Below are 115343 nucleotides of genomic sequence, written 5' to 3' on the forward strand. Positions count from 1 at the left end.
GGTTTTTCAAATCCGGGAATGGTGATGCCATTCCTATCAATCTTTATATCTTCCTCATTTATCCCCTGCTGTCCGAACAGATAAATGACATTGAGTTCCCCCTGCGAAGCCGCCTCGTCGTACGCGTTAGCCTGACGTCGCACCTGGCGGTTACGCTGCTGATATTCCGCAAACACCGTTTCCCCATAGCGTTTGCGCAACCATTGATGGGTAAGCTTTGGCGAGTAAACCACCCCCGTGGCATTATTACCGCCAAAGCCTTTTGAATTTATAAAGGCGATTTGTCCCTGGCCTTCCTCTAATTTGCAGTCCTGAAGAGGAATGGTTAAGCGTGCGTTGTTCACCTGCGGCGCGATGTGCGACACGCTTTTAATTCCCGGCAAAATACCGTAGCGGAAGACGCCGAGGCAGCCGATCAGTTGGTCGCCGCTGGCGGGCCCCAGGGAGTGACCGAGATAGGATTTCACCGCCGTCACCGGCCAGTCGCGAATCGAAAAGGCTTGCGCAACGCGGTCAAAAATATCCGCCTCGGAGACGCAATTCTTCGGCGTGCTTGAACCGTGCGCCTGAATAAACGAACCCTTCTGCACCGTCTCCATCCCGGCCATCGATACCGCAGAGGCTACGGCTTTCGCCATGGTGATGTAGTTCCCCGGCCCCGGTGACGCGATAGAACGCTTAAAGCCGTCAGCGTTGATGAAGACATTCCCCACCGAACCGTGGATCTCTGCGCCAAGCTGCAGCGCCAGCTCGTCGTCCATTAACACGACATACTGGCTGGATTCCGCGATTACAAAACCGCAGCTGTTGCCAAACGGGCGGCTGCTGTTGCGCCAGTCGGCGGTTTCCTTTTCATCAATATGCTTAAGCTTGCTCTCCGTTGCCAGAGCGCCCATGGCATCGAATCCTTCAATCACTTCTGAGGTGACCGGCGCTTCGGCGCTACCCACGACGGCTACGCGAATGCGCCCCGCTTTGATATCTTCAACCGCCGCATTCAGGTTATACAGAAACGTGGCGCATGCCCCCAGCGTGGCGCTGGTATGGCCGACGCTACCCAGCACATACGCATTGAGGAAATCGGCGCACATGCTGTTCAGGCCCAGCGGACACTGCTTGGCGCTAACGCGATGGCCTTTCAGGCGCGACTGCAGCATCCCGCCAAAGCCATAATCGTCGAGCTGTCCCATAATATTGCCCGAATAGACGCCGAGCTGATCCGGCGTGATATTTGCCTGCACCTCTCGCCACGGGATCCCCAGGGCGTTGATGGCGTCTGACGCCCCGACAATCGCCATTTGTAACGCCCGCGGATGGAACTGCGAATTGTAATGGTCGCCCGGGCGGAATCCCTGCGGCAACAGCCCGGCAGCCTGCACCTCCGTGCGCAGCAACGCCTCAATTTTACAGTCCATCTCTCCCTGAACGGTAATACGAACACGCTGATCCGCTAATTCTTCAACGTGCCATCCCGCCGGTAAGGGGTAAGGTAATTGTCTGGCAGATATATTAAAACTGAACCCTTCTTCGCCTGAAACCATATTCAATTTTGCATGGCTGGCGATAGCATCGACATCAAAATAGTCGCGCGTGATTTTTCTGATAAGGGTCCCCTCAAGCGCCTCGTCTTTTATCCTCGCGGCGGCCTGAGCAGGTGTAAATCTTTTACCGGAAATGTCGCAATACCCGCCCTCATCATATTTAAGCACGCCCATCAGGATGGCTAACGATAATAACGTCTCCTGCCTTTCCTCTTCCGATAATGACTCAATAATCATTCGACGAAATGCATGATGTGAAGAACTACGACCAGCTGGACCATAGCCGCCAAAAGCCGTTATTACGGGTAATTTCACCATAATTCATCCTGTAGTGGTCGTGGATTTATTTTGTTAAGTAAGTGCGATAATTTCAGATATTAGTTTACAAATTACCAACAAAAGCTAATATGAAAATCCAGCCAAAATGCTGACTTTTTTGGCCAGGACAACGATGAGCTACCAAAAATAATAGTCAAAACAGGTATTAATCAAAAATGACAAATACACAAATAGGATTTGTGTTATGCGAACGCATGCTAAGTTCCGGTCTCAGTCTTCCGATTGAAATGTGGAAAGCCGCAGCCAGTAGCTATTTAGCTGAGCAAAAAACAACATCCCATGCAGACACGCACAAACCGGAGAAGTCACCCTTCAGGCTCTGTCGCCCGGAGAATATTCTGAAGGTGAATACCATTGGCATAAACAGCGAGCCCATCCTGACGCACAGTGGCTTTAGCATTACCGCCGATACCACCCTTGCCGCAGACAGACACTATGACGTTATCTATCTTCCTGCCCTGTGGCGCAATCCTCGCGGAGTGGTCAGACAACAGCCTGAACTTCTGGAATGGCTGACCGAGCAGGCCGCGCGAGGAACCCGCATCGCCGCCGTCGGAACGGGCTGCTGCTTTCTCGCGGAGTCGGGACTGCTCGACGGGAAACCCGCCACCACCCACTGGCACTACTTCAAACAATTCGCGCGCGACTACCCCACCGTAAAATTACAAACAAAACATTTCCTCACTCAGGCCGATAATATTTTCTGCGCCGCAAGCGTTAAGGCCCTATCAGACCTGACGATCCATTTTATAGAAACGATATACGGGAAACGGGTAGCCACACATACCCAACGGACATTTTTCCATGAGATTCGTAGCCAGTTTGAGCGTCAATGCTACAGTGAAGAAAACAAACCCCATCCGGATGAAGACATTGTTCAAATTCAAATCTGGATAAAAGCCAACTGCGCTTCGGATATATCCATGCAAAGTCTTGCAGATATGGCTGGCATGAGTTTGCGCAACTTTAATCGCCGCTTTAAAAATGCCACCGACATGTCTCCTCTGCAGTATTTATTAACCGCCAGAATTGAATCCGCCATGACAATGCTGCAATCCACCAATCTGTGCATTCAGGAGATCGCGAATGCGGTTGGATATCAGGATATTGCGCACTTTAATCGCCAGTTTAAGCATAAAACAACGGTTTCACCGGGGGATTACCGTAAGACCGTCCGGGCAAAGATGTTTAGTGCATAAACGCCGGTCATCTCTGATAATGAAAAGATGACCACGAGGAGGCTCACCGTGCAAGGCGTACCGGAACAGTTTACTGATGAAAGAGACAGCGCGCGCTTTCGCCATCTGGCGCATCTGCCGGGCCTGGAGCTTTATCACGCGCATATTTCTGACTACGCCTTTGAGCCTCACACCCATGAAGCCTTCGGGATCGGCACGATTGAAACCGGTGCCGAACGCTTTCGCTATCGCGGTACCCAGCATCTCGCGGCGGAAAAATCCGTCGTCACCATGAACCCGGACGAGATCCATACCGGAGAATCCGCCACCGAAGGCGGCTGGCGCTACCGGATGGTCTATATCGAACCCGACCTGCTGGAAGAGGTGACCGGCCTCCGGCACTGGTGGTTTAGCGATGTCACGCGTCATGACCCGCTGCGCTCGCAGCAAATCGGCAGGCTCATTTACGGCCTGTGGCACACGGACGATCCGCTTGCGCAAAAAGGATTGCTGCTGGATTTGATTGAGACCTTCCGGCCGTTTGCCCATCACGCGCCGGTGGTTCTGGAAGGCGCGCACCGCTTCGAACGCGTGCGCGAGTATCTGCACGACAACTATATGCGCGCCCTGACGCTGGACGAGCTGGCCAGCGTCGTATCGCTCAGCCCGTACCATTTCCAGCGCCAGTTCAAAGCCCATTTTCACGTTACGCCGCATCAGATGCTGATGGCCATTCGCCTCTGGCGCGCTAAAGCGTTCCTCACCCACGGCATGCCTGCGGCAGAGGTCGCCGCCGCGACCGGGCTGACCGACCAGTCGCATTTAACCCGCGCGTTTACCCACCGCTACGGCATTACCCCCGTGCGCTACCAGAAGCAGGTCACCCGGCGCTAATGCGCAATCTCATACAATACGCGCGCATTTTCCCCTCCTACACTGCATACAGCGTAAATACCTGTGGATGGAAAAATGATTAGTGGTGTGTTGTATGCCCTGCTGGCCGGGATGATGTGGGGGCTGATTTTTGTCGGCCCATTAATCGTACCCGAGTATCCGGCAATACTGCAGTCGACCGGACGTTATCTGGCGCTCGGGCTGATTGCTCTGCCTCTGGCGTGGCTGGGATGCGCGCGCCTGCGTCAGCTCAGCCGTCAGGACTGGGGTACCGCGCTGGCGCTGACCATGATGGGCAATCTTATCTACTACGTTTGCCTCGCGAGTGCCATTCAGCGTACCGGTGCGCCGGTATCTACCATGATTATCGGCACGCTGCCGGTTGTTATCCCCGTCTTTGCGAACCTGCTCTACAGCCACCGCGATGGCAAACTGGCATGGTCAAAAATGACCCCGGCGCTGGTATGCACCGCCGTGGGGCTGGTATGCGTCAATATTGCCGAGCTGCGTCATGGGCAGGCGGAAGTTGACCTGTGGCGCTACGGCTCTGGCATTGTGCTGGCGTTCATTTCCGTGGCGTGCTGGGCATGGTATGCCTTGCGCAATGCGCGCTGGCTGCGGGAGAACCCGGACAAGCACCCGATGATGTGGGCGACGGCGCAGGCACTGGTCACGCTGCCCGTCTCGCTGGTGGGATATGCCGGGGCGTGCATCTGGTTAGGCCATCAACAGCCAGACTTCGCCCAGCCCTTCGGGCCAAGACCCTGGGTGTTTATCGGCCTGATGGTGGCGATTGCAGTGCTGTGCTCATGGGTGGGCGCGCTGTGCTGGAACATTGCCAGCCAGAAGCTGCCGACGGTGATTTTAGGGCCGCTGATTGTCTTCGAAACCCTGGCCGGACTGCTTTATACCTTCCTGATGCGCCAGAGCGTGCCGCCGTTATTCACGGCCTGCGGGATCGCGCTGCTGGTGGTGGGGGTGGTGATGGCGGTAAGAGCGAAGCCGGAAAAACCGAGGGTCGTTCCGGCGTCGGAGGTGTGATTTTTGCCGGGTGGCGGCTCCGCCTTACCCGGCCTACAAGAAGCCGTTTCGTAGGCCGGGTAAGCGCCAGCGCCACCCGGCATGATGTTAAAACGTTTCCCAGTTCCCTTCAGACGCCGCCGCTGCGGGCTGCGCTTTTGGCACATAGGTTTTCACCGGCGCCGCTTTGACCGCCTGGTTGCGGGTGATTTTGAACACCGCCACCGCTTCGTTCAGGCGTGCAGCCTGATCTTCCAGCGCCGCCGCCGCGGCCGCGGACTCCTCTACCAGCGAGGCGTTCTGCTGGGTCACGCGGTCCATCTCGGCTACCGCCTGACCCACCTGGTCGATACCGCGGCTCTGCTCGTCAGAGGCCGAGGCGATTTCGCCCATGATGTCGGTGACGCGGGTGACCGCATTAACGATCTCCGCCATCGTCTCCCCGGCTTCGTTAACCAGCTGGGAGCCCGCGTTCACGCGCTCGCCGGAGTCATCGATCAGCGCTTTGATCTCTTTCGCCGCCTGGGCGCTGCGCTGTGCGAGAGTACGGACTTCCCCTGCCACCACCGCAAAACCACGGCCCTGCTCGCCCGCGCGCGCCGCTTCCACCGCCGCGTTCAGCGCCAGAATGTTAGTCTGGAAGGCAATACCGTCGATCACGTTAGTAATTTGCGCGATTTTACTGGAGCTGGTGGCGATTTCGTCCATTGTACGCACCACGCCTTCCACCACGTTACCGCCCTTCTTCGCCGTTGAGGAGGCGTCCAGCGCCAGGCGGGACGCCTGACGCGCGTTATCGGCGTTCTGCTTCACGGTAGCCGTCAGCTGTTCCATGCTGGCTGCCGTTTCTTCCAGAGACGCGGCCTGCTGCTCGGTACGGGAAGAGAGATCGTTACTGCCCGCAGAAATTTCGCCTGCACCGGTGTAAATCGTATCTGCGCCTTCACGCACCACGCCCACCGTGTTCGCCAGCGAGGTTTGCATCTCCTGAACGTTGCGCGCCAGGATAGCCATCTCATTTTTACCGTCAGCCTGAATGGGCTGGGTTAAATCCCCTGCCGCAATGGCGCGAATATGGTTAATCACCTCTTCCAGAGGCAGCAGCAACACGCGGCGCATGGCTACCCAGCTGGAAATAATCACCACAATCACCAGCAGCATGACCGCAGAGAGGATCCACAGGATGTGTTTGTAATCACTTTCATTATCCTGAATGCCTTTATCGGTTAGCGCGGCCTGCGCTTCACGCCATTCACGATAAACCGTCTGCATCGCGTTTTGCTTTTGTTCTGCATTCTGCTTGAACATATCTTCCAGATTGCCCTGGCTCAGCAGAACGTTCATTTGGGTCAGCGTTGCAGAGTAAATGCGGTACTGCTCTTCGAGCCGGTTAGCCAGGTTCTCGTCCAGGCCTGGCGTATTCGGCAAGGCATAGTATTTATCGTAATGGACCTGCGCTTCAGTCAGCAGATTTTTCGCCGTCGTCACCAGCTCATTCAGCTGACCGCCGTTAATTTGCGAGGCCATGCTGCTTTGCAGGCGCAACATCCCGCGGTTCAGGGTGACGCGTGCCTGGTTCAGACTGATCCACGCATCGGTAAACTCCGCCACGTTCTGGCTGGAAAGCTGCGACACGGTGAAGTTGTCTTTATCGTTGTTCAGCGCGTTGATAAAGATACCGGCGGAAATCACTTGCATGATGCCGAGCACAAGCAGCACCGAAATCAGAAGGGTAATGACTTTTATACGTTTAAACATGCGTTGCCTTTGTTATATGCAGGTTTGTCTGACGTGGATATATCGGCAGTCGCGGCGGGTTGTTTACTGTTTCTACACCTTTAAAAAGTTTCTAAACCACTTTCCTAAGTCCATTCAGAGAGTTAAATGGGGGTATTTTTTGTGATCTGCATCTCATTCCCCCCTTCCCTCTAAAGGGTTATAGCGCCGCCTTAAAGATGCATTTAATATGCATCTTATATTATTGATGACGAGGTAACTGCTATGGCCTTTCGCGACCAACCCCTTGGCGAGCTGGCGCTCTCCATTCCTCGCGCTTCTGCGCTGTTCCGTAAATACGATATGGATTACTGCTGCGGCGGTAAGCAAACCCTGGCGCGTGCGGCCTCACGCAAAGAGCTGGACGTTGAGGTGATTGAAGCAGAGCTGGCGCTGCTGGCCGAGCAGCCCGTCGACAAGGACTGGCGAACCGCCCCGCTTGCTGAAATCATCGACCATATCATCGTGCGATACCATGACCGTCACCGTGAACAGCTGCCGGAACTGATCCTGCAGGCGACCAAAGTCGAGCGCGTCCATGCCGATAAACCTTCCGTACCGCGCGGTCTGGCAAAGTACCTGACCCTGCTGCACGAAGAGCTTTCCAGCCATATGATGAAAGAAGAGCAGATCCTCTTCCCGATGATTAAACAGGGAATGGGAAGCCAGGCGATGGGGCCTATCAGCGTGATGGAAAGCGAGCACGATGACGCGGGTGAACTGCTGGAAGTGATCAAACACACCACCCACAACGTCACGCCGCCGCCAGAAGCGTGCACAACGTGGAAAGCGATGTACAACGGCATTAACGAAATGATTGACGAGCTGATGGAACACATCAGTCTTGAGAACAACGTTCTGTTCCCGCGGGCATTAGCTGGGGAATAAAAAAGGCCGCTGCGGCCTGATGCCCTCACCCCGGCCCTCTCCCACAGGGAGAGGGTGCAAAAACTAAAAACGGCAACCGAAGTTGCCGTTTTGCTTTTACCTTACGCCTGCCATACGTTTCTTACCGATAAACACCCAGCCCAGCCCCAGCGCGATAAACCACAGCGGCGTAACGATGAGTGCCTGACGGGTATCATCTTCCAGCGTCAGCAGAACCAGCACGAAGACGAAGAACGCCATGCACACCCAGCACATCAGCTTGCCCAGCGGCATCTTGTAGATCGATTTTTCATGCAGGTGCGGACGCTGTTTGCGGTACACCAGGTATGAACAGAGGATGATGGTCCAGACGAACATAAACAGGATCGCAGAGACCGTGGTAATCATGGTGAACGCGCCAATCACGCTTGGGTTCACGTAGAGCATCACCACACCGCCCAGCAGGCACATGCAGGAGAAGGTCAACCCTTTTGCCGGTACCGCACGCTTAGACAGCTTGGCGAACGCGCTCGGTGCCACGCCCTCCTGCGCCAGACCAAACAGCATACGGCTGGTGGAGAATACGCCGCTGTTGGCTGACGAGGCAGCAGAGGTCAGCACCACGAAGTTAATCAGGCTCGCGGCAGCAGGCAGGCCTACCAGCACGAACAGCTCAACAAACGGGCTCTTGGTGGGCACCACGGAGCTCCACGGCGTCACGGACATAATGATGACCAGCGCGAAGACGTAGAACATGATGATACGAACCGGAATAGAGTTAATGGCGCGCGGGAGAGACTTCTCGGGATCTTTGGTCTCCGCCGCCGTGGTGCCCACCAGCTCAATGCCCACGAAAGCAAATACCGCGATCTGGAAGCCAGCAAAGAAGCCGCTGATGCCTTTCGGGAACCAGCCGCCGTCATTCCACAGATGGGTAAACGACGCCTGAACGCCGGTTGGTGACTGGAAGTGCGTCAGCACCATCACCAGACCCACAACAATCAGTCCCACGATAGCGACAATTTTGATCATCGCGAACCAGAACTCCATCTCACCGAACATTTTGACGGTGGCGAGGTTAAGGCTCAGCAGCAGAACAATAACCGCCAGCGAGGCAACCCAGTCCGACAGCCCCGGGAACCAGAACTGCGCGTAGGCGGTAATCGCCACGACGTCCGCCATACCGGTGACGACCCAGCAGAACCAGTAGGTCCAGCCGGTGAAATAGCCCGCCCACGGCCCGAGCAGGTCAGAAGCGAAGTCGCTAAAGGATTTGTATTCGAGGTTCGAGAGCAGCAGTTCACCCATTGCACGCATCACGAAGAACAGCATAAAACCGATAATCATATAGACAAATATGATTGACGGTCCGGCGAGACTGATGGTTTTGCCCGACCCCATAAACAGCCCGGTACCGATGGCACCCCCAATCGCAATGAGCTGAATATGACGGTTTGTGAGATTGCGCCGTAGCGACTGTTCGGACGACGCCTCTTCGTCGGCGACGACTTTGACCTGATCTACCATGTGATATTTTCCTGTTTATGCCTGTCTGTGTTGTTAAGGCTCTTCTGGCCTTTAAATACGTCAAAAGATGACGTTCCCTTGTAAGGGCTAATCGATATTAGGTAAGAATCGGCGGGATGAATACTATGATTTAGATATTATGTTAATAATATGTTGAAAGTGAGTGTCATATCACTCATACAGCGCGAAACAGCTCACAAAAATACACGCAACAGTTTCGTTTGCAAGATAAAATGTTGATAGCACCGTAACTATAGGTTTTTACACTATTTTCCTCTCCCCAACCGGGGAGAGGAAATAAGAAAATTCGATTACAGAATTTCCAGCAGCTCGACTTCAAAGACCAGGGTGCTGAATGGCGGGATGGACGCGCCAGCGCCGCGCTCGCCGTAGGCCAGGTTATGCGGGATAGTCAGTTCCCATTTGGAACCGACCGGCATCAGGGTCAGCGCTTCGATCCAGCCTGCGATAACGCCATTCACCGGGAATTCAGCCGGTTCGCCGCGCGCCACGGAGCTGTCGAAGACGGTACCGTCAATCAGCTTACCGGTGTAGTGTACGCGAACGTGGTCGGTACGTGCCGGGATTGCGCCGTCGCCCTGATTGATCACGCGGAACTGCAGACCAGACTCGGTGCTGTTCACGCCTTCACGCTCGCGGTTCTCTTCCAGATATTTCACACCTTCGGCGGCCATCTCTTCAAAGCGCGCACGACGCACGGCGTCAGCACGTTCGTGGATTTCACGCAGCGCACGGTGCACGACGTCAACCGGAACGGCAGGCTGTTTGCCTTCCAGCGCGTCAGCGATACCCGCCACCAGCGCTTCTGGTAACAGACCTTCCAGGCCGGATTCGCTCAGCTGCTGTCCTACCTGCAAGCCGATACCGTAACTTGCCTGCGCTTCGATAGTGTCAAAAGTCGGGGTGGTCATGGGTTTTCCTTCCATCACATTTAAAGTAGCGGGCAGCATATCAGCCATGCCCTTATGGGTAAAACTTTGTCTGAAGTTAAGGTGACAAACCGCGACGAAACAGAAACAATAGAGATAACCAGGATTAATCCCGAACTGATGTCACGGATGTCGGGTTTACTACGCCGTTCAGGCAGTTAGCAAACTATACTTCGGGACACAGGATAAAAAATACGCGGAGCAGGAGGAGTGCCATGCCCGGGCGATTTGAACTGAAACCTACCCTGGCGAAAATCTGGCAGGCGCCGGACAATTTTCGCATCATGGACCCGCTGCCTCCTCTGCATCGCAGAGGGATCATCATTGGCGCGCTGATGGTGATCGTGGGCTTCCTGCTTCCTTCCGGAGGCGATGATGTTGATACCGCACCCGTCACCCGCAATGCCCAACTGGACATTCAGTCGCAGACGCGGCCGCAGCCTGACGCACAGCCGATGCAGACGCAGCTCGTCACCCCGTCTAACGATCCGGGTCAGGTCGCGCCGGTTGAGCCAGAGCCTATTCAGGATGAACAGCCGCAGGATCAAGCCGCCGCCCCGTCTCAGCCTCAGGCGCAACAGCCCACCGGCATTGAGCAACAGTGGCGTTCCTATCGCGTTGAGCCGGGCAAAACCCTGGCGCAGCTGTTCCGGGATCACAACCTGCCGCCGACCGACGTCTATGCCATGGCGAAGGTGGAAGGCGCAGGCAAGCCGCTGAGCAACCTGCAAAATGGGCAGATGGTGCAGATCCGCCAGAACGCCAGCGGCGTGGTGACCGGCCTAACGATCGATACCGGAAATGGTCAGCAGGTGCTGTTTACCCGTCAGACCGACGGCAGTTTTATTCGCGCACGCTAGTTCTGTAGGCCGGGTAAGGCGTAGCCGCCACCCGGCACACTGTTCTCAGGCACTCCGCTTGTTTACCCACCAAATCCCCGAGCAGACCAGCACCAGCGCAACCGCATATTTGATATTCAGAATATTTTCTCCGAGGAAAATGGCGGATAATACTGTGCCTGCCACTGGCACAACGAAGTTAAACGGCGCAATTATACTGACTCGGTTGACTTTCAGCAGCATGCTCCACAGCGCAAAGGCTACGGATGAGAGCAGCGTCAGATATCCCAGCACGGCGATGGCCTTCATACTGTGCACTTCCAGCGTTCCGCCAGTCGCATATCCGCCCCCCACCAACACCAGCCCGCCGATAGCCAGCTGCCAGCCGGTCATCACCGTGGGGTCGACGGTCTGGGAGATGCGTTTTCCGTACAGCGTGGCGGCGGAGAGAATAAAAGCAGCCAGCACCACAAACCCGTCACCATTCCAGACAAACTGGAAATCGCTTAACCCACTGTGGAAGTTCACCAGCATTACCCCGGCAAACCCGAGAATACAGCCCAGCGTTTTGTTATAGCTGAGTTTGTCGTTGTGGTAGATAAAGTGCGCCAACAGAACGCTGAAGAAGGTTCCAGTGGCATTCATGATTGAACCATTTACCCCCGTCGTGTAGGCCAGGCCAATATAGAAGAAAGTGTACTGAATGGTCGTCTGGGTCAGCCCGAGGATGGTGAGCTGGCCAAACTGCTTGGGCGTAAGCCTGCCAATCGGTTTTCGCTGAGCCAATGCAAACAGCAGCAGCAACACACCGGCAAACAGGAAACGGTATCCGGCAAACACCACTTTCGATGGAATATCATCGGTTGCGATCTGGAAAAGCTCATAACCACTTTTAATGGCCGGGTAGGAGCTACCCCAGAGTAGACAGCAGAGCGTGGCGCAGGCATAGGCCACATTTCGACGAGCAAAGACAGGCGTGGGCAGAGCGGTATCCATGACAAATCTCATAAATAAAATTGCGTTTCAATTTATTGTCAGAGAATGCGACAGGAATAGCTACCATACAAGAAGAAATGATGAATTCTGGTCTCCCAGAAAAGCAAAACGCCGGCACAAGGCCGGCGTTTCAACGTGAGCAGAGTAAAAAATTACTCAGCTACAACGTTAACAACCAGTTTAGCGAACACTTCGCTGTGAACCTGGAAGTCAACTTCGTGCTCACCAGTGGTACGCAGAACGCCGTTCGGCAGACGAACTTCGCTCTTAGCCACTTTAACGCCTGCTGCAGAAACTGCATCAGCGATATCGCGGGTACCGATGGAACCGAACAGTTTACCTTCGTCGCCAGATTTAGACGCGATGGTAACGGTGCCCAGTGCGTTGATTGCTTCAGCGCGAGCGTTAGCAGCCGCCAGAACGTCAGCCAGTTTGGCTTCCAGTTCAGCGCGACGTGCTTCGAAAAACTCTACGTTTTTCTTGGTAGCTGGAACAGCTTTACCCTGTGGAACCAGGAAGTTACGTGCGTAACCCGCTTTAACGTTAACCTGATCACCCAGGCTGCCCAGGTTTGCTACTTTATCAAGCAGAATAACTTGCATTACCTTATCCTCTTAAAGTCGTATTAATGGACCGTGCCCGATTACTGATGACGATCAGTGTACGGCAGCAGGGACAGGTAGCGAGCGCGTTTGATAGCGCGAGCCAGCTGACGCTGGTATTTTGCACGAGTACCGGTGATACGGCTTGGGACAATCTTACCGCTTTCGGTGATGTAGTTTTTCAGCGTTGCGATATCTTTATAGTCGATCTCTTGAACGCCTTCCGCGGTGAAACGGCAGAACTTGCGACGACGGAAATAACGTGCCATATGGCTAGTCTCCAGAATCTATCAAATCAATCTGCTCGGCATGCAGAACCATTTTGCTCAGGCCGTTCTTTGCCTTGTGGCAAGAGATGAACCCCTGAACGATTACTGCGCTACCGACCGTTAAACTGTGAGTAATGGCCTGGTTTTCGTGTCCGCTAATAATTACGGGCATTTGGCACCACGCCTGCCGGTGAAACCCGGCTTCCTCTTGCACAGAACGATGCTCAAGCACGAACTGGCAATGCGGAATTCCTGATGGACTGACCTTTCGAAGGGGAGCCCTGCATACGATGCCGGACAACGCCAGACGGTTGGTCATCAGAAATTACTCTTCAGAATCCCCAGCATCAGAATCATCTGCGGTTTCGTTTGCGAAATCATCGCGACGCTCACGGCGCTCGTCTTTCGCTTTAACCATCGGAGATGCTTCGGTAACTGCGTTTTTGGTACGCATAACCATGCTGCGGATAACGGCATCGTTGAAGCGGAAGGTAGTTTCCAGCTCATCGATCACTTCCTGCGGCGCTTCAACGTTCATCAGAACGTAGTGTGCTTTGTGCAGTTTGTTGATCGGGTAAGCCAGCTGACGGCGGCCCCAGTCTTCCAGACGGTGGATCGTACCTTCTGCACCAGTGATGGCAGCAGTGTAACGCTCGATCATACCCGGAACCTGTTCGCTCTGGTCAGGATGGACCATAAAAACGATTTCGTAATGACGCATCGAATTGCTCCTTACGGATTATTCAGCCTCCTGTCTGGGTCAGCCGAGGCCCGGGGAGGCAAGGAACGTGTTAAAGGTCGGCTGAAAAATTGACGCGTCATAATACTTGCGCGCCCCTGGAAACTCAAGCTGATTGCACAAATAATTCGCACAAAGCGCGAAGCGGGTCTAAGTGGGTGATTTAAAATTGGTCACACCCGGAAGCGCTGTTTTTTTGAACAACTGCATCAGAAATGGTCACGCATCCCCGTCGGATGAGTGATTACACTTTAATCAGAGATCACCTGAATTAAAGAAGGAGCATCCCCCCTCTCGCAGCACGTAGTCGTGGAGCGCATATCATGAAAAAAATCGCATTAGCCATAATGGCGGCGCTTTTGCTCAGTGCAAACGCGATGGCAGCCATCAAGATAGACGGCCGACAGGCCAGAAACATGGATGATGTGCAAAGCTTGGGCGTCATTTACATCAATCATAATTTCGCCACGGAAAGTGAAGCAGATCAGGCACTAAATGAAGAAACCGATGCGCAGGGCGCAACCTATTACCACGTGATGTTAACCCGTGAGCCCGGCAGCAACGGCAATATGCACGCCAGTGCAGATATTTACCGATAACGCTTTAACGCTAGCACCAGGAAAGCCAACAACGAGAACATAGCCATAGTTGACGTTGCCCCCTGCCCGGGGGCTTTTTTTTGTGAATGGCTCCGGAATACCACCGGTTACAACTGTTTTCCGGTATTCCAGAGCGCTTATTCACTTCTGCCCGTAGTAGGCATTCGGGCCGTGCTTGCGCATGAAATGCTTGTTCATCAGGTAGTCATCAATGCCCTGAAGCTGTAGGTTGATGCCGCGGGCAATCCACGCCATACGCGCCACCTCCTCCATGACAACCGCATTATGGACGGCGTCGTGGGCATCTTTTCCCCAGGAGAACGGACCGTGCTGATACACCACAATACCCGGCGTATGCAGCGGTTCGCTTTCACCCAGCGTTTCGATGATGACCTTACCGGTGTTGAGCTCGTATTCTCCTTCCACTTCAGCCTGCGTTAATGCGCGCGTGCAGGGGATGTCGCCAAAGAAGTAGTCCGCGTGGGTCGTGCCCAGCGCCGGGATGGGCAGCCCCGCCTGTGCCCAGGCCGTCGCGTGCGTGGAGTGGGTATGCACCACGCCGCCAAGGGAGGGATAACGCCGGTACAGCGCCAGATGGGTTGCGGTATCTGAAGAGGGACGCCATTTTCCCTCCACGACGTTTCCGTCGAGATCCACCACCACCATATCCTCTGCTTTCATGGTGTCATACGCCACGCCGCTCGGCTTAATCACGATCAGCTCCTGCTCGCGATCGATAGCGCTCACGTTGCCCCAGGTGAACGTGACCAGACCATAGCGCGGCAGATCCATGTTGGCTTCAAAGACCTGCTGTTTAAGCTTAAGCATGTTCAGCCTCCAGCAACCCTGCCCGCGCCATACGTTCGCGCACCCAGTCCCGCGCCTTCGCCACTTCCGCAGCCGGGTCGTCCGACGTCTCGCTCCACATCTCAATCAGGTAAGGCCCGCAATAGCCTGTCTGCCTGAGCGTCTCGAAGCACCGTTCGAAATCCACCACCCCGGTGCCGAACGGTACGTTTTTAAACACGCCAGGACGGGTATCTTTGACGTGTACCGCCACGATATGCCCGACGCCCGCCTGCAGCTCCATCTGTACGTCGTTATCCCATGCCGACAGGTTGCCGATATCGGGATAAAGCTGGAACCACGGGTTATTCAGATAGTGTGCGTAGCCCAGAGCCTTGCTGATGGAGTTCATCAACGGGTAGTCCATGATCTCCATCGCCAGCGTGACCTGCGCGCGGCTTGCCATCTCGACGCTCTCTTTCAGGCCATCACGGAAACGACGACGCGTTTCATCGTTGGCTTCCTGATAGTAAACGTCATAACCCGCCAGTTGGATCACGCGAATACCGACATCCTGCGCAAAGCGAATGGCTTTACGCATGATCTCCAGCCCCTGCGCGCGTACGGCATCGTCTTCGCTGCCGAGCGGAAAACGACGGTGGGCGCTCAGGCACATGGACGGCACGCGTACGCCCGTTTCAGCAACGGCGCTCACCAGCGCCAGGCGCTGTTCGCGGCTCCAGTCGAGGCGAGAGAGACGCTCGTCCGTCTCATCCACGGACATTTCGACAAAATCGAAACCCAGCTGTTTTGCCAGCTGTAGCCGCTCCAACCAGCACTCCCCCGCAGGGAGTGCCTTTTCATAGATGCCAAGCGGGACCTGTTTTGACAACATACCCGCTCCTTAGCCCCAAAGCTGAGCGATTGAGCGTTTGAACTGACGCGCCGCTTCCACCGGAGACGCCGCATCACGAATACTACGACCGGCAATAAAGACGTGAATTGGAATGCCCTGGAACAGCGGCAGATCTTCCAGAGCCAGGCCGCCGGTGACGGTGACTTTGAAGCCCATATCCGCCAGACGTTTGATGGCGCTGATATCCGCGTCGCCCCACGCCACGCCTGCGGCCTGCGCATCGCGGCTACGGTGATAAACCACCTGCTGAATGCCCGCGTCGCGCCACTCCTGCGCCTGCTCCCAGGTCCAGAAACCGGTCAGCTCAATCTGCACGTCGCCGTTAAACTCTTTCGCTACGTCCAGCGCGCCTTTGGCGGTGTTGATATCCGCACAGCAGATCACGGTGACCCAGTCGGCGTTGGCTTCAAAGCACATGCGGGAAAGGATTTTGCCTGCATCGGCGATCTTGGCATCCGCCAGTACGATTTTATGTGGATAGAGCGCCTTCAGGTCGCGAACGGCGCGAACGCCTTCGCCCACGCACAGAATGGTACCCACTTCGATGATGTCCACTTCTTCCGCGATCAGGCGGGTGGTTTCGTAAGCGTGGGACAGAGTTTGGTTATCCAGCGCAACCTGCAACATAGGTAATGACATGTTCAATTCCTCTTAGACTGTCGCCGCATTGGCGTTATCAATTAAATCCAGCACTTCCTGCTCGGTACGGCAGGCGCGTAAACGGTCAAAATTGGCTTCATCATCAAACAGATTGACGATCTGCATGATGCCCACCTCCTGGTGGGTGTTGGCATCCACGGCGGCCATGGTGATCAGGATATCGACCGGGTCGTTATCTTCGTGGTTGAACACCAGCGGCGTTTTCAGCGTCACCAGCGCGAAGCCGGTTTTCTTCACGCCCTCTTCAGGGCGACCGTGCGGCATTGCCAGCCCTGGTGCGATCACAAAGTAAGGGCCGTGCTGCGCCACGCCATCAAGAATGGCCTGGTAGTAACGCGGCTCGACAACGTCAGCCTTAACCAGCAGATCCACGCTCAGCTTCACCGCTTCCTGCCAGGTGCTGGCCTCAGCCTGTAAAAGAATGGAGTTATTCTCTGCCAGCGAATCACGTAGTTTCATGTGGCGTCCTTACTTCACGTCTTGTGGGAAGTGCTCTTTGATCACTTCCAGCAGTTTTGGTCCGAAATCCGCAGGCGACAGCATGTTGCGCACGCCCACCACATATTTATTGCCCGACACGCTAATTTCGCCGGCGATGTGGGTAGAGGCGATGATGATGTCCGCGCCGTTCAGTTCACTTTTGTATTCACCCACCGCGCAGCTGTTCACCGTGTGGTCGATGTTTGACTGGGTTAAAAACTGGTCCACTTTCATCTTCATGATCATGGAGCTGCCTTGCCCATTGCCACACACAGCCAGGATACGTACGGTCATAATCGAAACTCCTTAATGAGCAGACACTTCTGCTGTTTGTTTTTCCGCATCTTCTTCAGCTCGCAGCGAACGGCCAGCGAAGAACATATAAGCCAGAGCAATCAGGATGATGACGGCCATAAAGACCAGCCCGACGGAGGCAAAGCCCTGCATCATCGGCGGGGCCAGAATTGACCAGTCCGCCATGCCCATCCAGGCACTCATACCGGTGAGCTTGACCGCCCACACGCAACCGAAGATTTCGACCATGCCCATGACCAGGCAGATCTTGAGCGCCGCCCGCCAGCCGCCGAAGTGGTTAGCGAAGACGCCGATGGTGGCGTTGGAGAAGAACATCGGGATAAAGCCAGGAATAATCAGGATTGAGGAGCCGCAGCCGACCAGGATGCCCACCGCAATCAGCTGGCCGATGGTGCCCCACATAAAGCCCCAGACCACCGCGTTTGGCGCGAAGCTGTAGATAGCGGCACAGTCAATTGCCAGCACCGCACCGGGGATCAGGCGCTGTGAGATACCGTTGAAGGCTTCCGACAGTTCGGCGACGAACATACGCACGCCCTGAGTAATGATGAAAATGGCCACCGCGAAGGAGAAGCCGGTCTGCAGGATATAGACCGTCCAGTGCGTTTTACCCGCCATCGCCTGAACAACGTCAATGCCGAAGGAGAGCAGAATGGCGCCGAAGAAGATGGTCATCACAATCGCGGTGGAGACGATGTTGTCGTGGAAGATATTCAGCCAGCCCGGCAGCTTAAGTTCTTCAACGCTCTCTTCTTTTTTGCCCAGGTACGGCGCAACTTTATAGGCAATCCAGGAAGCAAACTGCTGCTGGTGTCCGATGGAGAAGCCGCAACCGTCGGTCACTTCCTGGGTTGGCTTGTACATCATGTTGGAGGTGATACCCCAGTAGAGCGAAACCAGCACCGCGGTGCAGATAATCGTGGTCCACATTGGGTAACCGAAGATATAGAGAGAAACCGCGATCAGCCCCGCCTGCTGGAACATGATGTGCCCGGTAAGCATGATGGTGCGAATGCCGGTAATGCGGCGCAGCAGCACATAAATGATGTTGAGCGCCAGCGCGAGCAGAACCGCATAACCCACCCAGCTATAGGCATCCCCCATGCGTTCGATGGTCGCCATCATGGATGCGTAGGTGTCAGAGATGGCACCGTTGATGCCATATACCTCAGACATTTTGGCGACGACCGGCTTAAAGGTGCTGGTCAGAATGCCTGAACCCGCCTGCAACAGCATGAAACCGATAATGGTTTTGATGGTGCCTTTGATAATCACGCTGACGCTTTTGCGCAGCAGGATATAGCCCAGGCACGTCACGATACCCAGCAGCAGCGGGGCGTTGGTCATTACCTGATTAAAGAACACGGTAAAGACGTTGTAGAGGATCTCCATAACTCTCTCCAGAAATGAGAACACGAGGGGCAATCCCTGTGTGGTTGGTGCCATCACTCTATTAATCACAAATAATCATCACAAGATTGCATTTGATTATTTGTGACGTATCACGCAAATTATTTCCATGGTGTTAGTAATGATTTTCACTACCGTACATGAAAAATAAATTAATCTTTATAATTCATGCAATTAATTTTTTACACAGGATAGTCTAACAAGGAATAAGTGCAGAGTCCGTGAAGTCGAGCAGATAAAATTCCGCATTTTTGCCATTGCAAAGCGCATCAAATGGTGACAGCATTAATCACAACGAATCATTTAGTGATTACTTTTGATTAAACCAGGAGTCAAAACGATGAGTAAAGTGAACACCATCACCCGTGAGTCATGGATTCTGAGCACCTTCCCGGAGTGGGGCAGCTGGCTGAATGAAGAGATCGAGCAGGAACAGGTTGCTCCTGGCACGTTTGCAATGTGGTGGCTCGGCTGTACCGGTATCTGGCTGAAATCAGAGGGTGGCGCAAATATCTGCGTCGATTTCTGGTGCGGCACCGGCAAGCAGAGCCACGGCAACCCGCTGATGAAAAAAGGCCATCAGATGCAGCGCATGGCGGGCGTAGAAAAACTGCAGCCGAACCTGCGTACCACACCGTTTGTGCTTGATCCGTTTGCCATTCGCCAGATCGACGCCGTCCTTTCTACTCACGATCACAACGATCATATCGACGTGAACGTGGCGGCAGCGGTAATGCAAAACTGCGCGGACGACGTGCCGTTCATCGGGCCACAGACCTGCGTGGATCTCTGGATTGGTTGGGGCGTGCCGAAAGAGCGCTGCATCGTGATGAAGCCTGGCGACGTCGTGAAAATCAAAGATATTGAAATCCATGCGCTGGATGCCTTTGACCGTACCGCATTGATTACCCTGCCAGCCGACCAGAAAGCCGCTGGCGTGCTGCCGGACGGAATGGATGAGCGTGCGGTCAACTACCTGTTTAAAACCCCTGGCGGTTCCCTGTACCACAGCGGCGACTCTCACTACTCCAACTATTACGCGAAGCACGGTAACGAGCATCAGATTGACGTGGCGCTGGGCTCCTACGGCGAAAACCCGCGCGGCATTACCGACAAAATGACCAGCGCCGATATGCTGCGCATGGCGGAAGCGCTGAATACCAAAGTGGTTATTCCGTTCCACCACGATATCTGGTCAAACTTCCAGGCCGATCCGCAGGAAATCCGCGTGCTGTGGGAAATGAAAAAAGACCGCCTGAAGTATGGCTTCAAGCCGTTCATCTGGCAGGTCGGCGGCAAGTTCACCTGGCCACTGGACAAAGATAATCTGGAATATCACTACCCACGTGGTTTCGATGATTGCTTCACCATTGAGCCAGACCTGCCGTTCAAGTCCTTCCTCTGATAGCGCAGCCAAATCGCCAGACGTGATGTCTGGCGATGTCATATTTCTTTTAGTAATTTCACGCTATTTCAAATATCATCTTTTCAAATCAATTCTTATCGGAATAGCTCATGACGGAAGCGCAACGGCATCAAATTCTCCTGGAACTCCTGGCGCAAACAGGGTTTATCACCGTCGAGAAAGTGATCGAACGTTTAGGGATCTCCCCGGCAACGGCGCGGCGAGACATTAACAAGCTGGATGAAAGCGGCAAGCTGAAAAAGGTCCGCAACGGCGCGGAAGCCATCAGCCAGCAGCGCCCCCGCTGGACGCCGATGAATATTCATCAGGCGCAAAATCATGATGAAAAAGTACGGATCGCCAGAGCCGCGTCGCAGCTGGTGAATCCCGGCGAGAGCGTGGTCATCAACTGCGGCTCCACGGCGTTTCTGCTGGGTCGTGAAATGTGCGGCAAGCCGGTGCAAATCATCACCAACTACTTGCCGCTCGCCAACTATCTCATCGATCAGGAGCATGAGAGCGTGGTGATCATGGGCGGCCAGTACAACAAAAGCCAGTCCATCACCCTTAGTCCTCAGGACAGCGAAAACAGTCTCTATGCCGGGCACTGGATGTTTACCAGCGGCAAAGGCCTGACGGCGGATGGCCTGTATAAAACCGATATGCTGACCGCGATGGCGGAGCAAAACATGCTTAACGTTGTGGGCAAGCTCGTTGTGCTGGTCGACAGCAGCAAAGTGGGCGAGCGCGCGGGGATGTTATTCAGCCGTGCCGAACAGATCGACATGGTGATCACCGGCAAAGGCGCCAACCCTGAGATCCTCCAGAAGCTGGAAGATCAGGGGGTGAAAGTCCTGCGCGTCTAAAGATGCTGGCGGAAAAACGCCACCGTGGCGTCCAGCGCCGTCGGCGTGATGCGGTGGCGTACGCCCGGTTCCCACAGACAAGTCAGATTACCGTCCAGCCCTTCATTCATTAACGCCTGCTGAAGACGGAAGGTTCCCTCGGGCGGGACCACATCATCCGCGTCACCGTGCCACAGCAGCAGCGGGCGATCGGCCACGCGCGGCAAAGCCCGGGTCACTTCCCACTCTGCCAGCGTCGCGGTCATTTCCGTTAAATCCTGAGGGGGAAAAAGCGTCTTCGCCAGCGAAGTAAAGTAGCCCGAGCCCATCAGACAGGCGACAGACGTCACTTCAGGATGATGCGTCATAATCCCCAGCGCCGTCATACCGCCCATTGATGCCCCGGCGACAGCCAGACGATTGTCGGCCACCAGCCTTGCCTCATAAAGCGCATCGCGCAGCCCGGCAAACTCGGTCAGGCTCCCGTGCAGGATCTGCCAGAACTGCCCCAGCCGCGCCTGCTCATTGCCCATAAAGCGTGCGCCGTGGTCTGGTGCATCTGGCATCACCACGCGGAAACCCGCCTGCGCCAGCGCTACCGCAAAATAACTGTAAACCAGCTTCGATGAGGTAAACCCGTGATAAAAAACCACAACAGGCAGCGGTTTATCACGTTTACCCGCTGGCATCGCGTGTAAAATTTCATGGTCGCCGAGGTGGCGTATTTCAATTTCAATCATTGTCGACCCTGTGCGAATGTATGATTCATAATGTTGAGAACTGGGTTACGCTTTCACGTCATTTTCATTCGAAATATACGTCCCAGATAACACTTCGGGAACATTCCCCCAAAACTAAATTCACAGACAACTACACTATGGCTATCAGGAAACGAGATATGGTTATGCGCAGGTTTGCTGCTTTATTGCTGGTGTTTCTGCTGAGTGGCTGTAGCGCGCTGCAGGGAACGCCGCAACCCGCTCCACCGGTCGCCGATCATCCACAGGAGATTCGTCGTAATCAGACGGAAGGATTACAACGAATGGGCACCATCTCCGCGCTGGTTCGCGGCTCTCCGGATGACGCAGAATCGGCAATAAAAGCACAGGCCGTCGTCGCCAAAGCAGATTATTACGTCATCATTATGATCGACGAAACCATCATAACGGGACAGTGGTATTCACAGGCCATTTTGTACCGTAAATAATGGTTTTCCTTTGAACGAGATTTACACTGCTTTGCGTCCATAGACATTTTCCTGTCCACAATAAACTCCACGCCCGCATCAATGGAAGGGAGTTTATTCGCGAAGGATTGCCCGGCGGATACCGGATATATGTGAAATGGAGCTGACGATGAAACGAACTCTTGCTTTGACCTCACTGTTGCTCTCAGCAGGCCTGCTGAGCACCACCGCGCAGTCAGCAGAATTCGCCAGTGCTGATTGTGTGACTGGCCTGAATGAAATTGGCCAGATCTCCGTGAATAATATCTCGGGGAGCCCGCAAGACGTTGAACGTGTCGTGGCATTAAAGGCCGATGAGCAGGGTGCTTCATGGTATCGCATCATCCAGATGCAGGAAGATAACCATATCGATCGCTGGCGGGTACAGGCCATTCTCTACGTGTAATCTCCCTTCTGATAAAAGCCACTTATTTTTAGTGGCTTTTCGTTTTTGCAAATTTTTTATCTTATATAAAACCAATCAAGAACAATAAAATAACATTTTGTTACATTAATTCAGTAAACGTAATCCCCGCTCTGCCGTTGAAGAACCATACCTTTTCAATGATGAGCAATTTATGATCAACGTTTTTCGCCGCGCAGGCCTGGGTGCGAAGCTGTCACTGCTTACGGGCGTCAGTGTCGCCACGCTGTTTCTGCTTTTCACTTTTCTGCTCAGCCAAAAAGCCAGCCAGCAGCTTGAAGCCCTTGCGGTAGAAGATCTGCATAATCAGTCCACCGGCATGGTCGACATGGTGCAGATGTTTAATACCAGCCTGAGTGAAGAGGTTGAGAGCTATACCCGTCTGTTCACCACCTTTTTACCGCAGCCCCTGAACATTGATACTTCCCAACCCCAGACGATCAACGGGCTCAGCGTTCCGCTTCTGAAAGGCGGAGAAACCGGGCTGCATGAAAACAACACGCTTTCGGACGAGTTCCTGAACCGTACGGGAGCCATTTCGACGCTGTTTGTTCGCAGCGGTAACGACTTTGTTCGCGTAGCCACTTCCCTGCGCAAAGAGAACGGCGATCGCGCGATGGGTACCGTTCTGGATAACGCCAGCCCGGCCTTTGCCGCCGTCAGCAAAGGTGAAGTCTACCGCGGCCTGGCGCTGCTGTTTGGCAAACGCTACATCACCCAGTACCAGCCGGTTAAAAACGCCGAAGGACAGGTCATTGCGATCGTCTTTGTCGGGGTGGACATCACCCACTCCTGGAACGTCATGCGTGAGAAAATCCTCAACCGCCGGCTGGGCGAGAGCGGTCACTTCTTCGTGCTGGATCGCAGCAACGGAAAAACGCGCGGGCAATACCTGTTCCACGCCAGCGAAGAGGGAAAACTGCCGAAGTGGGACGGCGCGACGCAGCAGCAGCTTCTGAGTGATAAACCCGGCACGCTGGAGCGCGTAAGCGACGACGGCCGCACGCTGAAAATGGCCTATACCCCGCTGCCGGGCTGGAACTGGACTATCGTGGGTGAAGTGGATAAATCGGTGCTGCTCTCAAGCGTCACCGCCATGCGCGATCGTTTCCTGCTGGCCGGCGTGGTCTTATCCATCCTTTTTGCTGGCCTGTTCGTGGTCCTGATTCGCCGCGTGCTAACCCGGCCGCTGCGCAATGTGATCCACCTTGCCCGGCAATATGCCGCAGGGGATCTCCGTTCCAGCCTGCCCGTGACGCGCCAGGACGAAGTCGGCCAGCTGATCGATGCTATCAACGGCATCGGCGGCGGCCTGCAAAAAATTGTGCTGCAGGTCCGTGAGGCCGCAGGCGAGATCCATTCAGGCACCAACGCGCTGGCCGCCGACACTGGCGAGATTTCAGAGCAGATCAACAAGCAGGCCAGCAGCGTTGAAGAGACGTCTGCCAGCATGGAGCAGCTGGCCGCCACCGTGCAGCAAAATGCCGCCAATATGGAGCAAACGCAGCAGTTGGTGGGTGAAACCTCGCTCGCGGTTCATCAGGGCGGTGAGACGGTCACCCACGCGGTGTCAACCATGGACGACATTCGCGAAGCGTCAAAACGCATCGAAGACATCACCCGCGTGATCGAGTCCATTGCTTTCCAGACCAATATTCTGGCGCTGAATGCGGCAGTGGAAGCGGCTCGCGCGGGCGAGCACGGTAAAGGATTTGCGGTAGTCGCCCAGGAAGTTCGCGCGCTGGCGGGACGCAGCGCTAACGCGGTGAAGGAGATTGAACAGCTGATTGGCGATACGCTCAGAAAAGTGAGTGAGGGTCATGCGCTGTCTGAACAGACGCGCCTGGCGATGGATGACATCATCATTCATATCGATAACATCAGCCAGCTGGTCACCGAGATTAACCATGCCTCACGCGAGCAGTCCGCCGGGATCGGCCAGGTGAACCTCGCCATGACCCATATTGGCGAAGCGTCACATATCAATGCCGATCGCATCTCACGCAGCGAGCAAACGGCTCAAACGCTGCGCGAGAAGGGTTCACACCTGGCTCAACTGGTGAGTCTGTTCCAGCTAAAAGGCTAGCCGACTCTGCCCGTGGCGCGCAGCAGCAGATCACTTTGCACCTGCTCGCTCATCAGCGTACCGCCACGGGTGTCCAGCATCATGCGGCACCACGCCTGCGCCACCGGGGGCGATGCGTGCCGCAGCATCTGGCTCCCGGTGCCGAGCAGGAAAAGCTGCTGCGCGATCTCCCTCCCCTGCGCCTCCTGCGGCTTACGCAGTTTTTGCTGAAGCTGTCGCCAGCTGCGGTCGAAGTGTCTGTCCTGCCCTTTTACCTGCGCAAACTCGTCGGCAAGCAGATCGTGAATACCGGGCTGCTTCGCCAGCACGCGCAGAACGTCCAGGCACATAATATTTCCCGATCCTTCCCAGATGCTGTTGACCGGCATCTCGCGATACAGGCGGGGAAGTTCGCTCTCTTCGCAATATCCGATCCCACCCAGCACCTCCATCGCCTCAGCGACAAACGGGATGCCCGCTTTACAGACGCTAAATTTCGCCGCCGGGGTAAACAGCCGCGCCCAGGCGGCCTCTTGCGGATCGGCACGCTTGTCCCACGCCCGGGCCAGGCGGAACAGCAGCGCCGTGTGCCCCTCCAGCACCAGCGCCATCCGGCTTAGCACCTCACGCATTAGCGGCTGATCGATGAGGTTTTTGCCGAAGGTTTGCCGCTGATGGGCATGGTACAGCGCCACCGAGAGCGCCCGACGCATCAGTCCGTGGCTGCCCAGCGCGCAGTCAAAGCGCGTCAGGCCGCCCATTTTGAGGATCTGCCGTACCCCTTCGCCCTCTTCCCCCAGCAGCCAGCCGGAGGCATCAAGAAACTCCACCTCGCTGCTGGCGTTGGAGCGGTTCCCGAGCTTGTCCTTGAGGCGCTCCAGCCGGACGGCGTTGCGCTGTCCGTCAGGCAAAAAGCGCGGCACAAAAAAGCAGGATAGCCCGCCTTTCGCCTGGGCCAGCACCAGGTGCGCATCGCTTTGCGGGACGGAGAAAAACCATTTATGCCCCACCAGCCGGTAGCTGCCGTCGCTGCATTTTTCCGCTTTGGTGGTGTTGCTGAGCACGTCTGAGCCGCCCTGCTTTTCCGTCATTCCCATGCCGATCAGCAGGCCGCGCTTTTGCGCACCAGGGGCCAGATGCGGATCGTAGCGATCGCTGAGCAGCGGCGTCAGCCAGTCGTGAAATGCTTTGGGGAGTGCCTGCTGCAGCAGCGGCGTGGCGGCGAACGTCATGGTGACCGGGCACAGCGTACCCGCCTCCACCTGAGCATGCAGCACAAAGCGTGCGGCCCGAGCGACAAACGACCCTTTACGTGCCTCCTCTTCCCACGCCAGGTTATGCACGCGGTTGGCACAGAGTCCCTGCATCAGCAGGTGCCACGCCGGGTGAAAGCGCACGTCGTCCAGCCGCTCCCCGGCGGCGTCATAACGGAGTAGCTCCGGAGGATTAACGTTTGCCAGCCTGCCCAGCTCCAGCGACTCCGCCGTACCCAGCTGCTGACCAATGCTGGCGAGGAGTTCGATATCCCACTCGGCCCCTTCACGCGCGACCGCATCGCGCAGGGCGCAGTCCGAGAGGAAAAGGTTGCTGTTGGAAAGCGGTGCAGGTTGATTGAAAACGGTATGGGTCTGCCAGTGCATGCTGTCTCCCTCCTTCAGTGGCAATGACGATAAGTATGGACAGACCGCGCGCGCGCTGCATGGGAGGGGAGTCACACGTTCACGATCCCGCTGATATCATTCGTGAAATAGCTCACAGAACATAAGAATAAACTATTTCATCACTTCGCTTTTGTTGAATAATTTATTCTTACCCTTTTCAGTGAGGATCGTTATGCAACCGGATGCGCACAAGCGAGCATTAATTGCAGGCTCCATTGGTAACTTTATCGAGTGGTATGAGTTTGCGGTCTACGGTTTTCTGGCGACCGTGATTGCGAAAAACTTCTTCCAGCTTGAAGGAGAAGCGGGGCTTACCAGCCTGATCCTCACCTACGCCTCGTTTGCCATCGCCTTCTTCTTCCGCCCGCTGGGTGCGGTGGTGTTTGGCCGCATCGGCGACCGGATTGGCCGTAAGCCGACGCTAATCATTGTGTTGGTATTGATGACGCTCGCTACCGCCGCCATCGGCGTTGTGCCGGTCTATGCCAGCATCGGGATTGCCGCGCCGCTCATTATTACGCTGCTGCGCATCCTGCAGGGGCTGTTCGCGGGCGGCGAGTACGGCGGTGCGGTCTCGCTGATGACGGAGTTCGCCCCGCGCGGCAAGCGTGGGCTCTATGGCGCGTGGCAGTCCTTTACCGTGGCGCTGGGGCTGTTAGCGGGCGCAGGCATCGTGGCGCTGCTCTCCGCCCTCCTCACGCCTGAAGCCCTGCACGACTGGGGCTGGCGCATTCCTTTCTTCCTGGCGCTGCCCATGGGCGTCGTTGCGCTGTGGCTTCGCGTCAGCATGGAGGAGACGCCCAGCTTTGTGCAGCAGCAGGATAAACCGGCTGTCGCTCAGGCGGATACTGCCGCCACGCTCCGGGCCATCGTGATGGGGATTGGGCGCGTCATGGTCTGGTCTGCGGCGGGGTATACCTATCTGGTGATTATGCCAACCTATCTGCAGTCGGCGCTGCACACCGGGTTTAACCAGGCGCTGCTGATAGCGGTGATTTCGAATATTGGTTTTGCACTCACCATCATTCCGTCGGGGATCCTGAGCGACCGGATCGGGCGCCGCACGGTGATGATTATCGCCACCGCGCTGCTGCTGATCCTCGCCCTGCCGCTGCTGAAAATCCTTCAGGCTGAGTCGAGTACGCTGGTGGTTAAGGCTGGTGTGGTATTGATTGCAGGCGGTCTGGTGGGCATGCTGGCGGGGCCAGGCCCGGCAATGCTATCTGAGATGTTCCCGACGCGCGTGCGCTATACGGGGCTGGGGCTGGCCTACTCTTTGTCGAACGCGATTTTCTCGGGATGTGCAGGGTTAATCATTACCGGGCTGATTAAGCAGACGGGCAACCTGGATATTCCGGCGTATTACGTGATGGCGACGGCGGTAGTGAGTATTTTCGCGCTGATGACGCTGAGGAAGGATGACCATTTGCGGTCGTTAGAGGAGTGAGGTTAATGCCCGGTGGCGCTGCGCTTACCGGGCCTACGGTACCGTGCCTTTGTAGGCCGGGTAAGGCGAAGCCGCCACCCGGCACAACAGGCTACCCGCGCTGGCGCACCGCTTCAAACAGGCAGATGCCCGTCGCAACGGAAACGTTCAGGGACGACACGCTGCCTGCCATCGGGATGCTGATCAGCTCGTCGCAGTGCTCGCGGGTCAGACGACGCATGCCTTCGCCTTCCGCACCCATCACCAGCGCCAGACGGCCGGTCATTTTGCTCTGGTACAGAGTATGATCCGCTTCACCGGCTGTACCGACGATCCAGATGTTCTCTTCCTGCAGCAGACGCATGGTGCGCGCCAGGTTGGTCACGCGGATCAGCGGAACGTTTTCCGCCGCGCCGCAGGCCACTTTCTTCGCCGTCGCGTTCAGCTGCGCGGAGCGATCTTTCGGCACGATCACCGCGTGCACGCCCGCCGCATCGGCGCTGCGCAGGCACGCGCCGAGGTTGTGCGGATCGGTTACGCCATCGAGGATCAGGAAGAACGGGTTATCCAGCTCGGCAATCAGATCCGGCAGATCGTTTTCCTGATACTGACGACCCGGCTTCACGCGGGCAATGATCCCCTGGTGAACCGCGCCTTCGCTTTTCTCATCCAGGAACTGGCGGTTCGCCAGCTGGATCACCACGCCCTGTGCTTCCAGCGCGTGGATCAGCGGCATCAGACGCTTATCTTCACGCCCTTTCAGAATAAACACTTCCTGAAAACGCTCCGGTGCGCGCTCGAGAAGGGCCTGCACCGCGTGGATGCCGTAAATCATTTCACTCATTGATGGTTCTCGTAATAAGTATTTCCCCTCCCCCCGTTGGGGAGAGGGTCAGGGTGAGGGGAGAATTTACTCCGCCTGCTTTTTCTTGGCCGCGCGTTTCGCTTTGGTGGCGGCAGCTATTTTCTGCGTTTTCGCGGACGGTTTTTTCGCTGAACGGGCTTCTTTCTTCGCCGCCTTCGGCTTCTGTTTCTTCTCGCCGCGGAAGGCGCTGTCCGGCTCGAAGTTTACCTTCTTGCCCGCCTGACGACGTTTACCGCCGCCCGGTTTACCGTTACCGGTTTTTTTCGCCCTTTCACGCTCGGTTTTGCCGACGTTACGCGGCGCGCGCTCGCTGGAGATCAGGCTGAAGTCGATTTTACGGTCGTCCATATTCACAGCTTCGACCTTCACTTCGACACGGTCGCCCAGACGATAGGTCTGGCCGCCAGATTCGCCAATCAGCCGCTGACCGACCTGGTCAAAGCGATAGTAGTCGTTATCCAGGCTGGAGACGTGCACCAGACCGTCGATGAACAGCTCGTCCAGACGAACGAAGAAACCAAAGCCGGTCACGCTGGCAATCACGCCTTTAAAGACGTTACCCACCTGATCGAGCATAAAGTCACACTTCAGCCAGTCCGCCACGTCGCGGGTTGCCTCATCGGCACGACGTTCGGCCATGGAGCAGTGCTGACCCAGCTGCAGCATCTCTTCCATCGAATAGTGGTAGCCACCGGTTTCGGTGGTGTTCCCTTTATGGCCCTGCTCCTGCGCCAGCAGATACTTGATCGCACGGTGCAGAGAGAGGTCAGGATAACGACGGATCGGCGAGGTAAAGTGGGCGTAAGACTGCAGCGCCAGGCCGAAGTGTCCCCGGTTTTCCGGATCGTAAATCGCCTGCTTCATAGAGCGCAGCAGCATCGTCTGCAGCATTTCTGCGTCAGGACGGTCGCCAATGGACTCCAGCAGCTCGGCATAATCGCGCGGCTCTGGCTTGTTACCGCCAGGCAGCTCCAGACCCAGTTCAGCCAGCACGGAGCGGAACGCGGTGATGGCTTCCGTCGACGGTTTATCGTGAATACGGAACAGCGCAGGCTCTTTGGCTTTCTCGACGAATCGTGCCGCCGAGATGTTCGCCAGAATCATACACTCTTCAATCAGCTTGTGCGCGTCGTTACGCTGGGTCTGCTCGATACGCTCAATGCGGCGTTCTGCGTTGAAAATGAATTTCGCTTCTTCACTCTCAAACGAGATCCCGCCGCGCTCTTCGCGCGCCTGATCCAGCGTTTTGTAGAGGTTATGCAGCTCTTCGATGTGTTTGACCAGCGGCGCGTACTGTTCGCGCAGATCCTGGTCGCCCTGCAGCATATGCCAGACCTTGGTATAGGTCAGACGCGCGTGCGAGCTCATCACCGCTTCGTAGAACTTGTAGCCGGTTAAGCGCCCTTTGGTGGAGATAGTCATCTCGCAAACCATACAGAGGCGGTCAACCTGCGGGTTCAGGGAGCACAGGCCGTTAGACAGCACTTCCGGCAGCATCGGCACGACCTGCGACGGGAAGTAGACCGAGGTTCCGCGGCTGCGCGCTTCGTTATCCAGCGGGGTGTGCGGACGAACATAGTAGCTTACGTCTGCAATAGCGACCCACAGGCGCCAGCCGCCACCGCGTTTTTTCTCACAGTAGACGGCGTCATCGAAGTCGCGGGCATCTTCACCGTCGATAGTGACCAGCGGCAGGGAGCGCAGATCCACGCGGCCCACTTTGGACTCTTCCGGCACTTCTTCGCGCAGGCTTTCGATCTGATCTTCAACCGCTTTCGGCCAGACGTAGGGGATCTCATGGGTGCGCAGCGCCATATCAACGGCCATGGTAGTGCCCATGTTGTCGCCAAGCACTTCGACGATTTTACCTACCGCTTTGGTGCGACGGGTTGGGCGCTGGGTGAGTTCCACCACCACCACAAAGCCCATGCGGGCGCCCATCACCTCTTCAGGTGGGATGAGGATGTCGAAGCTCAGACGGCTGTCGTCCGGCACCACGAAGCCCACGCCCGCGTCGGTAAAGTAGCGGCCGACGATCTGGCTGGTTTTTGGCACCAGAACGCGTACCACGCGCGCTTCGCGGCGACCTTTACGGTCAGCGCCCAGCGGCTGCGCCAGGATCTGGTCGCCGTGGATGCACATTTTCATCTGTTCAGATGAGAGGTACAGATCGTCTTTACGGCCTTCCACGCGCAGGAAGCCGAAGCCATCGCGGTGACCAATAACGGTCCCTTTCAGCAGATCGAGGCGTTCTGGCAGCGCGTAGCACTGGCGGCGGGTAAAGACCAACTGCCCGTCACGCTCCATTGCGCGCAGGCGGCGGCGAAGGGCTTCAATTTGCTCTTCACCTTCAATGTTTAATTCAACGGCAAGTTCTTCACGATTGGCGGGTTTTTCGCGTTTTGTTAAGTGTTCAATGATGAACTCGCGGCTGGGAATAGGATTCGCGTATTTTTCGGCTTCGCGTTCCTGGAAAGGATCATGTGACATGTCGGTTCCTCCGTTGTCAGCTCCGGTGGAAATTTTCTTCATTCCACCAGCAATAATTTATAAAGCGGTTGATTCTCTTCAACCAAATCGGCCAGCGTGTAGTGATCCAGTTCCATGAGAAAACTTTGCACGGCCTTTGAAAGCGCCTTTTTCAGGCGGCAAGCGGGCGTGATGTGGCAGAACTCGCTGCTGCAGTTCACCAGAGACAGCGGCTCCAGTTCACGTACCACATCGCCCACACGAATACTCTGTGCCGGTTTACCGAGACGGATCCCACCATTCTTCCCGCGGACGGCAGCAACGTATCCGGCACGACTAAGTTGATTGATTATTTTGACCATATGATTACGGGATACGCCGTAGACCTCTGTGACTTCAGAGATACTGGTCATCTTCCCCTCGGGTAACGACGCCATGTAAATCAGCGCACGTAAGCCGTAATCGGTGAAACTTGTTAACTGCACATCAACCTCAGGAAAAAAGGGAAAACGCGGTCAAACCGCAGAGATATTCATTAATGATGATAAACCAGCCAGATAGTTAGCGGCTAATTTATTTGACAGACGGGGCGAAAAAGCGGAGATCCAGGAGCGTTCGCCGGATGGCGCTACGCTTATCCGGCCTACGGGTCACCCCGCAGGCCAGCATTCACGAAGATTATGCGTCGAACGGGTCGCGCAGGATCATCGTTTCAGTACGATCCGGGCCGGTAGAAATAATATCGATCGGCACTTCGGTCAGTTCTTCAATACGCTTGATGTAATCCAGCGCCGCCTGCGGCAGGCCGCTACGCTCTTTCACACCGAAAGTGGTCTCAGACCAGCCCGGCATGGTTTCGTAGATTGGCTCAATGCCTTCCCAGTCGTCAGCAGCCAGCGGAGTGGTGGTCACTTCGCGGCCATCTGGCATACGGTAGCCTACGCAGATTTTCACTTCTTTCAGGCCGTCCAGTACGTCCAGCTTGGTCAGGCAGAAGCCAGACAGGGAGTTGATCTGCACTGCACGACGCACTGCAACCGCATCCAGCCAGCCGGTACGACGACGACGACCGGTGGTCGCACCAAACTCGTTACCCTGCTTGCACAGGAACTCGCCGGTTTCATCAAACAGCTCGGTCGGGAATGGACCTGCACCCACGCGAGTGGAGTATGCTTTGATGATGCCCAGAACGTAATCCACATAACGTGGACCCAGGCCAGAGCCGGTCGCCACGCCACCTGCAGTGGTGTTAGAGGAGGTCACGTACGGATAGGTACCGTGGTCGATGTCCAGCAGCGTACCCTGCGCACCTTCGAACATGACGAAATCGCCACGCTTGCGCGCCTGGTCCAGCAGATCGGACACATCAACAACCATACCGGTCAGAATGTCAGCGATCGCCATGACGTCATCCAGCACTTTCTGGTAGTCAACAGCGTCAGCTTTGTAGAAGTTCACCAGCTGGAAGTTGTGATATTCCATCACTTCTTTCAGTTTTTCAGCGAAGGTGGCTTTGTCGAAGAGGTCGCCCACGCGCAGACCGCGACGCGCAACTTTATCTTCGTAAGCCGGGCCGATACCACGACCGGTGGTACCGATCGCTTTCGCACCGCGCGCTTTCTCACGCGCTACGTCCAGCGCCACGTGATAATCCAGAATCAGCGGGCAGGCCTCGGAGAGCAGCAGACGCTCACGAACAGGGATACCACGGTCTTCCAGACCTTTCATCTCTTTCATCAGCGCAGCAGGAGACAGCACAACGCCGTTACCGATGATGCTGGTGACGTTATCACGAAGAATGCCTGATGGAATAAGATGGAGGACGGTTTTTTCACCGTTGATTACGAGAGTATGGCCTGCGTTGTGACCGCCCTGGTAGCGTACAACATATTTAGCCCGTTCAGTCAGAAGATCAACAATCTTCCCTTTACCTTCGTCACCCCATTGGGTGCCCAGTACGACGACGTTGTTACCCATTTTTTTCAAAATCACCGTTTGCTTAAAAATGGATTCTACCATCGCTTTTTCAGATATACAGCACTTTTTGACCTCAAAATACGCCGATTGCGCCTACTTTTTGATCAGCCAATCGTTTTCCTCAACATGTAGTAGATCACGATGCCCGCAACCACAAGACCTCCGCCGAAACGACGCAAAATATTATCCGGCAGTTGGCTCATCGTGGCGATCATTCGACGCCAGGCGCGCGGATAAAGCATCGGTCCAAGACCTTCCAGCACCAGGACCAAAGCCAGTGCGAGCCAGATCGTTGAATTCATTTTTATTCCTTATAAAAGAAAACCACCGCTCCGTTGAGAGCGGTGGTTTGAATACTCAAACGTGCCTGAGTTTATCGCGTTGCGTTAGTCGGCGTCTTCATATAACGGAAGAAATCGCTGTCCGGGCTGAGCACCATCACATCCTGGTTGCTCTGGAAGCTATTCTCGTAAGCACGCAGGCTACGGATAAAGGCGTAGAAGTCAGGATCCTGGCTGAAGGCATCTGCGAACAGCTTCGCCGCTTCGGCATCGCCTTCACCGCGCAGGATACGGCCCTGGCGCTCAGATTCCGCCAGCGTCTTGGTGACTTCATAGTCCGCTGCTGCACGCAGCTTCTCAGCCTCTTCCTGGCCCTGTGAACGGTGACGACGGGCTACCGCTTCACGCTCGGCGCGCATACGGTTGTAAATCGCCTCGGACACTTCTACTGGCAGGTTGATCTGCTTGATACGCACGTCAACCACTTCGATACCCAGCGCAGCCATACTGTTCGGGTTGATCACCGGCACTTTGCCGTTGGTCTCCGCCTGAACGCGTTCCGCCGCTTTGGCAATCGCATCATCTGCTGCCGGCGTTGAAACTTCATCTTCCGTGCCCGCGGTACCGGAGTTCAGCGCATCGCGAACTTCCAGGGTCAGACGACCGCGGGAGTCGGTCACGATGTCTTTCACATCCAGACGACCAATCTCGGAACGCAGACGGTCAGAGAACTTACGTTTCAGCAGCACTTCTGCCTGAGAAACGTCACCGCCGCCCGTTGCCAGGAAGTAACGGCTGAAATCGCTGATGCGCCATTTGATATAGGAATCAACGATCAGGTCTTTCTTCTCTTTGGTCACGAAACGGTCGGCCTGGTTATCCATGGTCTGGATACGCGCATCAAGCGTTTTCACTGACTGAATGAACGGCACCTTGAAGTGCAGGCCCGGCTCATAAATCACCGGACGTTTGTCGCCATCACGCACGACGCTGCTGAACTGGAACTTAATCCCACGCTCGCCTTCTTTCACCACAAAGATCGAGGTATAAAGCGCGACCAGTACGATGACGATGATCGCAATAACTGACTTACGCATCCTTATTCCCCCTGACGCTGGTAGTCGTTACGCTGCGCGTTAGCACGGCGTTGGTCCATAATGTCACCATCGTTCGAAGAAGGCGTTGTGTTCGTGCTGGCGCTGCCTGATGAGGCTGGCGGCAGACGCAGCAGGTTGTTCGCGCCGCTGGTGTCGCCTTTCGCTGCTGGCGCAGAACTGCCTTTCAGCATCTGATCCAGCGGCAGAACCATCAGGTTTCCGCCTTTACTGTCGTTAACCAACACTTTACGGGTGTGGCTCAGCACTTTTTCCATGGTCTCGATATAGAGACGCTCACGGGTAATTTCAGGTGCCGCTTTGTATTCCGGCAGGATCTTCGCAAAGCGAGCCACTTCACCCTGAGCTTCCAGGATGGTCTGCGTCTTATACGCGCGCGCTTCTTCCAGAATACGCTGCGCCTGACCGTTAGCGCGTGGCTGAACTTCGTTGGTGTACGCTTCTGCTTCACGGATGTACTGCTGTTCGTTTTCACGGGCAGCAATCGCATCGTCAAATGCGGCTTTCACCTCTTCCGGCGGACGCGCAGCCTGGAAGTTGACGTCCAGCAGGGTGATACCCATGTTGTACGGACGAATGGTCTCCTCCAGCTCGCGCTGGGTATCGCTACGAATAACGGTACGACCTTCGGTCAGGATACGGTCCATGGTGTATTTACCGATCACACCGCGCAGGGCGCTGTCGGTCGCCTGACGCAGGCTGTCATCGGCGCTGGTCACGCTAAACAGATAACGCTCAGGATCGGTCACGCGGTACTGCACGTTCATCTCAACGCGCACCACGTTTTCGTCAGAGGTCAGCATCACGCCAGAGGCGGCCAGTTCACGGACGGATTCCACGTTTACCGCGGTCACGTCGTCAATGAAGGTCGGCTTCCAGTTCAGACCCGGCTCAACCAGATGGCTGAACTTACCGAAACGGGTGACCACGCCGCGTTCTGCTTCTTTAATGGTGTAGAACCCGCTGGCTGCCCAGATGATGACTACCGCAGCGGCCACGATGCCCACTACGCGGCCCCCCATTGGCGGGCGCGAACTCTGAGTGGAATTGCCACCCGAGCCAGAACCTTTTCCTCCGCCAAGGCCACCAAGCTTCTTGCTCAGTTTGCGGAAGATATCATCCAGATCCGGCGGCCCCTGCTCGCGACCACCTTTGTTGCCATTTCCCTCAGAGTTGCCGCCAGGTTTGCTGCTTCCCCACGGGTCGCGGTCTTGTCCGTTATTACCGGGCTGATTCCACGCCATGTATATGCTCCATATTTGTTATGCAAGGGCGAATTATTCAGGCATCCCCTTTCTGATCAGACGATATAGTCGACCAGCGCAGGTTCTTGTTTACAGAGGCGACGCCAGTCAACGATCGGCATACGCACCTGCATCCCCACGCTGCCGTCATCCTCCATCCACTCTTTTTCTATCGCCTGAAGCTGATAAAACCGGCTGCGCAGCCTGCCTTCCTGTGGCGGCAGTCGCAGCGTGTGCTGAGCTACCTCACCGGAAAGACGTTCTGTCAAAGCCTGGAAAAGCAGTGGCACACCAATACCGGTCTGGGCAGAAAGCCAGACCCGAATCGGTTTGTTTTCTTCATCTCTGTCGATACGCGGTTCGAAATCGTCCAGCATATCGATCTTGTTCATGACCAACAGCGTTGGGATCTCATGGGCGTCGATCTCTTCGAGCACCACGTTCACCGCGTCGATGTTCTCCTGCACGCGCACGTCTGCCGCATCAATCACGTGCAGCAGCAGAGTCGCCTGTCGCGTCTCCTGCAGGGTGGCTTTAAACGCCGCCACCAGGTCATGCGGCAGGTGGCGGATAAACCCTACGGTATCCGCCAGCACCGTTTCACCGACGTCTGCAACGTCAATACGGCGCAGCGTAGGGTCCAGGGTCGCAAACAGCTGGTCTGCGGCATAAACCTGGGCCTCGGTTATCTGGTTAAACAGGGTGGATTTACCGGCGTTGGTATAGCCCACCAGCGACACCGTCGGGATGTCGGCTTTCGTTCGCGCCCGACGTCCCTGCTCACGCTGTTTCTCTACACGTTCCAGACGTGAAAGGATCTGGGTAATTCGGCCACGCAGCAAACGACGGTCGGTTTCGAGCTGGGTTTCACCCGGGCCGCGCAAACCAATCCCGCCTTTTTGTCTTTCAAGGTGTGTCCAGCCACGCACCAGACGCGTTGCCAGATGGCGCAGCTGCGCCAGCTCAACCTGCAGTTTCCCTTCGTGGGTACGTGCACGCTGAGCAAAAATATCTAAAATCAAACCCGTGCGATCGATAACACGGCATTCGCAAAGGGCTTCCAGGTTGCGCTCCTGGGCTGGAGACAGCGCATGATCAAACAACACGACTGACGCGCCGGTTGCTTTTACGGCATCCGCAATTTCGACTGCTTTACCTTCACCAACAAAATACTTTGGGTGCGGCGCTTTACGGCTACCGGTAATCACCTGCATTGCTTCGACACCGGCGGAAGAGACCAGAGATTCAAACTCCTGGAGGTCTTCCATATCTTTGTCTTGCGAAAAATAGATGTGTACCAGCACCGCCTGCTCACCGGCATCATAACGGTCAAACAAGCGTAAACCTCTCTAAAAAGATCAGCGGGGAACGCAGGATCCCTGGCTCCCCGTGTGGATAACAGTGCGAAACCTTATTCGGTTTCGTCGCTGTCCTGCGCCGGCGTTGAAGAACCCTGCGCGCTGCTGCCATGATGGTAGTTACTACCAGTGCCGCCGCCAGCGTTATTGCTGTGATGAGATACCGGACGGGACGGAACAACAGTAGAAATAGCGTGCTTGTAGACCATCTGACTGACCGTGTTTTTCAACAGAATCACAAACTGATCGAAAGACTCAATCTGACCTTGCAGCTTAATACCATTCACCAAATAAATAGAAACTGGAACACGTTCCCGACGCAATGCGTTCAGGAACGGATCTTGTAAAGATTGCCCCTTAGCCATTCTATCTTTTCCTTATATGCTTGTTTTGTACTTAGAACCTTGCGATTCTGAAAAATTGCGCACGATACGTCTCAATTGTACACATTCAGTGAGCGATATCACCAACAACCTCAATCACTTCGTTTAACGCCTGTTGTGGTTTTTCACTGTCTAACCAGTGAACGCCGTCCCAACCGCGCAACCAGGTGATCTGGCGCTTCGCTAACTGTCTCGTGGCGCAAACACCTCTATAAACCATTTCATCGTATGAAATCTCACCTTCAAGATACGACCACATCTGGCGGTATCCCACACAACGAATGGAAGGCATGTCCGTATGCAAATCTCCACGGGCAAATAGCGCCCGCACTTCTGCTTCAAAATCTGAAGCTAACATCTGATGAAAACGCTGCTCAATTCGCTGATGGAGCAGTTCACGGCTCGCCGGGGCGATGGCGAACTGATGCACCTGATACGGCAGAGCGTCTCCTGACGTTTGCGTCAGTTCCGTTAAAGTTTTACCCGAAATGAAAAAAACTTCCAGTGCCCGGGAAAGCCTTTGCGGATCATTTGGATGGATCCGTGCTGCCGCAACCGGGTCAATCTCCGCCAGTTGCTGATGCAAAACGTCCCAACCCTGCTCTGCCGCCTGCTGCTCAATTTTCGCTCTTACTTCCGGATCCGCGGATGGCAGAGGTGACAACCCCTCCAGCAACGCCTTGAAATAGAGCATGGTTCCGCCAACCAACAGCGGTATACGTCCCGCTGCCGTTATCTCGGCCATCTCGGCTAAGGCATCCCGGCGGAAATCCGCTGCGGAGTACGCCTGAGTCGGGTCGAGAATATCCAGCAAACGGTGCGGTGCCGCACGCAACTCTTCTGCGTCAGGCTTCGCCGTGCCGATGTCCATCCCTCGGTAGATGAGGGCGGAGTCGACGCTAATCAACTCTACAGGCAAAACTTTACGCAACTCAATGGCTAGCGCCGTTTTGCCGGAGGCCGTTGGGCCCATTAAAAATATTGCCTTAGGCAGGCTCGCCTTACTTGCGTCAATCATGTTTCAGGGCGTTCATCGCCGTTTGTAAATCAACAGGTTGTAATAACCCACCCGGCGGCGTTTTCACCAGATGCGGACAGAGGCGTTCCACCTCCGCCAGCACGCTAATGGCCTGCGCCATACTCCACGGCGCGTGTTCGCTTGCCAGATGGCGGGCGATCCACTGCGCAGTGTTGGCGGCATCAAACGATGTTTGCTGCGCCAGGTAGCCTATCAGTTCAGGAATCAAGTTTTGTAAATTTTGTTGGCGTAAGGGTAAAGGCACTGCACGAATTGTCACATGTTGTGGTTCGAGCACAGTTTCAATCCCCATTTGCGTCAGCTGCGGCTCGGCACGCTGCAATACCCTTGTTTCTTCAGGGGATATTTTCAAGCGAACCGGAATTAACAACGGCTGCGCGCAGGCTGCATTTTCACCTGGCGTGAGCTGCACCTGCTTGAGCCAGCGTTCGGCGACCGGCAGTGCCAGAAGCATCAATTTGCCGTCACGCTCAAGCAGTGCCATATCCGGCGCAATAATCGTCAGCACCCGGCCAAAACTCTGGCTATGGCCGTCCAGAGAAGGCTGAGCGGCCGGAATGTGCTCTTTACGCTCCACGGCAGGCGTTTCCAGCAGCTTGCGGTACAACGCGCCCTGCTGCTTCTGATAGCCTGGCTGAGCATTCGGGTAGTTCGCGCCCGTTGGACGCGGTGCGCTCCCTGCCGGGGAGTAACGCGGGGCTTCCGGTTCACGCGCGACGGCAGGCTCCGCAAAATGGTTGCGGCCTGCCGCGACACGGTTTTCTGGCAGCGGACGCGGTGCAGGGGCGTCGTTCTCCAGCGGCAGCGTTGGCTCTGCCTGCTGCTGCAACACGGTGGCCACGCCCTGATAAATAAAGTCGTGGACCAGACGCGACTGGTGGAACCGCACCTCATGCTTGGCGGGATGGACGTTCACATCCACCTGATGGGGGTCGATTTCCAGATAAAGGACGAAAGCAGGCTGCTGATCGGCCCCGAGTTTGTCTTCGCAGGCCTGGCGAATCGCGTGATTGATGAGACGGTCGCGCATCATGCGGCCGTTTACGTAGCAATACTGGATCTCCGCAAACGCAGCGCTGCTCGCGTTGGGATCGGCAACCCAGCCGCGTAAAGCCAGATCGCCGTGCTGCCACTCAATGGCCAGCGCCTGTTCCAGAAACGGCGTACCGCAGATCGCCCCCAAACGGCGCTCTTTCTGTCCCCCTTCTGCCACCGCGCGATACTGGCGCATCACCTTGCCGTTGTGGCTGAGGTTGATGGTGACATCGAAGCGGGCCAGCGCGATACGGCGAATGATCTCGTCGATATGGCCGAACTCGGTCTTCTCGGTACGCATAAACTTGCGTCGGGCGGGGGTGTTGTAGAACAGATCCAGGACTTCCAGCGTCGTGCCGACAGGGTGCGCCGCGGGTTTCACCGTCACATCCATATCGCGCCCTTCGGCGTAAGCCTGCCAGGCTTCCTGCTGTTCAGCGGTACGGGAGGTCAGCGTTAAGCGCGAAACCGAGCTGATACTGGCCAGCGCTTCACCGCGAAAACCGAGGCTAATAATCGCTTCCAGGTCATCCAGAGAGGCAATTTTACTGGTGGCGTGACGGGCCAGCGCCAGCGCCAGCTCGTCTTTTTTGATGCCACAGCCGTTGTCACGAATGCGGATAAGCTTCGCGCCACCGCGTTCGATATCAATATCGATGCGGGTTGCGCCCGCATCGAGGCTGTTTTCCACCAGCTCCTTCACCACCGACGCAGGGCGTTCCACCACCTCACCGGCGGCGATTTGGTTCGCGAGCTGCGGCGGTAGAACCTGAATCGGCATGAATTCTCCTTAGTTGGTCGCGGTCATCTCACCCGGTAGCGCTGCACTGGCCGTCTGGGCAGCGCCGCTCTGCGGCGCGGACTGCAGCGGATGGGCATCAAAATATTTACGCAGACCGTTATAAATCGCTTCGGCAATTTGCTGCTGGTAGCTGTCGCTTCCCAACAGACGCTCTTCACCGTTGTTACTGATAAAGCCCGTCTCGACAAGGATGGACGGGATATCCGGCGAGCGCAGAACGCCGAGGCTGGCATGTTCCGGACGACGCTTATGCAGCACGCCAACGCTTTGCAGCTGGTTCAATACGTTAGTGGCGACATCATACCCGACGCGCTGAGAATGACCGAACTGTAAATCCAGCACCGCCTGGCTGAGGTACGGATCGGACTGGCTGTTCGCCAGCACGTCGCCCGCGCCGCCTAACAGTTCAGACTGCTTCTCATGCTCTTCCAGCCAGTTGGCCATTTCGCTGTTAGCGCGACGGTTCGACAGCACCCAAACCGAGGCGCCGGTGGCGCTACGATTCGGTGCGGCGTCCGCATGAATGGAGACCAGGAAGTTCGCGTTTTGCTTACGCGCCACATCCGAGCGTCCCATGACGGAGATAAAGTAGTCCCCGTCGCGGGTCAACACGCCTTTAAACATAGGGTCGTCATTGAGTAGCGAACGCAGCTTACGCGCGATAGCGATGGTCACGTTTTTTTCTCGCGTGCCGCCAGGGCCAATCGCCCCCGGATCTTCCCCGCCGTGGCCCGCATCAATGGCGATAATCACTTTGTCACCGCTGACCGTCGCGCGTCGCGCGCTGGCCGCCGGACGCGTCACCGTATTGCTGCTGGTTGCCGCAGTAATGCGGTCGTTCTGCGATTTAAACGGATTACGCGCAGGTTCAGAAGGACGCGGCGTATATACCGGTTCTTCCACGCGCTTCGCTACGACCGGCGGCGGTGGAGGCGGTGCGTCGGCATTGATGGTAAAGACCACCGTATAGTTCGCCCCGTTTTGCTGCTTCACCGCCTTCGTTTTACCCTTTTCGGTCAGATCGACCACCAGGCGTAACGACTGGCTATCCTGCGGCGTTCCCGAACGGATACTTTTCACCAGGTTGTTACCGCTGAACCGCAGCGGTAGCCCCTGGATCACGCCAGTCTGCTTGATATCCAGCGCCACGCTGTGGCTGTCTGGCTGTGAAAACGCATATTCAGGATCGCCCATAAAGCTGAACGTGATCCGGGCCTGGCTTTCGCCGTTTGATACCTGAATATCTGAGAGGTTTGCCGCCCCGGCCTGCGCGCACAGCAGCACGGTGGCAGCCAACAACCAACCTTTAACGCGATTTATCATCCCGTCATCCCTACGCTTAACCGGCCAGTCGCGCCAGTAAGGAACTGCCTGATGAGGAAACAGCACTGATGCGTGCCTCACGCCCTTGTGCCTGGTAATCTAAGTGAATTTCGACATCCGGGTCAGGCAGCACACCCGCACCTTGTTGCGGCCACTCCACCAGGCAAATGGCGTCGTTGGCAAAATAATCACGGATCCCCATAAATTCCAGCTCCTCAGGATCCGCAAGGCGGTATAAATCGAAGTGGTACACCATGAGATTTTCAAGGGTGTACGGTTCGACCAGCGTGTAGGTTGGGCTTTTCACATTCCCGTTATGCCCTAACGCCTGCAAAAAACCCCGGCTGAAGGTGGTTTTACCCGCACCTAAATCACCATACAGATAAATGACGGTTGCCCCCTGACAGGCCTGCGCCACGCGCTTGCCGAGTTCTAAAGTGGCTTGTTCATCAGGTAAAGGAATCGCTCGATTAGTCATTTTCTACGTCAATCACATCCGGGTTAACAACACGCCGCAGCGTGCAAAAAAGATCGGTGGCCAGCATACCGCGTGTACCGTAACGCGCGGCGAGTTTATCCGCCGCGACACCGTGGGCCACGCAGCCCGCACAGGCTGCATCATAAAGGGGAAGTTTCTGTCCAAGCAATGCGCCAATGATGCCGGAAAGCACATCGCCCATGCCGCCGCTTGCCATGCCCGCATTTCCGGCATCAATAATGCCCTGTGCCTCATCGCTGGCGACAACGGTTCCTGCCCCTTTCAAAACAGCAACACCTCCGTAACGTTTTACCAGACGCTGAGCAGAAAGTAAGCGATCGCTTTCAATTTCTGCCACGCTGCAGTTAAGCAGCCGCGCGGCTTCGCCGGGGTGTGGCGTCAGAATGCGATTGTGACGCTTATCCGGATTGATTGCCAGAAGGTTCAGCGCGTCGGCATCCCACAGCATCGGTTTACGAAAATTCTCGACCTTTTGCAGGGCCTGTTTACCCCATGCCTGCTGCCCAAGACCCGGGCCAATCACCACTACATCCGCCCATTCAAGGCTCTCTTCAAGCGCCTGGGGCGTAAGCTCGTGCACCATCAGCTCCGGTCGGGCTGTAACGATCGGCGCAATATTCTCGATGCGAGTGAGTACTCGCACTAATCCGGCACCGCTGCGCAGCGCCGCTTCGCCGGTCATGCGAATCGCACCTGCCGTACCGTGGTCGCCGCCAATAATCACCAGCCTGCCGTGATCGCCCTTATGGGACGTCGGACGGCGCGGCGGGAGCCACGCCGCAAGCTGAGACGCATCAAAACGCGCGATGCGCATTTCCTGCCCGGCCAGCCAGCTCTCCAGCCCCAGCGCATTGTGGTGCAGCACGCCAACGACGTCTCGCGCTTTACCGGTCAGTAACCCTGGCTTGAGGGCGATGAAGGTCACAGTATGGGCAGCCTGAATGACCGCTCCCGGCGTCGCGCCGGTTTGTGCAATCAGGCCAGAGGGAATATCCAGGGCGACTACCGGCGCGGAATGTCTGTTAGCGTGTTCAATAAGCGCGGCAATGTTCTCACGAGGCGCACTGCGTAGCCCGGTACCCAGCAGACCATCCACAATCAGATCCACCTCTTCCGGCCAGACGATATTAGGCGCATGAATCACACCGCCCGCGTTAAGCCACGCCTCCCGCGCCGCATCGGCCTCTTCCGGCAGAGGTTTATCGCTCTCCAGGGCCAGCAACGTCACGCGGATACCTGCCGCAACCGCCAAACGGGCGACGACGTAGCCGTCGCCGCCGTTATTGCCGTGACCGCACAGAATCAGCCAGTGGGCGGCCTGCGGGTAGGCGCTCTGGGCAACGTTAAACGCCGCCTCACCCGCGCGCAGCATCAGTTCATAAAGGGTAATCCCGAGGCTGTCTGCGGCCTCTTTTTCGGCGCGACGGAGGTCATCCGCATGCCAGATGGAATGTGGTATACTTGCGGGGTTTTTCTTCACCGTATGGTCCGTCATGTCACAGCCCCTCGATCTCAATGAATTAGCGCAAAAAATAAAACAGTGGGGTGCTGAGCTTGGCTTCCAGAAGGTGGGCATTACCGATACCGGCCTTTCCGCCAGCGAGCCGAAACTGCAGGCCTGGCTGGACAAACAATACCACGGCGAAATGGAATGGATGGCGCGTCATGGCATGATGCGCGCGCGTCCTCACGAGCTTTTGCCGGGCACATTACGCGTCATCAGCGTGCGCATGAACTACCTGCCCGCCAACGCGGCCTTTGCGCGCACGCTAAAAAATCCCTCTTTGGGTTACGTCAGCCGGTACGCCCTGGGACGTGATTATCATAAGCTTTTGCGTAACCGTTTAAAAAAACTCGGGGAAACTATTCAGCAGCACTGTGTTTCGCTGAATTTTAGACCCTTTGTCGATTCTGCGCCTATTCTTGAGCGCCCAATCGCCGAAAAAGCCGGGCTTGGCTGGACAGGTAAGCACTCACTTATCCTTAGCCGCGACGCCGGATCGTTCTTCTTCCTGGGTGAACTGCTGATTGATTTACCGCTGCCGGTAGACGGCCCGGTAGAGGAAGGCTGCGGGCGCTGCGTGGCCTGCATGACCATCTGTCCGACGGGTGCCATCGTAGAGCCTTACACCGTTGATGCGCGCCGCTGCATCTCCTACCTCACTATCGAACTGGAAGGGGCCATTCCCGAAGAATTTCGACCGCTTATCGGAAACCGGATCTACGGCTGTGACGATTGCCAGCTGATCTGCCCGTGGAACCGCTATTCGCAGCTCACGGACGAAGAGGATTTCAGCCCGCGTAAGGCGCTGCATGCGCCGCAGCTCATTGAACTGTTCGCCTGGACCGAAGCCTGGTTCCTGAAAGTGACGGAAGGTTCGGCCATTCGCCGCATCGGTCATCTGCGCTGGCTGCGTAATGTTGCCGTTGCGCTGGGTAATGCCCCGTGGGATGAAGCGAACGTGCGGGCGCTTGAAAGCCGTAGAGGTGAGCACCCACTTCTTGATGAACACATAGAATGGGCGATTGCGCAGCAAATTGAGAAGCGTAATGCCTGTGCGATCGAGGTGCAGCTACCGAAGAAACAGCGTCTGGTGAGAGTGATTGAAAAAGGGCTTACACGGGATGCCTGATCTATTCACAGCCTGTGAATAAAATTACAAACTCAAGCACCATCTGGGCTGGAGAAGAGGTCAAGTGATCTCGCTAACATTTTGAAATGAAAATTTATCCATTAAATACAGTGCGTTAAATGGATACTATTCACCCTGCTAAGTTTTAACCCTGTTCAGGGTAAGCGCGGTTTCTGTGGATAACTCTGTTCACAAGAGTATTTCAGAGACAACAGAAAACGTCCCCAACGAGTTTCTTCGCTGTGGATACTTTAGAGATTAAGAAGAATTTGGAGCGGGAAACGAGACTCGAACTCGCGACCCCGACCTTGGCAAGGTCGTGCTCTACCAACTGAGCTATTCCCGCTTGGGTGGTCCGTGCTTTAGAAGCACTTTCAAATTTTGGAGCGGGAAACGAGACTCGAACTCGCGACCCCGACCTTGGCAAGGTCGTGCTCTACCAACTGAGCTATTCCCGCTTGGGTGTTCTGGTGCTGGGCGTATCCGGAGATACTTTCAAATTTTGGAGCGGGAAACGAGACTCGAACTCGCGACCCCGACCTTGGCAAGGTCGTGCTCTACCAACTGAGCTATTCCCGCAAATCTGCACTGCTTTTGTTGCTGTCGTAACGTGTAATTCTCTGTCGTTACGGGAGGCGCATTATACGAGAAATCCTTTTAGCTGCAACCCCCCTTAAAGCGATTTTTTCGAAATTAAGTTCAAATGCTTATTAAATCGGCAAGCTGAACAATTTAACGACAAAAACCCGGCCACGCAAGGCGCCGGATCGCAAAATCACAGCTTAATAAAGTTTTCGCGGTAGTAGGAAAGCTCCGCCACGGACTCACGGATATCGTCCATCGCCTGGTGGGTCCCCTGCTTTTTAAAGCCGTCGAGGATTTCAGGCTTCCAGCGACGCGCCAGCTCTTTCAGGGTGCTGACATCCAGATAGCGGTAGTGGAAGTAAGACTCCAGCTCCGGCATGTACTTAAACAGGAAGCGGCGATCCTGGCCGATGCTATTCCCACAGATTGGCGATTTGCCTGCCGGAACCCACTGTTTCAGGAACTCAAGCGTTGCCAGCTCCGCCTCACGGTCGCCAAACGTGCTCGCCTTCACGCGCTCCACCAGGCCACTGCCGGTGTGGGTGCGCACGTTCCAGTCATCCATCAAAGCCAGCTGATCGTCGGACTGATGCACCGCAATCGTTGGCCCTTCAGCCAGGATATTCAGGTTAGCGTCCGTCACCAGAGTTGCAATTTCAATGATGCGATCGCGCTCGGGATCCAGCCCGGTCATTTCGAGATCGATCCAAATCAGGTTGTTTTCATCCGCGCTCATGTTATTTTCCACCCTTCTCGCATAACCGGCAGTAGCAGGTTAACTAGTATTAATTAGAGTGTATCATAGAGGTTTTGCCCCTTACGGGCGACCAGGAGCCAGCGCGATTGAGTAAAAATAAACTCTCCAAAGGGCAGCAGCGCCGCGTAAACGCCAACCACCAGCGCCGTCTTAAAACCACTTCGGAGAAGCCGGATTATGACGACAACCTGTTTGGTGAAGCGACAGAAGGCGTAGTCATTAGCCGTTTCGGTATGCATGCCGATGTCGAATCCGCCGACGGTGATATTCACCGTTGCAATATCCGTCGCACCATCCGTTCACTGGTTACCGGCGATCGCGTGGTCTGGCGTCCGGGTAAAGAGGCCGCTGAAGGGGTCACGGTTAAGGGCATCGTTGAAGCCGTGCATGAACGCACGTCGGTGCTCACCCGACCGGATTTTTACGATGGCGTAAAACCGATTGCCGCCAACATTAACCAGATCGTCATTGTTTCGGCGATTTTACCTGAGCTTTCGCTCAACATTATCGACCGATACCTTGTCGCCTGCGAAACGCTGCAGGTTGAACCGATCATCGTGTTGAATAAAATCGATCTGCTGGATGACGACGGTATGGCCTTCGTGAATGAGCAGATGGATATCTACCGTAAGATCGGTTATCGCGTACTGATGGTCTCCAGCCACACCAAAGATGGCCTTAAGCCGTTAGAAGAGGCGCTGACTGACCGTATCAGCATCTTTGCGGGCCAGTCCGGCGTGGGTAAATCGAGCCTGCTGAACAACCTGCTTGGCCTCCAGCAAGAGATCCTGACTAACGATGTGTCCAACGTCTCGGGTCTGGGCCAGCACACCACCACCGCCTCGCGTCTGTATCATTTCCCGCACGGCGGCGACGTGATTGACTCCCCAGGGGTGCGTGAGTTCGGTTTGTGGCACCTTGAGCCGGAACAAATCTTTAACGGATTTGTCGAATTCCATGATTATTTAGGCGCTTGTAAATACCGCGACTGTAAACACGATAACGACCCAGGCTGCGCTATCCGTGAAGCGGTTGAGAAAGGCGAGATCGCGGAAACCCGCTTCGAGAATTACCACCGTATTCTTGAGAGCATGGAAGACGTAAAAACGCGTAAAAACTTTTCTGATTCTGATAACTGACAACTAAGCTAAGCATCGCTAAAATCGTCCCCTTTTTTCAGGTTCCGGCGGCTTAACGCCGGATCAGGAACGACAAAACAATGGCCTGGAGGCTACCTTGTTAAACGCATTTAAACTTTCGCTTCAATACATTCTGCCAAAACTGTGGCTCACTCGCCTGGCGGGCTGGGGCGCAAGCAAACGCGCGGGCTGGCTGACCAAACTGGTCATCGACCTTTTCGTAAAATATTACAAGGTCGACATGAAAGAGGCGCAGAAGCCGGACACCGCCAGCTACCGCACCTTCAACGAGTTCTTCGTGCGCCCGCTGCGTGACGAAGTGCGCCCGCTGAACACCGATCCTAATGTCCTGGTGATGCCAGCAGACGGCGTGATCAGCCAGTTGGGTAACATCGAAGACGACAAAATCCTGCAGGCGAAGGGCCATAACTACAGTCTGGAAGCGCTGCTGGCAGGTAACTACCTGATGGCGGATCTGTTCCGCAACGGTACGTTTGCCACTACCTATCTGTCACCGCGCGACTATCACCGCGTGCATATGCCGTGTAACGGTATCCTGCGTGAAATGATTTACGTCCCGGGCGACCTGTTCTCCGTAAACCACCTGACCGCGCAGAACGTGCCGAACCTGTTTGCCCGTAACGAGCGCGTCATCTGTCTGTTCGATACTGAATTTGGCCCTATGGCACAGATTCTGGTGGGTGCAACCATCGTAGGCAGCATCGAAACCGTCTGGGCGGGCACCATCACCCCACCGCGCGAAGGCGTGATCAAACGCTGGACCTGGCCTGCCGGTGAAGCGGAAGGCTCTGTGGCCCTGCTGAAAGGTCAGGAGATGGGTCGCTTCAAGCTGGGCTCTACCGTGATCAACCTGTTTGCGCCGGGCAAAGTGAAGCTGGCTGAACAGCTCGAAAGCCTGTCGGTCACCAAACTGGGCCAGCCGCTGGCGGTCTCTACCGAAACCTTCGTGACGCCAGATGCAGAACCTGCTCCGCTGCCACAGGAAGAGATCAACGCCGAGCACGACGCCAGCCCGCTGGTTGACGACAAAAAAGACGAAGGTTAACAACAAAAGGATCGCTGACGTGCGCCCGATTATCGTTCTACTGATGGCCTGGTGCCTCAGCATGGGGGCGTACGCAGCGACAGCCCCCGACGCCAAACAGATAACCCAGGAACTGGAGCAGGCAAAAGCGGCCAAACCCGCTCAGCCAGAGACCGTCGAGTCGCTCCAGGCTGCCCTGAACGCGCTTGAGGAGCGGAAAGGCTCTCTTGAGCGCGCTCAGCAGTATCAGCAGGTTATCGACAACTTCCCCAAACTCTCGCAGACGCTGCGCACGCAGCTCAATAATCTGCGCGACGAACCGCGCGATGTTCCTGCGGGCTTAACCTCCGATGCGCTAAACCAGGAGATCCTCCAGGTCAGCAGCCAGCTTCTGGAAAAGAGCCGCCTGGCGCAGCAGGAACAGGAGCGCGCGCGCGAAATCGCCGACTCGCTCAGCCAGCTTCCGCAGCAGCAAACCGACGCCCGCCGCCAGCTAAACGAGGTGGAGCGCCGCGTGGGCACGCAGTCTGGCAATTCAGCACAAAGCCAGGCGCAAAATCTTGGGATTCAGGCTGAATCCGCCCGACTTAAAGCGCTGGTTGATGAGCTCGAGCTGGCGCAGCTTTCTGCCAACAACCGTCAGGAGCTGTCGCGCATGCGCGCCGAGCTGGCGCAAAAGCAGAGCGAGCAGCTTGATGCCTACCTTCAGGCCCTGCGTAATCAGCTGAACAGCCAGCGCCAGCGTGAAGCCGAACGGGCGCTGGAAAGTACAGAACTGCTCGCTGAAAACAGCGAAAACCTGCCTGCCGGTATCAACGAACAATTCAGGGTCAACCGCGAACTTTCTGCCGCGCTGAACCAGCAGGCGCAGCGCATGGATCTGGTTGCCTCCCAGCAGCGTCAGGCGACCAATCAAACCCTCCAGGTTCGCCAGGCGCTCAACACGCTGCGCGAACAGTCACAGTGGCTCGGGTCATCAAACCTGCTGGGCGAGGCGTTACGCGCCCAGGTCGCGCGCCTGCCGGAAATGCCGAAGCCGCAGCAGCTGGATACCGAGATGGCCCAGCTGCGCGTTCAGCGCCTGCACTTTGAAGATCTCCTCAACAAGCAGCCGCAAATCCGCCAGATCCGTCAGGCTGACGGACAGCCCCTGACCAGCGAGCAAAACCGTATTCTGGAAGCCCAGCTGCGTACCCAGCGTGAACTGCTGAACTCTCTGCTCCAGGGCGGGGATACGTTGATTCTGGAGCTGACCAAGCTAAAAGTATCCAATAGCCAGCTGGAAGATGCGCTGAAAGAGGTGAACGAGGCTACGCACCGTTATCTCTTCTGGACGTCCGACGTGCGTCCGATGACCTTCTCGTGGCCGATTGAGATTGTCCAGGACCTGCGCCGCCTGATTTCACTGGATACCTTCAGCCAGCTGGGACAGGCCAGCGTGATGATGTTCACCAGCAAAGAGACCATTTTCCCGCTGCTGGGAGCGTTGATTCTGGTGGGCTTCAGCATTTACTCGCGCAGACATTTCACCCGCTTCCTGGAGCGTTCCAGCGCTCGGGTGGGGAAAGTCACCCAGGATCACTTCTGGCTGACGCTGCGCACCGTATTCTGGTCGATTCTTGTCGCCTCTCCGCTGCCGGTGCTGTGGATGACGCTGGGGTATGGCCTGCGGGAAGCCTGGCCCTATCCGCTCGCGGTGGCGATTGGCGATGGCGTCACCGCCACGGTGCCGCTGCTGTGGGTGGTCATGATATGCGCCACCTTCGCGCGTCCCAATGGCCTGTTCATCACCCACTTTGGCTGGCCGCGTAATCGCGTGGCGCGCGCCATGCGCTATTACCTGATGAGCATCGGGCTGATTGTGCCGCTGATCATGGCGCTGATCATGTTCGATAATCTCAACGACCGGGAATTCTCAGGCTCGCTGGGCCGCCTCTGCTTTATGCTGATATGCGGGGCGCTGGCCATCGTCACGCTCAGCCTGAAACGCGCGGGCATTCCGCTCTATCTGGATAAATCCGGTAGCGGCGACAATATGTTCAACCGGCTTCTCTGGAACCTGCTGCTGAGCGCTCCTATGATTGCGATGCTGGCAGCGGCGGTAGGTTACCTGGCAACCGCGCAGGCGCTGCTGGCGCGACTGGAAACGTCAGTGGCGATCTGGTTCCTGCTGCTGGTGGTGTATCACGTGATCCGTCGCGGAATGCTGATCCAGCGTCGCCGTCTGGCCTTTGACCGTGCCAAGCATCGCCGGGCGGAGATCCTCGCCCAGCGTGCGCGGGGTGAGGAAGAGCCAAACCATGTCAACAGTACGGAAGGCACGATGGATGCCGACGAGGTCGAACTGGATCTGGATGCTATCAGTACCCAGTCTTTGCGCCTGGTGCGCTCCCTCCTGATGCTGGTTGCCCTTCTGTCGGTGATCTTCCTGTGGTCGGAAATTCATTCCGCGTTTGGCTTCCTGGAGAATATCTCTCTGTGGGACGTGACGTCCACGGTACAGGGTGTTGAAAGCCTGGAGCCGATCACCTTAGGCGCGGTGCTGATTGCCATTCTGGTGCTGATCATCACCACGCAGCTGGTGCGTAACTTCCCTGCACTGCTGGAGCTGGCGCTGCTGCAGCATCTGGATTTAACCCCTGGCACGGGATACGCCATCACGACCATTACGAAATACCTGATACTGCTGTTTGGCGGGATGGTTGGATTCTCAATGATTGGTATTGAGTGGTCTAAACTGCAGTGGCTGGTTGCCGCGCTAACGTTTGGCCTTGGCTTTGGCATGCAGGAGATTTTCGCTAACTTTGTATCCGGCCTGATCATCCTGTTTGAAAAGCCGATTCGTATCGGTGATACGGTGACGATCCGCGATTTGACCGGGAGCGTAACGAAGATCAACACCCGAGCCACTACGATCAGCGACTGGGATCGGAAAGAGATCATCGTGCCGAACAAGGCATTTATTACCGAGCAGTTTATCAACTGGTCCCTGTCAGACTCCGTCACGCGCGTGGTGCTAACAGTACCGGCGCCGTCGGATGCCAACAGTGAAGAAGTCACCCAGATCCTCTACACCGCTGCCGAACGCTGTACACTGGTGCTCGATAACCCCGTACCGGAAGTGTTCCTGGTTGATTTACAGCAGGGGATCCAGATTTTCGAGCTGCGTATCTACGCTGCCGAAATGGGGCACCGTATGCCGCTGCGCCATGAGATTCACCAGCTGATTCTGGCGGGCTTCCGCGAGCACGGTATTGATATGCCGTTCCCACCGTTCCAGATGCGTCTGGAAAGCATGGACGGACGCAAGATGGGTAAAACGCTCACGTCGGTGGCAAGATCGCGCCCGGCGGGAAGTCTGTAATCTCTCTCCCCTCCCTTTCGGGAGGGGCACTTTACCGCTACGCCACTTCTGCGACGTACGCCATCGCACGTCGACGATAATTCTCATAAATCCCCATCGCCAGCAGCGAGAAGAAGATAGGCCCACCAACCATCCACAGCGCGCTGTTCCAGTCGTTCGCCTCAATTACCGGCTGAATAATGGTGAAGATGTTGGCAAACGCCACCACCAGCACTACCACCGTGGTTGCCAGCAGCGTTGCCGCGCGGGTTTTAAAAATCACAAACGGACGTTCAAGATCCTGCTTCGCCTTAAAGAACGGGAACGCCAGGGTCAGGAACAGGTACGGCAGCGTCATCGACACGTTCGCCATCAGGGTCAGCTTGTTGTAAAACGCAGATGCCGTATCGCCGCCAAATGACACCAGCAGAATGAACACGCACACCAGCAGACACTGCATCCACATGGCGTTGGCAGGCATGCCTGCGCTATTCAGTTGGGTCATACGTGCGGGCCACAGCGCTTTTGGTGTACCCTGAATAATCGCTTTCAGCGGCGAGTAGATCAGCGTGAAGAACGCACCGGTATAGGCCAGGAACATCGACAGGCCGGTAATACGCGCGAACCAGACCCCCATTACCGATGCCGCCTCGGGACTCAGGTTCATCGCCTGTCCCAGCGTCATCCCCAGGCTTTTCATCAGCACATAGGTGATGTTGCCAAGGTTAGTGGTGTTGTTGCTCAGCACCTGTTGCCAGTTGGTGCTGACGCCCCAGAGGAAAATCGCCAGCGAATAGCCAATGGAAATGACGATGGCGGCAAAAATAATGCCTTTCGCAAAGTTCTTTTCCGGGTTCTCCGTCTTATCGACCAGCCCGCCTACGGCTTCAATACCGCCGTAAGCGAAGATGGCAAACACCACGAAGGAGAGCATGGCGAGCCCGGACTGGTAGCCCGGATTCGGCGAGGAGGCAAAGTTCACCTCCTGCGCGAAGTGACCACCGTTCAGGCACAGGATAGCGATGCTCGCCAGCAGCAGTACCAAATTCAACCCCATAACCGAGATCCCGCCCACGGCGGTAATCCGGGCAATTTTATTGATGCCTTTAGACGCCACCAGGGTGACCACCACCATCCAGCCTACCGCCAGAATGCCGACGACCTGCGTGGAGCTTAGCCCGGCTAAAGACCAGACCTGCGTTTTATCGGCACCGAAAAGAAACGTGGAGAACGGCACCCAGACTTTGGCCGCCGTACTGACCATCCAGACGACGTAGGATGAAAACCACATAAACGTGCCGATAAACGCATAGCGCGGCCCGACGCTGTTATTCATCCATGAGTAGATCCCGCCCTCTTCTTTCCGGTAAGCCGAGCCCATCTCCGCCATCATCAGCGCAAACGGGATAAAGAAGAACAGAGCAGAAACGATATAAAACGGCGTCGCGCTGTAGCCCATCAGATAGAACGCTGACGGGCTGTTGGCAAAGCCAAAGACTGAGGTAAATATCATCAGAATGAGCCCGGTGAGGGTCATCTTTTTGAGTGACTGGGACATAGAACCATCCGAAGAGGAATTAAACTGCGCGGATGGTAGCAGAAGACCAGACAGATATTGTGGCTATGCGGGGCAAATTAAGAAAAAGACCCGTGTATAGAGAATGTGGCAGTTTTTAATGTTGTCGTGCTGAAATGGAAAGGTTAATTGACAGGAATGGGAGGCCGGGTAAGCGCAGCGCCACCCGGCATTTTATCAGGCGCGATCGACCGTAAAGGCAATCACATCGCCTAGCTGCTCTGCGCCAAGCGCCAGCATCACCAGACGGTCAACGCCCAGCGCCACGCCGGAGCAATCCGGCAAACCTGCTTTTAATGCTTCAAGCAGATTAACATCAATAGGCTGCTGCGGCAGACCGCGCGCGGCGCGCTTGCGGTTATCCTGCTCGAAGCGCTGCTGCTGCTCGCGGGCATCAGTCAGTTCGTGGAAGCCGTTCGCCAGCTCGATGCCTTTGTAATAGACCTCAAAACGCTCTGCGACACGATGATCTTCGGTACTGATCTGCGCCAGTGAGGCCTGGCTTGCCGGGAAGTGATAGACAAACGTCGGGCGATCTTTGCCAATCTGCGGTTCAACGCCAAAAGTGAACAGCAGCTGGAGCAGCGTGTCGCGATCCTCTTCGGTATCCGCCACGTTGCTGAGATCCAGTTTTGCCGCCACTTCGCGCAGCTGGGCTTTGTCCGCCGACAGCGGATCAATTTCCAGATGGCGCTGGAAAGCCTGTTGATAGGAGAGCGTTTCGGCTTCCGAGCATTCCAGGACCTGCTGCAGCAGATCGTCCACCTCATTCATCAGGCGGTACATATCATAATGCGGGCGGTACCACTCCAGCATGGTGAATTCCGGGTTGTGATGACGACCCATCTCTTCATTACGGAAACTGCGGCATAGCTGATACACCGGGCCACATCCCGCCGCCAGCAGGCGTTTCATGTGGTATTCCGGGCTGGTCATCAGATACAAATTCATGCCCTGAGAGTGGCCGGGGCCAACAAAACGGGTTTCAAACGGGACCAGATGAATATCCGTTACCGTTGCCTGACTCATGCACGGCGTTTCCACCTCCAGGACTCCGCGGTCGGCAAAGAAACGGCGGATCTCCGCCATAATTGCAGCGCGTTTTAACAGATTAGGGATGGATGCGCTCGGCTGCCAGGTGGCCGTTTCGCTCATGAGTTGTTCTCCGATTTCAGACAAGGGCACGAAGTCTACTCGTTAGCTGGGGCAGAGACAAATTTTGCGCAGTAAAAAAGCGCATTTCATTTAGGTGGGCAATTACGTGACGTAATTCATCAATCTTCATGATAAATCGCCTGACAGAACAGCAAAAAAAATCGAACACGTCAAATTTCCCTGACATCTACACGGTTATACTGTTTTACCCATAAAGGAGCAGTGGAAACGCTTTCGCAATCGTCCTTTTGGACGGGTGAACTACCTTTAGTTTGTCGCGTTGCGAAATAACAAAAATCTGGAGGAATGTCGTGCAAACTTTTCAAGCCGATCTTGCCGTAATAGGCGCTGGCGGGGCTGGATTACGTGCTGCGATTGCTGCAGCACAAGCTAATCCCAACGCTAAAATCGCATTGATTTCAAAAGTCTATCCAATGCGTAGCCACACAGTGGCAGCAGAAGGAGGGTCCGCCGCCGTTGCGCAGGATCATGACAGCTTTGAATACCATTTCCACGACACGGTTGCAGGGGGCGACTGGCTTTGCGAACAGGATGTCGTTGACTACTTTGTGCATCATTGTCCAACGGAAATGACCCAGCTTGAACAGTGGGGATGTCCGTGGAGCCGTCGTCCGGACGGCAGCGTCAACGTTCGCCGCTTTGGCGGAATGAAGATTGAACGCACCTGGTTCGCCGCCGATAAAACCGGCTTCCACATGCTGCACACCCTGTTCCAGACCTCCCTTCAGTTCCCACAAATTCAGCGCTTCGATGAACATTTCGTCCTCGACATTCTGGTCGATGACGGTGAGGCTCGCGGTCTGGTAGCGATGAACATGATGGAAGGCACGCTTGTCCAGATCCGCGCGAAAGCCGTGGTGATGGCAACAGGCGGCGCGGGCCGCGTTTATCGCTACAACACCAACGGCGGCATCGTCACTGGCGACGGCATGGGCATGGCGCTCAGCCACGGCGTGCCGCTGCGCGATATGGAGTTCGTGCAGTATCACCCAACCGGCCTGCCGGGCTCCGGCATTCTGATGACGGAAGGCTGCCGCGGTGAAGGCGGTATTCTGGTCAATAAAAACGGCTACCGCTATCTGCAGGATTACGGCATGGGCCCGGAAACCCCGCTCGGCGAGCCGAAGAACAAATACATGGAACTCGGCCCGCGCGATAAAGTCTCTCAGGCCTTCTGGCACGAGTGGCGCAAAGGCAACACCATCTCCACGCCGCGCGGCGATGTGGTCTATCTCGACCTGCGTCACCTTGGCGAGAAGAAACTGCTGGAACGTCTGCCGTTCATCTGCGAGCTGGCGAAAGCTTACGTCGGCGTCGACCCGGTGAAAGAGCCGATTCCGGTGCGTCCAACCGCGCACTACACCATGGGCGGGATCGAAACCGACCAGCAGTGCGAAACCCGGATTAAAGGCCTGTTCGCCGTCGGCGAGTGTTCCTCTGTCGGCCTGCACGGCGCTAACCGTCTCGGGTCTAACTCGCTGGCAGAGCTGGTCGTCTTTGGCCGCATGGCGGGCGAGCGCGCGATGGAGCGAGCGGCTACCGCAGGCGAAGCTAACGGTGCCGCGCTGGATGCGCAGGTCGCAGACGTTGAAAAACGCCTGAAAGATCTGGTGAACCAGGAAGGCAACGAGAACTGGTCGAAGATCCGCGACGAGATGGGCCTGTCGATGGAAGAAGGCTGCGGTATCTACCGTACCCCTGAGCTGATGCAAAAAACCGTCGACAAGCTGGCGGAACTGCAGGAGCGCTTCAAGCGCGTGCGCATCACCGACACCTCCAGCGTATTCAACACCGACCTGCTCTACACCATCGAGCTGGGCCACGGTCTGAACGTCGCGGAATGTATGGCGCACTCTGCGCTGGCGCGTAAAGAGTCGCGTGGGGCCCACCAGCGTCTGGACGAAGGCTGTACCGAACGTGACGACGTCAATTTCCTGAAACACACTCTCGCCTGGCGCGATGCGGATGGCACCACACGTCTGGACTACAGCGACGTGAAAATCACCACGCTGCCGCCGGCTAAACGCGTGTACGGTGCAGAAGCAGAAGCCGCCGAGAAGAAGGAGAAGGCGAATGGCTGAGATGCAAAAAATGAAAGTTGAAGTGGTGCGCTACAATCCGGAAGTGGACGCCGCACCGCACAGCGCTTTCTATGAAGTCCCTTATGACGAGCAAACCTCCCTGCTGGATGCGCTCGGCTATATCAAAGATAACCTGGCGCCAGACCTGAGCTACCGCTGGTCCTGCCGCATGGCCATCTGTGGCTCCTGCGGCATGATGGTCAACAAGGTGCCAAAGCTGGCCTGTAAGACCTTCCTGCGCGAATACACCAAAGGCATTAAGGTCGAAGCGCTGGGCAACTTCCCGATTGAACGCGATCTGGTGGTCGATATGACCCACTTTATCGAAAGCCTGGAAGCCATTAAGCCGTACATCATTGGTAATCCGCGCACGCCGGATCAGGGGCCGAACACCCAGACGCCGGCGCAGATGGCGAAATACCATCAGTTCTCCGGCTGCATCAACTGCGGTCTTTGCTACGCCGCCTGTCCACAGTTTGGCCTGAACAAGGAGTTCATCGGCCCGGCCGCCATTACCCTGGCGCACCGCTATAACGAGGACAGCCGCGACCACGGCAAAAAAGAACGTATGGCGCAGCTTAACAGCCAGAACGGCGTCTGGAGCTGTACCTTTGTGGGTTACTGCTCCGAAGTTTGTCCGAAGCACGTCGACCCGGCCGCCGCAATTCAGCAGGGTAAAGTGGAAAGCTCGAAAGACTTTCTTATCGCTACCCTGAAACCACGCTAAGGAGTGCATGATGACGACTAAACGCAAAGCCTATGTGCGGCCTGTGCCGTCCACCTGGTGGAAAAACCTGCCGTTTTATCGCTTCTATATGCTGCGTGAAGGCACGGCGGTACCGGCGGTCTGGTTCAGCCTTGAGCTGATGTACGGCGTTTTTGCCCTCAAGCACGGTCCGGAAGCCTGGGCCAGCTTTGTCGGTTTCCTGCAAAACCCGATCATTGTGGTTCTGAACCTGATCGTGCTCGCGGCCGCGCTGCTTCATACCAAAACCTGGTTTGAACTGGCGCCAAAAGCGGCGAACATCATCGTAAAAGACGAGAAAATGGGGCCAGAGCCGGTGATTAAAGGGCTCTGGGCAGTGACGATTCTGGTCACTATGGTCATTCTGTTTGTCGCACTGTTCTGGTAAGGAGACACCTGTGATCAATCCAAATCCAAAACGTTCTGACGAGCCGGTATTCTGGGGCCTGTTCGGTGCTGGCGGCATGTGGAGTGCCATTATCGCGCCGGTTATCATCCTGCTGGTCGGCATTATGCTGCCGCTGGGGCTGTTCCCGGGCGATGCGCTGAGCTACGAGCGCGTACTGGCGTTCGCGAGCAGCTTTATCGGCCGCGTATTCATCTTCCTGATGATCGTCCTGCCGCTGTGGTGTGGTCTGCACCGTATTCACCATGCGATGCATGACCTGAAAATCCATGTCCCGAGCGGTAAATGGGTGTTCTACGGTCTGGCGACCATCCTGACCGTGGTGACGCTGATTGCCGTGGTCACCATCTGACGCTTCTGGCCCGCCATACGGCGGGCCTTTTATTTCTGCATCTTCTCCACCAGCCACTGGGCAAACTCGCGCATTGCGGGCGTTTCTGTCCGTGACTGTAGTCTTGTGAGCCAGTAGCTGCCGAGGTCAATCTGCGTTGCAAACGGCTGCACGATGCGCTCGCTGCTGAGTAAATGGGTAAACATATCGACAGGCGCAATGGCAATCCCTGCGCCTGCCTGCGCGGCTTCCAGCATGGTCACGGACGAATCAAACACCATCACCCGGTGCGTCGGCGAGGGAGGATGTTCACCCGCTGCCTGCATCCACGCAGCCCACTCGTCACGCCGGTAGGAGCGCAGCAGGGTAAACTTCAGGATATCTGCCGGGCTTTTTAGACAGGAGGCAATATCGGGTGTACAGAGCGCAGACAGCGGCGCAGGGCAAAGGAATTCTGCATCGGTTCCATGCCACGCGCCGCCACCGTAGCGAATAGTGTAATCAAGCCCTTCAGCCGCCGGGTCGACGCGATTGTTATGGGTGGAAAGATGAAGATCAATATGCGGATAGCGGCGGCGAAAGTCCGCAAGCTCAGAGAATAAAACCCCTGTGGCAAAGGTCCCTACCACACCTATTTTGAGCTTCTCCTGAGCGCGCTGGCTGGCAAAGCGATCCAGCATTCCGGCGATACGATCGAACGAGTCATTCAGCACCGGCAGTAAATTTTCGCCTTCGGTGGTCAACATCAGCCCACGCGACACGCGGACAAACAGCTGGCAATTAAGGTGCTGCTCCAGCGCCTTTACGTGCTGGCTAATCGCGGAATGGGTGACGTTCAGCTCGATAGCGGCATGCGTAAAACTGAGGTGCCTGGCGGCAGCTTCAAACGCCCGCAGGGAATTAAGAGGAAGATAGCTGCGCGTCATGGCCTCGTCCGTTAGAAAAAATAACAGCTAATGCTAAATTTAACCGTTTGTCAGCCATAGTCAAATCCAACAGACTACAGCGGTCTGACGGGCCCGGACACTCCCTTGAACTGCTATTACGGAAGATAAATGATGATGACAAAATCCCTTTGCTGCGCCCTGCTGCTCAGCACCTCCTGCTCGGTATTGGCTGCCCCGATGTCAGAAAAACAGCTGGCTGAGGTGGTTGAACGGACCGTTACGCCGCTGATGAAAGCGCAGGCCATTCCGGGCATGGCGGTGGCGGTGATTTATCAGGGTCAGCCGCACTACTTTACCTTCGGTAAAGCCGATGTTGCGGCAAACAAGCCTGTCACCCCACAAACCTTGTTCGAACTGGGTTCTATAAGTAAAACCTTCACCGGCGTACTGGGTGGCGATGCGATTGCTCGCGGTGAAATATCGCTCGGCGACCCGGTGACAAAGTACTGGCCTGAGCTGACGGGCAAGCCGTGGCAGGGGATCCGCATGCTGGATCTGGCAACTTATACCGCAGGCGGTCTGCCGTTACAGGTACCGGATGAGGTCACGGATAACGACTCTCTGCTGCGCTTTTATCAAAACTGGCAGCCGCAGTGGAAGCCGGGTACCACGCGTCTTTACGCCAATACCAGCATCGGCCTTTTTGGCGCGCTGGCGGTCAAACCTTCCGGCATGAGCTATGAGCAGGCCATAACGGCGCGGGTCTTTAAGCCGCTCAGGCTGGACCATACGTGGATTAACGTTCCGAAAGCGGAAGAGGCGCATTACGCCTGGGGATACCGTGACGGTAAAGCGGTACACGTTTCGCCAGGCATGCTCGACGCGGAAGCCTATGGCGTAAAAACCAACGTGAAGGATATGGCGAGCTGGGTGATGGTGAACATGAAGCCTGACTCCCTTCAGGATACTTCACTCAGGCAAGGCATTGCCCTGGCGCAGTCTCGCTACTGGCGCGTGGGGGCCATGTATCAGGGGTTGGGCTGGGAAATGTTTAACTGGCCGGTCGAAGCCAAAACCGTTGTTGAAGGTAGTGACAATAAGGTAGCGCTGGCGCCTCTGCCCGCAAGAGAAGTGAATCCTCCGGCGCCTCCGGTAAAAGCCTCATGGGTGCACAAAACCGGCTCAACCGGCGGGTTTGGCAGCTACGTGGCCTTTATTCCTGAAAAGCAGCTCGGCATTGTGATGCTGGCGAATAAAAGCTATCCGAACCCGGCACGCGTTGAGGCGGCATACCGTATCCTCGACGCGCTGCAGTAAAACATTGCCGGGTGGCGGCTTCGCCTTACCCGGCCTACAAAATCCACGGTGTGACGCCGCACAAAAACCACATTTTCCTTGCCGTCATCTACACTTAACAAAAAAACAGTAAGGAAACTCCTATGCGCATTCTGCCTGTTATCGCCGCGGTGACAGCCGCGTTTTTAGTGGTTGCCTGCAGTTCCCCTACCCCACCGCCTGGCGTTACCGTCGTCACGCCTTTTGATGCACAACGCTTCCTTGGAACATGGTATGAAATCGCGCGCCTCGACCATCGGTTTGAACAGGGCCTGGAGAAGGTCACGGCGAATTACAGTCCGATGGACGATGGCGGTATTCAGGTGATCAACCGGGGCTATAATCCCGACCGGGAGATGTGGCAACAGTCGATTGGGAAAGCGTACTTCACGGGCGACCCGCGACGGGCCGCGCTCAAAGTCTCTTTCTTTGGCCCGTTTTATGGCGGCTATAACGTGATCGCGCTCGACAGAGAGTACCGTCATGCGCTGGTCTGCGGGCCGGATCGCGACTATCTGTGGATACTTTCCCGCACGCCAACTATTTCGTCAGAAATGAAACAGCAGATGCTGGACGTCGCGACCCGGCAAGGGTTTGATGTGTCAAAACTTATCTGGGTAAAACAACCCCATTAATGGGTGCTGAGCTTGAGCCCAATGATCCCGGCCACAATCAAGGCGAGGCTGGCGATACGCGCCAGACTCGCTGACTCTCCCAGCAGCAGAATGCCGGTGATGGCGGCCCCTACCGCACCAATGCCCGTCCAGACGGCATAAGCCGTTCCCACAGGCAGCGAACGCATCGCCCAGGATAACAGGACAATACTCACGATCATCGCGGTGACGGTAATGACGCTGGGCGTCAGACGGGTAAATCCGTGGGTGTATTTGAGACCAATCGCCCATACCACTTCGAGCAGGCCAGCAATAAAAAGAATGATCCAGGACATTTCAGGCTCCTTAACTTAATTCAAGTTGGGGCCGTCCCCGGTGAAAGAAACGCTTACGGGTCGTCCCGTAAGGCAGAGATTACGCCCCATATTGTGGTTAGCGTGCTATTTTTTTTCAATCATTTTTTGCTGAACACGTTAAGGCAAGAAATAGCCGCAGTATGGCGCGTAGTTCCGGCATTTAGCACTCATCCGACTTCTCTATGATGATGTGCTTTCTGATGGCAGGAAGCCAAACCACTAGCCGACTGCGAATAAAATATGTTCAAAATTCTTTTGATTGACCGTTGTCACTTCACCCGCACGGGATTTGAAGCATGGCTCAATCATTCCGGTTTGTTCCCGGGACACTACGTTGTGACCGGGCTGAATAATCTGTTCCTTGCCAGAGAGCACATTCTGCAATGGAAACCCACGCTGGTTATCGCTGACCTGTACGGCTTCAGGCAGGATATCCATCATTTTCAGCAGCTCTCGTCCTTGCTCAACGCCAGTGAACGCTTACCGTTTATTTTGCTGCAATCGGGAGAGGACAACGGCATGACAGACTGGCTCGGACAGTTCCCGGTGTGGTCGTCATTGTTGAAAAACGCCAGTCTCGGAGAGGTGGCAACGGTTATCAACGACGCATTGATCTCGCGCTCATGCGCTGAAAGACCAACGGCAGCCGCCCCCTTGCTGACCCGGCAGGAAGAGAAAGTGCTGACATTGTGGATGGACGGCGCGAGCAATCAAAAGATTGCCGCTCACCTGAGTATCAACGGAAAAACGGTCTATACCTATAAGCGCAATATCCGCATGAAACTGCATATGGATACGCGTTTTTCTCCGTTTTTATCCCTGCAGGAAGTCGAGAATTGACGGTACGGTGAAAGTATCGTGCCGTACCGTCCATACATTTAGTTCTGGGCTTTCGTTGCTGCACCAGAAATAGCATTACCACCGTCGGAGATATCTTCCCCTACGCCGCGGGTGGTATTACATGCAGTCAACACTGTGGAAAGCACAAGGACAGAAAAGATCGCTGCAATTGTTTTCTTAACCATAATATCTTCCTTTTATAGCCAAAGTTGTTTTGTGTATAGCAACTTAAGGATAGACAAGATCCCGTCGTTTGACGGAAAAGGAAGCATTTTTAGGAAAATTAGACGGTGTTAGCTGGCAGCGTGAGAAATGATATGGCCGAGATCCTGGATATCTTCACCCACGCCGCGCGCGGTGTTACACCCGGAAAGCAATGCGCTGGAAAGCGCTAACAGAAGCAGAATTTTAACGGTACGTTTCATCATCCCTGCCTGCAAAAATCAGGCGCAGCGGGCGCTGCGCCTTCAATCATGACGTAAATTACTTCACGCGGGACACGTATTCGCCGGAGCGGGTATCCACTTTGATTACTTCGCCAGTCTGTACGAACAATGGCACTTTAACCACTGCGCCGGTAGACAGTTTGGCTGGTTTACCGCCGGTACCTGCGGTATCACCTTTCAGACCTGGATCGGTTTCAACGATTTCCAGTTCTACGAAGTTTGGTGGGGTCACAGCGATAGGCTGGCCGTTCCACAGGGTCACGATGCACTCAGCCTGATCCAGTAGCCATTTAGCGCTGTCACCTACCGCTTTCTCATCAGCGGACAGCTGTTCGAAAGTGGAGTTGTTCATGAAATGATAGAACTCACCGTCGTTGTACAGATAGGTCAGGTTCATATCAACAACATCAGCGCCTTCAGCGGAGTCAGTAGACTTGAAGGTTTTCTCAACACGGGTACCGGTCAGCAGACGGCGCAGCTTAACGCGTGCGAATGCCTGGCCTTTACCTGGTTTAACGAATTCGCTGGCTTCAACCGCGTACGGTTCGCCGTCCATCATGATTTTAAGACCAGCACGAAAATCGTTGCTATAGTACGTTGCCATAAGGCCCTCTAAATTTGTTAACTGGTAGCTAAGCCACAAAATGGCGCATATTGTAACCCTAAACACCCCGTCCAGAGAAGATTGGTTATCGCAACTTGCCGATGTAATCACCAGTCCTGATGAATTGCTGCGTCTTTTAGACCTCGATCAGCACCCAGAGTTGCTTGCAGGCCGCGAGGCAAAGCGCCTTTTCGCCCTGCGCGTTCCCCGTGCGTTTGTAGCGCGGATGGAGAAAGGCAACCCCAACGATCCGCTATTAAAACAAACGCTTACTTCGCAGGATGAGTTTGTCACCGCGCCGGGTTATAGCACCGATCCGCTGGAAGAGCAGAACAGCGTGGTGCCGGGTTTACTGCACAAGTATCTCAACCGCGCCCTGCTGCTGGTAAAAGGCGGCTGTGCGGTAAATTGTCGTTATTGCTTCCGTCGCCACTTCCCTTACGCCGAAAATCAGGGCAATAAACGCAACTGGCAGGTCGCGCTGGACTATATCGCCGCCCATCCGGAGCTGGATGAGATTATTTTTTCCGGCGGCGACCCGCTGATGGCGAAAGATCATGAGCTGGACTGGCTGCTGACCGAGCTTGAAGCCATCCCGCATATCAAGCGTCTGCGTATTCATAGCCGTTTACCGATTGTTATTCCAGCGCGGATCACGGACGGCCTGGTCTCACGCCTGGAGCAGTCTCGCTTGCAGGTGCTGCTGGTGAACCATATCAACCACGCGAACGAAATTGACGATGCGTTTCGCGCGGCGATGGCGCGGCTGCGTAAAGCGGACGTAACGCTGCTGAACCAGAGCGTACTGCTGCGCGGCGTGAATGACAGCGCACGCGTACTGGCCGACCTGAGCAATGCCCTGTTTGATGCGGGCGTGATGCCCTATTATCTGCACGTGCTGGATCGCGTTCAGGGCGCGGCGCATTTCATGGTGACGGATGAAGAAGCCCGGCAGATTATGCGCGAACTGTTAACGCTGGTTTCAGGCTATATGGTGCCGAAGCTGGCACGCGAGATTGGCGGAGAGCCGAGCAAGACGCCGCTGGATTTGCAGCTGCGGCAGAACTAAAAAGGCAGGTGGCGCTACGCTTACCTGCCCTACGGGGTCCGGGCGCAGCGCCATCAGCAAGTTAACTCAGTTCGGGCACTTGTAGACCTGGCCGTTCATCTGGCTGGCGGTCGGCACGAAGCTGGACAGCATACTCTGCGTTGGGCTGCTCACGCCGTAAATCACGTTACCGCCCATCGCCGCAGCCTGGTTACGCAGGGCATTCGCCGCACCGCGCATAGAACCACCTTCTTCGCCATGCTGACCTGACATCCAGTTACTTTGCTCACCGGTTGCCGTGCCTAACAGCTGGCATTCACTGCCAGGCTTATCTTCCACAAAGCGAACGCCCTGGCCCGCTGCCGACAGCTCATTGCTGGAGCTACAACCCGCCAGCAGCAATGCTGCCCCTACAATCCCTGCACAGACTTTTACGCGCATGTTATTCCTCGTTTTCAATAAGCTGGACAGTAGTTGTCCGTGTGTAAATCTTATACCTAAAAGATGACCAAAAGAAAAACCCCCGAGCATTTCTGCCCGGGGGTTTTTCACATTCTACGACGTAGAGCGCACGATTACATCATGCCGCCCATACCGCCCATGCCGCCCATGCCAGCAGCACCTAAGTCAGGTGCATCGCCTTTAGGCAGGTCGGTTACCATGCACTCGGTAGTGATCATCAGGCCAGCAACAGATGCCGCGTACTGCAGAGCAGAACGGGTCACTTTCGTTGGGTCCAGGATACCGAAGTCGATCATGTTGCCGTATTCTTCAGTTGCCGCGTTGTAACCGTAGTTACCTTCGCCCGCTTTCACGTTGTTGGTCACAACAGATGGCTCTTCACCGGCGTTGGACACGATCTGACGCAGAGGCGCTTCCATTGCGCGCAGCGCAACTTTGATACCCACGTTCTGATCTTCGTTCTGTGCGGTCAGGCCTGCCAGCTTAGCGGCAACACGCACCAGCGCAACACCACCACCAGCAACCACGCCTTCTTCTACCGCAGCACGGGTCGCGTGCAGGGCATCGTCAACGCGTGCTTTTTTCTCTTTCATTTCAACTTCGGTCGCCGCACCAACTTTGATTACCGCAACGCCGCCAGCCAGTTTCGCTACGCGCTCCTGCAGTTTTTCACGGTCGTAATCGGAAGTAGCTTCTTCGATCTGCTTACGGATCTGACCAACGCGGCCCTGAATAGCGGCTTCTTCACCCACGCCATCGATGATGGTGGTGGTGTCTTTGTTGATCACAACGCGTTTCGCCTGGCCCAGGTCTTCCAGGGTCGCTTTTTCCAGCTCCATACCGATCTCTTCAGAGATTACGGTACCGCCGGTCAGGGTAGCGATATCCTGCAGCATCGCTTTACGGCGATCGCCGAAGCCAGGTGCTTTAACCGCAGCCACTTTCACGATGCCGCGCATGGTGTTAACCACCAGGGTCGCCAGCGCTTCGCCTTCAACGTCTTCAGCGATGATAACCAGCGGCTTGCCTGCTTTCGCAACGGCTTCCAGCACTGGCAGCATTTCGCGGATGTTGGAGATTTTCTTGTCAGCCAGCAGGATGAACGGGCTTTCCAGCTCAACAGCGCCAGTCTCTGGCTTGTTGATGAAGTATGGGGACAGGTAACCGCGATCGAACTGCATACCTTCAACCACGTCCAGTTCGTCTTCCAGACCGGTACCGTCTTCAACGGTGATCACGCCTTCTTTACCGACTTTGTCCATCGCTTCAGCAATCAGTTTACCTACGGTTTCGTCGGAGTTAGCGGAGATGGTACCAACCTGAGCAATGGCTTTAGAGTCAGAGCACGGTACGGACAGCGCTTTCAGTTCTTCAACAGCGGAAGCGACAGCTTTATCGATACCACGTTTCAGATCCATTGGGTTCATGCCCGCAGCAACGGCTTTCAGACCTTCAGTGATGATCGCCTGCGCCAGTACGGTCGCGGTGGTGGTACCGTCGCCTGCAGCGTCGTTCGCTTTAGAGGCAACTTCTTTCACCATCTGCGCGCCCATGTTTTCGAACTTGTCTTCCAGCTCAATTTCACGTGCTACAGAAACACCATCTTTGGTGATGGTTGGCGCGCCGAAGGATTTATCCAGCACTACGTTACGGCCTTTCGGGCCCAGGGTCACTTTAACTGCATCTGCCAGTACGTTTACGCCGCGGAGCATTTTTACACGAGCGTCGTTACCGAATTTTACGTCTTTAGCTGCCATGTTCTTATTTCCTCAAATTCTCGTGCGTAAATTACGCTTCAACAATTGCCAGAATGTCGCTCTCGGACATGATCAACACTTCTTCATTGTCGATCTTCTCGGATTTCACGCCGTAGCCATCGTTGAAAATTACGATGTCACCAACTTTAACGTCCAGTGGCTGCACAGTTCCGTTTTCCAGGATGCGGCCCTTACCGACAGCGATGATTTCGCCACGCGTTGATTTGGCTGCTGCGAACCGGTCAGAACGATGCCGCCAGCAGACTTGGTTTCAACTTCTTTACGTTTGACGATCACACGATCATGTAACGGACGAATACTCATTGATAGCTCTCCTTTGAGAAAGTCATTATCAGTTATGGATGACGCCGGCCCGCATGCGGTTTTCCGACTAGTGCCCTGAGAGATGGGGATAGCTTTTTACCCCTTCAAGGGGGAGTCGAAAAAAAAATTTGCGAAAGTGTTACCATCGCCTCTCTTTTGGTACGGGCAGGGCGATGTCAATGAGTGGACTCAAGCAGGAGTTGGGGCTGGCGCAGGGCGTTGGACTGCTCTCAACCTCCTTGTTAGGTACGGGCGTGTTTGCCGTCCCCGCGCTGGCGGCGCTGGTGGCTGGAAATAATAGCCTGTGGGCGTGGCCAGCGCTGATTGTACTGGTTTTCCCGATAGCCATTGTGTTTGCCATCCTGGGGCGGCATTTCCCCAGCGCGGGCGGCGTAGCGCACTTTGTCGGCCTGGCCTTTGGCCCGCGGCTGCAGCGCGTCACCGGCTGGCTGTTTCTCTCCGTCATTCCGGTTGGCCTTCCTGCGGCGCTGCATATTGCGACCGGCTTTGGTCAGGCGCTGTTTGGCTGGCATAACGAGCAGTTATTGCTGGCCGAGCTGGGTACGCTGGCTATCGTCTGGTGGGTAGGCTCTCGCGGAGCGAGCTCCAGCGCCAACCTGCAGACGCTGGTTGCGGTGCTGATTGTCGCGCTCGTTGCCGCTATCTGGTGGGCAGGCGATATCACAATCAAGGACATTCCCTTCCCGGCGGTGACAGACGTCGACCATTCACAGCTTTTCGCCGCGCTCTCGGTCATGTTCTGGTGTTTTGTGGGTCTGGAAGCCTTTGCCCATCTGGCGTCGGAATTTAAGCAGCCTGAACGCGATTTCCCCCGCGCGCTGATGATAGGCCTGCTGCTGGCAGGCACGGTCTATTGGGCCTGCACCGTGCTGGTATTACACTTCAACGCGTTCGGTGCGGATCTCGCTGCTGCCGCATCTCTGCCGGGTATCGTGGTGGAACTGTTCGGCGTGAAGGCGCTGTGGATCGCCTGCGTCATTGGCTATCTGGCCTGTTTTGCCAGCCTGAATATTTATATCCAGAGCTTTGCCCGGCTGGTGTGGTCGCAGGCGCTCGACAAACCTGAGAATCGCCTCGCGCGCCTGTCTAAACGCCAGCTTCCGCTGAATGCCCTGAATGCCGTACTGGGCTGCTGCGTGTTGAGCACGCTGTGTATTTACGCGCTGAAGATCAATCTGGACGCGCTGATCGTCTACGCCAACGGTATTTTCATCATGATCTACCTGCTGTGCATGCTGGCGGGATGTCGCTTGCTGAAAGGTCGTTATAAAGCACTGGCGGTCGTCGGGGGCGTGCTTTGCCTGCTGTTGCTGGCGATGGTGGGATGGAAGAGTCTGTACGCGATTGTCATGCTGGCAGGGCTGTGGCTGTTTTTGCCGAAACGGCAGAATCGGGAGGCCCGGTAAGCGAAGCGCTACCGGGCAAAAAAATCACCGATCGTCCTTATGATCTAACCGGTCGCGCTGGTCGTCCTTACGCTGGTATTCCCCTTCAAACGTATCGCCCGGCCCGGTACTGAACCCGCCACCCGGCATGCGGTTGAAACGCAGATGCGGCAGCAGCTTCATGGTCAGGTGCTTCTGCACCGGCGGTAACAGCAGCAACAGGCCGAGGAAATCGGTAAAGAACCCCGGCAGGATGAGCAGCAGCCCCGCAATAATCAGCGATACGCTTTTGATCATCTCCGCTGCCGGGCTTTCGCCTGCGGCCATCTTCTCCTGCATTAACAGGAAATTTTTGAAACCCTGATTACGCACCAGCGACATGCCGATGACGGAGGTGAAAATCACCAGAATCAGCGTCAGCAGGACGCCCAGCACGTGGGCAACCTGGATGAAAATGGAAATCTCAATGTAAACATAGAGAAAGAAAGCAATAAACGGTATCCAGCGCACTGGCATCTCCTGTGTGGCAAGGGCCGTAGGGCCCCTGTCTGAATGTGTTCGCGACGCGCGTTTGTAAGAAATGGTGACGGTTAGCGAAAATTCAATCAGTTTGCACGGATATTTTTTTTGGAAATATTAAAGCGGTGACCCATTTCACAGATTAATAATTATCATGGAATCGGCTCGATAATAAGTGATCCAGCTTACGGCAATTCGCTATCATCAGCATATGATCTCGAGCATCTGGCTGATTGAGGGAATAATCGTCGGCCAGAAAATATTCAAAACCACATATATACTGTGTGTTTAGTACAATCCATCGGCAGCTTGAAAAGAAGGTTCACATGTTAAACAACATTCGTATCGAAGAAGACTTGTTGGGTACCAGGGAAGTTCCAGCGGATGCCTACTACGGTGTTCACACTCTGAGAGCGATTGAAAACTTCTACATCAGCAACAGCAAAATCAGCGACATCCCTGAGTTTGTCCGTGGCATGGTGATGGTGAAGAAAGCCGCAGCACTGGCCAACAAAGAGCTGCAAACCATTCCTAAAAGCGCGGCAAATGCGATTATCGCGGCCTGCGATGAAGTGCTGAACAACGGCAAATGCATGGACCAGTTCCCGGTTGACGTCTATCAGGGCGGCGCGGGCACCTCCGTCAACATGAACACTAACGAAGTACTGGCAAACATTGGCCTGGAGCTGATGGGTCACCAGAAAGGTGAATACCAGTACCTGAACCCGAACGACCACGTTAACAAATGCCAGTCCACCAACGACGCCTACCCTACCGGCTTCCGTATCGCGGTGTATGCCTCTGTAGTGAAACTGGTAGATGCGATCAACCAGCTGGGTGATGGCTTCCAGCGTAAAGCGGTTGAGTTCCAGGACATCCTGAAAATGGGTCGTACCCAGCTGCAGGACGCGGTGCCGATGACGCTCGGCCAGGAATTCCACGCGTTTAACGTGCTGCTTAACGAAGAGACTAAAAACCTGCTGCGCACCTCCGAGCTGCTGCTGGAAGTGAACCTGGGCGCAACCGCCATCGGTACGCGTCTGAACACCCCGGACGGCTATCAGCAGCTGGCGGTACAGAAGCTGGCTGAAGTCTCTAACCTGCCGGTTGTGCCTGCAGAAGACCTGATTGAAGCGACGTCCGACTGCGGCGCCTACGTCATGGTGCACAGCGCCCTGAAACGTCTGGCAGTGAAACTGTCCAAAATCTGTAACGACCTGCGCCTGCTCTCTTCCGGTCCGCGCGCTGGCCTGAACGAAATCAACCTGCCAGAACTGCAGGCCGGTTCGTCCATCATGCCAGCCAAGGTGAACCCGGTTGTGCCAGAAGTGGTGAACCAGGTTTGCTTCAAAGTCATCGGCAACGATACAACCGTGACCATGGCCTCTGAAGCGGGTCAGCTGCAGCTGAACGTGATGGAGCCAGTGATTGGCCAGGCGATGTTTGAATCTATCCACATCCTGACGAACGCCTGCTACAACCTGCTGGAAAAATGCATTAACGGCATCACAGCGAATAAAGAAGTCTGTGAGGGTTATGTCTATAACTCCATCGGGATCGTCACCTACCTCAACCCGTTCATCGGTCACCACAACGGTGACATCGTCGGTAAGATTTGCGCCGAAACCGGTAAGAGCGTACGTGAAGTGGTGCTGGAACGCGGGCTGTTGACCGAAGCCGAGCTGGACGATATCTTCTCGGCCCAGAACCTGATGCACCCGGCATATAAAGCGAAACGATATACCGATGAAAGCGAACAGTAACCGTTCAGGCTAGGCTTCTTAAGGCACGTCACTTGTGACGTGCCTTTTTTCTTTTTAGGCGTTACCTAAATACAACAATTCAATATCAACTTGTTAATAAGCAAGGCAGGTCTTTATGTTTGGAGCAGAACTCGTCATCGTCTTGTTGGCGATTTATTTGGGCGCACGACTCGGGGGTATCGGCATCGGTTTTGCCGGCGGTCTCGGGGTGCTTGTTCTTACCCTTATCTTTCAGATTAAACCCGGCGCAATCCCTTTTGACGTTATCGAAATCATCATGGCGGTTATTGCCGCTATCGCCGCCATGCAGGTGGCAGGCGGTATGGACTATCTGGTAAGCCTGGCGGAGCGTATGCTGCGCCGCCATCCAAAATACATCACCTTCCTTGCCCCGCTGGTGACCTGGTTTATGACCATTCTCGCCGGTACGGGCCACACCGCCTTTTCTACGCTGCCGGTGATTACCGAAGTGGCGAAAGAGCAAGGTATCCGCCCGTCTCGTCCGCTCTCTATTGCCGTCGTCGCGTCCCAGATTGCGATTACCGCCTCGCCGATTTCCGCTGCGGTGGTCTTCTTCGCCGGTATCCTTGAGCCGATGGGCGTGAGCTACCTGACGCTGCTGGCGATCTGTATCCCGGTGACGCTGATTGCGGTGATGATCACTGCCGTGCTGTGTAACTTCCTCGGCGCTGAGCTGAAAGACGATCCGGTGTATCAGGAACGTCTGGCAAAAGGTGAAGTGAGCCTGCGCGGCAGCCAGGTCTTCGAGCTGAAGCCGCACGCAAAACGCTCCGTGCTGCTGTTCCTGATCGGTATTGTCGCCGTCATGTTCTACGCGACCGCTATCAGCGATACCGTGGGGCTGATCCAGAACCCGGTCCTGCCGCGTAACGAAGCGATTGTGGTGTTTATGCTGACCATCGCGACGCTGATTAGCATCACCTGTAAAATTGATACCAGCGAAGTGCTGAACGCCAGCACCTTCAAATCGGGTATGAGCGCCTGCGTGTGCGTCCTCGGTGTAGCCTGGCTTGGTGATACCTTCGTGAAAGCGCACATCAGCGACATTCAGACCGTAGCCGGCGACCTGCTGCACAACTACCCGTGGCTGCTGGCGGTGGTGCTGTTCTTTGCCGCTACCCTGCTTTACTCTCAAGCGGCGACCACCAAAGCGCTGATGCCTGCGGCACTGATGCTGGGCGTTACCCCGCTGACGGCGATTGCCTCTTTCGCGGCGGTTTCTGCCCTGTTCGTTCTGCCAACCTACCCAACCCTGCTGGCGGCGGTGGAGATGGACGACACCGGCTCAACCCGTATCGGTAAGTATGTGTTTAACCACGCGTTCCTGATCCCGGGCGTGGTCGCCATTTCACTTTGCGTGATCCTCGGCTTTATCATTGGCGGCGTGGTGCTGTAAACGGTGAGTGGTTGTAAAAATAGTTAAAATCGGGCCGCTCTGCGGCCCGTTTCATTAATGACCAACCGCCTTGCGTGATATAGTGAAGCCTTTCGTGATGAGGAGGTCGACTTGTGAACACGCCTGATGCTGTTGTCGTACTGTGTACCGCCCCTGATGAAGCCTCTGCCCAGGATCTCGCCGCTAAAGTGCTGGCCGAAAAACTGGCTGCCTGCGTGACGCTCCTCCCCGGTGCCACCTCCCTTTATTACTGGGAAGGCAAGCTGGAGCAGGAGTACGAAGTCCAGATGTTGCTCAAAACTAATCTGGCGAATCAGCAGGCTCTCCTGGACTGCCTCAAATCTCATCATCCTTACCAAACCCCGGAACTGCTGGTCTTGCCAGTGGTTCATGGCGATAACGACTATCTCTCATGGCTCAACGCTTCCTTACGCTGATCCTGCTGCTGTGCAGCACGTCAGCTTTTGCCGGGTTGTTTGACGCGCCCGGCCGTTCGAACTTTATTCCTGCCGACCAGGCTTTCGTTTTCGACTTTCAGCAAAACCAGCACGATCTCAGTCTTACCTGGCAGGTGAAAGAGGGCTATTACCTCTATCGCAAGCAGGTGAGCATTACCCCTGCCCAGGCAAACGTGGGCACACTGCAGATGCCCGCTGGCGAGTGGCACGAGGACGAGTTCTACGGCAAGAGTGAGATCTATCGCCAGCGCCTAAGCGTCCCCGTTACGGTGAATCAGGCCGATAAAGGCGCAACGCTGACGGTGACGTATCAGGGCTGCGCCGACGCGGGATTCTGCTATCCGCCGGAAACGAAGGTCGTTCCGCTCAGCGAAGTGAAAGCCGCCGCCGCTATTCCCCCTCTCCCCTCAGGGGAGAGGGCCAGGGTGAGGGGTGAAGGAGAAGGCGAAGCCGCGTCAGACCTTCCGTTCTCAGCGCTTTGGGCCTTGCTGATCGGTATCGGCATTGCCTTTACGCCGTGCGTGCTGCCGATGTATCCGCTCATCTCTGGTATCGTGCTGGGCGGTAAGCAACGGCTTTCCACCGCACGCGCCCTGCTGTTGGCCTTTATTTATGTGCAGGGCATGGCGTTGACCTACACAGCCCTTGGCCTTGTGGTTGCCGCTGCCGGGTTACAGTTCCAGGCCGCGCTGCAGCATCCTTACGTCCTTATTGGCCTGTCGGTGGTCTTCATCCTGCTGGCACTGTCGATGTTCGGCCTGTTTACCCTGCAGTTACCCTCGGCTTTGCAGACTCGCTTAACGCTGATGAGTAACCGCCAGCAGGGTGGCTCGGCGGGTGGGGTATTCGCGATGGGAGCCATCGCCGGTTTGATTTGTTCCCCTTGCACCACCGCACCGCTGAGCGCCATCCTGCTCTATATCGCCCAGAGCGGCAATATGTGGCTCGGCGGCGGAACGTTGTACCTGTATGCCCTGGGCATGGGCCTGCCGCTGATTCTGGTCACGGTTTTCGGCAATCGACTGCTGCCGAAGAGCGGCCCGTGGATGGAGACGGTGAAAACCGCGTTTGGCTTTGTCATCCTCGCGCTGCCGGTGTTCCTCCTTGAGCGTATCATCGGCGATGTCTGGGGCTTGCGCCTGTGGGCGATGCTTGGCGTAGCATTCTTTGCCTGGGCGTTTATCGTCAGCCTGGGGGCGAAACAGCCATGGATGCGCCTGGTGCAAATCCTTCTGCTCGCTGCCGCGCTGGTGAGCGTACGCCCTCTGCAGGACTGGGCGTTCGGCACACCGGTGGGTCAGACGCAAGCGCATCTGAACTTCACCCAGATTAAAAACGTGGATGAACTCAACAGCGCCCTGGCAGAGGCAAAAGGCAAACCGGTGATGCTCGATCTCTATGCCGACTGGTGTGTCGCCTGCAAAGAGTTTGAAAAATATACCTTTAGCGATCCGCAGGTGCAAAGCACCCTGAAAGAGACCGTTTTGCTCCAGGCGAACGTGACCGCCAATAATGCGCAGGATAAGGCTCTGCTGAAGCAGCTTAACGTGCTCGGGCTGCCAACCATTCTGTTCTTCAATCAACAGGGCCAGGAGCAGCCAGAACAGCGTGTAACCGGGTTTATGGATGCGGCGGCATTTAGCGCGCATTTGCGCAATCGCCAACCGTAAACAACACTTTAAACGGGACAAACCGTTGGGAATAGCGGAGGAGATAACCGTGCAACGTGAAGACGTACTGGGACAAGCCCTGCAACTACTTGAGATTCAAGGGATCGCCAGCACCACGCTTGAGATGGTAGCCGACCGTATCGATTATCCCCTGGATGAACTTAAGCGCTTCTGGCCGGATAAAGAGGCGCTACTCTATGATGCCCTGCGCTATCTCAGCCAGCAGGTTGATATCTGGCGCAGGCAACTGATGCTGAATGAAGAACTGACCTCGGAGCAAAAGCTTCTGGCGCGCTATACCGCCCTGACGGAATGCGTCAGCAACAACCGGTACCCGGGTTGTCTATTCATCGCCGCCTGCACTTATTTTCCCGACCCAGGCCATCCTATCCACCAGTTGGCGGAGCAGCAAAAACGGGCGGCGCATGACTTCACCCACGAGCTGCTGACCACGCTGGAAGTCGATGACCCGGCGATGGTGGCGAAGCAGATGGAGCTGGTGCTGGAAGGTTGCCTTAGCCGCATGCTGGTGAACCGTAGCCAGGCCGATGTGGATACGGCACACCGTCTGGCGGAAGATATTTTGCGATTTGCTCAGTGTCGTATGGGCGGAGCACTGACCTAAGCCAGGATGCCCGCCCAGGCAGAGACGAGAAGACACAGCGCCATCAGGCGCTGAAACCGCACCATCGCCACGGTGGTGCGAAAAATTCGGTTCACCGCTTTACCCAACCACGCCCAGCACATCAAACAGACGATTGAGATCAGCAGAAACCATAGCGCCATTAGCGCAATATCCCGCAATGCATGGTCGCCAGCCGGGGCAAACAGACTGACGACGGCCAGCGCCATCATCCAGGTTTTCGGGTTCACGATCTGCAGCAGCGCCGCTGCCTGAGCGGTGAATCGGCTACGGTTCTCAGCGGAAAGACGAGCAGCCGGGGCGCGAAACAGCTGCCAGCTCATCCAGCTTAGCCACAGCACGCCTGCCCAGCTCATTATCTGACGTATCAGAGGATACTGACGCAGCACTTCTCCTGCGCCCGCGCCTGATACCAGCACGATCGCACTGGCCGCGATACACCCGCCCAGAATAGCAGGTACGGTATTTTTTACGCCAAAGTGCTGGCTGTTCGTCAGCACCAGGATATTGGTTGGCCCCGGCGTAATGGAGGCGACAAATGCGAACAACAGAAAGGGTATCAAACTCACAGGTGGCTCCTTTTTATTAGAGCCATGAATGTGCCGTTATTTTTTGGAAACGTCTGGAAGGTTTGTGCACAACCGGCGGTAGTGTGCAGGAGAGATACGGTAAGCCCGCTGAAACCAACGCCCCAAATGGCTTTGATCGGCAAAACCCACTGCGGCAGCCACATCAACGGGCTGGTCACCGCGCGCCAGCAGCTGTCGAGCCTTTGCCAGACGCAGCTGAATAAGCCATGCGTGGGGCGCCAGGTTGAACTCACGCTTGAAACAGCGCGTCAGGGTAAAGCGATCCGTGCCCGTCTCGCGCGCAAGGTCTGACAGCCCCACGTTCTCACCGATATGGGCATAGAGAAAGTCGCGCGCACGATGCGCCACGGCAGCGCTTTGTAACTGCGACGGCAGTTTCTTACGCCAGTGACAATGGGCGGTGATCCGGGAGAGCAGATTATCCATTGTGCTCTGCTGAACGATTTTCATCTCGTCATTATGCAGGGTAGAGAATGTCTCACCGATAGCGCACACCAGCTGCGGCTCCCGCGTCAGCGTTTGGGCAAAGTGGAGTGAATAACTCCCGGGAGTCGATTCGTAGAGCCCCTGTAGCGCATGGGTAAGCCAGCGCTCATCAAGATAGAAGGTCAGATAGGTAAAACCGCCCTCTACAGGCGCATCTCCGTCGTGAATTTCTCCAGGCTCGAGGAGAAATGCGTCGCCCGGCTGGCTACGATGACGCTCACGGCGGCAATGAAACTGCTGCGTGCCGGAGAGGGTTATCCCTACCAGATAGCTATCGTGCCAGTGCGGATCAAAGGCATGCCCTTCGAAATGCGCTTTAATCGTCTCAATACCCGTATCTGCATGCTGACGCAGTTCAAGCCAGTCATTCGTCATACTGCCCTCCTCTTACTCTCAGCATTGCCGTATCACACAGGTACTGTCTGGAAGATTTGTGCATTTTCGCGGCGAAAGCGGACAGATTGCCGCAAACTTAAGCAGTTGAACAGCTTTTCCCGAAATAATGTTGACGATCGGGCGTGATTGCGGTTTAATGCGCTCCGTTGCCCGGATAGCTCAGTCGGTAGAGCAGGGGATTGAAAATCCCCGTGTCCTTGGTTCGATTCCGAGTCCGGGCACCACTATTTAAAGAACCCAGCCTATGGCTGGGTTTTTGCTTTTCTGCGTTTATAAATCCCTTCTTTGTATTCTTGTTTCTTTTTATCGTGGGATCGTGCGGCCTGCGTTGCCGGATGGCGGCTTTGCCTTATCCGGCCTACTAAGCCCGCAGCGCTACTGGTTTTTTGTACGCACAAAGCAAAAAACCCCGCACCTTACGGTACGGGGTTCTTCTAATTGATGCCTGGCAGTTCCCTACTCTCACATGGGGAGACCCCACACTACCATCGGCGCTACGGCGTTTCACTTCTGAGTTCGGCATGGGGTCAGGTGGGACCACCGCGCTAAAGCCGCCAGGCAAATTCTGTTAAATCTGTATCAAAGCTGAAAATCTTCTGTCTCTTCGCCGAAACAGCTTCGGCGTTGTAAGGTTAAGCCTCACGGTTCATTAGTATCGGTTAGCTCAACGCATCGCTGCGCTTACACACCCGACCTATCAACGTCGTAGTCTTCAACGTTCCTTCAGGACCCTTAAAGGGTCAGGGAGAACTCATCTCGGGGCAAGTTTCGTGCTTAGATGCTTTCAGCACTTATCTTTTCCGCATTTAGCTACCGGGCAATGCCATTGGCATGACAACCCGAACACCAGTGATGCGTCCACTCCGGTCCTCTCGTACTAGGAGCAGCCCCCCTCAATTCTCCAGCGCCCACGGCAGATAGGGACCGAACTGTCTCACGACGTTCTAAACCCAGCTCGCGTACCACTTTAAATGGCGAACAGCCATACCCTTGGGACCTACTTCAGCCCCAGGATGTGATGAGCCGACATCGAGGTGCCAAACACCGCCGTCGATATGAACTCTTGGGCGGTATCAGCCTGTTATCCCCGGAGTACCTTTTATCCGTTGAGCGATGGCCCTTCCATTCAGAACCACCGGATCACTATGACCTGCTTTCGCACCTGCTCGAGCCGTCACTCTCGCAGTCAAGCTAGCTTATGCCATTGCACTAACCTCCTGATGTCCGACCAGGATTAGCTAACCTTCGTGCTCCTCCGTTACTCTTTGGGAGGAGACCGCCCCAGTCAAACTACCCACCAGACACTGTCCGCAACCCGGATTACGGGTCTACGTTAGAACACCAGCCATTAAAGGGTGGTATTTCAAGGTTGGCTCCACGCAGACTGGCGTCCACGCTTCAAAGCCTCCCACCTATCCTACACATCAAGGACCAGTGTTCAGTGTCAAGCTATAGTAAAGGTTCACGGGGTCTTTCCGTCTTGCCGCGGGTACACTGCATCTTCACAGCGAGTTCAATTTCACTGAGTCTCGGGTGGAGACAGCCTGGCCATCATTACGCCATTCGTGCAGGTCGGAACTTACCCGACAAGGAATTTCGCTACCTTAGGACCGTTATAGTTACGGCCGCCGTTTACCGGGGCTTCGATCAAGAGCTTCGCGTTGCCGCTAACCCCATCAATTAACCTTCCGGCACCGGGCAGGCGTCACACCGTATACGTCCACTTTCGTGTTTGCACAGTGCTGTGTTTTTAATAAACAGTTGCAGCCAGCTGGTATCTTCGACTGATTTCAGCTCCACCCGCAGGGGCTTCACCTACATATCAGCGTGCCTTCTCCCGAAGTTACGGCACCATTTTGCCTAGTTCCTTCACCCGAGTTCTCTCAAGCGCCTTGGTATTCTCTACCTGACCACCTGTGTCGGTTTGGGGTACGATTTGATGTTACCTGATGCTTAGAGGCTTTTCCTGGAAGCAGGGCATTTGTTACTTCAGCACCGTAGTGCCTCGTCATCACACCTCAGCGTTAGAAGAGTTCCGGATTTACCTAAAACTCCCGCCTACATGCTTAAACCGGGACAACCGTCGCCCGGCTAACATAGCCTTCTCCGTCCCCCCTTCGCAGTAACACCAAGTACAGGAATATTAACCTGTTTCCCATCGACTACGCCTTTCGGCCTCGCCTTAGGGGTCGACTCACCCTGCCCCGATTAACGTTGGACAGGAACCCTTGGTCTTCCGGCGTGCGGGCTTTTCACCCGCATTATCGTTACTTATGTCAGCATTCGCACTTCTGATACCTCCAGCATGCCTCACAGCACACCTTCAACGGCTTACAGAACGCTCCCCTACCCAACAACGCATAAGCGTCGCTGCCGCAGCTTCGGTGCATGGTTTAGCCCCGTTACATCTTCCGCGCAGGCCGACTCGACCAGTGAGCTATTACGCTTTCTTTAAATGATGGCTGCTTCTAAGCCAACATCCTGGCTGTCTGTGCCTTCCCACATCGTTTCCCACTTAACCATGACTTTGGGACCTTAGCTGGCGGTCTGGGTTGTTTCCCTCTTCACGACGGACGTTAGCACCCGCCGTGTGTCTCCCGTGATAACATTCTTCGGTATTCGTAGTTTGCATCGGGTTGGTAAGCCGGGATGGCCCCCTAGCCGAAACAGTGCTCTACCCCCGAAGATGAATTCACGAGGCGCTACCTAAATAGCTTTCGGGGAGAACCAGCTATCTCCCGGTTTGATTGGCCTTTCACCCCCAGCCACAAGTCATCCGCTAATTTTTCAACATTAGTCGGTTCGGTCCTCCAGTTAGTGTTACCCAACCTTCAACCTGCCCATGGCTAGATCACCGGGTTTCGGGTCTATACCCTGCAACTTAACGCCCAGTTAAGACTCGGTTTCCCTTCGGCTCCCCTATACGGTTAACCTTGCTACAGAATATAAGTCGCTGACCCATTATACAAAAGGTACGCAGTCACACCACGAAGGTGCTCCCACTGCTTGTACGTACACGGTTTCAGGTTCTTTTTCACTCCCCTCGCCGGGGTTCTTTTCGCCTTTCCCTCACGGTACTGGTTCACTATCGGTCAGTCAGGAGTATTTAGCCTTGGAGGATGGTCCCCCCATATTCAGACAGGATACCACGTGTCCCGCCCTACTCTTCGAGTTCACAACCTGTGTGCTTTCGTGTACGGGGCTATCACCCTGTATCGCCGGACTTTCCAGACCGTTCCACTAACACACAAGCTGATTCAGACTCTGGGCTGCTCCCCGTTCGCTCGCCGCTACTGGGGGAATCTCGGTTGATTTCTTTTCCTCGGGGTACTTAGATGTTTCAGTTCCCCCGGTTCGCCTCGTTAACCTATGTATTCAGTTAACGATAGTGTGTCGGAACACACTGGGTTTCCCCATTCGGACATCGCCGGGTCAAAGGTTCATATCACCTCGCCGGCGCTTTTCGCAGATTAGCACGTCCTTCATCGCCTCTGACTGCCAGGGCATCCACCGTGTACGCTTAGTCGCTTAACCTCACAACCCGAAGATGTTTCTTTCGATTCACCATCGACTTGCGAAAATTTGAGAGACTCGAACACACATAACATGTGTGTCGTTTCAATTTTCAGCTTGATCCAGATTTTTAAAGAGCAAATATCTCAAACGTCACCCGAAGATGAGTTTTGAGATACTGAGGCAGGTGACTTTCACTCACGAACCAGCAAGTGGCGTCCCCTAGGGGATTCGAACCCCTGTTACCGCCGTGAAAGGGCGGTGTCCTGGGCCTCTAGACGAAGGGGACACTGAAGTCTCAATCGCAAGACGCCTTGCTATTTACTTTTCATCAGACAATCTGTGTGAGCACTACAAAGGCAGGTTCTTTAAGGTAAGGAGGTGATCCAACCGCAGGTTCCCCTACGGTTACCTTGTTACGACTTCACCCCAGTCATGAATCACAAAGTGGTAAGCGCCCTCCCGAAGGTTAAGCTACCTACTTCTTTTGCAACCCACTCCCATGGTGTGACGGGCGGTGTGTACAAGGCCCGGGAACGTATTCACCGTAGCATTCTGATCTACGATTACTAGCGATTCCGACTTCATGGAGTCGAGTTGCAGACTCCAATCCGGACTACGACGCACTTTATGAGGTCCGCTTGCTCTCGCGAGGTCGCTTCTCTTTGTATGCGCCATTGTAGCACGTGTGTAGCCCTACTCGTAAGGGCCATGATGACTTGACGTCATCCCCACCTTCCTCCAGTTTATCACTGGCAGTCTCCTTTGAGTTCCCGGCCGGACCGCTGGCAACAAAGGATAAGGGTTGCGCTCGTTGCGGGACTTAACCCAACATTTCACAACACGAGCTGACGACAGCCATGCAGCACCTGTCTCAGAGTTCCCGAAGGCACCAATCCATCTCTGGAAAGTTCTCTGGATGTCAAGAGTAGGTAAGGTTCTTCGCGTTGCATCGAATTAAACCACATGCTCCACCGCTTGTGCGGGCCCCCGTCAATTCATTTGAGTTTTAACCTTGCGGCCGTACTCCCCAGGCGGTCGACTTAACGCGTTAGCTCCGGAAGCCACGCCTCAAGGGCACAACCTCCAAGTCGACATCGTTTACGGCGTGGACTACCAGGGTATCTAATCCTGTTTGCTCCCCACGCTTTCGCACCTGAGCGTCAGTCTTTGTCCAGGGGGCCGCCTTCGCCACCGGTATTCCTCCAGATCTCTACGCATTTCACCGCTACACCTGGAATTCTACCCCCCTCTACAAGACTCTAGCCTGCCAGTTTCGAATGCAGTTCCCAGGTTGAGCCCGGGGATTTCACATCCGACTTGACAGACCGCCTGCGTGCGCTTTACGCCCAGTAATTCCGATTAACGCTTGCACCCTCCGTATTACCGCGGCTGCTGGCACGGAGTTAGCCGGTGCTTCTTCTGCGGGTAACGTCAATTGCTGAGGTTATTAACCTCAACACCTTCCTCCCCGCTGAAAGTACTTTACAACCCGAAGGCCTTCTTCATACACGCGGCATGGCTGCATCAGGCTTGCGCCCATTGTGCAATATTCCCCACTGCTGCCTCCCGTAGGAGTCTGGACCGTGTCTCAGTTCCAGTGTGGCTGGTCATCCTCTCAGACCAGCTAGGGATCGTCGCCTAGGTGAGCCGTTACCCCACCTACTAGCTAATCCCATCTGGGCACATCTGATGGCAAGAGGCCCGAAGGTCCCCCTCTTTGGTCTTGCGACGTTATGCGGTATTAGCTACCGTTTCCAGTAGTTATCCCCCTCCATCAGGCAGTTTCCCAGACATTACTCACCCGTCCGCCGCTCGTCACCCAGGAGCAAGCTCCCTGTGCTACCGCTCGACTTGCATGTGTTAGGCCTGCCGCCAGCGTTCAATCTGAGCCATGATCAAACTCTTCAATTTAAGTTTGATGCTCGTGAATTAAACTTCGTAATGAATTACGTATGTTCACTCAGAGACTTGGTATTCATTTATTGTCCGAAGACATTAAGAATCCATGTCACTTTGAGTGCCCACACAGATTGTCTGATAAATTGTTAAAGAGCAGTGCAACGCGGCTTTCGCTCACCGTTGCGAGGTGGCGTATATTACGCTTTCCTCTTTCAGAGTCAACCCGTTATTTCAGGATTTTTTCTCTTCAACCGAACCGCTTGTTGTGTGAAGTGATTCACATCCGCCGTGTCGATGGAGGCGCATTATAGGGAGTTCTCAGCAGGCCGCAACCGCTAAATGACAGAAAAATGACTGACTGCTGCATTCCACAGCAAAACCCCGCCTTATACCCTTTTATGCACAAAGTTATCCACAATCATGAGCGGATCGCGATGCGATCCTACGAATTGAACGGGAAGATCAACTATACTAGCGGCAAATACTCTCCTCTGTGCAGGCCCATCCTCATGACCACACAACGCCTTGCCCGTGACTGGCGTCTCCCTACTGCAGGAGTGATGCTGCTGGCAATCCTCTTTGCCGGTTTTACCCTGCATGCGCACTGGAACGCTTTTATCCAGTGGTGTCTCGCCACACAAATTACGCTGCACCGTTATCTGGTGATGTATCTGCTGCAGCTTAATAACCACCAGTACAGCGGCGGATTATGGCTGTTAACGGGGGCTTTCCTTTATGGTGTCCTTCACGCCATCGGACCCGGGCACGGAAAATTCATTGTGACGACCTATCTGACCACCAATAAGGAAAGCGAGCTGGCCGCCCGGGTCGTCCCCTTCCTGGGTAGCCTGATGCAGGGCGTGAGCGCCATTCTGTTTGTCTTTATTCTGGCGGTGGGGTTTAACCTCGCCTCAGGGGATATCAGTACCAGCCGCTGGTACGTGGAGAAGATAAGCGCAGTGCTTATTGGCGCTTTTGGCGCGTTTGTTATTTATCAGGCGCTGAAGAGCCTGCGTCCACACAGGTTAACGATCTCAGCCATCAAGCCGCTTCATCAGCACGATGAACACTGTGGCTGCGGTCATCATGGCGTGGGGGCAAACCTGACACAAGGCGACTGGAAAACGCGCCTGGGCGTCATTCTGGCGATTGGCGCACGCCCGTGCAGCGGGGCGATCATGATCCTGATGTTTTCGAACGCGCTGGGCATTGTCACCTGGGGGGTGGCCGCAGTCATGACCATGTCTTTGGGAACCGCGCTCTCTATCGTGGGGCTTTCACTGGCAGTACGCTACGCCCGCGAGCGCACGGTGAGCTGGTTCGGAGAAAGCGCCTCATTAAGATGGCTCGTACCGGCAGTCAAAATAGCCGGAGGGATAGTCCTGATCCTGTTCGCAACGGTGCTGTTCCTGACGGTGATCCCCATCAGCGCCAATGGCGACTACATCGCTGCTGGATGCTAATAAAAGAAAACCCGCCGTTGGCGGGTTTCTTTATTACTCGTTGATGCGTGGATGCTGGTCCACCAGTCGGGAGCGTTTTTTCTGCAGCTCTTCAATTTCTGCGTCAATATCCTCAATCTTCTGCTCTACGTTGTCGTAGTGCTCACGCAGGATCTCTTTCGCTTCCTGGATATCAGACGCCGCAGGCGTTGCACCTTTCAGAGGACGGTTCGCCGTCTCCTTCATGGTAATACCGGTAATTAAACCAATCACCGCGATCACCATCAGGTAATAAGCCGGCATCATCAGGTTCTGCGTGCTCTCTACCAGCGAGGCGGCAAGCGTCGGGGTCAGACCGGCAATCAGCACCGAGATGTTAAAGGCCGCGGCCAGCGCACTGTAGCGAATATGCGTCGGGAACATCGCGGGCAACGTTGAGGCCATCACCCCGATAAAGCAGTTAAGGATCACCGCCAGCAGCAGCAGACCGGCAAAAATCAGCCCCAGCACATTACTGTTGATCAGAATAAATGCCGGAATGGCCAGAGCAAACAGCGCAACGCTTCCCAGAATAATGAACGGTCGACGGCCAAAACGGTCGCTCAACAGGCCCATAATCGGCTGCACAAACAGCATACCGACCATGATGGCGATAATAATCAGCACACCGTGATCTTCCGAGTAGTGCAGGTTATGCGACAGATAGCTCGGCATGTAGGTCAACAGCATGTAGTAGGTCACGTTGGTCGAAATCACCAGGCCAATACAGGTCAGCAGGCTGCGCCAGTGCTTAGTGGCAATCTCTTTGAACGACACCTTCGGACCATCCTGCAGCCCTTCGCGGTCACCCTGTTCCAGTTTTTCGACGTGCTGCTGGAACGCGGGCGTCTCCTCAAGCGCATGACGCAGGTAGAGACCAATAATCCCCAGCGGCAATGCCAGGAAGAACGGGATACGCCAGCCCCAGTCGAGGAAGTTATCTTCGCCCACCACGGTTGAAATCAGCACCACTACGCCCGCGCCCATAACAAACCCGGCAATCGAGCCAAAGTCCAGCCAGCTCCCCATAAAACCGCGCTTACGGTCCGGGGAATACTCGGCAACGAAGATCGAGGCACCGGTATATTCACCGCCCACGGAGAAGCCCTGCGCCATCTTACAAATCAGCAGGAGAATGGGTGCCCAAATGCCGATGGTGGCGTAAGACGGTATGAGGCCGATACAGAATGTACTGATCGACATAATGACGATGGTGATGGCCAGGATCTTCTGACGACCATATTTATCGCCGAGCATACCGAAGAATAGACCGCCCAGCGGGCGAATCAGGAAGGGAACGGAGAACGTACCCAGTGCGGCAATCATCTGCAGGCTGGGATCGGCCCCGGGGAAAAACACTTTACCTAACGCATAGGCCACAAAGCCGTAGACACCAAAATCGAACCATTCCATCGCATTACCGAGCGAGGCTGCGGTAATGGCTTTACGCAGCTTTGCGTCATCAATAATGGTGACGTCGCGAAGCGTGATGGGTTTAATCTTTTTCCTTCTTAGCATAGCTATCCTCGTTGACTCGGCCCTGTCTGTTTCACAGTCCAGTTAGCGTTCTGTGAACCATGGGATCCGCTCCATGCGAATCGCCTTATTCAAGCGTAGCAGGTTTACTTACATTGACGTTTTACGTCGATACAACCGAACCTGTTGACGCCTGCCTGGGCAGTTAATGACCTTTTTACCCTACCAGCGTTTATATTTGTGATCAACTTCACACATATTTTCGCGTCAGGTCAGCTCAGGCAAATTTTTGTCAAGGAGTGCCAATAAGCACTTCCTTAATCTGCCTAAAGATCATCCTCACGCGCGTCATTAATTCTTTCCTAACAGAAAAACAAACCACGTTAATTCACATCGGCTTTACATAAATTCCCACCAACAGGAACCGTCCTCAAGTTTTACATTGAATATGTGACACGGATAACTAAAACGATGTTTTATTTTCATTGAATCACTATTCCAATGATCGGATGATAAATCCGAATTCAGCGTTTAAGGTGTTTCTGAATCAGTTTAATCGGGAGCACACATTTAATTATGTTGCAGAGTTATCGAAAAAAGACCGCAAGCAATACGAGCAATCAATTGAATTTATTGACTAATTTTTAACAGCTATCACCCGTCCTGCGGGACCCGATGTGAGGTTTGTCCATGAAGATTAAAGCCACGATAGAACGCATACCTGGCGGTATGATGCTGGTTCCGCTGGTGCTGGGCGCGATCCTGAATACCCTTGCTCCCGATACCGGAGCTTATTTTGGCGGTTTCACAAAAGGCATGATAACAGGCACGGTTCCCATTCTTGCCGTCTGGTTTTTTTGTATCGGCGCATCTATTAATTTGCGGGCAACGGGTACTGTAATACGCAAATCCGGCACGCTGGTGATAACCAAAATAGCCGTAGCCTGGGCGGTAGCAATGATATGTGCAATGTTCATTCCGGAGGATGGAATTCAGACCGGGTTCTTCGCGGGATTATCGGTCCTGGCGATTGTCTCGGCGATGGATATGACCAACGGCGGATTGTACGCCAGCCTGATGAACCAGTACGGGACGAAAGAAGAGTCCGGCGCATTTGTGTTGATGTCTCTGGAGTCCGGCCCGCTGATGACGATGCTGATCCTGGGGTCTGCTGGCCTGGCCTCGTTTGAACCTCACCACTTTGTCGGCGCGATCCTGCCCTTCCTGATCGGTTTCGCCCTTGGCAATCTCGATCACGATCTGCGTGATTTCTTTAGCAAAGCCACGCCGGTGCTGATCCCGTTCTTCGGTTTCGCACTGGGGAACACCATCAACCTGAAGGTCATTCTCGATACCGGCCTGCTGGGTATTGTGCTGGGTGTCGCCGTGATCGTCATCACCGGTATTCCGCTGATTATTGCCGACCGCGTAATCGGAGGAGGAAACGGCACGGCCGGCGTCGCCGCCTCTTCAGCCGCGGGCGCAGCCGTCGCAAACCCGGTGATTATTGCCCAAATTAACCCGGCCTTCGAACCGGTGGCCGCTTCAGCGACGGCGCTGGTTGCCGCGAGCGTGATTGTCACCGCGATACTGGTCCCCATCATCACGGCGCTGTATGCGAAACGCTACGGGAATATGCCAGAGACCCAGCCTGAGCCTAAACCAATAGAAATGAATCATTAACACATCCCACCAAACCATACCCTCTTCCCTACGGGGTGTACGGTCCGGGGACATAGTGAACACTTGTTCGGGGACATGGTAGACACTTACAACTAAGGCATAAGAACCCGTTTATGGAGTCGCTTATGCCCTGGGATGCGAGAGATACCATGTCATTACGTACCGAGTTTGTTTTGTTCGCCTCGCAGGACGGGGCGAACATCCGTTCCCTCTGCCGTCACTACGGCATTTCACCTGCCACCGCCTACAAGTGGCTTCGCCGCTGGGCGGAGAAAGGTGCCGCCGGCCTTCAGGACCGGCCCCGTATACCGCACCATTCCCCGAACCGCTCATCTGACGACATCACCGCCCTGCTGCGCATGGCACATGACCGCCATGAACGCTGGGGAGCCCGCAAGATAAAGCGCTGGCTCGAGGACCGGGGGCACCGCATGCCCGCCTTCAGCACCGTCCATAACCTGATGGCCCGCCATGGCCTGCTGCCGGGCGCTTCACCGGGTATTTCCCCCACGGGACGGTTCGAACATGATGCGCCGAACCGCCTCTGGCAGATGGATTTTAAGGGCCACTTTCCCTTTGGCGGCGGCCGCTGCCATCCGCTCACCCTGCTGGACGACCACTCCCGTTTTTCCCTGTGCCTGGCGCACTGTACTGATGAACGCCGCGAGACCGTGCAGCAGCAGCTTGTCAGCGTGTTTGAGCGTTACGGCCTGCCGGACCGGATGACGATGGATAACGGCTCACCGTGGGGCGACACCACCGGCACCTGGACGGCGCTGGAGCTGTGGCTGATGCGCCACGGTATCCGGGTGGGGCACTCCCGGCCTTATCATCCGCAGACGCAGGGCAAGCTGGAGCGTTTTCACCGCAGCCTGAAGGCGGAAGTGCTGCAGGGAAAATGGTTCGCAGACAGCGGTGAGCTGCAGCGCGCCTTCGACCACTGGCGCACGGTGTACAACCTTGAACGCCCGCACGAGGCGCTGGATATGGCGGTACCGGGCTCGCGGTATCAGCCGTCAGCGCGGCAGTACAGCGGCAACACAACGCCCCCGGAATACGACGAGGGCGTGATGGTCAGGAAGGTGGATATCAGCGGAAAGCTGAGCGTGAAAGGGGTAAGTCTGAGCGCAGGCAAGGCGTTCAGGGGAGAACGGGTCGGGCTGAAGGAGATGCGGGAAGACGGCAGCTACGAGGTGTGGTGGTACAGCACGAAAGTGGGGGTGATCGACCTGAGGAAAAAGTCGATCACCATGGGTAAAGGATGTTAAAAAGTGTTCACCATGTCCCCGAACACCTGTCTACCATGTCCCCAGACCGTACACGGGGAGAGGGTTAGGGTGCGGAGTTTACCCAAAAATCTCTTCCACCATCGCGTCCACCAGCCGTTTTGCCGAACAGAGCCTTGGCATACCCAGCGCGACGGTCTGCCAGTTTTGCGTGACTGACCAGCTCACCGGATGTTGATCCGCCTGACACCAGTCCCCCAGCCACCCCAGCATGTCTTTATGATCGATTAAACCCGGAGAGGCAGGCGTTGTCAGCCACTGGTGATAGAAATGGCGGGTCGTGGGGGATGCATTAATGCCCTGCGCCAGATAGTTAGCCGCCATGCTGCGCAGGTTATCCTTAAGCATTGCCGCCACATCTTCATTCGCGAGGCGGCATGCATCACCAAATGCCCCCCAGCGAAGCTCTTCCAGCACGATAAAACAGCGCCCGGCCAGCGACCAGCCATCATAATGCCCGGCCCGCCAGCGGGTAAAAATCTGCTCACTGTGCTCGCCCGCCTGCACCGTGAGCCCTCGCTGGGTCAGCGCCTTTTCTTTATATGCTGCGCGTTGGGTAAAATGAGAGGCGAGTTCAGCGTACTGCTGCATCAGCCCGGGCGATTGCGGGGCGCGCGGGTTCGTCTGCTGGCGCAAAGCAATCAGCTTCTCTGCCATCAGCGTCAGCGCCAGATGACCCGGATCCAGCATGCCGGCCAGTTTTTCCGCCAGCCCCAGGCGCAGCGCTGCATTTTCATTGAGCATACCCGCCATCGCCCAGGGGCGTAGCCGGGTATGCGTCATGATTTCCTGAGTCAAACGCTCGCGAAACTGAAGCTGTTGTGGTCCCAGGTGAGGATGACGCGCCGCGTCTCCCCCCTGCACCAGATCGACCATAAATTTTGGATTAATACACTCCAGCGTTCGCCCGGGGCCGTCCAGTAGTGGTGTTGTCATGGTTGCTCTGCCGCGAATAGAGTTTGAATATCATCGCGTAACAGTCGGGTATCTTCCTGTATCCACGTCGCAGTAGTGATACTTTGCTTCAACAGCTGGCAGAGCGCTCGGGTAGAATGCTCATTCTGTTGACGCACTGCGAGGCTATCACGCAAGCTTTCCTGTAACCCGGTCAGGCACAACGAAAATTCTGCAAAGAACGTTGCCATTCCTGCCGTAACAGAGACATCGACCTGCGCGGACAAAGCTTTACGTATTTGTTCACAAAACTGTTCAATATGTTGCTTAAATTTGTCATGTAGCTGCGCAATGTCGATAACATAGCGCGTGCGCGTTTCCACATACTCATCCCAGCCCCAACCTGGATTATTGAGCCAGCGAGAGACCGTCTCTCGCATGCTGCCCCCACCCGATGGCGGGCCTGCCTGGCTGTCATCCTGCGCAATCGCATCATTAAACAGCGCCCGCGTATTGAAATTAAGCTGGCTTGCCTGAAACGCCGGAAAACTGATTCTCGCCCGAAAACCCGCATGGCTCAGATGCTCTTTAATACGCGTTTCGATGGGACGCATGGCCTCGTTCAGGGAGCGCGCCAGCGTAGACTCAAGCTGGTCGAAGCGTAACGCCAGCTCCCGGCAAATCTTCGTCTGCGCATCCAGCATCACCCGCTCGCAGGAGGAGCGGATTTTACTCAGCGCAATCTGCGCCTGCCCTTCGTCGTCCAGAACCAGCTGCTTCAGCTCGTCACCGTGAGGGGTCTGCCGATCGATGCCTGCCAAATCACGAATATGCTGAGCGCTGAACACCTCGCCAATCGCCTGGTTAAGCGCGGTTTTTTGGGCCCCCATAAAGTCCGCAGTGGCGTTCAGCGCCTCCTCAACTTCATGTTTCACCTCATCGCTCACCACGCTCTGGCGCGTCTGCAGAAGCGCCATGTCCTCTTCCAGACGTGCGATATTCACTTCCAGCGCCTCAAAGGCAACCGTCAGACCCTGATAGCGGAAGTCGAGGTACTCCCGGGCATTTTGTGCGTAATTAAGCAGCTTATGCGAGGCCGAACGCAGCGCGTAAAGCGAGGCATTGGCATAGGCTGCGTAAATCAGCTTGCGTATAGGTTGTTCAAAGAGCGAATCTTCCCAGAGCAAATCGGCAGAATGACGAATATGATCGATATCGTCCAGGTCCGCCGTACGCCAGCGCCGCCCAAGCGCCGCTTCGGCAAAATCCTGCACCCAGGGTTGCTCCTGATGATCCGGCAGCTGTCCGTGGGTAGTCATCTCGTAGCGAGCGCGGTTCGCCAGATACGCCCACATGGAGGAGACGGGGTAGATCTGGCCAGGCGAAATATTGCCTTTCATTAAGGTGCCGGAGATCATCGCCCGGATCTGCTCTTCATCGTCGCTATTGCGATCTTTCTGATCGAACTTATTGACCAGCGCATACAGCGGCACTGATTTTCCCGCCGCGGAGATGGCCTGGCGGACTTCTTCATCAGAGATGGATTTAAGCTGGGTATAATCCATCACGGCCAGCACAGCCGACGCGCGGGACAACTGTTCGTTGAGCATTTTTTGCAGATGCGGCTGTCCGGCCTCATTCGGCCCGGGCGTATCGAGCAGCGTCAGCTGTCCGAGGTGAGCATCCAGACCCGCAAGATGCACGAACTCCACTTCAATCACCGGAATATGTTCGATGGCGGCATATTCAGAGAAGGGAAACTCCACGCCTAGCGCCTGGGAAAGTCTCACCAGGTCGTTAAGGCTTTTCAGACAATGAAATATCGGCTGCGCGCCCAGGTGATGCTTCTCAAAAGCTTCTCCTTTTTCAATGCGCTCCAGCAGCGTATTCATGTCTTTATCAATTTCCAGATGCTGGGCCAGCTTTCCGCGATCGTAATCGCATAGCTTTTTCTGAAGCAGTTGAATCAAATCATCAATCGGCGAGGCATGTGAGAAATGCAGCACCGGGTCCTTCTGACCCGGCGTATGGCGAATCAGGGTAGGTAGCGCCGTCATCGGACGATTGCGGTTCGGCAACACTTCGGTACCCACAATCGCATTAATGGTGGTCGATTTCCCCGCTTTCATGGTGCCAACAATAGCGAGGACCATTTCCAGCCGGGTTATTTTCCGTAATTCATTATTCAGCATCGCCTGCTGCGCTTCGACACCGCGCGCACTAAAATGCAAAGGTAAAACGTTGTTCTTTTCACCCGTAATGGCTGCCGCTGTGCTCTCCAGCATCGCAGTCGGCATTGATTTCAACGTATCAAGATTTTGCAGGGCGAGCTGTAACAAACGCTCAGCTTCCTGGCTTAATTCAAAAATGGTCTGTGTGTGCATGATAAAAGCCTTTCCTTAACGCAAATTTATTACTTTTATTAAGCCACTGGTATTAATTATGTTGTTCAGGCTTATATGATCACGTGTGGAAAACATGTTCGCCGAAATATAACTGATTGATGATAATCAGAAATAATTCGCTATCCTTGCATGGCGTGTATAGCTCCCCTCCTGGCCTGACGGCCAAAGGAAAAAAGCGTAGCCCAATTTTAAGAAACTTCAGGATATATCATCATTATTTACCCACCTAAAAAGAGAGGTAATACGCCCCTGCCAAAAGATATGGATGGCAGCGAAGTCAGGAGATAAATAACAATGTGTCGCTTCACCTTATCCGAAATGGCGGAGCGTAGCAATTTGCCGCAATAAAATATTCGATATATTTAGCACCCATTCTTTCCACCGTGTTAATGACCTAAGCATCGCTTAACTGACTGACAGGAAGTGTCACTCCCGATACGCTTTTTGCATTTTTTTAATTCACAATATCACCGACAACCGTGTGGATTTGCGCTATACTTGCCGCCTTTTTCGGCACGCTGCCGTCATTTAGCTGGCACTTTCCAGCGCGTTTACACTTTTTTGAGGATACCGATATGTCACTCCCACATTGCCCAAAATGCAATTCTGAATACACCTATGAAGATAATGGCATGTTCATCTGCCCGGAATGCGCTCACGAATGGAATGATGCCGAACCATCACATGATGCTGATGCACTTGTCGTAAAAGATGCGAACGGCAATCTGCTGGCGGACGGCGACAGCGTAACCGTGGTTAAAGATCTGAAAGTGAAAGGCAGTTCTTCCATGCTGAAGATTGGCACCAAAGTGAAGAATATCCGTCTGGTTGAAGGCGATCATAATATCGACTGCAAAATTGACGGCTTCGGTCCGATGAAGCTGAAATCCGAGTTCGTGAAAAAGAACTGATTTACCCGCCCGGTGGCGCTTCGCTTACCGGGTTTTCGGGAACTACACTTAATGGGCTTTTCTTACGTGAGGTAAAGATTATGCCGTTAAGTCCCTACATCTCTTTCGCCGGCAACTGTGCAGAAGCCACTTCTTTCTACCAGCAAGCCGTCGGCGCAGAACTCCTCTATAAAATCACCTTCGGCGAAATGCCAAAAAGCGATAACAGCGATGAAGGCTGTCCGTCCGGTATGCAATTTCCGGATTCGGCTATCGCTCACTCCAACGTTCGCATTGCGGGCAGCGATATCATGATGAGCGACGGGATGCCGCCGGGCAGCAACGCGCAGTACGCGGGTTTCACGCTGGTACTCGATACCCAGGACGTCAATGAAGGCAAGCGCTGGTTCGACAACCTCGCCGCGGGCGGGAATATCGAAATGGCCTGGCAGGAAACCTTCTGGGCGCACGGTTTCGGTAAAGTCACCGATAAATACGGCGTGCCGTGGATGATTAACGTCGTTAAGCAACACCAAACGTCGTAGGCAGGATAAGCGCAGCGCAGCCGGCAACAGCGCCCGGTGGCGCTGCGCTGACCGGGCCTACGGTGATTGTCATCAAACTCCGCTCAACTCTTCAAACTCCCGCAACCCAGACTTAACCCAAATGTCACATTGATGCGCCAGCATGAGGCCACATTTATCGTGAGGCCCAGCACATGCAAATCGTCATCCGCGTCGAGAAACTGAGCAAGACCTTCAATCACAATAAGGCTCTGCATGCCGTTGATCTGACCGTCCAGCAGGGCGAAATGGTGGCGCTGCTGGGGCCGTCCGGTTCAGGTAAATCCACCCTTCTGCGTCATTTAAGCGGCCTTATCACCTGCGATAAAACGCTGGAAAGCCACGTTGAGCTGCTGGGCAATAGCGTGCAGCGCGCGGGGCGTCTCGCCAGCGATATCCGCAAGAGCCGCGCCCAGACGGGCTACATCTTCCAGCAGTTCAACCTGGTGAACCGCCTGACGGTGCTGGAGAACGTGCTGATTGGTGCGCTCGGCAGCACCCCGTTCTGGCGCACCTGTCTGCGCTGGTTCTCCCCTTCGCAGAAGCAGGAAGCCTTACAGGCGCTGACCCGCGTCGGCATGGCGCACTTCGCCCACCAGCGCGTCTCCACCCTCTCCGGTGGACAACAGCAGCGCGTTGCCATTGCCCGTGCCCTGATGCAAAAAGCGCAAATCATTCTCGCTGACGAACCCATTGCCTCGCTGGACCCGGAGTCCGCCCGCATCGTGATGGAGACCCTGCACGACATTAACCAGAACGACGGCATCACCGTGGTGGTCACGCTGCATCAGGTGGATTACGCCCTGCGCTATTGCGAGCGCATTGTCGCCCTGCGTCAGGGACATGTGTTCTTTGATGGCGCGAGCCATCAGTTTGATAACGAACGTTTTGACCATCTCTACCGCAGCATTAACCGCGTCGAAGAGAACGCGCAGGCTGCTTAATTAAACCCGATCCGAGGAAAGTACATGAGCTACAAAGCCGTTGCCGCGCTGGCCTTTACCAGCATGTTCAGCCTCAGCACCCTGTTTAGCCCAGCGTATGCGGAAGAGCAGGAAAAAGCGCTGAACTTCGGCATTATTTCGACGGAATCACAGCAGAACCTGAAGCCTCAGTGGGAACCGTTCCTGAAAGATATGGAAACCAAACTGGGGATCAAAGTTAACGCCTTCTTCGCCCCGGACTACGCGGGCATCATCCAGGGAATGCGCTTCAACAAAGTGGACATCGCCTGGTACGGCAACCTCTCCGCCATGGAGGCGGTGGACCGCGCGAACGGCCAGGTCTTTGCCCAGACCGTCGCGGCAGATGGCTCCCCGGGCTACTGGAGCGTGCTGATCGTGAACAAAGACAGCCCGATCAACAATCTCAACGACCTGCTCGCCAAACGCAAAGAGTTAACCTTCGGCAACGGCGATCCGAACTCCACCTCCGGTTACCTTGTCCCCGGCTACTACGTCTTCGCCAAAAACAACGCCTCCGCCAGCGACTTCAAACGCACGGTGAACGCCAGCCACGAAACTAACGCCCTGGCCGTGGCCAACAAGCAGGTGGACGTTGCCACCAACAACACCGAAAACCTCGACAAGCTGAAAACTTCCGCGCCGGACAAGCTGAAAGAGATCAAGGTCATCTGGAAATCGCCGCTGATCCCGGGCGACCCGATCGTGTGGCGTAAAAACCTGTCTGAAAGCACCAAGGACAAGGTGTACGACTTCTTTATGACCTATGGCAAAACGCCGGAAGAGAAAGCGGTCCTGGCGCGTCTGGGCTGGGCACCGTTCCGCCCGTCAAGCGACCTGCAGCTGGTCCCGATTCGCCAGCTGGCGCTGTTTAAAGAGATGCAGGGCGTGAAGGACAACAAAGGGCTGAAGGACGAGGAGAAGACCAGCAAAGTGACCACCATTCAGGCCCAGCTGGAAGACCTCGACCGCCTGACCGCCGCGTTGAGCGCCATGACCAGCGTGAATAAAGCGGTGCAGTAGTGCCTTTCTCCCTCTCCCCGTGGGAGAGGGCCGGGGTGAGGGCATCAGCGCGCACATTTCCCCCTCACCCTAACCCTCTCCCTCAAGGGAGAGGGGACTAAACCCAAAGGAGCCAACATGCAAACCATCACCCTCCCACCGCCGAAGCGCAGCTGGTTCTCGCTCATAAGCTGGGCCATCCTACTGGCGGTGCTGGTTATCTCCTGGAAGGGCGCGGAAATGGATCCGCTGCTGCTCTTCAAAGACGCAGGCAACATGGCGACCTTCGCCGCCGACTTCTTCCCGCCGGACTTCAGCCAGTGGCAGGACTATCTCAGCGAAATGGCGGTCACCCTGCAAATCGCCGTCTGGGGCACCGCCCTTGCCGTCGTTCTCTCCATTCCATTTGGCCTGATGAGCGCCGAAAACATCGTGCCGTGGTGGGTGTATCAGCCGATGCGTCGCCTGATGGACGCCTGCCGCGCCATCAACGAGATGGTCTTTGCGATGCTTTTCGTGGTCGCCGTCGGCCTGGGTCCGTTCGCCGGCGTGATGGCGCTGTTCATCCACACCACCGGCGTGCTTTCCAAGCTGCTCTCCGAAGCGGTCGAAGCCATCGAGCCTGGCCCGGTGGAAGGCATCCGCGCCACGGGCGCCAACAAAATCGAAGAGATCCTTTACGGCGTCCTGCCGCAGGTGATGCCGCTGCTGATCTCCTACTCCCTGTACCGCTTTGAGTCCAACGTCCGCTCCGCGACGGTGGTCGGCATGGTGGGCGCAGGCGGGATTGGCGTCACCCTGTGGGAAGCGATTCGCGGTTTCCAGTTCCAGCAAACCTGCGCCCTGATGGTGCTCATCATCGTCACCGTCAGCCTGCTGGATTTCCTCTCTCAACGTTTGCGTAAGCACTTCATCTGAGAAGCGAGGCTTTGTTTTCTATGCACTTATCCAGACATCCGACCAGTTACCCTACCCGCTGGCAGGAGATTGCGGCAAAACTCGAAGTGGAGCTGCGCATGCACTACCGCTGCGGGGACTACCTGCCCGCCGAGCAACAGCTTGCCGACCGCTATGAGGTGAACCGCCACACCCTGCGCCGCGCCATTGACCAGCTGGTCGAGCGCGGCTGGGTCCAGCGCCGTCAGGGCGTGGGCGTGCTGGTGCTGATGCGCCCGTTCGACTACCCGCTAAACGCCCAGGCGCGCTTCAGCCAGAACCTGCTGGATCAGGGCAGCCACCCGACCAGCGAAAAGCTGCTCTCGGTATTGCGCCCGGCATCCAGCCACGTGGCGGACGCGCTGGGCATTCAGGAGGGCGATAACGTCATTCACCTGCGCACCCTGCGCCGGGTTAACGGCGTGGCGGTGTGCCAGATAGACCACTACTTCGCGGACCTCGCCCTCTGGCCCGTGCTCCAGCATTTCTCCAGCGGCTCGCTGCATGACTTTCTTCAGGATGCAACAGGCGTTGCGCTCAAGCGCACCCAGACGCGCATCAGCGCCCGTCGCGCGCAGGCGAAAGAGAGCAAGGTGCTCGAAATTCCCAATATGGCCCCGCTGCTCTGCGTGCGCACCCTCAACCACCGTGACGGCGAGATCAACGCGACGGAATACTCCGTCAGCCTGACCCGCGCCGACATGATCGAATTCACCATGGAGCACTGAATGCACTTCGACACCTCCACCCGACAGCGCTGGATGCGCGTGCTGGCCCACAGCCAGCCTGCCGCGCTCTCAGCCCGCATGAGCGCCCTGAGTCTGGCACCCGATTACGACACCCTCCGCGCCCCGGAGATCGGCCTCGTTCAGATCCAGGCGCGCATGGGCGGCACCGGCGAGCGCTTCTTCGCCGGAGACGCCACCCTCACCCGCGCCGCGATCCGTCTGAACAGCGGCACGCTGGGCTACAGCTACGTGCTGGGGCGCGACAAAGCGCACGCCGAGCGCTGCGCGGTGATCGACGCGCTTTTACAGGAACAACCCTATTTCCAGACGCTAATGGAAACCCTTATTGCCCCGCTGGAAGCCGACCGCGCCGCGCGCATTGCCGCACGTCAGGCCGAAGTGAACACCAGCCGGGTCGACTTCTTTACGCTCGTTCGCGGAGACAACGCATGACGCTTCAACCTGCTTTTACCCTGGCCGTCCAGGATGCCCAACACAGTTTTCGTCGCCTGCTGAAGGCGATGAGCGAGCCGGGCGTGATCGTCTCGCTGCACCAGCTCTCCCAGGGCTGGCTGCCGCTGAACCTGGCGACCACCAGCGTGCTGCTGACGCTTGCCGATAACGACACTCCGGTGTGGCTTTCGGGCGCGCTGTCGAACGATATCGCCAGCCAGAACCTGCGTTTTCACACCAGCGCCCCGCTGGTCGATCAGCCCCAGCAGGCGGTTTTTGCCGTGGCCGACGAACAAATTAGCCATGAACAGCTCAACGCCCTGAGCGAAGGCAGCGCCGTCGCCCCGGAGACCAGCGCCACGCTGATCCTGCAGGTCTCCAGCCTGAGCGGCGGCCGCATGCTGCGCCTCACCGGGGCAGGCATCGCCGACGAGCGCATGGTCGCGCCGCAGCTGCCGGAGTGCATCATTCACGAGCTGACCGAACGCCCGCACCCGTTCCCGCTGGGCATTGACCTGATCCTGACCTGCGGCGAGCGCCTGCTGGCAATCCCGCGGACCACTCACGTGGAGGTGTGCTGATGTACGTTGCCGTCAAAGGGGGCGAGAAGGCCATCGCCGCCGCCCATGCGCTACAGGCGCACAGACGACGGGGCGATGAACGGCTTCCCGAGCTGAACGTCGCCCAGATTGAACAGCAGCTAAACCTTGCCGTCGACCGCGTGATGACCGAGGGCGGCATCGCCGACCGCGAGCTGGCGGCGCTGGCCCTGAAGCAGGCCAGCGGCGACAACGTGGAAGCCATCTTCCTGCTGCGCGCCTACCGCACCACGCTTGCCAGACTGGCGGTGAGCGAGCCGGTGAACACGGCGGAGATGCGCCTGGAGCGCCGCATTTCTGCCGTTTATAAAGACATCCCCGGCGGCCAGCTGCTTGGCCCGACCTACGACTACACCCATCGCCTGCTGGATTTTACCCTGCTGGCGAACGGCGAAGCGCCGCAGCTGAGCACCTCCGATGCCGAACAGGAACCGTCTCCGCACGTCTTCAGCCTGCTGGCAAAACAGGGACTGGCGAAGGCGGAAGAAGATTCAGACGCGCAGCCGGATGACATCACCCGCATGCCGCCGGTTTACCCATGCTCGCGCTCGTCCCGCCTGCAGCAGCTGATGCGCGGCGACGAAGGCTATCTGCTGGCGCTGGCCTACTCCACCCAGCGCGGCTACGGGCGCAACCACCCGTTTGCGGCCGAAATTCGCAGCGGCTACATCGACGTCGAAATCGTGCCGGAAGAGCTGGGTTTTGCGGTGAACGTCGGCGAACTGCTGATGACCGAGTGTGAAATGGTCAACGGTTTCGTCGCCCCGGAAGACGAAGACCCGCACTTTACCCGCGGCTACGGGCTGGTGTTCGGCCTCGGCGAGCGCAAGGCCATGGCAATGGCGCTGGTCGACCGCGCCCTGCAGGCGCCGGACTACGGCGAGCACGTTGCAGGCCCGGCGCAGGACGAAGAGTTCGTGCTGGCCCACGCGGATAACGTTGAGGCCGCCGGCTTTGTCTCGCACCTCAAGCTGCCGCACTACGTCGATTTCCAGGCCGAACTGGAACTGCTGAAACGCCTGCAACGGGAGCGCGCCAATGGCTAACTTAAGCGGCTACAACTTTGCCTATCTGGATGAGCAAACCAAACGCATGATCCGCCGCGCGATACTTAAAGCGGTGGCTATTCCGGGCTATCAGGTGCCGTTCGGCGGTCGCGAAATGCCGATGCCCTACGGCTGGGGCACGGGCGGTATTCAGATCACCGCCAGCGTGATCGGCGAGGCGGACGTGCTGAAGGTCATCGACCAGGGTGCCGACGACACCACCAACGCCGTGTCGATCCGCAGCTTCTTCCAGCGCGTAACCGGCGTAAACACCACCGAAAAAACCGAAGACGCGACGCTGATTCAGACCCGTCACCGCATCCCCGAAACCCCGCTGACGGAAGATCAGATTTTGATTTTCCAGGTGCCAATTCCGGAGCCGCTGCGCTTTATCGAGCCGCGCGAAACCGAAACCCGCACCATGCACGCGCTGGAGGAGTATGGGGTAATGCAGGTGAAGCTGTATGAGGATATCGCCCGCTTCGGCCATATCGCCACCACCTACGCCTATCCGGTGAAGGTAAACGGGCGCTACGTCATGGACCCGTCGCCGATCCCGAAATTCGATAACCCGAAGATGGACATGATGCCCGCCCTGCAGCTGTTCGGTGCCGGGCGCGAGAAACGCATCTACGCCGTCCCGCCCTACACGCGCGTCGAAAGCCTGGATTTCGACGATCACCCGTTTACGGTGCAGGAGTGGGACGAGCCGTGCGCCATCTGCGGATCCAAACACAGCTATCTGGACGAAGTGGTGCTGGACGACACGGGCAAACGGATGTTTGTCTGCTCCGACACCGATTACTGCCGCCAACAGAGCGAGGCGAACGGCCAATGAAACCGCTGCTTTCGGTTAATCACCTGACTCACCTTTATGCGCCGGGCAAAGGCTTTAGCGACGTGTCGTTCGAGCTGTGGCCGGGCGAAGTGCTGGGGATCGTCGGCGAGTCCGGCTCCGGTAAAACCACCCTGCTGAAGTCCATCTCCGCGCGCCTGACGCCGCAAAACGGCGACATTTTGTATGAAGGCAAATCTCTGTACGGAATGAGCGAAGCCGAGCGCCGCCGCCTGCTGCGCACCGAGTGGGGCGTGGTGCATCAGCACCCGATGGACGGCCTGCGCCGTCAGGTCTCCGCCGGGGGCAACATCGGCGAACGCCTGATGGCCACCGGCGCGCGCCACTACGGCAACATCCGCGCCACCGCCCAGCACTGGCTGGAGGAGGTGGAGATCCCCGCCTCGCGCATCGACGACCTGCCGACAACCTTTTCCGGTGGGATGCAGCAGCGCCTGCAGATTGCCCGTAACCTGGTGACCCATCCGAAGCTGGTGTTTATGGATGAACCCACCGGCGGGCTGGACGTCTCCGTGCAGGCGCGCCTGCTCGACCTGCTGCGCGGTCTGGTGGTGGAGCTGAACCTTGCGGTGGTGATTGTCACCCACGATCTGGGCGTTGCGCGCCTGCTGGCGGACCGTCTGCTGGTGATGAAGCAGGGTCAGGTGGTGGAAAGTGGGCTCACCGACCGGGTGCTCGACGATCCACACCATCCGTACACCCAGCTGCTGGTGTCGTCCGTATTGCAGAACTGAGGTTGCTGTTGCCGGGTGGCGCTGCGCTTACCCGGCCTACGAACGCCGCACCTGTAGGCCGGGTAAGGCGAAGCCGCCACCTGGCAAAATGAACACCGCACCCGTAGGCCGGGTAAGGCGAAGCCGCCACCCGGCAAAATGAACACCGCACCTTGTAGGCCGGGTAAGGCGAAGCCGCCACCCGGCAAAATGAACACCGCACCCGTAGGCCGGGTAAGGCGAAGCCGCCACCCGGCAAAATGAACACCGCACCCGTAGGCCGGGTAAGGCGAAGCCGCCACCCGGCAAAACGAATCGCGAGGCCAACATGATCCACGTACAAAACGTAAGTAAGACCTTTGTGCTCCACCAGCAAAACGGCGTGCGCCTGCCGGTGCTGCAAAATGCCTCGTTAGAGGTCAGCAGCGGCGAATGCGTGGTGCTGCACGGCCATTCCGGCAGCGGAAAATCCACCCTGCTGCGCTCCCTGTACGCTAACTACCTCCCGGACGAAGGCCATATCCGCATTCGCCACAACGATGAGTGGGTCGATCTGGTGCAGGCCCCCGCGCGTAAGGTGCTGGAAGTGCGCCGCACGACGATCGGCTGGGTCAGCCAGTTTCTGCGGGTGATCCCGCGGATCTCCGCCCTGGACGTGGTGATGCAGCCCCTGCTGGATCTCGGCGTACCGCGCGAAACCTGCGCCGCCAAAGCCGCCAGCCTGCTGACGCGCCTCAACGTGCCCGAGCGCCTGTGGCACCTTGCCCCGTCGACCTTTTCCGGCGGCGAGCAGCAGCGCGTCAATATCGCCCGCGGCTTTATCGTCGACTACCCGATTTTACTTCTGGATGAACCCACCGCCTCGCTCGACGGTAAAAACAGCGCGGCCGTGGTGGAGCTGCTCGAACAGGCCAAAGCGCGCGGCGCGGCGATCGTCGGGATCTTCCACGACGACGCCGTACGCAACCGCGTGGCGGACAGATTGCACCCGATGGGGACAAACGCATGATTATCAATAACGTCAGGCTGGTGCTGGAAAATGAAGTCGTTGATGGCTCGGTTGAAGTCCATGAAGGCGTTATTCGCGCCTTTGCCGAAACCCAGAGCCGTGCCCCTGAAGCGATGGACGGCGAAGGCGGCTGGCTGCTGCCGGGGCTGATTGAGCTGCATACCGATAATCTGGACAAATTCTTCACCCCGCGTCCGAAGGTTGACTGGCCCGCCCATTCGGCCATGAGCAGCCACGACGCGCTGATGGTCGCCAGCGGCATCACCACCGTGCTGGACGCGGTGGCGATTGGCGACGTGCGCGACGGCGGCGACCGCCTGGAGAATCTGGAGAAGATGATCAACGCCGTGGAGGAGACGCAAAAACGCGGCCTCAACCGCGCCGAGCACCGCCTGCACCTGCGCTGCGAGCTGCCGCACCACACTACCCTGCCGCTGTTTGAAAAGCTGGTCGGGCGCGAGCCGGTCTCGCTGGTCTCCCTGATGGACCACTCGCCGGGGCAGCGCCAGTTCGCCAACATTGAAAAGTATCGCGAATACTATCAGGGCAAATACTCCCTCAACGACGCAGAGATGGCGCGCTACGAGGAAGAGCAGCTGGCGCTTGCGGCCAAGTGGTCGCAGCCTAACCGCCTCAGGATTGCCGCGATGTGTCGTGACCGCAACATCGCGCTGGCCAGCCATGACGATGCCACGCACGATCACGTGCGCGAATCCCACCAGCTTGGCAGCGTGATCGCCGAATTTCCCACCACGTTTGAAGCGGCTGAAGCCTCCCGCAGGCACGGCATGAACGTGCTGATGGGCGCACCGAACATCGTGCGCGGCGGATCGCACTCCGGCAACGTGGCGGCAAGCAGGCTCGCCTCCCTCGGCCTGCTGGATATTCTCTCGTCCGACTACTATCCCGCCAGCCTGCTGGATGCGGCGTTCCGGGTGGCGGACGACGAAGGCAACAGCTTTACGCTGCCGCAGGCGATTCGTCTGGTGACGAAAAACCCGGCCACCGCGCTTAATCTTCAGGATCGCGGGGAAATCGCCGAGGGTAAACGCGCGGACCTGGTGCTGGCCCACCGCAAGGGCGAACACGTTCATATCGACCACGTCTGGCGTCAGGGAAAAAGGGTGTTCTGATGGGAAGGCTCATCTGGTTAATGGGGCCCTCCGGCTCCGGTAAAGACAGCCTGCTGTCCGCCTTGCGGCAGCGGGAACATCCGCAGCTGCTGGTTGCGCACCGCTATATTACTCGCGCGGCCAATGCCGGGAGTGAAAACCATATTGCCCTGAGCGAGCAGGAGTTTTTTACCCGCGCCGGGCAAAACCTGCTGGCGCTGAGCTGGCACGCCAACGGCTTTTATTACGGTGTCGGCATTGAGATCGACCTCTGGCTGCACGCGGGTTTTGACGTGCTGGTTAACGGCTCGCGTGCGCATCTGCCACAAGCGCGCGCCCGCTATGAGGCGGCCCTGCTGCCGGTCTGCCTGCAGGTTTCGCCGGACGTCCTGCGCAGCAGGTTGCAGAGTCGGGGGCGTGAATCAGCCCGTGAGATCGATCAGCGGCTTGAGCGTGCGGCCCGCTATGCCCCGTCCGACTGCCACATCCTCAATAACGACGGAAGTTTGCTACAGTCAGTCGATACCTTTTTATCGCTTATCCGCCAGAAGGAGAAACAGCATGCCTGACTGCCAGCTTCGCCCCGCTACTGCCGACGATGCGCAGATTGTCTATGCCCTGATCTGCGAACTGAAGCAGGCAGAGTTCGACCATCAGGCGTTCCACGCCGGGTTTCTTGCCAATCTGCAGGATCACAACATGCGCTACCAGCTTGCGGAGAGAGAGGGACAGGTCATCGGCATGATCGGTCTGCACATGCAGTTTCACCTCCATCACGCGCGCTGGATCGGCGAGATCCAGGAGCTGGTCGTGATGCCGCAGGCGCGTGGGTTAAAGGTGGGAAGTCAGCTGCTGGCCTGGGCGGAAGAGGTGGCACGACAGGCCGGCGCGGAGCTGACCGAGCTTTCCACCAGCGTGAAGCGCACTGACGCGCACCGTTTTTACGTTCGTGAAGGATACACGCAGAGCCATTTCCGATTCACCAAACCGCTATAGAGGTGCGTTATGAGTCTGACCATCACGTTGACGGGAACGGGTGGCGCCCAGCTGGTGCCGGTCTTTGGCTGCGACTGCGCGGCCTGCCGCCGGGCGCGCCTGCAGGACAACTATCGCCGTCGCCCCTGCAGCGCGGTGGTCAAATTCAACGATGCGGTGACGCTGCTGGACGCGGGCATTCCGCACCTGATGGACGACTGGCCCGCAGGCAGCTTTCAGCAGTTTTTGCTGACCCATTACCATATGGATCACGTTCAGGGTCTCTTCCCCCTGCGCTGGGGCGTTGGCGCGACGATTCCGGTTTACGGTCCGCCGGACGAAGCGGGCTGCGACGACCTGTTTAAGCACCCGGGGATTCTGGATTTTAGCCACACGGTCGAACCGTTTGTGATGTTTGAACTTCAGGGGATGCGGGTCACGCCGCTGCCGCTCAACCATTCAAAACTGACCTTCGGGTATTTGCTGGAGTCGGCCCAAAGCCGCGTGGCCTGGCTTTCCGACACCGCCGGGCTGCCGGAAAAAACGGTGAAGTTCCTGCTCAACAATCAGCCGCAGGCGATGATTATCGACTGCAGCCATGAACCGCGAGACGAGACGCCGCGAAACCATTGCGACTTAAATACCGTGATTGCGTTAAACGAGGTGATTGGCTGCCCGCAGGTGATCCTGACGCACATCAGCCATCAGTTTGACGTTTGGATGATGGATCATCCGCTGCCGCAGGGCGTAGAAGCGGGCTATGACGGGATGGTGCTGGTACTCGACTGAGTTTTGCCGGGTGGCGGCTGCGCCTTACCCGGCCTACGGTCCAGGATTTGGTAGGCCTGCGTAAGCGAAGCGCCACCAGGCTTTAACCTCGATCGAAATCGTCCTCTAACCTGCGCTCATCTTCTTCTAACCGACGGCGATCGTCATCCAACTGGCGCTGACGCTCGTCGAGACGGCGACGTCTGTCTTCAAGCTGCCGACGGCGATCGTCGTACTGGCGGCTGTCGATTTGACGGCTGCGGTCATAACGATCGTCGTCGCTGCTGCTACGGCTGCTGCTGGGATTATAGGCATCGTTGATCGCCTGCTGAATGTTGCCAATAGCATCATCGACAATATCGGCATGAGCCAGCTGGCTGGTGAGTGACAGCAGACCGAATAACAGAGCAGTTGAGTAACGTTTCATAAGGCCAGACTCGCAGGTGAACTGGCTTTACGATAATGAACGACAGGGAACGGGGGTAGCGGAGGAATCTCAAATTCAGTTGTGCCCAGGATCTTCCATCAGCTGATTCGCACGCTGTTTATTTTCTGCAACCAGTACAATGCCATAACATTTTTGATCCGGTGAATGGCTCCAGATACGATCTTCGGGGATACACCCTCCGTCATAGATAACCTTGCTACCATCATACGGCCAAAATGCTCCCTGCTCGGTATCGAGAACAAATACAGCGATTTGGTCAGACTCCCGGGCAATTTTCTGCCAGAGCATCTTCCCACCCTCATATTGTTCAAAGTCGCTGACAAGCGTCACGCCGCAATGTAATACCAGGGCTTCATACAGACGAGTTGCCAATCCCTTGTCGCGCTCGGCGGGATCAACGCATATACCTTCTACCTGAATAACATTGGTATCTTCCCAACAGCGCTCGACAGCAATGATATCTTCACCCAAATGCGTTTTACGCTGTAAATCCAGGGCAGCAACAACCCGATGCCGAGGTACACCATCGAAGGTTTCGACATCCGCTTCAATAATCGCAGCCCTTGGCGTCTGCCTATCAAAAATGACATGTAACACTCGCCCGGAGAGTTCGAATTCATCAACGAGCTTGAAAGACCTTGCTACGGTCTTTGGGCTGTAAGTTGTAGGCATCACAATCATTTGTGAGTCCCCTCTTGTAAGTACCGGCATAGTTCCCTTTATATCCCAATCTGCCAAATTTTGCGCAGGTTAGCATCCCCCGGTTTACTCAGGCGCTTGATGAATTCCTAAATATCACTGCTTATAAACAGACTTTCCGCAGCGCCTGCGCCAGCTGCACCCGCGTAAACGGCTTACGCAGTAGCTGGACGTCCGGCAGCTGTGGGTTATGCGCGGGTCGTAAATCCTGGCCGCTAATCAGCAGCACCGGAAGCTGCGGATAATGATTACGCACATGGTTAATCACCTCGGCCCCGCTGAGGCTGCCGGGCAGCATCAGGTCGCTGATAAACATGCCAATATCCGGCGACGCCGCCAGCATGTTCAGCGCCTGCTCGCCGTTGTCCGCTTCCAGCGTCAGGTAACCAAGCTGGTGCAGCTGCTCGCAAAGGGTCTGACGGACATCCGCCTCATCTTCCAGCACCAGGACCAGCCGCTCGCTATCGACGGAGTCGGTGGCTGACAGCGCTTCATCATCTGCAGCGGCGGGCAGCACAGAGCGCGGGAGATGAAGCCGGACGGTCGTTCCCTGCCCCGGCGCGCTTTCGATCTCCACGCGCCCGCCGGACTGGCGCACAAACCCATAGACCATCGACAGGCCTAACCCGCTCCCGCTTCCGGTCTGCTTGGTGGTGAAGAACGGTTCAAAGACCCGGGATTTCACCTCCTGCGACATGCCGCTGCCGCGGTCAATGACCTCCAGCGCCACCATATCCTGCCTGCGCCCGTCGCTGCGGGTGACGCGCTGGTTCCAGGTCCGAATTTTAATCACCCCGCTTTGCCCTTCCATCGCATCGCGCGCGTTCATCACCAGGTTGATGATGGCGTTTTCCAGCTGGCTGACGTCTATCCACGCGGGCCAGGCCGGGGATTGCGCTTCAATCTCCAGGGTCAGGGTGGCAGGCAGGGAGTGGCGCATCAGTTCCCGGAGGTTCTCCAGCAGGGGCAGCATCTCTACCGCATGCGGCGTCAGGGATTGCTTGCGGGAAAACGCCAGCAGGCGCTGCGTCAGTAAGGCACCACGCTCGGCCGCCTTCAGCGCCCGGGTAATGCGCGGCGCGTCTTGTGATTCGGGGTCGGTGAGCTCAAGGCTGCCGATGATCACCGCCAGCAGGTTGTTAAAATCATGCGCCAGCCCGCCGGTCAGCTGTCCGACCGCCTTCATCTTCTGGCTGTGCAGCAGCGCCTCTTCCAGCCCCTGACGCTCGACGCGGTCAATCTCCATCTGCGTGGTTTTCTCTTTCAGCAGGCGCGTGGTGTGCTCAAGCGAGGCGGTATTGCGGGCAAAAACGTTAAACGCGCGCGCCAGCTCGCCCAGCTCATCGCGCCGCTGGAGGGCGGGAACGGAAACATCCTGTTCGCCGTGAGCAAGCCGCGACATCGCCCGGGAAATGGCCGTCAGGTTAGAGGCCAGATTGCGGTAGATATACCAGCAGGCGCACCCGGTAATGATCAGCGCCAGGACGGCGAAGATGCTGATAAACACGCTGATGGACTGCAGCTCGTGATGGCTCTGGGCCGTGCGAAGCCGGGAGGCCTGCGCCACCTGCTCGACGTACTGATTAATGTCACCGTTGAGGATCGCCACCAGCGCCTTGATGTGGAACATATACCAGCTTATCGCCAGATCGCTCTCTTCCAGCTGCTTCGACAGCGGGGCGAGCTTGCCTAACTCGGCATTAAAATCAGGCAGAACCCCCTTCACAACCGGCTGTAGGGCATTTTGAGGCAGCGCTGCGGCCACGGCGTCCAGTTGATGAACGGTCGCGCGCGGCGAAGGGGTGTCGATGGCAGCGGCGATCAGCCGGTCCATCTCCATCAGCTGCTGCGCATCCGGTACGTTGCTGCCATAGCGGCGGTTGATGTCCTGCAGATGACGCAGGTAGCTCTGGCTTTGATACAGCGAACTGAGCAGCGCGTTACGCTCCAGATGGCGTCGCTGTCCGCGCTCAAGCATCTCCGTCACGCTCTGCTGGAGCTCATTGCTTCGTTGAATAATACGCGCCACCAGCGCCGGCTCCTGCTGCGCCAGCGGCGCATCCGCAAGCTGCTCCAGCGAGCGGCGCAGCGCCATTTGCGTCTGCTTCAGGCGCTCGGCTTCGCCTTTGTACTCCAGCGCCCCCACCACCTGCGAAAGCCGCACCGCCGCCGTCGCCACGTTGGCGGTATCACGGGCCAGGTTCATGCTGCCGGTCATGTCATCCAGCGTTTGCTGCTGAACCTGCTCCTGGATTTGACTGGCGTGACGAAAGCCGAGCACCGCCACGCCGCTCACCATCAGCGTAACGGCGACCACCAGCAGATTGAAAATCAGCAGGCGGCCTCGGGCGCTGGCGAAAAACGGGGGGCGTGATGGCATGGGGTTGGGCTCCTCTGCGGTTTGGTGTCCCCTCACCCTAACCCTCTCCCCAAAGGGGCGAGGGAATGATTTGCTCCCTCTCCCTTTCAGGGAGAGGGCCGGGGTGAGGGTAGTTCAATAACTGTGATCTACATTAGCTATTCATAACTATGACAAATATGAACAGCTTCTGACATTTTGCATTTACGCACCTGTGATGAAGTGCAGATATCGGCATTCGCAGGAGATCCGCCATGAGCAGAACCCCGGTATTAGAGATGCGCAGCATTGCCAAGACGTTTGGCAGTTTCCACGCGCTCAAGGGTGTGGATTTGACGGTCTTTCCCGGAGAGATCCACGCGCTGATGGGAGAAAACGGCGCGGGAAAAAGCACGCTGATGAAAATCCTCGCGGGAGCCTATACCGCCACCAGCGGCGAGATCCTGATCGACGGTCAGCCGTTTCACATTAAAGGGCCGAAGGATGCGCTGACCGCAGGCATTACCCTGATTTATCAGGAGATGCAGCTCGCGCCCAATCTGACCGTTGCCGAAAATATCTTTCTCGGCAGCGAGCTGTCGCGCGGCGGGATGGTCCAGCGCAAAGAGATGGCCGCTCAGGCGCAGGCGGTGATTGACCGCCTCGGCGCGCAGTTCAATGCCACCGACCTGGTGATGAAGCTGACCATCGCCGAGCAGCAGCAGGTAGAGATCGCCCGCGCGCTGCACCGCAACAGCCGCATTCTGGTGATGGATGAACCCACCGCCGCCCTCTCCTCGCGGGAAACACACCGCCTGTTTGAACTGATTTTGCGCCTGCGCGATGAAGGGATGGCGATTATCTATATCAGCCACCGCATGGCGGAAGTGTATGAACTCTCTGACCGCGTCAGCGTGCTGCGCGACGGGCAGTACGTCGGCAGCCTGACGCGCGACAAGCTGAACGCCTCCGAGCTGGTGCGCATGATGGTGGGCCGCCCGTTAAGCGACCTGTTCAACAAAGAGCGTGATATTCCCCTCGGCAGCCCGCGCCTCAACGTCCACCACCTCACCGACGGTAAAAAAGTGCAGCCGTGCAGTCTGCAGGTACGTTCCGGCGAAATCGTCGGGCTGGCGGGCCTAGTCGGGGCCGGACGCTCCGAGCTAGCGCAGCTCATCTTCGGCGTGCGTAAAGCCACCGGCGGCATGATTGAGGTCGACGGCGAGCCGGTGGTGATCCACTCCCCGCGCGCGGCCATCGAAAACGGCATCGGTTTTCTCACCGAAAACCGCAAGGAGCAGGGGCTGTTTCTGGAGCTGGCGGCGCAGGAGAACATCACCATGGCGACGCTGGAGCGCGACGCCACCTTCGGCATGTTAAACCGCAAAAAAGCGCAGGCCATTTCCGATGACGCTATCGCCCTGCTCAACATCCGCGTACCGCATTCGCAGGTGCGCGCGGGCGGGCTCTCCGGCGGCAATCAGCAAAAGCTGCTGATCTCCCGCTGGGTGGCCATCGGCCCGCGCATTCTGATTCTGGACGAACCCACGCGCGGCGTGGACGTCGGCGCGAAAAGCGAGATCTACCGCATCATGAACCAGATGGCGCGCAAAGGGGTGGCGATTTTGATGATCTCCAGCGAGCTGCCGGAAGTGGTGGGCATGAGCGACCGGGTGTATGTGATGCGGGAAGGCAGCATCGCGGGTGAACTTCACGGGCGCGACATCTCTCAGGAAAACATCATGACGCTGGCAACCGGCGTGAACGACACTCATCATCAGGCGGTGCAACCATGACACATTCAACCAGTCCGCAGCAGGTGGCGAAATCCGCCTCCGCCAAAAAAATGCTGATGAGCGATCTGATGCAAACGGTCGGCATTTTGCCGATTCTTATCCTGATTGTGGCGGTATTTGGCTTTATCGCCCCTAACTTTTTCACCGAGAGCAACCTGCTCAACATTACCCGCCAGGCGTCGATCAACATCGTGCTGGCGGCGGGAATGACCTTCATCATTTTAACCGGCGGGATTGACCTCTCCGTCGGCTCGATTCTGGGCACCACGGCGGTAGCGGCGATGGTGGTCTCGCTTATCCCTGAATTTGCGATGCTCTCCATTCCGGCCGCGCTGATGCTCGGCATGGTGCTGGGCCTGTTTAACGGCGCGCTGGTGGCCTTTGCCGGGCTTCCTCCCTTCATCGTGACGCTCGGCACCTATACGGCACTGCGCGGCGCGGCCTACCTGCTGGCGGACGGCACGACGGTCATTAACTCCAACATCAGCTTCGAGTGGATCGGCAATAACTACCTCGGCCCGATTCCGTGGCTGGTGGTGATCGCGCTGGCGGTCATTGCTATCTGCTGGTTCATCCTGCGCCGCACCACGCTCGGCGTACACATCTATGCAGTGGGCGGCAACATGCAGGCGGCGCGACTGACGGGCATTAAGGTCTGGCTGGTGCTGCTGTTTGTCTACGGTATGAGCGGCCTGCTCTCCGGGCTTGGCGGCGTGATGAGCGCCTCGCGCCTCTACAGCGCCAACGGCAACCTCGGCACGGGTTACGAGCTGGATGCGATTGCGGCGGTGATCCTCGGCGGCACCAGCTTCGTCGGCGGGATCGGCACGATCACCGGCACGCTAGTCGGCGCGCTGATCATCGCCACCCTCAACAACGGGATGACGCTGATGGGCGTCTCCTACTTCTGGCAGTTGGTGATCAAAGGGGCGGTGATCATCATAGCGGTGCTGATCGACAAATACCGTACCCGACACCATCAAAGTGCATAACAACAAAACCCTACAGCTTCGAGGAAAATCCTATGCGTTTGAAACCGTTAGTGACCGCGCTCTGTGCTGGCGCACTGCTTGCCGCAACACCGTTTGCGCAGGCAAAAGATCTGAAGTCCATCGGCGTGACGGTGGGCGACCTGGCCAACCCGTTCTTCGTGCAGATCACCAAAGGTGCCGAGCTGGAAGCGCGCAAGCTGGCTGGCGATAACGTCAAGGTGACGCTGGTCTCCAGCGGGTACGATCTGGGCCAGCAGGTGGCGCAGATCGACAACTTTATTGCCGCGAAGGTAGACATGATCATCCTCAACGCTGCGGATTCCAAAGGGATCGGCCCGGCGGTGAAGCGCGCGAAGGACGCCGGGATCGTGGTTGTTGCGGTTGACGTGGCGGCGGAAGGGGCTGATGCCACCATCACCTCCGATAACACCCAGGCGGGCGAAATGGCCTGTAAGTACATTACCGACCGCCTGAAAGGCAAAGGCAACGTGGTGATCATCAACGGACCACCGGTCTCTGCGGTGCAAAACCGCGTGGAAGGTTGTCAGACGGAATTCAAAAAACATCCGGATATCAAGGTGCTCTCGGATAACCAAAACGCCAAGGGCAGTCGTGAAGGCGGTCTGGAAGTCATGACCTCCCTGCTGGCGGCCAATCCGAAGATCGACGGCGTGTTTGCGATTAACGATCCGACCGCGATCGGCGCCGATCTGGCCGCGAAGCAGGCGCAGCGCAATGAGTTCTTTATCGTCGGCGTGGATGGTTCTCCGGACGGTGAGGAAGCGCTGAAGCGCGAAAACTCCCTGTTTGTCGCAACCCCGGCGCAAGATCCGCAGGTGATGGCGGCAAAAGCGGTGGAGATCGGCTATGACATTCTACAGGGTAAACCTGCGCCGAAAGCGCCGGTGCTGATCCCGGTGACGATGATCGATAAAAAGAACGTCGGCACGTATAAGGGTTGGACGGTTAAGTAACCCCCTCACCCGGCCCTCTCCCCAAAGGGGCGAGGGTGTTCAAGTTCCCTCTCCCCTTTGGGGAGAGGGTTAGGGTGAGGGGTGGTTTTGCATAAAATTCCAGGAGTCCCCATGAAACGCTCCGACATCAATGAAATTCTCGGCCACACGCGACAGTTCTTTTCCATGCACGACGTGCATCTCCCGCCGTTTGCCAGCTTTCCGCCCACAAAATGGCAGCAGCTTGACCAGGCCGCATGGCAGGAGGTATTCGACCTCAAGCTCGGCTGGGACGTGACGGCGTTCGGCGGCAACAGCTTTGCCGCTGAGGGCCTGACGCTGTTTACCCTGCGCAACGGCTCGCCCAACGGCGTGCCTTATGAAAAGTGCTATGCCGAAAAAATTATGCACGTGCGCGACGGCCAGGTGACGCCGATGCATTTTCACTGGCGCAAGCGAGAAGACATCATCAACCGGGGCGGCGGGAACCTGATTGTAGAATTGTGGAATGCCGGTGCACATGAAGAGACGGAAAACACCGACGTGACGGTCACCGTCGACGGCTGCCGTCAGACCCACGCGCCCGGCAGCCAGCTGCGCCTCGCGCCAGGGGAAAGCATCTGCCTGACGCCCGGTCTGTACCACAGCTTCTGGGGCGAACGCGGCTTCGGCGACGTGCTGGTTGGGGAGGTGTCATCGGTAAACGACGACGAGCACGACAACCACTTTTTGCAGCCCGTTGCCCGCTATAACAACATCGAAGAAGACGAACCGGCGCTGCTGGTGCTGTGCAACGAGTACAACCTGTTTCGGATATAAGGGGTGAATGATGCCATTGATTTCTCTTGCCGACGGTCTGGAGCACGCCAGGGCGCATCGCTATGCGCTGGGCGCGTTTAACGTGCTCGACTCCCACTTCCTGCGCGCGCTGTTCGCCGCCGCGAAGCAGGAACGCTCGCCGTTTATCATCAACATCGCCGAAGTGCATTTTAAGTACGTGTCGCTGGATTCGCTTGTCGAAGCGGTGAAGTTCGAGGCCGCCCGTCACGATATTCCCGTGGTGCTCAACCTCGACCACGGCCTGCATTTCGAGGCGGTGGTGCGCGCCCTGCGCCTGGGGTTCAGCTCGGTGATGTTCGACGGCTCGACGCTGAGCTACGAGGAAAACATTCGCCAGACGCGGGAGGTGGTGAAGATGTGCCACGCGGTGGGCGTGTCGGTAGAGGCGGAGCTGGGCGCGGTCGGCGGTGATGAAGGCGGCGCGCTTTACGGGCATGCGGACGAAGCGTTCTTTACCGACCCGCAGCTGGCGCGCGAATTTGTCGATAAGACCGGCATCGACGCGCTGGCGGTTGCCATCGGCAACGCGCACGGCAAATACAAGGGCGAGCCGAAACTCGATTTCCCCCGTCTGGACGCCATTCGCCAGCAGACGGGGCTGCCGCTGGTTTTACACGGCGGCTCCGGGATTAGCGATGCCGATTTCCGCCGCGCCATCGAGCTGGGCATTCATAAAATCAACTTCTATACCGGCATGTCGCAGGCCGCGCTTGCCGCCGTTGAGCAGCGCATGGCGAACCGCCAGCCGCTGTACGATGAATTTGCCGAGCTGCTGCTGGGGATAGAAGAGGCGATAACGGATACGGTCGCCGAACAGATGCGCATCTTCGGCAGCGCGGGGCAGGCATAATGGAACGCAAAGGCATCATCGCCGCAGGCAATATGCTGGTGGATCACGTCCACCAGATCGTGCAGTGGCCGGAGCGCGGCTGGCTGGCGGAAATCACCCACAGCGAACGCTCAACCGGCGGCGCGCCGCTCAACGTGCTGCTGACGCTGGCCAAAATGCACGTTGGACTGCCGCTGCAGGCGGTGGGGCTGATTGGCGAAGACGGCGACGGGGATTACATTCTGGCGATGCTCGACCAGTACCACGTCAACCGCCAGCGCGTGCAGCGCACCACCTTTGCACCGACCTCCATGTCGCAGGTGATGACCGATCCCAGCGGACAGCGCACCTTTTTCCACTCGCCGGGCGCCAACCGCCTGCTGGATCTTCCCGCCTTCGATCGCTTAGACGAATCGATGAAGATCTTCCATCTCGGCTACCTGCTGCTGCTCGACAGCCTGGATATGCCCGATGACGAGTTCGGCACCCGCAGCGCGCGGCTGCTGGCACAGATGCGCGACCAGGGGTATGAAACCTCGCTCGATCTGGTGTCCCGCAAGGGCGACCCGCGCTACCAGCCGCTGGTGCTCCCTGCCCTGCGTCATCTTGATTATCTGGTGATTAACGAGCTGGAGGCCGGTGAGTTTAGCGGGCTTGAGATGCGCGACGACAGCGATGCGCTGAACATGGCCCATATCGCCGATGCCGCCGCGCAGCTACTGGCGGCAGGCGTTCGTCAGCGAGTGGTGATCCACTGTCCGGAAGGCGCATGGGGTGAAGCACCGGGTGAGCAAGGCCGCTGGATCCCATCATGGTTGCTGGAGCAGAAAGACATTGTCGGAAGCGTCGGTGCAGGCGATGCGTTTTGCGCGGGGTTTTTATTCGGTTGCCATGAATCGCTGCCGCTCACGGAGAGCATTTATCTGGCGCACGCCTGCGCGCGGGCAAGCCTGCTGGCCGCCAACGCGATTGACGGCGCAAAAACGCTGGCCGAACTGCAGCTGTTTATCAAAGAGAATACCTAGGCCGCTTTCTCGCTATGGGAAACGTCGGAGGCAAACACATAGCCCAGCCCACGGATGGTTTTGATGAGCGCTGGCTGATGCGGGTTAGCCTCGATCTTCCGGCGCAGGCGCATGATCAGCACGTCAATCGTGCGGTCGAACACGTCGGCGCTTTCACTGTGGGTCAGCTCAAGCAGCCGGTCACGGCTCAGTACCCGACGGGCATTTTGCGTGAGCGCCAGCAGCAGGCCGTACTCGCCCTGGGTTAATGGCACAGGATTGCGCTGCGGATCGCTCAGCTCGCAGCGGGTGGTATCGAGTGTCCATCCGTTAAAAGCAATGCCCGCCACGGGCGCTGCCGGGACTTCAGCAGCCAGCACGCCGGTACGGCGCAATACCGCTTTAACGCGGGCGACCACCACGCGCGGGTTGAACGGTTTGCCAATATAATCGTCGGCCCCCATCTCCAGCCCCACCACCACGTCTGACTCACTCCCCAGCCCGGTTAGCATCACAACCGGTAGCGCCGGCCGCTGCTTTTGCAGCTGCAGCAGAACCTGCAGGCCGTTGATATCCGGCAGCATCATATCCAGCAGCACCAGCGCGATATTCGGCTCCTGCTGTACCTGCCGCAGTGCATCCTGGCCGTTATGGCAGACAAGCACGCTAAAGACGTGCTCGCTCAGCACGTCCTGAAGCAGTTCGCAGACTGCCGTATCGTCATCTACCACCAGAATCGCCGGTTTCATCGTATGCTTCCGTCAGGGGATTATGTTAAGTCTGAACCATTCTGCCGTCGGCTCCAGTCAAATGGTTTTTTCAGTGACGGAAATTCAACCCATGTCACATCCGCTGCCCTGTCGACACGTCAATTTTGACGATTGGCTGTTTTTTGTCAGGGTTTTCACCGCGAATGAACCGTAAAGTCAGGGTATACCCATACGAAAAACATGGCATAGAAGCTGCATAGTGGGTGCGAATGATTCGATTAACTGGAGCAGACTGATGAAAAAAGTCGTCACGGTTTGCCCTTATTGTGCCTCAGGTTGCAAGATCCACCTGGTGGTCGATAACGGCAAAATCGTCCGGGCGGAGGCCGCACAGGGGAAAACCAACCAGGGCACGCTATGCCTGAAAGGTTACTACGGCTGGGATTTTATTAACGATACCCAAATCCTCACCCCGCGCCTGAAAACCCCAATGATCCGCCGCGAGCGCGGCGGCAAGCTGGAAGCCGTCAGCTGGAGCGAGGCGCTGGATTACGTCGCTACGCGCCTTAGCGCTATCAAGGCCAAATATGGCCCGGATGCGATTCAGACCACCGGCTCTTCACGCGGGACGGGGAATGAAACTAACTATGTGATGCAAAAATTCGCGCGCGCCGTTATTGGAACCAATAACGTCGACTGCTGCGCTCGCGTTTGACACGGCCCATCGGTTGCAGGTCTGCACCAGTCGGTCGGTAACGGCGCAATGAGTAATGCCATCAACGAGATAGATAATACCGATCTCGTGTTTATTTTCGGCTATAACCCGGCGGATTCTCACCCTATCGTCGCGAACCACGTTATTCGCGCCAGGCAGAATGGGGCGAAAATCATCGTCTGCGATCCGCGCAAAATTGAAACTGCGCGCATTGCGGATATGCACATCGCGTTGAAAAACGGCTCGAACATCGCGCTGCTGAACGCAATGGGGCACGTCATTATTGAGGAGAACCTGTACGACCAGGCGTTTGTCGCGACCCGTACGGAAGGCTTTGAAGAATATCGGAAAATTGTCGAAGGCTATACGCCAGAGTCGGTGGAAACGATAACCGGCGTGAGCGCGCAGGAGATTCGCCAGGCGGCACGGATGTATGCCGGGGCGAAAACCGCCGCCATCCTGTGGGGCATGGGCGTGACCCAGTTCTACCAGGGTGTGGAAACCGTGCGTTCCCTGACCAGCCTCGCCATGCTGACGGGAAATCTTGGCAAGGCGCACGTTGGCGTCAACCCGGTACGCGGTCAGAATAACGTCCAGGGCGCCTGCGACATGGGCGCGCTGCCGGATACCTATCCGGGCTACCAGTACGTGAAGTTCCCGGAAAACCGCGCCAAGTTCGCGAAAGCCTGGGGCGTGGAAAGCCTGCCGGAGCACACCGGGTATCGCATCAGCGAGCTGCCGCACCGCGCGGCGCACGGCGAAGTGCGTGCGGCCTACATCATGGG

At 56.4% G+C, this 115343-nt stretch carries 107 protein-coding genes, 5 tRNA genes, 3 rRNA genes and 1 pseudogene (2 of these 116 running past the window's edge); 57 read left to right on the top strand and 59 right to left on the bottom strand.

What is annotated here, in order from left to right:
- On the bottom strand, window positions 1-1859 hold the 5' portion of the coding sequence (locus NQ230_RS20935; protein WP_257258973.1) for a beta-ketoacyl synthase. It extends 40 nt beyond the left edge of the window; 1859 of the gene's 1899 nt are visible here — the first part of the coding sequence; it begins with the start codon at window positions 1857-1859; its stop codon lies off the left edge, out of view.
- Window positions 1860-2035: 176 nt separating this feature from the next.
- On the opposite strand from NQ230_RS20935, the gene NQ230_RS20940 reads away from it, so the two are divergent.
- The 3 genes from NQ230_RS20940 to NQ230_RS20950 all read left to right on the top strand — a co-directional run bounded on the left by NQ230_RS20940 (window position 2036) and on the right by NQ230_RS20950 (window position 4993).
- Entirely contained in the window at window positions 2036-3079 is a 1044-nt protein-coding gene (locus NQ230_RS20940; protein WP_228057851.1) for a GlxA family transcriptional regulator, read from the top strand.
- A gap of 48 nt (window positions 3080-3127) precedes the next feature.
- Window positions 3128-3952, top strand: coding sequence for an AraC family transcriptional regulator (locus tag NQ230_RS20945; RefSeq protein WP_219324319.1), 825 nt, complete (start codon window positions 3128-3130; stop codon window positions 3950-3952).
- A gap of 75 nt (window positions 3953-4027) precedes the next feature.
- Window positions 4028-4993 (top strand): DMT family transporter, encoded by a 966-nt coding sequence (locus tag NQ230_RS20950; protein ID WP_257258975.1) that lies wholly within the window; start codon window positions 4028-4030, stop codon window positions 4991-4993.
- Between the two features lie 87 nt (window positions 4994-5080).
- On the opposite strand, the gene NQ230_RS20955 is transcribed toward NQ230_RS20950, so the two are convergent.
- Window positions 5081-6730: a methyl-accepting chemotaxis protein gene (locus NQ230_RS20955; RefSeq protein WP_121424858.1), complete on the bottom strand. Its 1650-nt coding sequence runs from the start codon at window positions 6728-6730 to the stop codon at window positions 5081-5083.
- 243 nt (window positions 6731-6973) lie between these two features.
- On the opposite strand from NQ230_RS20955, the gene ytfE reads away from it, so the two are divergent.
- Window positions 6974-7636 carry an iron-sulfur cluster repair protein YtfE gene (gene ytfE / locus NQ230_RS20960; RefSeq protein WP_257258976.1) on the top strand — a complete coding sequence of 221 codons (663 nt, stop codon included), beginning with the start codon at window positions 6974-6976 and terminating at the stop codon, window positions 7634-7636.
- 96 nt (window positions 7637-7732) lie between these two features.
- Here ytfE and cycA read toward each other — a convergent pair whose 3' ends face one another.
- Together cycA and bamJ are read right to left on the bottom strand one after the other, a co-directional pair.
- Window positions 7733-9142: a D-serine/D-alanine/glycine transporter gene (cycA, locus tag NQ230_RS20965; RefSeq protein WP_024907315.1), complete on the bottom strand. Its 1410-nt coding sequence runs from the start codon at window positions 9140-9142 to the stop codon at window positions 7733-7735.
- A gap of 311 nt (window positions 9143-9453) precedes the next feature.
- Entirely contained in the window at window positions 9454-10074 is a 621-nt protein-coding gene (gene bamJ, locus NQ230_RS20970; RefSeq protein ID WP_008502892.1) for a BamJ family beta-barrel-assembly machinery protein, read from the bottom strand.
- A 233-nt stretch (window positions 10075-10307) separates the two neighbouring features.
- On the opposite strand from bamJ, the gene NQ230_RS20975 reads away from it, so the two are divergent.
- Entirely contained in the window at window positions 10308-10952 is a 645-nt protein-coding gene (locus tag NQ230_RS20975; protein WP_213329034.1) for an OapA family protein, read from the top strand.
- A gap of 45 nt (window positions 10953-10997) precedes the next feature.
- Here NQ230_RS20975 and NQ230_RS20980 read toward each other — a convergent pair whose 3' ends face one another.
- The 5 genes from NQ230_RS20980 to rpsF form a co-directional block, all read right to left on the bottom strand.
- Complete coding sequence (locus NQ230_RS20980) at window positions 10998-11927, bottom strand: DMT family transporter (RefSeq protein ID WP_257258979.1); 930 nt, start codon at window positions 11925-11927, stop codon at window positions 10998-11000.
- 152 nt (window positions 11928-12079) lie between these two features.
- Window positions 12080-12529 carry a 50S ribosomal protein L9 gene (rplI, locus tag NQ230_RS20985; protein ID WP_023310148.1) on the bottom strand — a complete coding sequence of 150 codons (450 nt, stop codon included), beginning with the start codon at window positions 12527-12529 and terminating at the stop codon, window positions 12080-12082.
- Between the two features lie 41 nt (window positions 12530-12570).
- Window positions 12571-12798, bottom strand: a complete 228-nt coding sequence (gene rpsR / locus NQ230_RS20990) for a 30S ribosomal protein S18 (protein ID WP_000135199.1) — start codon at window positions 12796-12798, stop codon at window positions 12571-12573.
- Window positions 12799-12802: 4 nt separating this feature from the next.
- The gene (priB, locus tag NQ230_RS20995) at window positions 12803-13117 is read right to left on the bottom strand and encodes a primosomal replication protein N (RefSeq protein WP_008502895.1); all 315 of its coding nucleotides are present in this window, start codon (window positions 13115-13117) and stop codon (window positions 12803-12805) included.
- 6 nt (window positions 13118-13123) lie between these two features.
- Window positions 13124-13519 carry a 30S ribosomal protein S6 gene (gene rpsF, locus NQ230_RS21000; RefSeq protein WP_080328808.1) on the bottom strand — a complete coding sequence of 132 codons (396 nt, stop codon included), beginning with the start codon at window positions 13517-13519 and terminating at the stop codon, window positions 13124-13126.
- A 341-nt stretch (window positions 13520-13860) separates the two neighbouring features.
- Here rpsF and yjfY point away from each other — a divergent pair, with 341 nt between their 5' ends.
- Window positions 13861-14136: a DUF1471 family protein YjfY gene (gene yjfY, locus NQ230_RS21005; RefSeq protein WP_159515380.1), complete on the top strand. Its 276-nt coding sequence runs from the start codon at window positions 13861-13863 to the stop codon at window positions 14134-14136.
- A 141-nt stretch (window positions 14137-14277) separates the two neighbouring features.
- Here yjfY and NQ230_RS21010 read toward each other — a convergent pair whose 3' ends face one another.
- From NQ230_RS21010 to ulaA, 6 genes are read right to left on the bottom strand one after another with little or no spacing between them, the layout of a single operon-like run.
- On the bottom strand, window positions 14278-14964 hold the full coding sequence (locus NQ230_RS21010; RefSeq protein WP_257258985.1) for an L-ribulose-5-phosphate 4-epimerase: 687 nt from the start codon (window positions 14962-14964) through the stop codon (window positions 14278-14280).
- Entirely contained in the window at window positions 14957-15817 is an 861-nt protein-coding gene (locus tag NQ230_RS21015) for an L-ribulose-5-phosphate 3-epimerase (protein ID WP_159515378.1), read from the bottom strand. The genes NQ230_RS21010 and NQ230_RS21015 overlap by 8 nt, the downstream gene beginning before the upstream one ends.
- Window positions 15818-15826: 9 nt before the next feature.
- Window positions 15827-16477, bottom strand: coding sequence for a 3-keto-L-gulonate-6-phosphate decarboxylase UlaD (ulaD, locus tag NQ230_RS21020; protein ID WP_063144079.1), 651 nt, complete (start codon window positions 16475-16477; stop codon window positions 15827-15829).
- A 12-nt stretch (window positions 16478-16489) separates the two neighbouring features.
- Window positions 16490-16957: a PTS ascorbate transporter subunit IIA gene (gene ulaC, locus NQ230_RS21025; protein WP_257258989.1), complete on the bottom strand. Its 468-nt coding sequence runs from the start codon at window positions 16955-16957 to the stop codon at window positions 16490-16492.
- Window positions 16958-16966: 9 nt separating this feature from the next.
- On the bottom strand, window positions 16967-17272 hold the full coding sequence (gene ulaB / locus NQ230_RS21030) for a PTS ascorbate transporter subunit IIB (RefSeq protein WP_003856022.1): 306 nt from the start codon (window positions 17270-17272) through the stop codon (window positions 16967-16969).
- A gap of 12 nt (window positions 17273-17284) precedes the next feature.
- On the bottom strand, window positions 17285-18685 hold the full coding sequence (ulaA, locus tag NQ230_RS21035; protein ID WP_257258991.1) for a PTS ascorbate transporter subunit IIC: 1401 nt from the start codon (window positions 18683-18685) through the stop codon (window positions 17285-17287).
- 358 nt (window positions 18686-19043) lie between these two features.
- Between ulaA and ulaG the strand changes: the two genes are divergently transcribed.
- Both ulaG and ulaR read left to right on the top strand, forming a co-directional pair.
- Window positions 19044-20108: an L-ascorbate 6-phosphate lactonase gene (gene ulaG, locus NQ230_RS21040; protein ID WP_010427455.1), complete on the top strand. Its 1065-nt coding sequence runs from the start codon at window positions 19044-19046 to the stop codon at window positions 20106-20108.
- Between the two features lie 110 nt (window positions 20109-20218).
- Entirely contained in the window at window positions 20219-20974 is a 756-nt protein-coding gene (gene ulaR, locus NQ230_RS21045) for an HTH-type transcriptional regulator UlaR (RefSeq protein ID WP_045907973.1), read from the top strand.
- Here ulaR and yjfP read toward each other — a convergent pair.
- Window positions 20971-21693, bottom strand: coding sequence for an esterase (gene yjfP, locus NQ230_RS21050; RefSeq protein ID WP_257258997.1), 723 nt, complete (start codon window positions 21691-21693; stop codon window positions 20971-20973). The two genes, ulaR and yjfP, sit on opposite strands and share 4 nt — an antisense overlap.
- Before the next feature lie 137 nt (window positions 21694-21830).
- Between yjfP and bsmA the strand changes: the two genes are divergently transcribed.
- The 3 genes from bsmA to NQ230_RS21065 all read left to right on the top strand — a co-directional run bounded on the left by bsmA (window position 21831) and on the right by NQ230_RS21065 (window position 24688).
- Window positions 21831-22160 carry a biofilm peroxide resistance protein BsmA gene (gene bsmA / locus NQ230_RS21055; protein WP_257258999.1) on the top strand — a complete coding sequence of 110 codons (330 nt, stop codon included), beginning with the start codon at window positions 21831-21833 and terminating at the stop codon, window positions 22158-22160.
- Window positions 22161-22296: 136 nt separating this feature from the next.
- A complete protein-coding gene (yjfN, locus tag NQ230_RS21060; RefSeq protein WP_032665074.1) occupies window positions 22297-22584 on the top strand; it encodes a DUF1471 family protease activator YjfN in 288 nt (95 codons plus the stop codon).
- A 172-nt stretch (window positions 22585-22756) separates the two neighbouring features.
- Entirely contained in the window at window positions 22757-24688 is a 1932-nt protein-coding gene (locus NQ230_RS21065; protein WP_159515376.1) for a methyl-accepting chemotaxis protein, read from the top strand.
- On the opposite strand, the gene NQ230_RS21070 is transcribed toward NQ230_RS21065, so the two are convergent.
- Window positions 24685-26307 (bottom strand): isovaleryl-CoA dehydrogenase, encoded by a 1623-nt coding sequence (locus tag NQ230_RS21070; RefSeq protein WP_257259004.1) that lies wholly within the window; start codon window positions 26305-26307, stop codon window positions 24685-24687. The genes NQ230_RS21065 and NQ230_RS21070 overlap by 4 nt on opposite strands.
- A 193-nt stretch (window positions 26308-26500) precedes the next feature.
- Here NQ230_RS21070 and NQ230_RS21075 point away from each other — a divergent pair, with 193 nt between their 5' ends.
- The gene (locus NQ230_RS21075) at window positions 26501-27775 is read left to right on the top strand and encodes an MFS transporter (protein ID WP_257259006.1); all 1275 of its coding nucleotides are present in this window, start codon (window positions 26501-26503) and stop codon (window positions 27773-27775) included.
- Window positions 27776-27866: 91 nt separating this feature from the next.
- On the opposite strand, the gene rlmB is transcribed toward NQ230_RS21075, so the two are convergent.
- The 14 genes from rlmB to nnr all read right to left on the bottom strand — a co-directional run bounded on the left by rlmB (window position 27867) and on the right by nnr (window position 43639).
- Entirely contained in the window at window positions 27867-28598 is a 732-nt protein-coding gene (rlmB, locus tag NQ230_RS21080; RefSeq protein WP_023334255.1) for a 23S rRNA (guanosine(2251)-2'-O)-methyltransferase RlmB, read from the bottom strand.
- Window positions 28599-28664: 66 nt separating this feature from the next.
- Window positions 28665-31109 (bottom strand): ribonuclease R, encoded by a 2445-nt coding sequence (gene rnr / locus NQ230_RS21085; RefSeq protein WP_213822744.1) that lies wholly within the window; start codon window positions 31107-31109, stop codon window positions 28665-28667.
- Between the two features lie 38 nt (window positions 31110-31147).
- Window positions 31148-31573 carry a nitric oxide-sensing transcriptional repressor NsrR gene (nsrR, locus tag NQ230_RS21090; RefSeq protein ID WP_121424847.1) on the bottom strand — a complete coding sequence of 142 codons (426 nt, stop codon included), beginning with the start codon at window positions 31571-31573 and terminating at the stop codon, window positions 31148-31150.
- A gap of 193 nt (window positions 31574-31766) precedes the next feature.
- Complete coding sequence (locus NQ230_RS21095) at window positions 31767-33065, bottom strand: adenylosuccinate synthase (protein ID WP_024907332.1); 1299 nt, start codon at window positions 33063-33065, stop codon at window positions 31767-31769.
- A 104-nt stretch (window positions 33066-33169) separates the two neighbouring features.
- Window positions 33170-33367, bottom strand: a complete 198-nt coding sequence (locus NQ230_RS21100) for a DUF2065 domain-containing protein (RefSeq protein WP_003855996.1) — start codon at window positions 33365-33367, stop codon at window positions 33170-33172.
- Window positions 33368-33438: 71 nt separating this feature from the next.
- Window positions 33439-34443, bottom strand: coding sequence for a protease modulator HflC (hflC, locus tag NQ230_RS21105; protein WP_023334250.1), 1005 nt, complete (start codon window positions 34441-34443; stop codon window positions 33439-33441).
- 2 nt (window positions 34444-34445) lie between these two features.
- Window positions 34446-35705, bottom strand: a complete 1260-nt coding sequence (gene hflK, locus NQ230_RS21110) for an FtsH protease activity modulator HflK (protein ID WP_121424846.1) — start codon at window positions 35703-35705, stop codon at window positions 34446-34448.
- A gap of 56 nt (window positions 35706-35761) precedes the next feature.
- On the bottom strand, window positions 35762-37042 hold the full coding sequence (gene hflX, locus NQ230_RS21115; protein ID WP_023310136.1) for a ribosome rescue GTPase HflX: 1281 nt from the start codon (window positions 37040-37042) through the stop codon (window positions 35762-35764).
- A gap of 74 nt (window positions 37043-37116) precedes the next feature.
- Window positions 37117-37428 (bottom strand): RNA chaperone Hfq, encoded by a 312-nt coding sequence (gene hfq / locus NQ230_RS21120; RefSeq protein WP_023334248.1) that lies wholly within the window; start codon window positions 37426-37428, stop codon window positions 37117-37119.
- Between the two features lie 85 nt (window positions 37429-37513).
- Window positions 37514-38464 (bottom strand): tRNA (adenosine(37)-N6)-dimethylallyltransferase MiaA, encoded by a 951-nt coding sequence (miaA, locus tag NQ230_RS21125; RefSeq protein ID WP_257259009.1) that lies wholly within the window; start codon window positions 38462-38464, stop codon window positions 37514-37516.
- Entirely contained in the window at window positions 38457-40301 is a 1845-nt protein-coding gene (mutL, locus tag NQ230_RS21130; RefSeq protein WP_257259011.1) for a DNA mismatch repair endonuclease MutL, read from the bottom strand. The genes miaA and mutL overlap by 8 nt, the downstream gene beginning before the upstream one ends.
- A gap of 9 nt (window positions 40302-40310) precedes the next feature.
- The gene (gene amiB, locus NQ230_RS21135; protein ID WP_257259012.1) at window positions 40311-41645 is read right to left on the bottom strand and encodes an N-acetylmuramoyl-L-alanine amidase AmiB; all 1335 of its coding nucleotides are present in this window, start codon (window positions 41643-41645) and stop codon (window positions 40311-40313) included.
- 16 nt (window positions 41646-41661) lie between these two features.
- On the bottom strand, window positions 41662-42123 hold the full coding sequence (tsaE, locus tag NQ230_RS21140) for a tRNA (adenosine(37)-N6)-threonylcarbamoyltransferase complex ATPase subunit type 1 TsaE (protein WP_013095283.1): 462 nt from the start codon (window positions 42121-42123) through the stop codon (window positions 41662-41664).
- Window positions 42116-43639: a bifunctional ADP-dependent NAD(P)H-hydrate dehydratase/NAD(P)H-hydrate epimerase gene (gene nnr, locus NQ230_RS21145; protein WP_257259014.1), complete on the bottom strand. Its 1524-nt coding sequence runs from the start codon at window positions 43637-43639 to the stop codon at window positions 42116-42118. Before nnr ends, tsaE begins: the two co-directional genes overlap by 8 nt.
- On the opposite strand from nnr, the gene queG reads away from it, so the two are divergent.
- Window positions 43638-44777, top strand: a complete 1140-nt coding sequence (gene queG, locus NQ230_RS21150) for a tRNA epoxyqueuosine(34) reductase QueG (RefSeq protein WP_257259016.1) — start codon at window positions 43638-43640, stop codon at window positions 44775-44777. The two genes, nnr and queG, sit on opposite strands and share 2 nt — an antisense overlap.
- A gap of 270 nt (window positions 44778-45047) precedes the next feature.
- Here queG and NQ230_RS21155 read toward each other — a convergent pair.
- The 4 genes from NQ230_RS21155 to orn form a co-directional block, all read right to left on the bottom strand.
- Window positions 45048-45123 (bottom strand) — tRNA-Gly (locus tag NQ230_RS21155).
- Window positions 45124-45159: 36 nt separating this feature from the next.
- A tRNA-Gly gene (locus NQ230_RS21160) sits at window positions 45160-45235 on the bottom strand.
- 45 nt (window positions 45236-45280) lie between these two features.
- Window positions 45281-45356, bottom strand: a tRNA-Gly gene (locus NQ230_RS21165).
- Window positions 45357-45552: 196 nt separating this feature from the next.
- Window positions 45553-46098: an oligoribonuclease gene (orn, locus tag NQ230_RS21170; protein ID WP_121424841.1), complete on the bottom strand. Its 546-nt coding sequence runs from the start codon at window positions 46096-46098 to the stop codon at window positions 45553-45555.
- A 107-nt stretch (window positions 46099-46205) separates the two neighbouring features.
- Here orn and rsgA point away from each other — a divergent pair, with 107 nt between their 5' ends.
- From rsgA to mscM, 3 genes are all read left to right on the top strand, one after another.
- A complete protein-coding gene (rsgA, locus tag NQ230_RS21175; protein WP_023334242.1) occupies window positions 46206-47258 on the top strand; it encodes a small ribosomal subunit biogenesis GTPase RsgA in 1053 nt (350 codons plus the stop codon).
- 97 nt (window positions 47259-47355) lie between these two features.
- Window positions 47356-48324: an archaetidylserine decarboxylase gene (gene asd / locus NQ230_RS21180; protein WP_033144458.1), complete on the top strand. Its 969-nt coding sequence runs from the start codon at window positions 47356-47358 to the stop codon at window positions 48322-48324.
- Between the two features lie 19 nt (window positions 48325-48343).
- Entirely contained in the window at window positions 48344-51667 is a 3324-nt protein-coding gene (gene mscM, locus NQ230_RS21185; RefSeq protein WP_257259022.1) for a miniconductance mechanosensitive channel MscM, read from the top strand.
- Window positions 51668-51704: 37 nt separating this feature from the next.
- Here mscM and yjeM read toward each other — a convergent pair whose 3' ends face one another.
- Both yjeM and epmA read right to left on the bottom strand, forming a co-directional pair.
- Window positions 51705-53204, bottom strand: a complete 1500-nt coding sequence (gene yjeM, locus NQ230_RS21190; protein ID WP_159515369.1) for a glutamate/gamma-aminobutyrate family transporter YjeM — start codon at window positions 53202-53204, stop codon at window positions 51705-51707.
- Between the two features lie 195 nt (window positions 53205-53399).
- A complete protein-coding gene (gene epmA / locus NQ230_RS21195; RefSeq protein ID WP_023334238.1) occupies window positions 53400-54377 on the bottom strand; it encodes an elongation factor P--(R)-beta-lysine ligase in 978 nt (325 codons plus the stop codon).
- Window positions 54378-54688: 311 nt separating this feature from the next.
- Between epmA and frdA the strand changes: the two genes are divergently transcribed.
- Genes frdA through frdD form a run of 4 tightly spaced genes read left to right on the top strand, consistent with a single transcriptional unit; the run spans window position 54689 to window position 57982 of the window.
- Window positions 54689-56479, top strand: coding sequence for a fumarate reductase (quinol) flavoprotein subunit (gene frdA, locus NQ230_RS21200; protein WP_063144110.1), 1791 nt, complete (start codon window positions 54689-54691; stop codon window positions 56477-56479).
- Window positions 56472-57206 carry a succinate dehydrogenase/fumarate reductase iron-sulfur subunit gene (locus NQ230_RS21205; RefSeq protein WP_023310124.1) on the top strand — a complete coding sequence of 245 codons (735 nt, stop codon included), beginning with the start codon at window positions 56472-56474 and terminating at the stop codon, window positions 57204-57206. Before frdA ends, NQ230_RS21205 begins: the two co-directional genes overlap by 8 nt.
- Before the next feature lie 10 nt (window positions 57207-57216).
- Window positions 57217-57612 (top strand): fumarate reductase subunit FrdC, encoded by a 396-nt coding sequence (gene frdC, locus NQ230_RS21210; RefSeq protein ID WP_121424836.1) that lies wholly within the window; start codon window positions 57217-57219, stop codon window positions 57610-57612.
- Window positions 57613-57622: 10 nt separating this feature from the next.
- Entirely contained in the window at window positions 57623-57982 is a 360-nt protein-coding gene (frdD, locus tag NQ230_RS21215) for a fumarate reductase subunit FrdD (protein WP_000609653.1), read from the top strand.
- A gap of 29 nt (window positions 57983-58011) precedes the next feature.
- On the opposite strand, the gene ampR is transcribed toward frdD, so the two are convergent.
- Complete coding sequence (ampR, locus tag NQ230_RS21220; protein ID WP_121424835.1) at window positions 58012-58887, bottom strand: LysR family transcriptional regulator AmpR; 876 nt, start codon at window positions 58885-58887, stop codon at window positions 58012-58014.
- Window positions 58888-59019: 132 nt separating this feature from the next.
- Between ampR and blaACT the strand changes: the two genes are divergently transcribed.
- On the top strand, window positions 59020-60165 hold the full coding sequence (blaACT, locus tag NQ230_RS21225; RefSeq protein WP_257261357.1) for an ACT family cephalosporin-hydrolyzing class C beta-lactamase: 1146 nt from the start codon (window positions 59020-59022) through the stop codon (window positions 60163-60165).
- A gap of 122 nt (window positions 60166-60287) precedes the next feature.
- Entirely contained in the window at window positions 60288-60818 is a 531-nt protein-coding gene (locus NQ230_RS21230; protein ID WP_045888999.1) for a lipocalin family protein, read from the top strand.
- Here the strand turns inward: NQ230_RS21230 and sugE are convergent.
- The gene (gene sugE, locus NQ230_RS21235) at window positions 60815-61132 is read right to left on the bottom strand and encodes a quaternary ammonium compound efflux SMR transporter SugE (RefSeq protein ID WP_006178944.1); all 318 of its coding nucleotides are present in this window, start codon (window positions 61130-61132) and stop codon (window positions 60815-60817) included. The two genes, NQ230_RS21230 and sugE, sit on opposite strands and share 4 nt — an antisense overlap.
- A gap of 261 nt (window positions 61133-61393) precedes the next feature.
- Here sugE and NQ230_RS21240 point away from each other — a divergent pair, with 261 nt between their 5' ends.
- Window positions 61394-61993 carry a helix-turn-helix transcriptional regulator gene (locus NQ230_RS21240; RefSeq protein ID WP_121424834.1) on the top strand — a complete coding sequence of 200 codons (600 nt, stop codon included), beginning with the start codon at window positions 61394-61396 and terminating at the stop codon, window positions 61991-61993.
- A 38-nt stretch (window positions 61994-62031) separates the two neighbouring features.
- Here NQ230_RS21240 and ecnB read toward each other — a convergent pair whose 3' ends face one another.
- From ecnB to efp, 3 genes are all read right to left on the bottom strand, one after another.
- Window positions 62032-62178, bottom strand: a complete 147-nt coding sequence (ecnB, locus tag NQ230_RS21245) for a lipoprotein toxin entericidin B (protein WP_047346104.1) — start codon at window positions 62176-62178, stop codon at window positions 62032-62034.
- 108 nt (window positions 62179-62286) lie between these two features.
- Window positions 62287-62418, bottom strand: a complete 132-nt coding sequence (locus NQ230_RS21250) for an entericidin A/B family lipoprotein (protein ID WP_032643762.1) — start codon at window positions 62416-62418, stop codon at window positions 62287-62289.
- Between the two features lie 58 nt (window positions 62419-62476).
- A complete protein-coding gene (efp, locus tag NQ230_RS21255; RefSeq protein ID WP_010427766.1) occupies window positions 62477-63043 on the bottom strand; it encodes an elongation factor P in 567 nt (188 codons plus the stop codon).
- A gap of 40 nt (window positions 63044-63083) precedes the next feature.
- On the opposite strand from efp, the gene epmB reads away from it, so the two are divergent.
- Window positions 63084-64112, top strand: coding sequence for an EF-P beta-lysylation protein EpmB (gene epmB, locus NQ230_RS21260; RefSeq protein ID WP_213822738.1), 1029 nt, complete (start codon window positions 63084-63086; stop codon window positions 64110-64112).
- A 66-nt stretch (window positions 64113-64178) separates the two neighbouring features.
- On the opposite strand, the gene NQ230_RS21265 is transcribed toward epmB, so the two are convergent.
- From NQ230_RS21265 to NQ230_RS21275, 3 genes and pseudogenes are all read right to left on the bottom strand, one after another.
- Window positions 64179-64532, bottom strand: a complete 354-nt coding sequence (locus NQ230_RS21265; RefSeq protein ID WP_023310115.1) for a DUF4156 domain-containing protein — start codon at window positions 64530-64532, stop codon at window positions 64179-64181.
- Between the two features lie 134 nt (window positions 64533-64666).
- Window positions 64667-66310: a chaperonin GroEL gene (groL, locus tag NQ230_RS21270; protein ID WP_010427772.1), complete on the bottom strand. Its 1644-nt coding sequence runs from the start codon at window positions 66308-66310 to the stop codon at window positions 64667-64669.
- 31 nt (window positions 66311-66341) lie between these two features.
- A pseudogene (locus NQ230_RS21275) lies at window positions 66342-66634 on the bottom strand (co-chaperone GroES).
- Window positions 66635-66813: 179 nt separating this feature from the next.
- Between NQ230_RS21275 and yjeH the strand changes: the two are divergent.
- The gene (gene yjeH, locus NQ230_RS21280; protein WP_121424832.1) at window positions 66814-68061 is read left to right on the top strand and encodes an L-methionine/branched-chain amino acid transporter; all 1248 of its coding nucleotides are present in this window, start codon (window positions 66814-66816) and stop codon (window positions 68059-68061) included.
- Between the two features lie 24 nt (window positions 68062-68085).
- Here yjeH and NQ230_RS21285 read toward each other — a convergent pair whose 3' ends face one another.
- Entirely contained in the window at window positions 68086-68550 is a 465-nt protein-coding gene (locus tag NQ230_RS21285) for an FxsA family protein (RefSeq protein ID WP_183078920.1), read from the bottom strand.
- Window positions 68551-68885: 335 nt separating this feature from the next.
- Between NQ230_RS21285 and aspA the strand changes: the two genes are divergently transcribed.
- The 5 genes from aspA to NQ230_RS21310 all read left to right on the top strand — a co-directional run bounded on the left by aspA (window position 68886) and on the right by NQ230_RS21310 (window position 74492).
- Window positions 68886-70322: an aspartate ammonia-lyase gene (aspA, locus tag NQ230_RS21290; RefSeq protein WP_003855923.1), complete on the top strand. Its 1437-nt coding sequence runs from the start codon at window positions 68886-68888 to the stop codon at window positions 70320-70322.
- 115 nt (window positions 70323-70437) lie between these two features.
- On the top strand, window positions 70438-71739 hold the full coding sequence (locus tag NQ230_RS21295) for an anaerobic C4-dicarboxylate transporter (RefSeq protein WP_024907357.1): 1302 nt from the start codon (window positions 70438-70440) through the stop codon (window positions 71737-71739).
- A gap of 113 nt (window positions 71740-71852) precedes the next feature.
- Window positions 71853-72176 (top strand): divalent cation tolerance protein CutA, encoded by a 324-nt coding sequence (cutA, locus tag NQ230_RS21300; RefSeq protein ID WP_014168278.1) that lies wholly within the window; start codon window positions 71853-71855, stop codon window positions 72174-72176.
- The gene (locus NQ230_RS21305; RefSeq protein ID WP_257259038.1) at window positions 72152-73867 is read left to right on the top strand and encodes a protein-disulfide reductase DsbD; all 1716 of its coding nucleotides are present in this window, start codon (window positions 72152-72154) and stop codon (window positions 73865-73867) included. The genes cutA and NQ230_RS21305 overlap by 25 nt, the downstream gene beginning before the upstream one ends.
- A 49-nt stretch (window positions 73868-73916) precedes the next feature.
- Window positions 73917-74492, top strand: a complete 576-nt coding sequence (locus tag NQ230_RS21310) for a transcriptional regulator (protein ID WP_219324276.1) — start codon at window positions 73917-73919, stop codon at window positions 74490-74492.
- Here the strand turns inward: NQ230_RS21310 and NQ230_RS21315 are convergent.
- Together NQ230_RS21315 and NQ230_RS21320 are read right to left on the bottom strand one after the other, a co-directional pair.
- On the bottom strand, window positions 74489-75079 hold the full coding sequence (locus NQ230_RS21315) for a LysE family translocator (protein ID WP_213822732.1): 591 nt from the start codon (window positions 75077-75079) through the stop codon (window positions 74489-74491). The two genes, NQ230_RS21310 and NQ230_RS21315, sit on opposite strands and share 4 nt — an antisense overlap.
- A gap of 36 nt (window positions 75080-75115) precedes the next feature.
- The gene (locus NQ230_RS21320) at window positions 75116-75961 is read right to left on the bottom strand and encodes an AraC family transcriptional regulator (protein ID WP_257259042.1); all 846 of its coding nucleotides are present in this window, start codon (window positions 75959-75961) and stop codon (window positions 75116-75118) included.
- A 169-nt stretch (window positions 75962-76130) separates the two neighbouring features.
- Here NQ230_RS21320 and NQ230_RS21325 point away from each other — a divergent pair.
- A tRNA-Phe gene (locus tag NQ230_RS21325) sits at window positions 76131-76206 on the top strand.
- A 219-nt stretch (window positions 76207-76425) separates the two neighbouring features.
- Here NQ230_RS21325 and rrf read toward each other — a convergent pair.
- From rrf to NQ230_RS21345, 4 genes are all read right to left on the bottom strand, one after another.
- Window positions 76426-76541: ribosomal RNA gene (gene rrf, locus NQ230_RS21330) — 5S ribosomal RNA — on the bottom strand.
- A 69-nt stretch (window positions 76542-76610) separates the two neighbouring features.
- A 23S ribosomal RNA gene (locus NQ230_RS21335) occupies window positions 76611-79516 on the bottom strand.
- A gap of 192 nt (window positions 79517-79708) precedes the next feature.
- Window positions 79709-79784 (bottom strand) — tRNA-Glu (locus NQ230_RS21340).
- 85 nt (window positions 79785-79869) lie between these two features.
- A 16S ribosomal RNA gene (locus NQ230_RS21345) occupies window positions 79870-81409 on the bottom strand.
- The 16S, 23S and 5S rRNA genes sit together here with 1 tRNA gene alongside, the layout of an rRNA operon.
- 497 nt (window positions 81410-81906) lie before the next feature.
- Between NQ230_RS21345 and NQ230_RS21350 the strand changes: the two genes are divergently transcribed.
- On the top strand, window positions 81907-82860 hold the full coding sequence (locus NQ230_RS21350) for a nickel/cobalt transporter (RefSeq protein ID WP_193940994.1): 954 nt from the start codon (window positions 81907-81909) through the stop codon (window positions 82858-82860).
- A gap of 33 nt (window positions 82861-82893) precedes the next feature.
- Here the strand turns inward: NQ230_RS21350 and proP are convergent, their stop codons facing one another.
- Window positions 82894-84396, bottom strand: a complete 1503-nt coding sequence (gene proP / locus NQ230_RS21355; protein WP_047345547.1) for a glycine betaine/L-proline transporter ProP — start codon at window positions 84394-84396, stop codon at window positions 82894-82896.
- Between the two features lie 648 nt (window positions 84397-85044).
- Between proP and kdgT the strand changes: the two genes are divergently transcribed.
- Window positions 85045-86037: a 2-keto-3-deoxygluconate transporter gene (kdgT, locus tag NQ230_RS21360; protein ID WP_121426274.1), complete on the top strand. Its 993-nt coding sequence runs from the start codon at window positions 85045-85047 to the stop codon at window positions 86035-86037.
- Window positions 86038-86162: 125 nt separating this feature from the next.
- On the top strand, window positions 86163-87305 hold the full coding sequence (locus NQ230_RS21365; protein WP_442778909.1) for an IS481 family transposase: 1143 nt from the start codon (window positions 86163-86165) through the stop codon (window positions 87303-87305).
- 78 nt (window positions 87306-87383) lie between these two features.
- On the opposite strand, the gene NQ230_RS21370 is transcribed toward NQ230_RS21365, so the two are convergent.
- Both NQ230_RS21370 and crfC read right to left on the bottom strand, forming a co-directional pair.
- Complete coding sequence (locus NQ230_RS21370) at window positions 87384-88259, bottom strand: diguanylate cyclase regulator RdcB family protein (protein ID WP_121426273.1); 876 nt, start codon at window positions 88257-88259, stop codon at window positions 87384-87386.
- Window positions 88256-90601 carry a clamp-binding protein CrfC gene (gene crfC / locus NQ230_RS21375; protein WP_257259046.1) on the bottom strand — a complete coding sequence of 782 codons (2346 nt, stop codon included), beginning with the start codon at window positions 90599-90601 and terminating at the stop codon, window positions 88256-88258. Before crfC ends, NQ230_RS21370 begins: the two co-directional genes overlap by 4 nt.
- A gap of 596 nt (window positions 90602-91197) precedes the next feature.
- Here crfC and NQ230_RS21380 point away from each other — a divergent pair.
- The 16 genes from NQ230_RS21380 to phnP all read left to right on the top strand — a co-directional run bounded on the left by NQ230_RS21380 (window position 91198) and on the right by phnP (window position 103255).
- On the top strand, window positions 91198-91533 hold the full coding sequence (locus NQ230_RS21380; RefSeq protein ID WP_023334217.1) for a zinc ribbon domain-containing protein YjdM: 336 nt from the start codon (window positions 91198-91200) through the stop codon (window positions 91531-91533).
- Window positions 91534-91613: 80 nt separating this feature from the next.
- Window positions 91614-92057 carry a VOC family metalloprotein YjdN gene (gene yjdN, locus NQ230_RS21385; protein ID WP_121426271.1) on the top strand — a complete coding sequence of 148 codons (444 nt, stop codon included), beginning with the start codon at window positions 91614-91616 and terminating at the stop codon, window positions 92055-92057.
- A gap of 173 nt (window positions 92058-92230) precedes the next feature.
- Window positions 92231-93019: a phosphonate ABC transporter ATP-binding protein gene (phnC, locus tag NQ230_RS21390; RefSeq protein WP_257259048.1), complete on the top strand. Its 789-nt coding sequence runs from the start codon at window positions 92231-92233 to the stop codon at window positions 93017-93019.
- 24 nt (window positions 93020-93043) lie between these two features.
- Window positions 93044-94060 (top strand): phosphonate ABC transporter substrate-binding protein, encoded by a 1017-nt coding sequence (phnD, locus tag NQ230_RS21395; protein ID WP_257259050.1) that lies wholly within the window; start codon window positions 93044-93046, stop codon window positions 94058-94060.
- Window positions 94061-94177: 117 nt separating this feature from the next.
- Window positions 94178-94957 (top strand): phosphonate ABC transporter, permease protein PhnE, encoded by a 780-nt coding sequence (phnE, locus tag NQ230_RS21400; protein WP_023334213.1) that lies wholly within the window; start codon window positions 94178-94180, stop codon window positions 94955-94957.
- A 20-nt stretch (window positions 94958-94977) separates the two neighbouring features.
- Window positions 94978-95703: a phosphonate metabolism transcriptional regulator PhnF gene (gene phnF / locus NQ230_RS21405; protein WP_257259052.1), complete on the top strand. Its 726-nt coding sequence runs from the start codon at window positions 94978-94980 to the stop codon at window positions 95701-95703.
- Window positions 95704-96156 carry a phosphonate C-P lyase system protein PhnG gene (gene phnG, locus NQ230_RS21410; protein WP_193941000.1) on the top strand — a complete coding sequence of 151 codons (453 nt, stop codon included), beginning with the start codon at window positions 95704-95706 and terminating at the stop codon, window positions 96154-96156.
- On the top strand, window positions 96153-96737 hold the full coding sequence (phnH, locus tag NQ230_RS21415) for a phosphonate C-P lyase system protein PhnH (RefSeq protein WP_032662532.1): 585 nt from the start codon (window positions 96153-96155) through the stop codon (window positions 96735-96737). The genes phnG and phnH overlap by 4 nt, the downstream gene beginning before the upstream one ends.
- The gene (locus tag NQ230_RS21420; protein ID WP_257259057.1) at window positions 96737-97801 is read left to right on the top strand and encodes a carbon-phosphorus lyase complex subunit; all 1065 of its coding nucleotides are present in this window, start codon (window positions 96737-96739) and stop codon (window positions 97799-97801) included. The genes phnH and NQ230_RS21420 overlap by 1 nt, the downstream gene beginning before the upstream one ends.
- A complete protein-coding gene (gene phnJ, locus NQ230_RS21425) occupies window positions 97794-98639 on the top strand; it encodes an alpha-D-ribose 1-methylphosphonate 5-phosphate C-P-lyase PhnJ (protein WP_023310087.1) in 846 nt (281 codons plus the stop codon). The genes NQ230_RS21420 and phnJ overlap by 8 nt, the downstream gene beginning before the upstream one ends.
- Window positions 98636-99391 carry a phosphonate C-P lyase system protein PhnK gene (gene phnK / locus NQ230_RS21430; protein ID WP_257259060.1) on the top strand — a complete coding sequence of 252 codons (756 nt, stop codon included), beginning with the start codon at window positions 98636-98638 and terminating at the stop codon, window positions 99389-99391. The genes phnJ and phnK overlap by 4 nt, the downstream gene beginning before the upstream one ends.
- 307 nt (window positions 99392-99698) lie before the next feature.
- Window positions 99699-100379, top strand: coding sequence for a phosphonate C-P lyase system protein PhnL (gene phnL / locus NQ230_RS21435; protein WP_121426263.1), 681 nt, complete (start codon window positions 99699-99701; stop codon window positions 100377-100379).
- Window positions 100376-101512, top strand: coding sequence for an alpha-D-ribose 1-methylphosphonate 5-triphosphate diphosphatase (gene phnM / locus NQ230_RS21440; protein ID WP_121426262.1), 1137 nt, complete (start codon window positions 100376-100378; stop codon window positions 101510-101512). Before phnL ends, phnM begins: the two co-directional genes overlap by 4 nt.
- Complete coding sequence (gene phnN / locus NQ230_RS21445; RefSeq protein WP_121426261.1) at window positions 101509-102060, top strand: ribose 1,5-bisphosphokinase; 552 nt, start codon at window positions 101509-101511, stop codon at window positions 102058-102060. Before phnM ends, phnN begins: the two co-directional genes overlap by 4 nt.
- Entirely contained in the window at window positions 102053-102487 is a 435-nt protein-coding gene (gene phnO, locus NQ230_RS21450) for an aminoalkylphosphonate N-acetyltransferase (protein WP_159515349.1), read from the top strand. The genes phnN and phnO overlap by 8 nt, the downstream gene beginning before the upstream one ends.
- Window positions 102488-102496: 9 nt before the next feature.
- Window positions 102497-103255 (top strand): phosphonate metabolism protein PhnP, encoded by a 759-nt coding sequence (phnP, locus tag NQ230_RS21455; RefSeq protein WP_257259062.1) that lies wholly within the window; start codon window positions 102497-102499, stop codon window positions 103253-103255.
- Window positions 103256-103337: 82 nt separating this feature from the next.
- On the opposite strand, the gene yjdP is transcribed toward phnP, so the two are convergent.
- The 3 genes from yjdP to NQ230_RS21470 form a co-directional block, all read right to left on the bottom strand.
- Entirely contained in the window at window positions 103338-103661 is a 324-nt protein-coding gene (yjdP, locus tag NQ230_RS21460; protein WP_121426258.1) for a DDRRRQL repeat protein YjdP, read from the bottom strand.
- A 75-nt stretch (window positions 103662-103736) separates the two neighbouring features.
- Window positions 103737-104363: a GNAT family N-acetyltransferase gene (locus tag NQ230_RS21465; protein WP_257259065.1), complete on the bottom strand. Its 627-nt coding sequence runs from the start codon at window positions 104361-104363 to the stop codon at window positions 103737-103739.
- Between the two features lie 121 nt (window positions 104364-104484).
- Window positions 104485-106761, bottom strand: coding sequence for a hybrid sensor histidine kinase/response regulator (locus tag NQ230_RS21470; RefSeq protein WP_257259066.1), 2277 nt, complete (start codon window positions 106759-106761; stop codon window positions 104485-104487).
- Between the two features lie 233 nt (window positions 106762-106994).
- Here NQ230_RS21470 and NQ230_RS21475 point away from each other — a divergent pair, with 233 nt between their 5' ends.
- The 6 genes from NQ230_RS21475 to NQ230_RS21500 all read left to right on the top strand — a co-directional run bounded on the left by NQ230_RS21475 (window position 106995) and on the right by NQ230_RS21500 (window position 113154).
- A complete protein-coding gene (locus tag NQ230_RS21475; RefSeq protein ID WP_257259067.1) occupies window positions 106995-108515 on the top strand; it encodes a sugar ABC transporter ATP-binding protein in 1521 nt (506 codons plus the stop codon).
- Complete coding sequence (locus NQ230_RS21480) at window positions 108512-109507, top strand: ABC transporter permease subunit (protein ID WP_023334198.1); 996 nt, start codon at window positions 108512-108514, stop codon at window positions 109505-109507. Before NQ230_RS21475 ends, NQ230_RS21480 begins: the two co-directional genes overlap by 4 nt.
- Before the next feature lie 32 nt (window positions 109508-109539).
- Window positions 109540-110481: an ABC transporter substrate-binding protein gene (locus tag NQ230_RS21485; protein WP_021242935.1), complete on the top strand. Its 942-nt coding sequence runs from the start codon at window positions 109540-109542 to the stop codon at window positions 110479-110481.
- Window positions 110482-110592: 111 nt separating this feature from the next.
- Window positions 110593-111279, top strand: coding sequence for a D-lyxose/D-mannose isomerase (locus tag NQ230_RS21490; RefSeq protein WP_257259069.1), 687 nt, complete (start codon window positions 110593-110595; stop codon window positions 111277-111279).
- 10 nt (window positions 111280-111289) lie between these two features.
- Window positions 111290-112150 (top strand): ketose 1,6-bisphosphate aldolase, encoded by an 861-nt coding sequence (locus tag NQ230_RS21495; protein ID WP_213822943.1) that lies wholly within the window; start codon window positions 111290-111292, stop codon window positions 112148-112150.
- A complete protein-coding gene (locus NQ230_RS21500) occupies window positions 112150-113154 on the top strand; it encodes a carbohydrate kinase family protein (RefSeq protein WP_257259070.1) in 1005 nt (334 codons plus the stop codon). The genes NQ230_RS21495 and NQ230_RS21500 overlap by 1 nt, the downstream gene beginning before the upstream one ends.
- Here NQ230_RS21500 and NQ230_RS21505 read toward each other — a convergent pair.
- Window positions 113151-113882 (bottom strand): response regulator, encoded by a 732-nt coding sequence (locus NQ230_RS21505; RefSeq protein WP_159515342.1) that lies wholly within the window; start codon window positions 113880-113882, stop codon window positions 113151-113153. The two genes, NQ230_RS21500 and NQ230_RS21505, sit on opposite strands and share 4 nt — an antisense overlap.
- Window positions 113883-114138: 256 nt before the next feature.
- On the opposite strand from NQ230_RS21505, the gene fdhF reads away from it, so the two are divergent.
- A protein-coding gene (gene fdhF / locus NQ230_RS21510; protein WP_159515341.1) for a formate dehydrogenase subunit alpha crosses the window boundary here: on the top strand, window positions 114139-115343 show its 5' portion. Its footprint extends 943 nt past the window's final position; 1205 of the gene's 2148 nt are visible here — the first part of the coding sequence; the start codon lies at window positions 114139-114141; its stop codon lies off the right edge, out of view.

The sequence above is a fragment of the Enterobacter asburiae genome, from assembly GCF_024599655.1.
In the GTDB taxonomy this organism is placed as follows: domain Bacteria; phylum Pseudomonadota; class Gammaproteobacteria; order Enterobacterales; family Enterobacteriaceae; genus Enterobacter; species Enterobacter asburiae_D.

Coding starts and splice junctions, on each gene's coding strand:
- NQ230_RS21095 (WP_024907332.1), bottom strand. CDS start 33,065: ATGGGTAACAACGTCGTCGTACTGGGCACCCAATGGGGTGACGAAGGT.
- NQ230_RS21370 (WP_121426273.1), bottom strand. CDS start 88,259: ATGACAACACCACTACTGGACGGCCCCGGGCGAACGCTGGAGTGTATT.
- orn (WP_121424841.1), bottom strand. CDS start 46,098: ATGAGCGCGGATGAAAACAACCTGATTTGGATCGATCTCGAAATGACC.
- NQ230_RS20950 (WP_257258975.1), top strand. CDS start 4,028: ATGATTAGTGGTGTGTTGTATGCCCTGCTGGCCGGGATGATGTGGGGG.
- ulaC (WP_257258989.1), bottom strand. CDS start 16,957: ATGAAACTACGTGATTCGCTGGCAGAGAATAACTCCATTCTTTTACAG.
- phnH (WP_032662532.1), top strand. CDS start 96,153: ATGACGCTTCAACCTGCTTTTACCCTGGCCGTCCAGGATGCCCAACAC.
- blaACT (WP_257261357.1), top strand. CDS start 59,020: ATGATGACAAAATCCCTTTGCTGCGCCCTGCTGCTCAGCACCTCCTGC.
- yjfY (WP_159515380.1), top strand. CDS start 13,861: ATGAAAAAAATCGCATTAGCCATAATGGCGGCGCTTTTGCTCAGTGCA.
- NQ230_RS21500 (WP_257259070.1), top strand. CDS start 112,150: ATGGAACGCAAAGGCATCATCGCCGCAGGCAATATGCTGGTGGATCAC.
- hflK (WP_121424846.1), bottom strand. CDS start 35,705: ATGGCGTGGAATCAGCCCGGTAATAACGGACAAGACCGCGACCCGTGG.
- frdC (WP_121424836.1), top strand. CDS start 57,217: ATGACGACTAAACGCAAAGCCTATGTGCGGCCTGTGCCGTCCACCTGG.
- groL (WP_010427772.1), bottom strand. CDS start 66,310: ATGGCAGCTAAAGACGTAAAATTCGGTAACGACGCTCGTGTAAAAATG.
- hfq (WP_023334248.1), bottom strand. CDS start 37,428: ATGGCTAAGGGGCAATCTTTACAAGATCCGTTCCTGAACGCATTGCGT.
- rpsR (WP_000135199.1), bottom strand. CDS start 12,798: ATGGCACGTTATTTCCGTCGTCGCAAGTTCTGCCGTTTCACCGCGGAA.
- NQ230_RS21205 (WP_023310124.1), top strand. CDS start 56,472: ATGGCTGAGATGCAAAAAATGAAAGTTGAAGTGGTGCGCTACAATCCG.
- kdgT (WP_121426274.1), top strand. CDS start 85,045: ATGAAGATTAAAGCCACGATAGAACGCATACCTGGCGGTATGATGCTG.
- phnF (WP_257259052.1), top strand. CDS start 94,978: ATGCACTTATCCAGACATCCGACCAGTTACCCTACCCGCTGGCAGGAG.
- rpsF (WP_080328808.1), bottom strand. CDS start 13,519: ATGCGTCATTACGAAATCGTTTTTATGGTCCATCCTGACCAGAGCGAA.
- NQ230_RS21240 (WP_121424834.1), top strand. CDS start 61,394: ATGTTCAAAATTCTTTTGATTGACCGTTGTCACTTCACCCGCACGGGA.
- cycA (WP_024907315.1), bottom strand. CDS start 9,142: ATGGTAGATCAGGTCAAAGTCGTCGCCGACGAAGAGGCGTCGTCCGAA.
- ulaR (WP_045907973.1), top strand. CDS start 20,219: ATGACGGAAGCGCAACGGCATCAAATTCTCCTGGAACTCCTGGCGCAA.
- NQ230_RS21075 (WP_257259006.1), top strand. CDS start 26,501: ATGCAACCGGATGCGCACAAGCGAGCATTAATTGCAGGCTCCATTGGT.
- miaA (WP_257259009.1), bottom strand. CDS start 38,464: ATGATTGACGCAAGTAAGGCGAGCCTGCCTAAGGCAATATTTTTAATG.
- yjeH (WP_121424832.1), top strand. CDS start 66,814: ATGAGTGGACTCAAGCAGGAGTTGGGGCTGGCGCAGGGCGTTGGACTG.
- aspA (WP_003855923.1), top strand. CDS start 68,886: ATGTTAAACAACATTCGTATCGAAGAAGACTTGTTGGGTACCAGGGAA.
- amiB (WP_257259012.1), bottom strand. CDS start 41,645: ATGATAAATCGCGTTAAAGGTTGGTTGTTGGCTGCCACCGTGCTGCTG.
- phnL (WP_121426263.1), top strand. CDS start 99,699: ATGATCCACGTACAAAACGTAAGTAAGACCTTTGTGCTCCACCAGCAA.
- phnP (WP_257259062.1), top strand. CDS start 102,497: ATGAGTCTGACCATCACGTTGACGGGAACGGGTGGCGCCCAGCTGGTG.
- NQ230_RS20955 (WP_121424858.1), bottom strand. CDS start 6,730: ATGTTTAAACGTATAAAAGTCATTACCCTTCTGATTTCGGTGCTGCTT.
- queG (WP_257259016.1), top strand. CDS start 43,638: ATGTCACAGCCCCTCGATCTCAATGAATTAGCGCAAAAAATAAAACAG.
- phnC (WP_257259048.1), top strand. CDS start 92,231: ATGCAAATCGTCATCCGCGTCGAGAAACTGAGCAAGACCTTCAATCAC.
- NQ230_RS21100 (WP_003855996.1), bottom strand. CDS start 33,367: ATGAATTCAACGATCTGGCTCGCACTGGCTTTGGTCCTGGTGCTGGAA.
- epmB (WP_213822738.1), top strand. CDS start 63,084: ATGGCGCATATTGTAACCCTAAACACCCCGTCCAGAGAAGATTGGTTA.
- NQ230_RS21490 (WP_257259069.1), top strand. CDS start 110,593: ATGAAACGCTCCGACATCAATGAAATTCTCGGCCACACGCGACAGTTC.
- efp (WP_010427766.1), bottom strand. CDS start 63,043: ATGGCAACGTACTATAGCAACGATTTTCGTGCTGGTCTTAAAATCATG.
- ampR (WP_121424835.1), bottom strand. CDS start 58,887: ATGACGCGCAGCTATCTTCCTCTTAATTCCCTGCGGGCGTTTGAAGCT.
- NQ230_RS21230 (WP_045888999.1), top strand. CDS start 60,288: ATGCGCATTCTGCCTGTTATCGCCGCGGTGACAGCCGCGTTTTTAGTG.
- NQ230_RS21495 (WP_213822943.1), top strand. CDS start 111,290: ATGCCATTGATTTCTCTTGCCGACGGTCTGGAGCACGCCAGGGCGCAT.
- rnr (WP_213822744.1), bottom strand. CDS start 31,109: ATGTCACATGATCCTTTCCAGGAACGCGAAGCCGAAAAATACGCGAAT.
- proP (WP_047345547.1), bottom strand. CDS start 84,396: ATGCTAAGAAGGAAAAAGATTAAACCCATCACGCTTCGCGACGTCACC.
- NQ230_RS21010 (WP_257258985.1), bottom strand. CDS start 14,964: ATGCTTAAGCTTAAACAGCAGGTCTTTGAAGCCAACATGGATCTGCCG.
- hflC (WP_023334250.1), bottom strand. CDS start 34,443: ATGCGTAAGTCAGTTATTGCGATCATCGTCATCGTACTGGTCGCGCTT.
- epmA (WP_023334238.1), bottom strand. CDS start 54,377: ATGAGCGAAACGGCCACCTGGCAGCCGAGCGCATCCATCCCTAATCTG.
- crfC (WP_257259046.1), bottom strand. CDS start 90,601: ATGCACACACAGACCATTTTTGAATTAAGCCAGGAAGCTGAGCGTTTG.
- NQ230_RS21350 (WP_193940994.1), top strand. CDS start 81,907: ATGACCACACAACGCCTTGCCCGTGACTGGCGTCTCCCTACTGCAGGA.
- yjdN (WP_121426271.1), top strand. CDS start 91,614: ATGCCGTTAAGTCCCTACATCTCTTTCGCCGGCAACTGTGCAGAAGCC.
- NQ230_RS21475 (WP_257259067.1), top strand. CDS start 106,995: ATGAGCAGAACCCCGGTATTAGAGATGCGCAGCATTGCCAAGACGTTT.
- NQ230_RS21250 (WP_032643762.1), bottom strand. CDS start 62,418: ATGAAACGTACCGTTAAAATTCTGCTTCTGTTAGCGCTTTCCAGCGCA.
- phnG (WP_193941000.1), top strand. CDS start 95,704: ATGCACTTCGACACCTCCACCCGACAGCGCTGGATGCGCGTGCTGGCC.
- yjfN (WP_032665074.1), top strand. CDS start 22,297: ATGGAGCTGACGATGAAACGAACTCTTGCTTTGACCTCACTGTTGCTC.
- nnr (WP_257259014.1), bottom strand. CDS start 43,639: ATGACGGACCATACGGTGAAGAAAAACCCCGCAAGTATACCACATTCC.
- NQ230_RS20975 (WP_213329034.1), top strand. CDS start 10,308: ATGCCCGGGCGATTTGAACTGAAACCTACCCTGGCGAAAATCTGGCAG.
- phnO (WP_159515349.1), top strand. CDS start 102,053: ATGCCTGACTGCCAGCTTCGCCCCGCTACTGCCGACGATGCGCAGATT.
- NQ230_RS21465 (WP_257259065.1), bottom strand. CDS start 104,363: ATGATTGTGATGCCTACAACTTACAGCCCAAAGACCGTAGCAAGGTCT.
- NQ230_RS21365 (WP_442778909.1), top strand. CDS start 86,163: ATGCCCTGGGATGCGAGAGATACCATGTCATTACGTACCGAGTTTGTT.
- bamJ (WP_008502892.1), bottom strand. CDS start 10,074: ATGACCACCCCGACTTTTGACACTATCGAAGCGCAGGCAAGTTACGGT.
- ecnB (WP_047346104.1), bottom strand. CDS start 62,178: ATGGTTAAGAAAACAATTGCAGCGATCTTTTCTGTCCTTGTGCTTTCC.
- phnM (WP_121426262.1), top strand. CDS start 100,376: ATGATTATCAATAACGTCAGGCTGGTGCTGGAAAATGAAGTCGTTGAT.
- yjdP (WP_121426258.1), bottom strand. CDS start 103,661: ATGAAACGTTACTCAACTGCTCTGTTATTCGGTCTGCTGTCACTCACC.
- NQ230_RS21420 (WP_257259057.1), top strand. CDS start 96,737: ATGTACGTTGCCGTCAAAGGGGGCGAGAAGGCCATCGCCGCCGCCCAT.
- NQ230_RS21295 (WP_024907357.1), top strand. CDS start 70,438: ATGTTTGGAGCAGAACTCGTCATCGTCTTGTTGGCGATTTATTTGGGC.
- phnJ (WP_023310087.1), top strand. CDS start 97,794: ATGGCTAACTTAAGCGGCTACAACTTTGCCTATCTGGATGAGCAAACC.
- NQ230_RS21015 (WP_159515378.1), bottom strand. CDS start 15,817: ATGTTGTCAAAACAGGTCCCGCTTGGCATCTATGAAAAGGCACTCCCT.
- phnK (WP_257259060.1), top strand. CDS start 98,636: ATGAAACCGCTGCTTTCGGTTAATCACCTGACTCACCTTTATGCGCCG.
- NQ230_RS21470 (WP_257259066.1), bottom strand. CDS start 106,761: ATGCCATCACGCCCCCCGTTTTTCGCCAGCGCCCGAGGCCGCCTGCTG.
- sugE (WP_006178944.1), bottom strand. CDS start 61,132: ATGTCCTGGATCATTCTTTTTATTGCTGGCCTGCTCGAAGTGGTATGG.
- NQ230_RS20980 (WP_257258979.1), bottom strand. CDS start 11,927: ATGGATACCGCTCTGCCCACGCCTGTCTTTGCTCGTCGAAATGTGGCC.
- NQ230_RS21265 (WP_023310115.1), bottom strand. CDS start 64,532: ATGCGCGTAAAAGTCTGTGCAGGGATTGTAGGGGCAGCATTGCTGCTG.
- NQ230_RS21485 (WP_021242935.1), top strand. CDS start 109,540: ATGCGTTTGAAACCGTTAGTGACCGCGCTCTGTGCTGGCGCACTGCTT.
- NQ230_RS21305 (WP_257259038.1), top strand. CDS start 72,152: ATGGCTCAACGCTTCCTTACGCTGATCCTGCTGCTGTGCAGCACGTCA.
- rplI (WP_023310148.1), bottom strand. CDS start 12,529: ATGCAAGTTATTCTGCTTGATAAAGTAGCAAACCTGGGCAGCCTGGGT.
- rlmB (WP_023334255.1), bottom strand. CDS start 28,598: ATGAGTGAAATGATTTACGGCATCCACGCGGTGCAGGCCCTTCTCGAG.
- tsaE (WP_013095283.1), bottom strand. CDS start 42,123: ATGACTAATCGAGCGATTCCTTTACCTGATGAACAAGCCACTTTAGAA.
- NQ230_RS21480 (WP_023334198.1), top strand. CDS start 108,512: ATGACACATTCAACCAGTCCGCAGCAGGTGGCGAAATCCGCCTCCGCC.
- ulaA (WP_257258991.1), bottom strand. CDS start 18,685: ATGGAGATCCTCTACAACGTCTTTACCGTGTTCTTTAATCAGGTAATG.
- NQ230_RS20940 (WP_228057851.1), top strand. CDS start 2,036: ATGACAAATACACAAATAGGATTTGTGTTATGCGAACGCATGCTAAGT.
- mutL (WP_257259011.1), bottom strand. CDS start 40,301: ATGCCGATTCAGGTTCTACCGCCGCAGCTCGCGAACCAAATCGCCGCC.
- phnD (WP_257259050.1), top strand. CDS start 93,044: ATGAGCTACAAAGCCGTTGCCGCGCTGGCCTTTACCAGCATGTTCAGC.
- ulaD (WP_063144079.1), bottom strand. CDS start 16,477: ATGTCATTACCTATGTTGCAGGTTGCGCTGGATAACCAAACTCTGTCC.
- priB (WP_008502895.1), bottom strand. CDS start 13,117: ATGACCAACCGTCTGGCGTTGTCCGGCATCGTATGCAGGGCTCCCCTT.
- NQ230_RS21065 (WP_159515376.1), top strand. CDS start 22,757: ATGATCAACGTTTTTCGCCGCGCAGGCCTGGGTGCGAAGCTGTCACTG.
- ulaB (WP_003856022.1), bottom strand. CDS start 17,272: ATGACCGTACGTATCCTGGCTGTGTGTGGCAATGGGCAAGGCAGCTCC.
- NQ230_RS21070 (WP_257259004.1), bottom strand. CDS start 26,307: ATGCACTGGCAGACCCATACCGTTTTCAATCAACCTGCACCGCTTTCC.
- yjfP (WP_257258997.1), bottom strand. CDS start 21,693: ATGATTGAAATTGAAATACGCCACCTCGGCGACCATGAAATTTTACAC.
- NQ230_RS21505 (WP_159515342.1), bottom strand. CDS start 113,882: ATGAAACCGGCGATTCTGGTGGTAGATGACGATACGGCAGTCTGCGAA.
- phnE (WP_023334213.1), top strand. CDS start 94,178: ATGCAAACCATCACCCTCCCACCGCCGAAGCGCAGCTGGTTCTCGCTC.
- NQ230_RS21320 (WP_257259042.1), bottom strand. CDS start 75,961: ATGACGAATGACTGGCTTGAACTGCGTCAGCATGCAGATACGGGTATT.
- bsmA (WP_257258999.1), top strand. CDS start 21,831: ATGGCTATCAGGAAACGAGATATGGTTATGCGCAGGTTTGCTGCTTTA.
- ytfE (WP_257258976.1), top strand. CDS start 6,974: ATGGCCTTTCGCGACCAACCCCTTGGCGAGCTGGCGCTCTCCATTCCT.
- ulaG (WP_010427455.1), top strand. CDS start 19,044: ATGAGTAAAGTGAACACCATCACCCGTGAGTCATGGATTCTGAGCACC.
- NQ230_RS21380 (WP_023334217.1), top strand. CDS start 91,198: ATGTCACTCCCACATTGCCCAAAATGCAATTCTGAATACACCTATGAA.
- yjeM (WP_159515369.1), bottom strand. CDS start 53,204: ATGTCCCAGTCACTCAAAAAGATGACCCTCACCGGGCTCATTCTGATG.